Here is a 96,216-nt window from a genome sequence, read left to right on the forward strand (position 1 = left end):
AGCCGCACGTCCGGAATTCTGTGAGGGATACATTCGGTAACGGATGTATCTACTCGACCCAACCAAATTCCAGTTATAATAAATGTAACAAATTCAATTTATCGAAGTTTTCTACTGTACCCCGTGCGACGGAGGCAATTATGCATGAAGGGAATGACAAAATTATGATCTATACCTGTACCTATGTATCTTCACTGGGAGATATTTTGCTGGCGGCTGATGAAATCGGCCTTGTTGGTCTGTGGTTTGAAGGCCAGAAATGCACAACCGTCCCTGTCAAAGCAGCTTATGGAACTTGAAAAGAAGCTGGGAAAGCAGCTATTGATCCGTGGAAAGAAAAAAATTACCCTTACAGAAGAAGGGGTTATCCTGCGGAAACGGAGATTGGCTGGGAAGACATAAAATATTTCAAGCCATCACAATATCTGGTCATGCATTCACTGGTATATCGGACAGAAGTTTTAAAGAAATCCGGTGTCAGATTACCGGAGCATATTTTTTATGTGGATAATATTTTTGCATACTATCCGCTGCCATATGTGGAGTCGCTGTTTTATATAGATACGGATCTTTATCAGTATTATCTTGGAAGAGAAGACCAGTCTGTGAATGAGAAGGTTATGATCTCAAGAATCGAGCAGCAGATCAAAGTAACAAAAATAGTTGCAGAGTGTGTGGATCTGAAAAAAGTAAAAGAAAAGAGCCCGAGACTCGCAGACTACATGTTGGGACTTAAGGGAACAGCTGTTTTTTTATTCCAAGTGTACTTACAAGTTCTACTATGCTCTTTTCTTTATATTCTTCAACTGTTATAATGACCTTATAAAAACATAGGGAGATTGCAAATGTCTAAAGCTGAATATCGTTACTATGAACTTTCACGGGATCTTCCGCTGCTTGTTTTGACCGGTGAAAAATGGGAAACTGTTTATGGAATGGATAATATGCATTTTCATAATTATCTGGAAGTCGGTTACTGTCATTATGGAAATGGGATCATACAGTTTGCAGAAAAAGAAACGCCTTACCATGCAGGGACACTGACGTTCATTCCCAAAAACATTCCGCATCGTACCTGTCCGGTGCCAGAAGAACATAATCGAAAGCAGAAATGGGAATATCTTTTTATAGATACAGACAGCATCCTCAAAAAAGTTTTTGAGGATGCGCCTGAAAAGTATACAAAAATGCAGAAAAATCTTTCCAGAGAAGTTCTGGTGCTGGATAGCAGCAAAAACGCTCTGGCTGTGGAACTGCTGCAGATGATAATAGAAGAAACGCAGCAGAAAAAATATCATTATAAATATGCAGTTTTATCGCTTACGTTTAATTTTCTGTTATTTTTTGACCGGCTGAACACGCTGGATTCAGGGGATGAACTTTCACATTCTGATGCAATGGATTATGTTCGAAAGATCATAAACTATATGGAACAGCATTACACAGAGGATATAAAGGCAAAGGATTTTGCCAAAAGCTGCGGGCTGAGCGAAACTCATATGCGAAGGATTTTTTCTGAATATACGAATATGCCGCCTTCTGAGTATCTGAATGTGGTTCGGATCAACAAAGCATGTGAGCTGCTTGCACATGGCAGTACTTCCATCGAGGAAGTTGCCCGTTCTGTTGGTTATCCGGTTCTGTCCACGTTTCTTAGAAACTTCAGAAAAATAACAGGACTTTCCCCAAGTGCCTGGCGCAAAAAAGCACTGGAAAACCCACAAAATATAGCGACTTATCAGATTTCTGTGCTGAAAGGCTGGTAAGCTGTAAAACAGGAGAATATATCTTATGGAAATAAAAAACTGGACCTACGAAGAATACCCATCTTTTGACGAAGAGATAGAGGGCGTTACAAGAATCCCGACAACCGGAGATGAGAAAGGAACTTATATTTATTCGAATGTGGAATATGCCAACATGGATGGTGTGCCGCTTCACTTACAGATCATTACACCACAGACAAGAAACACCATAGACAGTGATACATTGCATCCCTGTCTTGTGTATGTCCAGGGCTCTGCGTGGCTTGAGCAGAATATCAATGCGAAACTTGGAATACTTTCAAGACTGGCTGAGAAGGGCTATGTCATAGCAGTTGTGGAATACCGCCACTCCGGGATCGCACCATTTCCGGCGCAGGCACTGGACACAAGAAACGCGATCCGCTTTATGAAGATCCATGCGGCAGAGTATAACGTAGATATGGACAAAGTTTTTGTCGGCGGTGATTCATCCGGCGGACATACAGCCATGTTTTCACAGTTGCTTCACGATGACGATCAGGATACAAACTTATATCCCGGAACAAATGCGGATGTAAAAGGAATCCTCTCCATCCACGAAGACACCATCCTTTCACCAATCCTGATGTTCCACGGCACCAAAGACCGCACGATCAATCCCCGAGTAAGTGTAACTGTTTATCAGAAACTCAAATCTTGTGGAAAAGATGTGCGCTTATACCTTCTGGAAGGTGCCGACCACGGCGGAAGTGAATTCTGGACAGAAGAGACCCAGGAGATTGTGGTTAAATTTTTTAACGGCTCTTTGACAGATAATTAAATTAATACTACCTGATTTTTCTAATATCTGATATAATTCTTTATAAGAAATCAGTAGAATTATGAGCCTTATGAAAAGGAATGGGGGATAAGAATGAAGAAAAAAGTGCTTGTACTTATGCTTACAGCAGGAATGCTTACCAGTGGATTAGCAGCGAATACTTTTGCTTCGGATTCCAATGAAGAGTTTACTCAGTTTGCAGAAGAAACAGAATCAACAGAGGGCATGACAGCTGAAAGTGTTGACAGTGATCTGGACTTTGTGGATGCTGGAGAAGCGAAAGAGACGGAGGAGTCAGGCGACATTTTTTCAGATACTGAAGATTTTACGACAGGCACAGAAATTTCCGATGCCGACTCATCAGGGGAGATGCAGGAGTCTGAGCAGGAAGTGACTCCTATACCTTCAGCAGAGCCGACTCCAACAATTGCACCTTCAACAGAGCCAGAGCCAACAGCAATGCCAACACCGACTCCAACGGTAATACCATTTTCGTTGACTTATCAGAGTGGTTCTATGAAATGGGAGAATCATACAACGGTTTCTTTGAAGTTTTCTACAACTCAGGACTGCAAATGGTATTATTTTTATGTAGATTCAGGTACAGATATAACTGTGATTCAGAATATGTATGATTCGAGTCGTGCCACGAATTCTGAAGAAGCAAACACAGAGTTTACTGTAAAAGCAGAGAATGTTCCTGAAACAGATTCCTGGCTGGTTATTTGTGCAAAACCATATAGCGGTAAGGCAAAGATGAGCCTCTTTAAGCTGGATAACAGCAGTTTCAAGAATAAACGTCCGAAAGCACCAACCCCAACTCCTTCACGCCCGCTTCGCATCTACAAAGTTACGCAAAGCACTGTGAAAGGCCTTGAAAAACCATTAAAGTTTACTCCAGGTAAGTTCTATAACTTTACGGTAACAGGAGCAGGCATGGACAATAAATCTCCAATTTCAGGAGATGTACGCTGGGTTCCGATGTATTGGAGTACCAGGCAGAATCCAACAGGAGTTGACAAGAATACTGTATGGAGAATAGGCTCACCTAAGGGAATACGCGAGAAGAAAACCTACAATATCTATATTTTCTTTAAGAAACAGATTTATAATGGAAAAAGCTGGAAAGATTCTGATATTATTCAATCTATGACGCAGAAATTTACATCAGCTGCACTGACGGATGAAGATCTTGGCATTTATCATATGAAAGTAAATACGAAGTCTGTCGTTCTGCGTGCAGGACAATCTACATCGGCAGTAAAAGTAACAAATGCAACATCATCGTTCCGTGTTGTAGCATGGTATTCTGCAAACACTTCGATTGCCAGAGTAAATGCACAGGGAAGGATTACGGCTGGCAAAAAAACAGGTTCTACTTATATTACAATTGTAATGTCCACCGGTGAAAAAACGAAGGTCAAAGTCACTGTACAGAATGGAACGGTCAGAACCAATGCTATTTACGGCCTTAAGACAAAATATACAGTTACCAAAGGTAAGACACTTACATTAAGACCAGTGCTTTCACCAGTAACTTCCCAGGAAAGAATAACGTATAGCTCTTCAAATAAAAATGTTGCCACTGTATCATCCAAAGGTGTGATAAAAGGAATAAAAACCGGAACAGCCAGAATTACAGTAAAATCCGGCAGCAAAAAAGTAACGATTACAGTAATAGTACCAAAAGTATCAACTCAGAAAATATCCGGTATTAACTCTGCGATTACCCTCCTGAGAGGAAAGACATCTCAGCTGAAGCCGAAGCTGAGTCCATCAAACAGTGATGATAAAATTTCTTACAGTACTTCTGATTCCAAAGTTGTAACGGTGAATGCAAAGGGAGTCATTACTGCCAAAAGGAAAGGTACTGCTGTAATTACTGTGAAATCCGGTAAGGTACAGACAAAGTGCAAAGTCACAGTTAAATAAAGTGTAGGGAGATTTCCATTAAACAGGTATTCGTTGATTTATTCTGAGCTCGAGATTCCATACACTGGAAATGCGGCAGCAGACAGTCTTTTGTATCATTATGTAGGTATCGCAAAAGAAAAGAAGATATCCGATAATTCTTTTGACGGTATCATCCTGAAAAAAGACGATTTATGCTTCATATATAAAAATATCGGCTTTCGGAATTGAACTCTTTACGGAGTATGATTCCGGGAGTCGGTATTTTTTATTACAGTGTATTTTCAGGAAGCACCACTGGTACATCTGTGGATTTATTTCTTATGGAAAACAATCGCACGGTCATAAGTAGTCTTTTCCCTTGCCTCCGGAAGTATTTTACAAGCGTTTTTCATTATGCTGATTTATCTGGATCAGATATGTCATCTGGAGGGGCTCAGCAAATCAACTTTGCTGCGGGCATTTACGAAGTCCAAAGGTGTAACTCCATATAGTTATCTCCAAAATATCCGCATCGGAGAAGCGAAGAAATTACTGGAACAGGGCCTGCCGCCTGTGGAAGCGGCATTGCAGACAGGATTTTCTGACCAGAGCCATTTTACAAATTACTTTAATCGTTATATCGGACTGGCACCAGGCGTTTACAGGGAAATCTTTTTAATGAAGGAAAATTCGGAGGACAAAAAACAGGGAAAATAAGAACAAAACAGGGCATTTGTGCACTGCGGCGCTGATGCGCTACGATCAGAGGGCACAGGGAGTCGAAGCACAGAACCAGATAGAAAAATGGGTGGACACACACTTCGACGATGCCAGGATGAAACAGATTTATCCGAAAGCGAAGTCGACACATTAATGGCTTTCGAAAATCTGATCGTAGGCTGCCTGTGGTGCATCACGATCATTGGTATTCCGTTTGGAAAACAGTTCTTTAAGATGGAAAGACTTTCCTTTATGCCGTTTGGCGCGAATGTGATTGGATGAAAAGGACGGTTTGATCTGTTTTATCAGGGAGGAAGATAAGAGGAAAATCTATCAGATCACAGAGCTTGGAACGGAAGTTCTGGAGCTTGAACTAAAGAGAATCCGCAGATTGTATCGCAATGCACAGGAGGTAATGCAATGAAGAAAGTCAAAAAAGAATTTCGCTGGTTTAACATTATGGAATACGAAAAAGAAGAAAAGTACCTGAGTAAGAGACACCAGGAAGGCTGGAAATTCAAGAGAGTGACTTTTCCTGGAATCTATACATTTGAGAGATGTGAGCCTGAGAAAGTAATCTATCAGCTGGATTATAATAAAGAAGGAATCAAACACCAGATGGAATATGTACGGATGTTTGAGGACTGTGGATGGGAATATCTGACAGAATTTGCTGGATACAACTATTTCCGAAAACCGGTAGACAGGATGCAGCAGGACGAGGAAATATTCTGTGATGATATCTCCCGGCTGGATATGGTGAAGAGAATTTTCTGGGGAAGAGTGATTCCGTTGATCGTGATTCTTTGCGGTCTGATTCAGCAGGTTTATATATCTTCGACAGATCACAGTGAACATGGATTGCTGCCAGTGTGGGTTGTATTATTAGTTATATACGTTATTACTTTTCTACAGTTTGCCGTAAAATATTTTACATTTCGAAACAGGATACAAAAGTAATCTGCGGTTGGTGAAACGTTAATATAAGAAGAGACTGTCGGGACTAAAAATCATTATTTCCCGATAGCCCCTTTTTTTCCTGATTTTTAAAAAATTTGATTTTTTTTGTTACCATCCGGGATTTTTTACGATATATAGTATGAGTAGGAAATTTCCTTCTAAAAGGAGCCTTAGGAAAAGCAGCAATCAAAGCGCGCTTGTATTTGCTGATGAAATACAAAACTTTGGAGGACAACTTAAATGAGAGACAATGAGATCATATCTCTGTTTGAGATGAGAGATGAGCATGCGATCGAAGTATTAAGCGATAAATATCATCCTTACTGTTATAAGATCGCCTGGAATCTGCTTGCAAACAGAGAAGATTCGGAGGAATGCCTGAATGATACCTGGTTTTCAGTCTGGTCACTGATCCCGCCCAAAAAGCCGTCTGTATTATCACATTTTTGCGGCCGGATCACGAGGAATTTGAGCATTGACCGTCTGCGAAAAAAATATGCCGACAGGCGTCCGGATGTACATATGGCGGATATTCTGGGTGAAATGGATCAGTTAAGAGTTACCTATACCATTGAAGATCAGCTGGCAGAAAAAGAACTGCTGGAAATCATCAACGATTTTCTTGAAAAAATGGACGCAGAGGACAGAGATATTTTCGTGAGAAGATACTGGTTTTTTGACTCTGTTTCAGCGATCGCCAAAAGACATGCTATGTCTGTTGGAAGTGTAAAAATGAATCTGTACCGGAACAGAAAGAAGCTGCTAAAAGTGTTAGAAAAGGAAGGAAAACACTTATGAAGAAATTTGATTTTTCAAAAAAATTTGGCGATATTGATCCGAAATATATCAGCGAAGCAGAAGGAGAATGGAAAGGAAAGAAAAATGCCTGGGCGCCATCATTTTGGCGCAGACTGGCGGCAGCTTGTGTGATATTGGCGTTGATCTCGACTGTTTTATCGAATCCCAAAGTGCAGGCCGCGATCAAAGAGGTTGTTTTATCAATAGGAGAAACCCTGGGATTTCAAAGAGGAATCGACTCCTATACGGAGGTTTTGAACACATCGAAAACAGATCACGGGATTACTACAAACTTAAAAGAAGTTGTTTTGGATGAAGGAGTTCTGCTGTTTGAGGTGCACGCGGAAATTGATGATTCCGAAGATGATCAGCAGGGAAAATCGGCACCGATTTCATCTTTTGCTAATACAGGAGTCTCACTTGATCTGGAAAAAACCATAATAAATGGTCAAAAATTGGATGAATATATGAGTGGGAATTATACTCCTTATTCTGCAGAAGATTTATTCGATACAGATACCGACATAAATGTAACTGAATATGACCAAGTGCAGGAGTACCGTTTTCATGCTCCCAGAGATCTTGGAGAAAACCCGGAGATACATCTTGTGCTCCATGCTTTTGATCTTGATGACTGGCAGAAATCCGTGGCGGAATTTACCTTTGATTTTACCGTATCGCGAGAGAAGCTTCTTAAGCAGACGACCCATAAAGAAGTTGAAAATATTTCTGTTCAAACTGAAGAAGGACCAGTGGTATTAAAAGATATTTTCCTGAATAAATTACAGAGCAGTATTTCAGCAGAAGTACCAGAAAAACTGTACCAAAACTACGAAGTTGAGCTGCGTGGAACAGACAGCAAAGGAAATAAAGTGCGATATAATCTGACGGATGATGCAAAAACAGACGACAGTCATCGGGACTGGAAATTTAAGACAGAATTTTGGACTTTCAATGACGATGAAAGACCGGAACTGCCTGATCCTGACAGCGAATATCTGGAATTGCAGCTTTATCTGAAATCCGAGAACTCCTCTGAAAACGTAACTGAAAGCAGTGTTACGAAGGAGTATGTTTTGGACGACGATGATGACGTTTATATCGAAGAAGAAAGTAACGTTTACGATGTAGCAGATGATTATGATTCTGGATGGAAAGCTGTGGGAGAAAAAATACGGATTGATATCAGATAAATGAATCAAATGCCAGAGAATCGTTACTGTTCAATCCATTCACAGTAACTTGGTCAAAATGCATTCCAAATCACCTTCAGTGATGGCGTTTTGTCCCGTATGGTCGTACCAAGCGAGTTGAAGGTTCATGGAAATTGGGAGGCGAGATGACTCTACGGGAAGTAAATTGATTAAAGACCCACGAAATTTAAAGGTCTGAATGACCTGATAGGAAATAAGTTATTTAAAGGTCTACAGAAATCGGAGGGGGAAAGGACTGGGAGATAAGTAAGTTATCAGGAAGTCAACAGAAGTTAGAAATTTTGGATGACTATGGTAAAAGAAAGTAGCAACAGAGTACATGAATTTGCAAAAAATGAATGGTTGGAATTATACTTGCCTACAAGCAAGTCAATAAATTGTCCCCAGGAGGATGGTCCAGAGGACTCTTTTTATCTGCGAGGGAAGAAAATGCAGCCAAGAAAGAATTAGAACACTTAGGATTTGTGGAGGTGGTGTATATGGCGAAACATGAATTTGGAATTATGCTGGATGCCCCTAAGAAAGGCAAGCATTATGACGAATATGAACCGTGGAAATATACCTGCATTTCTGTTGATGATGACGACTTAGCAAACATTGTTGAGAGACTTAGCACCATTGACTTTTATTGGCACACGCTTTCTGCTAAAGGCAAAGGGCTTGCATATTATGGTATTACATTGATTCCACCTGACTCGTTAAAAGCATTTATTGATGTCATTGCAGATATTTCTGAATTGAATGAATTAAAGAAATTATTAGAGCAGGCGTTGGATAAAAATAAATGGATGATTCACTATGGAATCTGATCGAAAAAACAATCTGGAGGTGATAAAATGATTAAAGAATTAATGTATATTGAACTCAAAACTGGATATTCGGATGATGGTCCGGCATGGATTGGGTATGTACAAACTTCAAAAACCAGGAAAACAATTTATTTCAATGATCATGCTTTTCAGAAGAATATTGGTAACTATGCAAACTATATGGACATTGAGAATGGTGAAGAATATTGGATTTCCGGATTAAAAAAGAAAGAGAGTAATCGGCATTGGGCTGGTCATGGCAAAATTATGATTGACCGTAGAGCAGTTGATGACTATCTCACTTTAATTGGAGAAAAGGAATTGCCATCAAATTTGTTTGAAATAGTTGGCATGGAGGACAGATTTCCAGTTGAACGAGTAAATAAACGATTGAATGCGAAGCATTAAAACATTCATTATGGAGGAATAGAGCGATGAGGAAATATTGATTGCATTAATTGTGTCAGGGGCATTGCTGGTACTTGGTGGAGTGATTCTTGGATATTATTATCCAATTGTGGGAAATATAGTGGGAATAATTGGATGGATTTTAATCTTTTGCTTTTTTATATTGAAGTTAGTATATGGCAAGAAGAACAAAAAGTAGCTTGTAAAGGAATCTCATTAATGTTAGGATAAAACCAAATGAAGGCACGTTACCACGGGGCGGACTGATGGACATGAACACTTTAAATCCGGGATAGGATTTTGATGAATGGAAGGACACACAGAAAGGAGTTGAGCTTATGTGCCGTGAAATGGAGAAAATTTACAGCGAGGGAATGGAAAGCGGCGAAAAACGCGGTATAGAGAAAGGTGAACTCAAGAAAGCAAAAGAAACAGCCCTTTCCATGGCAGAAGAGGGCATGGATGTAAAGACGATTGCCCGTCTGGTTAAGATAAGCGAAAAAGATGTCCAGAAGTGGATTGATGAAAATTTATGTACAATGAAATAAATAAAAATATTGTAAATGGGCAGGTCTGATATTTTGGACTTGCCCTGATTTTTTAATATTATCGTGCGAAAGGGTAAATTCCCTGTTATAATAGAGTTATCCTGTATTAGAGTTGTAAGGGCATTAGCTATAAATATATCGTAGTAGAAAAGAGGAATGTCAAATGAAAACATTAGTTATTTATTTTTCACAGACAGGAAAGACGAAAGAAGCATCTGAACACATTGCACAGCTTTCTGGTGCAGACCTGGTAGAGATTAAGACTCATAAATCTTACCAGATGTCTTATCGAAAGACGGTATTTACCTCATTAAAAGAAATTCTGTTAAACGAGCGGCCAAAACTGAATATGGAGATTCCTGATATTTCTGTATACGACAGGATACGGATAGGAAGTCCGATCTGGTGCGGAACGCTTCCGAATGCAGTGTTCAGTTTTCTGGATAAAGTAAATCTAAATGGAAAAAAAGCAGCAATTTTTACAACCAGTGGAGCTACAGAACCGCAGGAGATCGCGGTGAGAATCAAAAAGAAATATCCTGCAAAATGGTGCAGACCATTTAATGCGAACCATGCAACAGATGAAACTATCATAAGTTGGTTAAAATAACAAGCAATAACTATAAAGTTCCAGAGCCTGTTTTGGAAATGGATATACAAATAAGAGGCTATGAAAGTAGCTGTAAAATCCGATCTTCTATTTGTGGAGGAAACATAATGCAAGATGAAATGTTTATGAAAAAAGCTATTGAACTGTCAAAATTGGCAGTTGAGCATGGTAACGAGCCGTTCGGAGCGGTACTTGTCAAGAATGGCGAAATTGTATTTAGCAACGAGAATCAAATTTATACCAGACACGATCCAACATTTCATGGAGAAGCAGGATTGATTCGAGAGTTTTGTGCACAGACTGGCATTACCGATCTGCATGAATATACTCTTTATTCCAGCTGCGAACCATGTTTTATGTGCAGTGGCGCAATGGTTTGGGTGAAGTTGGGACGGTTGGTTTACGGTGCAAGCAATATTGATTTGGAGCATATTCTCGGAAACACCGGATGCAATTGCTCAAAAATGGTATTTGATAATTCTTTCTGGCAACCGCAGGTTTCGGAAGGTGTTTTACGTGAAGAAAGTCTTTCGATTCTGAAAGAGTATTTTTATAATCATGCAAAGGGGTGAGAGGAAATTTTAAAAATAAGCCGTGAATAATTCAGGTTAAATTGTATCAAGTTCAGCGTTTCAACGAATCCTTGTTCCTGTGGATATTATCCGAATATTTTTTTTATACACTTGCACTTCTTTGATAATCTGTTTATAATAAGAAACATTGTTAACAGTCATTATAATACATTAAAATGGTCTCACATACCCCTGAAACAGTGAGGTTATTTTTTTGCTTCAAAAAGTGAAAGGAAAACTATGAGAAAATTAGCATTACGCGATGAGATACTGCTGCAGATCGACAAGGCCGCGCGCTACATCGGCGGCGAGGTCAATGCAGTTATGAAGAATAAGGATGACGTAGATATCCGCTTTGCTATGGCGTTTCCGGATGTGTATGAGATCGGTATGTCAAATCTCGGCATGATGATCTTATATGATATGTTTAATAAAAGAGACGACGTATGGTGTGAGCGTCTTTTTTCTCCGTGGACGGATCTGGACAAGATCATGCGTGAGGAGAAGATCCCGCTCTTTACTCTGGAATCCCAGGATCCGGTAAAGGAGTTTGATTTCCTTGGGATCACTCTCGGATATGAGATGTGTTATACCAATGTACTTCAGCTTCTGGATCTCAGTGGAATTCCGTTCCGGGCAGCAGAACGTGTCGAAGATGATCCGCTCGTGATCGGTGGCGGTGCATGTGCTTATAATCCAGAGCCACTGGCAGAGTTTTTTGACCTCTTTTATATTGGAGAGGGAGAGACTGTCTATGGCGCTCTGTTTGACGCATATAAGGCAAATAAGAAAGCCGGCGGCAGCAGGCAGGACTTCCTTCTGAAAGCTGCACAGATTCCGGGAATCTATGTGCCGTCTCTCTATGAAGTTACCTACAAAGAAGACGGTACGATTGAATCCTTCCGTCCAAAGCATGCAGATGTGCCGGAAAAAGTAGAAAAACAGCTCATCATCGATATGGACAGAGACTACAACAAATTGGAAGCACCGGTCGTTCCACATATCAAGGCGACACAGGACCGTGTCACACTGGAGATCCAGCGTGGCTGTATCCGAGGCTGCCGTTTCTGTCAGGCAGGTATGATCTATCGTCCAACAAGGGAGCGTGATGTGGAGACTCTCAAGGAATCTGCAAGGATCATGCTCAAAAATACCGGGCATGAGGAGATTTCCTTAAGTTCTCTGAGCTCTAGTGACTATAGTCAGCTCAAAGAAATCGTAAATTTCCTGATCGATGAATTCCGCGATGAGGCAGTCAATATTTCCCTGCCGTCTCTTCGAATCGATGCTTTTGCCCTGGATGTCATGAGCAAGGTGCAGGATGTCAAGAAAAGCAGCCTGACTTTTGCTCCGGAGGCGGGATCTCAGCGTCTTCGTAATGTGATCAACAAGGGACTTACCGAGGAAGATATCCTTCACGGTGCCGGCGAGGCCTTCAAGGGCGGCTGGAATCAGGTAAAACTTTATTTCATGCTCGGACTTCCGACAGAAACAGAGGATGACATGAAGGGAATTGCACATCTTGCCCAGAAGATCGCAGAAACTTATTATGAAGTCGTTCCGAAAGAACAGCGAAGAGGAAAGGTACAGATCAATGTCAGTACATCTTTCTTTGTTCCGAAGCCGTTCACTCCGTTCCAGTGGGCTCCGATGTTCCGTGAGGAAGATTTTATTGAGAAAGCAAAAGTTGTCAAAAATGAGATCCGCTCTCAGCTGAACCAGAGAAGCATCCGCTACAACTGGCATGAACCGGATGTCACCGTTCTGGAAGGATTCCTTGCAAGAGGCGACAGACGCTGTTCCAAAGTCATTCTCAAAGCATACGAAAAAGGTGCCCTTTATGATGCCTGGTCCGAAAGCTTCCATTATGATATCTGGAAAGAAGCTTTCAAAGAAACAGGTGTGGACATCGAATTCTATACCCTTCGTGAACGAAGCACAGATGAGATCCTTCCATGGGATTTCATTGATGCAGGCGTGACCAAGAAGTTCCTGATCCGCGAGTGGGAGCAGGCAAAAGCAGAGACTGTAACACCGAACTGCCGTCAGAAATGTTCCGGCTGTGGCGTTCTCAAATACAAAGGAGGTGTGTGCTGTGAAAGTAAGAATTAAATTTGCAAAAACCGGTCATATGAAATTTGTAGGACATCTGGATACTATGCGTTATTTCCAGAAAGCGATCCGCCGTGCAGAACTGCCGGTTGCTTTTTCCGGCGGATACAGCCCGCATATGATCATGTCCTTTGCAGCACCTCTTGGTGTAGGAACTACCAGTCTCGGGGAATATTTTGACATGGAACTGACAGAGACTGTTCCGACAAAAGAGATCGAGGAACGTCTGAATGCAGTCATGGTGGACGGCGTTTCTGTATGTTCTGCCCGTCAGGTAGAGGATGGCAAGGCAAGCACAGCCATGGCTCTGGTGGCAGCAGCTGACTATTTCGTACAGTTCCGTGAGGGAAAAGAACCTGCTGCATCCTGGAGAGAGAAACTGGACGAATTTCTTTCCCAGAAAGAGATCATTGTGACCAAGAAAACAAAGCGCAGTGAAAAAACCATAGACATCCGTCCGTATATTTATGAAATGCATCTCGACGGCGAGGGAGTTTTCATGCAGCTCGCTTCTGCAAGTTCCAACTACACCAAACCGGAACTTGTCATGGACACTTTCCTTCGATGGATGGGAGAGGAGCCACTTCCGTTCGCATACATGATCGAACGCCGCGAGATCTATGCCAACAAAGGCGATGAAGAACACCGGAAACTTATTTCTATGGAAGCATTAGGTGAAGAAGTTGAATAAGCTGATCATTACGGAAATACTCCTTGACGAAGTACTCTGTACTGTCTGTGCAGTCTTCAGAGACCAGAAGGTCGTAGAACTTCGTCTGGAGCCGTCCGGAAAGAAAAACACTCTTAACAACATTTATGTAGGACAAGTCGAAAACATTGCCGCCAATATCCAGGCGGCTTTTGTCCGTTTAAGCGATTCCGTAAACGGCTACCTTCCACTGAATCAGTGCACAAACGCCATTTACGCAGACGGACGTAAGTCAGACCAGCCCCTGCGCCCTGGCGACCAGCTCCTGGTTCAGATCAACCGCGAAGCCATGAAAGGGAAACTCCCAGCCCTGACTACAAACCTGAACTTTTCCGGCAAATACCTCGTCCTCACTACCGGCAACCGCAAAATAGGCTTCTCCAACAAACTTTCCAAAGAAGAGAGCAGCCTTTTGAACAAATGGCTGGAAGAAGAACGAAACCTCCCAGACCGCCCCTACGGTCTCATAGCCCGCACCAACGCCGCCGAAGCCACTAAGGAAGAATTCCTCCACGAACTGAACCTTCTGAAAAAGCAGTACGAAAAAACAGCCCTCCACGGCCGAAACCGCACCTGCTACAGTCTTTTATATGAATCAGAATCGTTCTATCTGGCAGCAGTCCGCGACATTTATACACGCGATCTCGATGAGATCGTTACAGACATCCCAGCCATTTACGAAAAAATTTCCGAGTACCTAAGCGAATTCCAACCAGACAAACTACAAATCCTGAACTTATACCAGGACAAACTCCTTCCATTATATAAACTATACAGCCTGGAATCCGCAATCGACGAAGTACGCCACGAAAAAATCTGGCTCAAAAGCGGAGGCTTCCTAGTCATCCAACAAACCGAAGCCTTCGTTTCCATAGACGTAAACAGCGGAAAATACACCGCCAAGAAAAAAGCTGAAGAAACCTACCGAAAGATCAACCTAGAAGCCGCCACAGAAATTGCCCGCCAAATCCGCCTCCGCAACCTCTCCGGCATCATCCTAGTTGATTTCATCAACATGCAAAACCTCGACCACCAGGACGAACTCTTCCACGTCCTCCAGAAACAACTACGCAAAGACCCAGTTAAATGCAAAGCAATAGACATCACCCCACTGCACATCCTAGAAATGACCCGCCAAAAAGTCCGCCGCCCACTAATAGAAGACCTAAGAGACCTACATCAACAGCAGCAGTGACAATAAACAATTAATATAGAAGCAATCCCTATCATCATTATTTGGAGGATTATTAACATAATTAAAATTATGTAAACTTATAATTCCCAGCGGAACAGCGCAGCGCCTTCCGCGTCCCTCAAACGACGGTTTTAGCGGTGGCCAAAAAGGGGGTGCGCGAGGGGGAAATTCGGCCGTTCGCAACTCCGAGATCGTCCCCCTCGCACGGTTTTAATATTTTTTAAAATTTTAGAAAAAAAACACTTGACGAATAAACTACATCATGCTATTATACAGAAGATGCCGCACAGAGAGGTTTAAGAGCATGAGATTTTACTAAAAAATCCTCATCCCACCACATCTGGCGAGTAAAGTTCATAGGAGGTGCCACAGATGTACGCAATTATTGCAACAGGTGGTAAACAGTACAAAGTTGCCGAGGGCGACGTAATCAGAGTTGAGAAACTCGGTGTTGAAGCTGGTGAAACCGTTACTTTTGATAACGTTCTTGCAGTTAGCAACGAAGGTTTAAAAGTTGGAGCAGATGTAGCCAATGCCAGTGTTACCGCTTCTGTAGTTGAAAACGGAAAAGCTAAAAAAGTTATCGTTTACAAATACAAAAGAAAAACTGGATATCACAAGAAAAACGGTCACAGACAGCAGTTCACTAAAGTTAAAATCGAAAAGATCAACGCTTAATCTGGTGTTTGCATGATTACAGTGACAGTCAGTAAGAAGAACAATTCCTATATCAGTTTTACATCCAAAGGACATGCCGGATACGCGGAAGAGGGATACGACATCATATGTGCCGCTGTCTCCGCTCTCGTAATCAACACGGTAAATTCTCTGGATCAGCTGACGAAAGATCATATAGAGGCAGAGGAGAGTGACGGCTTCGTATCCTTCACTTTTACCGAACCGATTTCAGAAGGGGGGACTCTTCTGATGGATTCCCTTGTTCTCGGACTGACAGAAATTGAGCATAGTTATTCAAAACGTTATTTAAAAGTAAAAGTCAGGGAGGTGTAATGACATGATGAAAATGAACCTTCAGTTATTCGCACATAAAAAAGGTGTTGGTTCTACAAAGAACGGCCGTGACTCCGAGTCTAAGAGATTAGGTGCCAAAAGAGCAGACGGACAGTTTGTTAAAGCTGGAAACATCCTTTACAGACAGCGTGGAACAAAGATTCACCCAGGTGAAAATGTAGGCTGCGGTAAAGACTATACATTATTTGCACTGACAGATGGTGTAGTAAGATTCACCAGAAAAGGACGCGATAAGAAACAGGTTTCTATCGTTCCGGTAGAGGCAGAATAATCAAGTTCAGCGTAAGGCTTCAAATCGTTCAGGTTTGGAGCCTTTCTTTGAATTCAAAATAAAAGAGGAGCGACATATATGTTTGCAGACAGAGCAAAAATTATCATCCGTTCAGGAAAAGGCGGAGATGGACATGTAAGCTTCCGCCGAGAGCTGTACGTGCCGAATGGCGGTCCTGACGGCGGAGACGGAGGAAGAGGCGGAGACGTGATCTTCGAAGTGGACGAAGGTCAGAATACGCTTGGAGAATACCGTCATAAGAGAAAATTTAAGGCACAGGACGGACAGGAAGGCGGCAAGAAACGCTGCCACGGAGCTGACGGCGATGATATCGTCCTCAAAGTTCCGGAAGGGACCGTTATCATGGAAGCACAGTCACGCAAGGTCATTGCGGATATGTCCGGTGAAAACCGCAGACAGATCGTGCTCAAAGGAGGAAGAGGCGGCAAAGGAAACCAGCATTATGCGACAGCAACCATGCAGGTTCCGAAGTATGCACAGCCGGGACAGCCTGCACAGGAGCTGGAAGTTCTTCTGGAACTTAAGGTGATCGCAGACGTAGGACTTGTAGGATTCCCGAATGTCGGCAAATCCACTTTCCTTTCTAGAGTCACCAATGCACAGCCAAAGATCGCCAATTATCACTTCACAACACTGAGTCCGAACCTTGGTGTGGTAGATACTGAGAATGGCGGATTTGTTATCGCAGATATCCCGGGACTGATCGAGGGAGCATCTGAGGGTGTTGGTCTTGGACATGAATTCCTGAGACACATTGAGCGTACCCGTGTCCTTGTGCATATCGTAGATGCTGCATCTACAGAAGGCCGTGATCCGGTGGACGATATCCATAAGATCAACAAGGAACTGGAAGCATACAATCCGGAGATCGCAGCAAGACCGCAACTCATTGCGGCAAACAAAATCGACTGCATTTTTGACGACGGAGAGGAAAATCCGATCGACCGTCTCAAAGCAGAATTTGAACCACAGGGGATCAAAGTTTACCCGATCTCAGCAGTAACAGGTCAGGGGCTTAAGGAACTCATTTATGGGATCAAAGAGCTTCTGAACAGCGCACCGGCAGAGAGGATCGTATTTGAACAGGAATTCTTCCCGGAGGACGAACTGTTTGCAGAGAATCTTCCATTTACAGTAGAGAGAGATTCGGATGATCCGGAGATCTTCATCGTAGAGGGACCGAAGATCGAAAAGATGCTCGGATATACCAACCTCGATTCCGAGAAAGGCTTCGCATTCTTCCAGCGTTTCCTCAAAGAAGGCGGAATCCTTGAGGAACTGGAAAAAGCTGGTATCGAAGAAGGAAACACAGTCCGTATGTACGGCTTTGACTTTGATTATTACAAATAGAAAGGTCTGAAAATATGACAAGCAAACAGAGAGCATACCTGAAAGGGCTTGCAATGAAAATGGAACCGATCATGCAGCTTGGCAAAGGATCTGTCACACCGGAAAACACAGCGGCTGTTGACGAAGCACTTGCAGCAAGAGAGCTGATCAAGATCAGTGTACTTCAAAACTGCCTGGATGACCCGCGTCAGATGGCAGAGGTTCTGGCAGAAAGAACACATGCCCAGGTCGTACAGGTCATCGGACGAAAGATCGTTCTGTACCGCGAAGGCAAGAAAGAAAAGAAAAAGATCATTCTTCCGTAACATCAGGGAGGAACAGGTATGGAGAACAGACGAAAAAAAATCGGCATCATGGGAGGAACGTTTGATCCCATCCATGTCGGACATCTGATCCTTGGAGAGAAGGCATACGAACAGCTTGGACTTGACAAGATTTTATTTATGCCGGCTGGGAATCCTCCGCACAAGAGGAACCGTAAGGGAAGGGCATCTGATGAACAGAGAGTTGAGATGGTGAATCTGGCGATCCAGGGAAACCCGCACTTTGAACTTTCTCTGATCGAGATGAATGCAGAGGGATTTACCTATACCTATCGTACTCTGGAGACCCTTAAGAAACAGAATCCGGATACGGATTATTACTTTATTATAGGAGCCGATTCTCTGTATAACTTTGCAACCTGGATGGAGCCTGCCCGGATCTGTCAGGCGTGTACGATCGTTGTTGCGACCAGAGACCACGTGCCTGTAAAAAATCTGGATCAGGAGATGACGTATCTCTCAAAGCAGTATGGAGGATGTTTTATCCGACTGGAGACGCTCAATATCGACATTTCCAGTCAGCTTCTGCGTCAGTGGCATCAGGAAGACAAGAGTATCCGCTATTATGTGCCGGATGCAGTTGTAAATTATATTGAGGAGAATCAGATCTATCATCCGTCTGAGATGATACCTGATCTGACTCCGACAGAGGGAGATAACGTAAAGATGGCAGATTATGATTTCATAAAAATGCAGAAGAAACTGGCAAAATATCTTGATGAAGACCGATATGCACATACCCTTGGCGTGATGTATACCTGCGCATCCCTGGCGATGGTCCATGGATATGACCTCAAAGATGCACAGGCTGCAGGGCTTCTTCATGACAGTGCCAAATGCATTCCAAACAAGAAAAAGCTTAAGATGTGTGAAGAACATAAAATTCCGGTTACAGAGTTTGAAAAAACACATCCGTTTCTTCTTCATGCAAAATTAGGGGCATATGTTGCAGAAGTCAAGTATGGAATCAAGGATAAAGAGATCCTTTCTTCCATTACTTATCATACAACCGGAAGACCAGACATGTCTCTTCTGGAAAAGATCGTATATATCGCAGACTACATTGAGCCGGCGAGAAACAAAGCACCAAATCTCACCAAAGTAAGAAAACTTGCTTTTGAGGATCTGGATGAGTGCATGTACGAGATTCTCAAGGATACACTTTCCTACCTTGAAGAAAATCCGAAGGACGTCGATTCTGCAACAAAAGAAGCATTTGAATTTTACAGCGATTTGCATAACACCAGGTTTGGGGATAAAACACAGGCCTGATGCAGAAAGGAATAGAAGCTATGAACAAAGAACTGGAAATGGTACGTCTTGCCTGCAAAGCCATGGATGAGAAGAAAGCGATCGATATCAAAGTGATCGACATCCATGAGGTTTCCGTGATCGCAGATTATTTCGTGATTGCAAGCGGAAGTAACTTAAATCAGGTACAGGCAATGGTAGACAACGTAGAGGAACAGCTCGGACGTGCCGGCTATGAGCCCAAACAGGTCGAGGGAACAAGAGGTTCCAACTGGATCCTTATGGACTACGGCGATCTGATCATCCATGTATTTGATGAAGAAAACCGTCTTTTCTATGATCTGGAGAGAATCTGGAGAGATGGAAAAGAAGTCGATGTGGAAGAGTTTTTGAAATAATTTACCATAAATATATTATGTAAACAAATAAAGCAAATACTAAAGCTCCGGATCAAAAACAGTCCGGAGCTTTAGTTATGCATAAAATTATTCAAAGCACAGGAAAGATCGATCCTTACTGAAAGAAGCGGAATACACCAAAGACTTTGCCAAGAATCTGAAGATTATCCTGAACCAGAATCGGATCCATGGAATCGTTCTCCGGCTGAAGACGATAGTAGCCGTCTTCCTTATAGAAAGTCTTTACAGTGGCGGAGTCCTCAACGAGTGCAACAACGATATCTCCGTTCTCTGCAGACGCCTGCTGTTTCACAAGAACCTGATCTCCGTCGAAGATCCCGGCATTGATCATACTGTCACCCTTGACGCGGAGCATAAAACTCTGCTCATTCGGCATGAATTCTGCCGGAACAGGAAAATACGTCTCGATATTCTCGACTGCGAGGATCGGCTGACCTGCTGCTACGGTGCCGATGAGAGGAACATTAACAACCTCTCTGCGGACAAGGTTAAAATTGTCATCAATGATCTCAATTGCTCTTGGTTTGGTCGCATCTCTGCGAATATAACCGTTCTTCTCCAGGGCTTCCAGATGAGAATGTACGGAAGATGTGGATTTCAGATGAACTGCTTCACAAATTTCTCTTACGGCAGGAGGGAAGCCTCTGTTCAGGATTTCGTTTTTGATGTAATCCAGAATCTCCTGCTGTTTTTTACTGATTCTGCCATAAGCCATAGATATACCTCCAGGTTCACGATACTTTACTATACACAAATTTATTATAGCACAGTCTGGACAAAATAGCAAACAGATATTCGGAAAATACGTTCGAGATTTCCTGACAGATCAAGAAATTATCTGCTTTTTCTTGTCATTGCAGGATGAAAATGGTACAATGATGGATGCAAAATACAAAGATTGATATAAAGGAGGCATTTTTTGTGCCTGATAATCAGAAAAATTCCGGTAATCATCCAGGTTCTCTTTCGAAGATTCGAAAGATCTTTGGGTTGAATATAGGCACTATGTTATTTGGGTGTCTTTTGATTTATATGTTGTTCAGTGCTGTGCTGTATCTGACTTCTACGAATATTGAATCTTATCTGGTCATTTCAGGACCTCTGTCAAGAAATGAAACTTATACAGGGCTTGCACTTCGCGAAGAGTCTGTTCACCAGGCAGAGACCAGTGGATATGTGAGTTATTATGCAAGAGAGGGAAGTAAGATCAATGCCAGCGGAGCTGTTTATGGCATCAGCAGTACACAGCCTTCAGAAACCACATCGGAACTGAGTGCAGAGCAGCTTTCACAGATTCGCAGTAATATGCTCAGCTTTTCCAAAGGATTTAATTCCAGCAGGTTCAACAGTACATATAGTTTTAAATATGAACTGGAGGGAGATATCCTTCAGTATGCACAGGCCCCGGGAAGTAGTACTGCGACGGTTTCTTCTGCATCATCAGATTCTTCTGATGAAAGTGCAGACAGTGTGCCGGCAGTTTCGACAGCATCTTATGCCGGTCAGACACTGAGCAAGGCAGATACGGACGGGATTGTGCTGTATTCTGTCGACGGATATGAAGGAAAAAGCCTGGAAAACCTTACAGCAGAGGACTTTGACCAGACTGCATATCATGAGACAGATCTTAAGAACCAGGGAACAGTTAATGCGGGTGACAATATGTACACGCTGGTAACGGATGAGCGGTGGAGTCTTTTGATACCGCTCAGCGGCAAGCAGGCAGCAAAACTGAAGGATCGTACTTCTGTTCGTGTCAAATTTATGAAAGATGGAATGACACAGAGCGGAGATTTCAGTATTGTGGAAATTGACAAAGCAAAATATGGAAAAATAGATTTTAACAAAGGTCTGATCCGTTACGCGGCAGACCGCTTTCTTGAGATTGAGTTGGTAACTAACACGGTTACAGGACTTAAGATCCCGTTGTCTTCGATTGTAACAAAGGAATTTTATAAGATTCCTTCTGCATACCTGACAGTGAATAAAGATCAGGAATCAGGAATTATGATTCAGAGCACGGACAAAAATGGAAATACGACACAGAAGTTTGTCAAGGCGACTGTTTACGGAGAAGATGAACTGGAAAGTACAGAAGAAGAGGAGTCTCCGGGAAGTATCTATTATATTGATATGAGTAATTTCAAAGAGGGAGATGTGGCAGTCGACACAGAGAATCAGAGTAAATATGTGATAAGAGAGGTTGGAGTTCTGGAAGGTACATATTGTATCAATCAGGGATATGCTGTTTTCCGACGGATTCAGATCCTGGATCAGAATGAGGAATACGCAGTTATATCCAGAGAGACTCGTTACGGGCTTTCCAGATATGATCATATTGTCAGAAATGCCGATAAGGTAGATGAGCAGGAAATTTTATATTAAAAGTTGTATAAGCTAAGGAGGCTGATATTATGGTAACAGAGAATCTGAATCAGGTCAGAGAAAATATTAAAGCAGCATGCGAGGCAGCAGGACGCGATCCAAAGGAAGTAACGTTGATCGCAGTCAGCAAGACGAAGCCGGTTCATATGCTTCAGGAAGCATATGATGCAGGTGCGAGAGTATTCGGAGAAAATAAAGTACAGGAGATCACGGACAAATATCCGCAGCTGCCAAAGGATATCCAGTGGCATATGATCGGACATCTTCAGAGAAATAAAGTGAAATATATCGTGGACAAAGTTGCTCTGATCCATTCTGTGGATTCTCTCAGGCTGGCACAGACAATTGAACAGGAAGCTGCAAAGCATGATGTCTGCGTTCCGATCCTTCTGGAAGTCAATGTCGCACAGGAGGAGACGAAATTTGGACTTAAAACAGAAGAAGTTCTTCCTCTGGTGGAATCTATCGCGAAGTTTCCGCATATAAAGATACAGGGGCTTATGACAATTGCGCCTTATGTACAAAATCCAGAAGAAAATCGACCGATTTTCCGTCAATTAAAAAAATTAAGTGTTGACATTGCGGCCAAAAACATTAATAATGTTACTATGAGTGTTTTAAGCATGGGTATGACTGGGGATTATCAGGTTGCTGTGCAGGAAGGCGCTACAATGGTGCGTGTTGGAACTGGAATATTTGGCGAGCGAGATTACTCAAAACAGGCACAGGACAAATAAGATTGGAGATTGAAATGGGCGTTTTAGATAAACTTTTGGACGTTGTAAAGCTGAATGATGAATATGAGGAGGATGACTTCCTTGATGAAGGACTTCTTGACGAGGACGATGAGGATTTCCTTGACGACGAGGACGATGAAGAGAAACCGGTAAAGAAATTCTTCCAGAAATTCGGCAAAAAGAAAGAAGAGAATGATTTTTTTGACGAGGACGAAGAAGATGAGGAAGAAGAGCCAGTAAAGGCAGAGGTGAAGCAGCCTGCACCGAAGCAGACCTTTAAAACCACTTCTGCACCAAAGCAGGACAAGCCAGTACGTACTTCTTCCAAGATCACACCAATGAGAAGCAGCAGAAGATCCAGTCTTCCTGTAAATATGGAAGTCTGTGTCATCAAACCGTCTTCTATGGAGGATACACGTGAGATCGCAGATACTCTCGTTGAGAAATCTACAGTTGTTCTGAATCTGGAAGGGATTGATGTAGAACTTGCACAGAGGATCATTGATTTTACATCAGGTGCATGTTATTCCCTCGGTGGAAGCCTTCAGAAAGTATCCAGCTATATCTTTATCCTTGGACCAGAAGGTGTAGATATCACAGGTGACCTTCAGAATATTCTTGGAAGCACTTCTACTCCTTCTGTAAGAGCAGGTTATTAATGCACAATGGAAAAAGAAGAATTTTTCATTAAGAGAATCCGGGAACTGGCAAATCTTTCTTATCGGAGAGATATTGTCACATTTTCGGATTTCCTTAATTTAAACGAACAAAATATCGTAAACAACCGAAAGAATCAGATTCCTGGTGTAGTGACGGAATGCTTCGGCGGTTATGAGCAAGCAGAGCGTCAGATGATAGCGTTTCATCCTGATGCTCTTGCTTTTACCTGGGAATATCCGATCACCTGTCTTAAGGTTGAATCGAAGGCCAGGAAATTTTCAGAGGACCTGGGCCACAGGGATTATCTGGGGGCAGTCTTAAACCTTGGGATCGAGCGTTCCGTGATCGGGGATATTCTGATCCAGGAACATACGGCCTGGATCTTCTGCCACAACAAGATCGCAGATTTTCTTGTGGATAATCTTGACCGGATCCGTCATACTGCGGTGAAGGTTTCTGTTGTGGATAACCCGGAGCATTATCCGGAACCACAGTTTGCACTTGTCACAGGAACCTGTTCTTCGGTACGTCTGGATGCGCTGATCGCACTTGCTTTTCAGGCTTCCAGAAGCAGCATGGTTTCTTTTATCGAGAACGGGCAGGTTTTTGTAAATGGCAAACTCATCACTTCCAATGGCTATGAGCCGAAGGAAGGGGATATCATATCAGTCCGCGGAAAGGGACGTTTCATCTTTGACGGAGTTTCCCGGCAGACAAAAAAGGGACGGAACAGTGTGAAGCTGCGCCGTTATCAGTAAATCACAGAGGAGGCAGACATGGCAGAAGAAATTTTACAGGTAAAAAGAAATGGAGATTTTTATTATCCGATCTATTTTGAAGAGGGATTTGACAGACTTGCAGACGCGATCTGTACAGAGGGACTGGAAGGACGTAATCTCTGTATTGTGACAGACACCCATGTGGAACCTCTTTATGCAGAGGAAGTAAAGCGTGTTCTTACGCAGGTTGCATCCAGAGTCTCTGTCTTTGTCTTTGAGGCAGGTGAGAGAAACAAGAACCTGAATACGGTGCAGCAGTTATACAAGGCATTGATCGAGAATCAGCTTGACCGCAAGAGTCTTGTGGTTGCGCTTGGCGGCGGTGTGGTAGGCGATCTCTCCGGATTTGGAGCAGCGACGTATCTCCGAGGCATTGACTTTATCCAGATCCCGACAACACTTCTCTCTCAGGTGGACAGCAGTGTAGGCGGCAAGACAGGTGTGGACCTTGACCAGTACAAAAACATGGTCGGAGCTTTTCATCAGCCGCGCCTTGTCTATATGAACATGAATACACTGAAATCCCTCCCACCGGTAGAGTTTGCCTGCGGAATGGGTGAAGTACTTAAGACAGGTCTGATCTGTGATGCGGATTTTTATGAATATGTGCTTGCAAACCATGAGGCGATCCGTGCCCTCGATACTGCTGCCCTGGCAAAAATGATCCGCCGCTGCTGTGAGATCAAGGCCGGTGTTGTAGAGCGTGATCCGAAGGAACAGGGAGAACGTGCACTTCTGAATCTTGGTCATACTGTAGGACATGCAGTGGAGAAGCTCAAGGATTTCCAGCTGCTGCACGGACAGTGCGTTGCGATCGGACTTGTGGCTGCTGCTTATATTTCCTGGAAGAGAGAGCTCCTCACAGAAGAAGAATATAACAGGATCAGAGAAGGCTGTCTTCTTTATGAGCTTCCTGTCAGTGCAGAAGGTCTTGACGAGGCAGCAGTCCTTGTGGTCACCAAAAAGGACAAGAAGATGGAACAGGGACAGATCAAATTTGTGCTGATGAAGGGAATAGGAAACAGTTTTATTGACCGTTCTGTAAGTGATGAGGAATTGCTGGAGGGAATCAGGGAGATCCTTAAATGAAAAAACAGGATACGTTTGACACAGGAAGGACTACAATTCTATGTAGCGGACTGATCCTTGTACTGATCTTGCTGGATCAGGTTGCGAAGCATGAAGCTCTTTTGCACCTGAAGGATCACAGTAGTATCTCACTGATACCAGGTGTACTGGAACTTGCTTATGTAGAGAACCGCGGCATGGCATTTGGCATGCTGGAAGGCAGACAGTTTTTATTTGGCGGCATGTGTGTGATATTCTGCATTGCACTGATCTGGGTCTTTGTCAGGATACCGAAGAACAGATATTATCTGCCACTGCTGCTCACAGGAGCAGTATTGTTTGGCGGGGCAGCAGGGAACTTTATTGACCGGCTGTTCCGAGGATATGTGGTGGATTTTATCTATTTTTCCCTGATCGATTTTCCTGTGTTTAATATTGCGGATATCTATGTGGTATGCGGCGGGATCGTGCTGGTGCTTCTGGTAGTCTTTAAATACAAGGATGAAGACTTTGAATTCCTGAGTTCAAAGATAAAGGATAAATAATCTATGGAAACAATAAATTTTAAAGTGGATGTGGAAAAAGCCGGCATCCGTATTGACCGCTATCTTGCGGATGTATGCCTGGACTTTTCCAGATCTTATTTGCAGAAACTTCTCAAAGACCAGATGGTTTCTGTAAATGGCAAAGTAGTAAAGGCAAATTATAAGACGCAGGCGGGTGACGAGGTGGCACTTCAGGTGCCGGATATGCAGCCGCTCGATATCAAACCGGAAGAGATCCCTCTTGATATCCTGTATGAGGATGAATGGCTGATGGTGGTAAATAAGCCAAAGGATATGGTCGTGCATCCAAGTGCCGGACATATGGAGGGAACTCTGGTCAATGCAGTCATGGCGCACTGCGGTGAGCATCTCTCCGGGATCAATGGCGTTCTGCGCCCCGGAATCGTGCACAGGATCGACAAGGATACAACAGGGGCACTTCTTATCTGCAAGGAGGACGGAGCCCACAGAGACCTTGCAGAGCAGCTCAAGGAGCACAGTATCAAACGAAGATACCGTGCTATCGTGCAGGGGAACATCAAAGAAGATGAGGGAACTGTTGATGCTCCGGTAGGAAGACATCCGATCGACCGCAAAAAAATGGCGATCAATCATAAGAACGGCAAGGAAGCTGTGACACATTATAAGGTCCTGGAACGTTTCGGCAATGCGACGTATATCGAGTGCCGCCTGGAAACGGGACGTACGCACCAGATCCGTGTGCATATGGCAAGCCTTGGCTATCCGCTTCTCGGCGATACGGTGTATGGATCGTCCAAAAATCCATATCATCTCCAGGGACAGGCACTTCATGCAATGATCCTGGGATTCCGTCATCCGGTGACGGGGAAATATCTGGAATTTACGGCACCGCTTCCGGAGTATTTCGAGAAACTTCTCGATAAATTGCGTAAGTAAAGAATCAAGAGACTTTTCTGGCAAATTGTTGGTCTGATTTCAGGAAAATTGTAAAATAATTATAAATTGTTGGCATTTTCAGAAAAAATAATGTATAATACTTCTATAGTTTTTGCAGAAGGGAGTGCACAGCTTATGAATAGTACAAGTTCAATCATCACAATCGGACGTGAATATGGAAGTGGAGGAAGACAGATCGGTCAGGAGATCGCCAAATATTTCGGGATCAAATGTTACGATAAGGAACTTCTGGAGCATGCCGCAAATGACAGTGGTATCTGCAAGGAACTGTTTGAGAATCATGATGAGAAACCGACCAACAGTTTTCTGTATTCTCTGGTCATGGATACCTATTCTTTTGGATATTCTTCCGCAGGATTTTCGGATATGCCGATGAACCACAAGATCTTCCTTGCACAGTTTGATGCGATCAAGAAACTGGCAGATGAGGGTCCGTGTGTTATGGTAGGCCGCTGTGCAGATTATGCGCTGGCAGACTGGAAGGACTGCTTTAGTGTATTTGTACATGCAGATCTTGACTGGCGGATCAACCGTCTTGCAGCCAAACACAACAAATCTCCAAAAGAAGCCAAGGACATGATCACCAAGACCGATAAGAGCAGGGCAAGCTACTATAACTACTACACCAACAAGAAATGGGGAGCAGCCAAGAGCTATAATCTCTGCATCGACAGTAGCAAGCTCGGTATCGAGAACAGCGTCAGAACGATCATAGAAGCGATCAAGATCTTTGACGAGAGCAAAAATAAATAAAAGTTTCAGCAAAGAAGTCCTCTGGCAGTGTGTCAGGGGACTTTAGCTTAGGGGAGGAACACTATGAGCCACACATCGATCCTGCAGTTTCGTACAGCCAATTGTAAAAACTGTTATAAATGTATCCGCAACTGTCCCGTAAAGGCGATCAGGGTCACAAATCAGCAGGCACAGATCATTGAAGAACAATGTATTCTCTGCGAGAAATGTATCGCTGTCTGTCCTCAGCACGCAAAGGTAGAACACGACGATATCCCGGCTATCCAAAGAGTGATTGCGTCCGGCAAAAAGGTGATCGCGTCTGTACATCCTGCTTATCTTGCAAGATATGGCTGGAACAGTATTGGTGATCTGGAAAAATATCTGCAAAAAATGGGTTTCTGGCAAGCATTTGACGCGGCGCAGGGAGCAGCTGTGATGAAGGAAGAATATACCAGGCTTCTGCGGGAACAACAGCAGAAAAAACTGGTGATCTCATCGAACTGTCCGGTGGTGGTGCGGCTGATCGAGACGAAATATCCTCATCTGACAGAATATCTGGCTCCGGTTTATTCTATGAAGCAGATGCATGCAGCATATTTAAGAGAGCAATATCCAGACGCATCTATCGTATACATCAGCCCGTGTATTTCTGTAATGTCAGAACTGAAAGAGCGCCAGTCATGCGCGGATTATGTAATTACATTTGGAGAGCTGAATAACTGGATGAAGGATATCCAGGAAAAACCAGAACGAGAGGATCAAAAAGACGTATATCTTTCAAGAATGACCGCGGTCAGCGGAGGTCTGATACAGGCAATGCAGCCGATAAACGGACAGAAGTACCTGTCGGTAGATGGAATAGATCAGTGCAAGGAAATCTTAAAGGAACTGAGGACAGGAGATTATGCAGATTATTTCATAGAAATGAACGCCTGTACAAACGGATGTATCGGCGGGGCTTATTCTTTGCAACAGGAAAAGAAACTGCTGGATGCGCTGATCGCGATCAGAGAGCTTTCCATGAAAAACGGTCAGGTAGATTATCAGAAAGATCATCATATCCAGATGCCGGAGATTCCGGAAAGGAAATTTGTGCAGGAGGAAACCTATCCGGAAAAAGCGATCACAAAAGAACAGTTTACCCATGTGATGCACGAAATGGGCAAATATACAAAAGAGGATGAACTGAACTGCGGCGCCTGCGGCTATGACACCTGCAGGGCAAAGGCGATCGCTGTTATCCAGGGCAAAGCGGAAGTATCTATGTGCATTCCTTATATGAGAGAAAAACAGGAAGACTACGCCAATATTATCATTGAGGCTATGCCGGGACTTCTGGTCACGGTAGATTATGCCCTTAATATCATACAGATGAACAAAGCGGCGAATGATCTGTTTGATATTTCCAGAAAAAAGCAGCTCATTGGAAAAGCGGTGGGCGAGATCATGGATGATTATCCGATCATAAATATGATCGCTTTTAACCGGGAGATCGTACAGGACTGTATCTATCTGAATGAACAGAAACGTTATATAGAACGTGTTCTTACAAATGACCGGAAGAATAAACTGATCTTATGTATCATGAAAGATGTGACCAGAGAAAAGGAGAGCGAAAAGAAGCAGAACCGTGCCAAGGCAGAGGCAGTTCAGATGGCAGATAAACTGGCGGCGGAACAGCTTCGGATCGTGCATGAGATCGCCAGTCTTCTGGGAGAAACGGCAGCAGATACCAAAGTGGCTATTGAAGAGCTGAAGCAGACCATTTTGCAGGAGATAAAGTAGGATGGAAAAGAAGAAATACGAGACGATACAAACGATAGGAGATATTCCGACAGGATTCGGTAGGGTCAGCCTCAACAAGAAGAAAGAAAAGATCTGCGGTGACTATTATACAGTGATCACAGATACAGATCAGACAGTACTGGTGCTTTCTGACGGATTGGGAAGCGGGGTAAAGGCCAATATTCTGGCTACGCTGACTGCCAGAATGCTCAGTATCATGATCGCAAGGAATATGGACATCCGGACAGCCGTAAAAGCTGTTGCAGATACGCTTCCAATCTGCAGTGTACGCAATCTGGCGTATGCTACTTTTACTGTATTAGTGTCAGAAGGGAATGGAATCTGTCTTCTGCAGTACGATAATCCGGATGCTATTTTGCTTCGTAATGGAAAAAGTGTGGATTATCATCGGGATATTCTAATGTTCGGAGAAAAAGAGATCCACCAGAGTTATTTTCAGTTTCGGACAGGCGATATGCTGATACTTATGAGTGACGGTGTCACCAATGCCGGAATGGGCAAAACCACCTATGGCGGCTGGGGAAGGGAGGAAGTACTGAAATTCTGTGAACAGCGTTACCATAAGGGAATGAGTGCACAGGAGATGGCATCTGACATTGCAGATGCGGGTGTGGCTCTGAATATGGATGAGACGGATGATGACCTTACGGTATTGACTCTGACAGGAATGAAGAAAAACGTAGTGAACATTATGGTCGGGCCGCCGGCAGACCGGGCGGATGACCGCAGTTATTTTACGACTTTTTTTGAAAAAGAGGGAATGCGCATCGTATGTGGTGGGACCACGGCAAAGCTGGTCGCGGATTATCTGGGAGAAGAGGTAGCCGGGATTCCCGGTACCGGAACAGAAGAAGTTCCAGCCATGTCGCAGATCAAAGGCATTGACCTGGTAACGGAGGGACTTCTGACTTTACAGAAGGTGATCGATTACTATGAGGATTTCAGCGAAGACAGGCTGTATTATAATCGGATCATCAAGAAGAAGGATGCGGCAGCAGAACTGTTTCGGATATTGTTTGCCGAAGCTACGGAGATCAATTTTTTCTTTGGAAATGCACTGAATGAAAATTATACAGCACTTCATATTGAACGTGAAAAGAAAAAGAATCTGGCACTGGAACTGATCGGAGCTTTAAAATCCGAAGGAAAAAAAGTGAAGATCTGCTTCTGGTGCGTATAAATGAGGAAAATGGAGAAGAATGCAATGATAACAAGACAGGATTTAATAAATCAGATAGAACGCTATCAGCCGTTTAATGAGCAGGAAGAAGCAGATAAATTTCTGATCTTACAATGGATCAGGGAGAATGATAACGCATTCTTAAGGGAAAACACCGTTGCCCATATGACGGCTTCTGCCTGGGTAGTGAACAAAGACCGGAGCAAGGTACTTATGGTATATCACAATATCTATGATTCCTGGTCGTGGCTTGGGGGACATGCGGATGGAGAGACGGATCTTCTTGCGGTTGCGCTTCGTGAGGTAAAAGAAGAAGCGGGGATCTCGTATGTGCGCCCGGTATCGGAGGAGATCTTTTCTCTGGAATCTCTTACGGTGGATGGGCATGTCAAGAAGGGAAAGTATGTATCCAGCCATCTGCACCTGAATGTGACGTATCTTCTGGAAGCAGACTGCGAGGAAGCAGTTTCGATCAAAGCAGATGAAAACAGTGGAGTAGCCTGGTTTTCTCCGGAAGAAGCATTAAAGAAGTCTACAGAGCCATGGTTTGTAGAACGTGTATATGCGAAATTGATAGAAAAAACGAAAAAAGAAAGATGTCAGTAGCAGATTTGTGCTATAATATTTGGAAATAAAGATAAAACAGGAGAATTTTATGAGACTGGTTGTACAGAGAGTACTTCAGGCAGAAGTACAGGTAGATGGACAGAGTATAGGCAAAATAGGCAGGGGCTTTCTGGTGCTGGTAGGTGTCGGAAAGGATGACACAAAGGAGATTGCAGACAAATACCTCAAGAAGCTGCTGGGACTTCGTATTTTTGAGGATGAGAATGGAAAGACAAATCTTTCTCTCAAAGATGTTAGCGGGGAACTGCTTCTTGTTTCGCAGTTTACGCTCTATGCAAACTGTAAGAAGGGAAACAGACCAAGCTTTATCGAGGCGGGTGAACCGGACAAGGCGGAAGCTTTGTATGAATATATGATCGAGGAAGCATCAAAGAGCGTTCCGGTCGTACAGCATGGAAGCTTTGGGGCAGACATGAAGGTTTCTCTTATCAATGACGGACCGTTTACGATCCTTCTGGATGAGCATATTTTATAAGATACCGAAGATGGGGAGGCAGGAATAATGATTATTGATCATGTGAAGGTTTTTACAGAGGATAAGAAGTTTACAGACGGCGGGATCGTCATAAAGAACGGAACGATCGAACAGGTTTATACAGAGGGGAAGAGACCTCAGACAGAAGATGAGGTCCTTGACGGGAAAGGCATGTACGCGATACCGGGGCTTATTGACCTGCATTTCCACGGATGCAAGGGAGACGACTTCTGCGACGGCAGCAGGGATGCGATCGCTAGGATCGCGGAATATGAGGCTTCTGTGGGGGTGACTGCGATCGCTCCGGCGACGATGACGCTTCCGGTCGAGGAACTGGAGCAGATCCTCCGTGTGGCAGCAGAATACAAAAAAGGTCCGCACAGTAAGAAAGAGGCGGATTTTGTCGGCATCAACATGGAGGGACCTTTTATCAGTCCTGCCAAGAAGGGCGCGCAGGATGAGAGAAATATCATTCCGTGTGATGTGAAGGTCTGCGAGCGTTTTCTGGAAGTTTCAGAGGGGCTGGTGAAGTTCATGGGTATCGCGCCGGAGAAGAGCGAAAATGCGGTTTCTTTTATTGAGGCGGTCAAAGATAAGGTAAATGTTTCTCTGGCACATACAAATGCGGATTATGATACGGCTATGGCGGCTTTTAACGCAGGGGCAGACCATGCGGTTCATCTTTACAATGCCATGCCTGCATTTACGCACCGCGCACCGGGTGTGATCGGGGCTGTTTATGACAGTAAGCATGTGATGGCGGAGATCATCTGTGACGGTGTACATATCCATCCGGCAGCAGTTCGGGCGACATTTGAAATGATGGGAGAGGACCGCATGATCCTGATCAGTGACAGTATGCGTGCAGCAGGAATGCCGGACGGTTCCTATACTTTGGGCGGGCTGGATGTAAACGTAGTCGGAAACCGCGCTACACTGGCCTCAGACGGGGCGATAGCAGGTTCTGTGACGAATCTTATGGACTGCATGAAAACAGCGGTTAAAACCATGAATATCCCGTTGGAAACAGCAGTTGCCTGTGCCACGATCAATCCGGCAAAAAGCCTTGGGATCGATGCTGAATACGGTTCCATCCGAGCAGGCAAAAAAGCGCACATCGTCCTGATGGATCAGGAACTGAACGTGCAGCAGGTAATTAAGGATGGGGAACTGCTATAGTTGCAGTTTCCTTATAAATATGTTATAGTATATAAAAACACCTAACAAACCCCAAAACCTGCTTCGCACAACCAGGAAAGGAGGAACATTCTTGATGGAAGATTATCCATTCAGTGAAAAGACAAGGATCATATGGAAACAATTTATCAGGCAGTTTCAGGAAGAAAGTATTGCATCCTATCAAAGTGATTTCCTGGAATTTACACGATTTACGAAGAAAGATTTCCTGGATATCCATGCAGAAGATGTAGCGGGATTCTACAGAAATCTTGAAAAAAAGATCGAAGAGAAAACACTTGCGCCAAGTACCTGTGCCAAAAAGATCCGGGAACTGAATTCCCTGTCAAATTACGTCTATGAGAATCGTCTGGAATTTGGTATCAGAGATGATTATACGAATCATTTTGCCGATTATGTCAAAAAAGTCCAAAAAGTAAGCATGTATGCAAATGCAGTTCCTGTGGAGGACATTGACCGGCTGCTTGTAGCTGCACAGGAAAATCATATGGCGTACTGTATCATAATTTTGCTTTACCGCATGGGCTTTTCCTCGACAGAGATCATTGACATGAAGCCGGAAAATATCCGTCTATATAACAACGGAGCCTATGCATTTATGCCAAAACGCGACAAGGCAAATTTTATCCCGGAAGATGTCTACAGGATCCTGGAGCTGTATCTGGCAGAACGAGAATCGAACGAATATCTGTTTTACAATAAATATGGAAATCAGCTCAATACCATGTATATCAGCCGTCTACTGAAGAAATACACGGCAAAAGCAGGGATTCACAATTACAGCGCTCAGCAACTTCGGAATTCCTGCATTTATACGATGTTTGCATATGGAGCAGATACGGAAGGTGTTGCAGAGGAAATGGGGATCACACCGGATAATCTGAAGCGTTATAAGCGTAATTATATAGATGAGACCTCCAGAAGTATCCGAAGTATGGTCAAATTAAAGGCAGATCTTCCGGAAAATGAATAAACAGAAAGAAGGAATTTTTTATGCGTCAGGAACAATTTAAAATGGAACGCCAGGGACTGATCAAAGTCGGCGATGTCGTAGAGATTTCAGAATTTCAGTCCTATATGAATTACAGTTACATCATAGAACCGGCTGTGGCAATGTCCGGATGTTACAAAAACTCCGAACGAATTAAATCCAAAACTGGCGTGATCAAAAAGATCGACCACACACCAAGGGGATTTATGGTAACGGCTGAATTTGAGGAATAAAGGCAAAATCCGGGATATGGCTGGAATCTGTATAGATCTATATGAAAAACTACGGTTTGTCGTATAGATATAGATAACTGCTGTCAGCTGTATTTTTCGGAATTTACTAATGATTTGATTTTAAGGAGTTAAATTTTTATGGAGAAAAAAACAACATATCACGAACAAAAAGATGTCGAGAATATTTTAAGGCTGCGTGAAGTTCTCTCAACGCTGCCGCCGTTTTGCAGGGATTATTTTCGTGCGATCGATACGACGACTACGACCAAGACCAGGATTTCCTATGCCTACGATATCCGGATTTTCTTTCAGTTTCTTCTTGATGAAAATCCGGCATTTAAGGATTACAAAATGACGGATTTTACAGTTGATGTCCTGGATCAGATCAAGGCTCTGGATCTTGAGGAATATCAGGAATATCTCAAGGTCTACCAGGCTGGTGACAAAACCGAAACAAACGGCGAACGTGGGCTCAAACGAAAGATCTCTGCCCTTCGGAGTTTTTATGCATATTATTACAGAAGGGAAATGATCGAGACAAATCCGACCGTACTTATCGATGTGCCAAAGATCCATGACAAAAGCATCATCCGGCTTGATACCGATGAGGTTGCTCTCCTGCTTGATTATATAGAACATTGTGGCGACCAGCTTACCGGTCAGAAACGTGTCTACTATGAGAAAAACAAAGAACGCGATCTGGCGATCGTGACTCTGCTTCTCGGAACCGGTATCCGAGTTTCGGAATGTGTGGGACTTGATATTGAAGATGTGGATTTTAAGAATAACGGAATAAAGGTCACCCGAAAAGGTGGAAATGAAATGGTTGTATATTTCGGACCGGAGGTAGAAAAAGCTCTGAAACGTTATCTGGAAGTCCGCGAGAATATCATTCCGCTGGAAGGCCATGAACACGCTCTCTTCTACTCTGCCCAGCGCCGCCGTATCGGTGTCCAGGCGATCGAGAATCTTGTCAAGAAATATTCCCAGCAGATCACGACCACCAAAAAGATCACACCTCACAAGCTCCGCAGCACCTACGGTACGGCCTTGTATCAGGAAACAGGTGATATTTACCTTGTTGCAGATGTTCTTGGCCACAAGGACGTAAATACGACCAAGAAACACTATGCAGCGATCGACGATGCCAGAAGACGCCAGGCGGCGAAGGCAGTTAAGCTGCGCGAGGATTAATACCTGCTGCCCGTAATGTCTTGCATTATGTACGTTGTTATATGTGCAAATAAAAAGAACATCTTTATGACAGATCTTCGGGATCCTGAAGTTTTTGTCATAAAGATGTTCTTTTTATAAGACTATCCTGCCAGATGCAGTGCTCCTATCAGAAAGATCCAGCTCAGTCCATAATAGGAAATAACAGCCACAAGGTCGTTGACTGTAGTGATGAGCGGACCGGAAGCAACTGCCGGGTCGATGTGGATCTTTTTGAAGAATAACGGAATGCAGGTTCCTACGGCACTGGAGATCAGCATTGCGAGCAGCAGGGAAGAACCGATGCAGGCAGATACCGCAAAGGCAAAGATAAGGGTTTTGCCTTTAAATAACCAGATATACAATCCGATCAGCACAAAGGACATAAGTCCAAGCACACCGCCGTTGCACAGACCGATACGCATTTCCTTAAAAACAAGTTCCAGTTTCTGTTTGCCGGTGAGGGATTCATCCATCAGTACACGGATCGTTACAGCCAGTGACTGGGTTCCGACATTACCTGCCATATCCAGGATCAGCGACTGGAAACACATGATGATCGGCAGATTGGTCACAACCTTTTCAAAGATTCCGACAACAGAGGAAACGACCATGCCAAGTCCAAGAAGGACGATCAGCCATGGCATTCGTTTCTTCATACTTTCTTTGAGAGGTTCCTTGAGATCCTCCTCAGCAGTCAGACCAGCCAGTTTCGCATAGTCCTCTCCCATCTCATCATCGACGAGATCTACGATGTTTGCAGATGTAATAACACCGATCAGGCGGTTATCGTTATCAAGGACCGGAATGGAATCTTCGGAATAATCCTTGAGGTCTTCCATACAGTCATCGATCAGGGCTGTTCCGTATACATACGGGTAGGAAGTGACGATCAGTTCACTGAGCGGATGATCCTGGCGCGCGATGATCAGATCTTTCAGATCGATCGCACCGTAGAATTCCTGATTGCTGTTTACGACAAAAATGGTAGAGATATTGTCATTCTGAGCTGCCTGGGATACCAGGGAACTCATGGCTTCCTTCACAGAAAGATGATCCTGGATCACGATATAGTTGGTGGTCATCCGGCTTCCGATTTCTTCCTCATCGAAAGAATTGATCATCTCGATATCATGTCTCGCTTCATCATCCAGTAACTCGATCAGAAGTCTTCTTTTTTCTTTGTCAAAATGCTGCAGGATTTCAGCTAATATGTTTGTTTCTGTTCGGGAAAGGATCGCAGCAGCTTTCTTGAGGCTCATTTCTTCGAGATAAGTGACTGCCATCTCCTCATCAGTGTATTCCAGAATATCCGATAAAGTATCAAGATCAAAGATCCGGTAAAGCTTGTTTCGTTCTGCAGAAGAAAGCTCCGGCAAAACATCTGCAATGTCGTTTTCGTGGAAATCCTGCAGACGCTTGGAAAGGACTGCCGGAGATATATTGCTTCTGATCACTTCAAGGATTTCTTTTGTGTAGTCCTGTGTTCTTTTTTCCATCCTGTTTTCCTCCTTTTTCGTGGTTTCCGAAAAAGAGCACACCAAAACAAGGCATGGTCTTTCTCAGAGCATGTCAATTGGTATCATTGTTAAACGGATATTTGAATTCCGTTTCGCTATTTGGTTAGATTGTGTTCAGGGATTTTACAGGATAAAAAAGAGAAAAATAGAATAATATAAATTAAAACAGAATGTGACGTGTCATCTCACAAACTGCTGCTCTCTTTGATCCTGTGTTACTACTTCGCCCGTGAGAATCACAACTCTCCATTCTGTTCACCTGCCTTTGTATAATTGAATTTTATTGACGGTCATATTATAACCCGCTCACCAGGGGATGTCAAACGGTTTTATCTTAATATTTATTTAGATTACATAATCATACTTATGGTAACTAAAATGGTGCGCAGAAAAAGAACCCTGCCAGCCAGCAGAGTTCTTCTCATCTCCATATCCTATGTAAAATTTAATGAAACCGTAATTATAATGCAGTCACGATCTTATCCTGGAATGCTTCCGGAACTTCTTCCTTGTCAAGAGACATGCTGATGATGAATTTTACATTGAATTTCTCACCAACTGCGATAAGCTGTTCCAGAGTATTGGAAACATCCTGTCCCTCTAATTTAGCGGTTGTCAGGAAACTGTCGAGATATACCTGCTCAAGATCGTGGTCCTGAGAAATGATTCCGCATACGAAACCAACGAATTCATCGGCGTTCTTGATCGGATATACAGAAACATCGATCAGACGAACCTTGTTGTTCAGTTCATACATGTGTTTCGTGCTCTTGTCTAAGTAAACAATGCTGCCATTTGCATCCTTAATTGCGCCGTTCACTTTGTCTAACAGTACTTTTGTTTTGCCCTTGCCTTTCTTTCCTACAATCAGTTCAACCATCCTGTTTTCCTCCTTAGACACAATATGATATTAATTTTGAACAAATACGATAATTAATATGTTTGTATTATAGTGTATTTTGCATCAAATTTCAATAGAGAATTGCAAGTTTTTGTGAAATTTTCATTAATATTGTAGTGTGGCACAGAAAAGGATTCAATTTTCCTGTACCAGAGGGATTCCTGAACGGGAATAATCGTAATCAAGATAGTAATTCAGCATTTTCTGTATCCGTGATTCATAGTTTTGAGGAGTCATGAGTCCCTTGTCATCATAAATCCAGTTAATGATGTTTTCGCTGATCGATTCACTGTAATGAGTATCATCTTTGTAATTATCAAGATCGCAGGTAAGCTCAAACAGATCCGTAAAGGAAAAAAGCTTCACATTATCATACTCCATAAGCAGTTCTGCCTGCAGCTTTTCTGCTTCAAAATAACGTTCCAGATTTCCGGAGCATTTAAGCTTATACCACCAGACTGCACTGTATGGCGGCGTATAGAAATAAAACGTAGTTTCCGGATGAGCTTTTACCATATCAAGAACATTCGCCTCTACATTATGACGGACAGTTTTGGCATCATCTTCTGAAAACTTCTTCTGTTTTTCGATTTTTGTTGGAACAGAGTAGGTTTGGAGTACGTAGTCTGTTCCGACGGGATAATCTGCTGCCCAGGAACTGTATTCATCCATGGATGGTGTTTTTTCGCCATGAAGTGTGTATTTGATAACACCAAGCGTATTGTCTATAAAGATATCTTTGTTAAAAAGATACTGGACATCGTTCCATATATTATTATCATACAGATAAGTTGGAACATTGTCATAATTGTAATCGGACTTGTCATCAAAAATCTTATTATAATCCAGACAGCGGAAAATATATTTAATATCAGACTTATTGTCAAATATAGTACGGATTTCTTCATCGATTGCCCAATAGGTATCACCAGTAAGGGTTACCTTGACAGAATGCGTTCCAAACAGGTCATCAAACTGTGAAGTCTTGAAATTCTGCATCATAGAAGTGCCTGTGATTGCAGCATCATAATCAAAATTCTGGATGATACCGTTATTCAGATATCGTTCTTTTCCTCGCTCAAGAGGATATTCCAACTGTTTCAGAGGCTTATGATAGTGAAAAAAAGGATCGATCACTGCTGTCATGCCACCTGCGAGGATCAGGAGTGTGCCCGTTCCCACGAGTACAGTTTTTACAAATTTATTACTGTTCATAGTATTGCTCCCTAAAAGTTAAAGTAGAGAAATTCTGATACACCGGAAAGGGTAAAAATTCCCCAGACCAGACAGAGTACAGTCACTGCCGCCATTTTAGTGGTTGGACGGAAATTCATCTCCTGATTGTTTTTGAAATTAAGACACAGGAACAACATTCCGCCAAGCAGAATCAGGGCATCTGAACCACGGATGGAAGCCATGATTTTATTGAGTACGGGGATATGACTGTAAATCAAGTAGAATTCCTTTAACTGAAAAGTCTGTAAAAATGCAGCATGGAGATTGAGGTTCTGGAATTTCAGGATTCTTTTGATAAATGTAAATGCCTGAGAAATAGAATCAGCCCTAAAAAAGATCCATGTTATATTTACAAACAGAAAAGTAAAAGCCCACTGAAGGACTACATGCATGCTCTCCCACTGTTTCCGGAACATTCTGGTAAGTGCATTTCCTATTCCATGCAGAAATCCCCAGAAAATAAAGGTCCAGTTCGCACCATGCCAGAGACCACTGACAAGGAATACAATGATGATATTTATATAAGTCCGGACAGTTCCCCTACGGCTTCCGCCAAGCGGAAAGTACACATAGGTTCGCAGGAATCTGGTCAGTGTCAGATGCCAGCGTTTCCAGAAATCTACGACAGACAGCGCTTTGTATGGTGAATTAAAGTTCATTGGGATATGGATATTAAACATATATCCCAGACCCGTTGCCATATCACAATATCCACTGAAGTCAAAATAAATCTGGAAAGTGTAGGCAAGCATTGTAAGGATCGCATCCATGGATGTAAGTCCACTGCCAAGGTGGCTGTAGCCCCATGAAACAGATCCGCTTAAGGTGTCGGCGATCACAGCTTTTTTGACAAGACCGGCTGCGAACATATACAAACCGCGCGCTATATTGTCCCAGTTGATCTTCCAGTTGTTTTTGTCCTCAAACTGTGGAAGGACTTCGTTATGCAGAACGATCGGACCCGCGATCAGCTGCGGGAAAAAGGTTACAAATAATGTGTAATCTGTAAAATTGTATTCTTTGGTTTCTCCGCGGTAAGAATCAACCATGTAAGAAACCTGCTGGAAGGTAAAAAAGCTGATACCCAGTGGCAGGACGATATTCTTTAACTGGAAGTCCGTGGAAAAAACTTTATTCAGATTATCTACGAAGAAATCATAGTATTTGAAATAAAATATCAGACCAAGATTGAATATCAGACCAATACCAAGCAGTGCCTTTTTCAGAAGTGCAAGCTGTCCTTTCGATATTGTGCCCCCCCATCTGCGCTGCAAAAGCTGAGACAACAGATAATTGACAACAATACTGCTGCACATGATCCACAGATAACTTGGATTGAAATAGCCATAAAACCAGAAAGACATGAGGATCAATGCAACCTTTGCAAAGACTGGTTTTCCGAGTTTATGCAGTCCATAATAGCTACCAAGTGTCAGTGGAAGAAAAACAAATATAAATATGTAAGAATTAAATAACATGTCGTTTTTGTACTTCCCCCTAAATTAATTTTTTAATTTTGTATCAATTATCAACTATAAGGGAAAGTTTAAGGTTCGTCAAGTTTTTCTTCCACTTTGCAGGCTGTTAGAATAGGTGGCACCTTCTGCGGCAAAGAGGATTGTCTTTATTATAGATGGTCATGATCTCGTTTTTATTTCCGCTTGTATCTGCAAGTGTACCGTTTACGATCATGCTTTTGCTACATCCCATGATAAAGTCATCATAAGAGCAGATAGTAACATGGTTGATCTCTGCCTGTTTACAGGACACCGGAGTATTTGTGATCCCGCTCAGTCCCCATACCTGAGATACTGGAAGTGCTCGCTCCGGCGAAGCAGAGCATTGATCCGGGACAAAAAACAGCCAGTTTGAACGGCTTGGTAATATAATCATCCCCTCCGATATCCAGACCCATGATCATATCGGTTTCTTCATCCATTGCCGTAAGAAACATGAACTGCTTCTGCCCATCTCTGGTGCGGGCGATATCAAGAGCATAGCCCTGTTTCTTAATGGCAAAGGATAAGCCATTTAACATACTTAAGTCATCTTTGACCAGTAATATGTGTTTCATGTTGTCTCCTTTGGTTTCTGTGTTATTAAATCCAGTATAGTGCGGGATGAGGCGGGATGCAACTTACATTCTTGTAAGATTGGGATAAGAGGCAAAAAAAGAGTGAAGCTTTTAAAACTCCACTCTTTGTCTGAATGATAGATCATTTTCTGTGCATCTGCAGAATCTCAAGAAGAATTTCATACACAGATTCATTTTTCTCTATGATAAGTGACAGGTTTTCCTTTGTCTGGTTCAGAAGGTGAAAAAGGGTCCGTACGTCGGAACTGCCACTGTTGTTTCGCAAAGATGAACGAAGATATCCTTCTGTGTCGTAATAATAACGTTCATCCAGAACGGTGACGAGACGGTCGGTGACGCGGACCGCGGCGGTGTTCAGGTCTGCGGGTGTGGAGGTCTGGCGGTACTGGTAGCCCTGATGAATGTAGCCGTCAAGCAGGTTTTGCGTTTCGCTTTCATTGTTGGCGCAGACTACTTCGATATGCGGATAGTATCTGGAACTTTTTTTCCTTGGCAGATGAAGCATATTCTGGATGAAGGAGGAAAGTTCGGCATTGGTGCGGATGCGGTTAGTCAGATGGAAGGTCAGGATCTGTGGCAGGCGTTCTATCTTCTGAATAGTGGTCTGGTCCATTTCCTCAGGAGAGATCATATCCTCGGAATCACTGGAAAAGATCACGGGCTGGTGATTAACTGCATTTAGAAGAATGTCAAGTTTTGGAGCGGAAAGCAGATGAGCTTCATCTACCAGGATGGCGCTGTAGGAATCAAAGCTGACTGGTTCCCTTTCATTAGCAAGCTCTTTGTCGGTGAGAAAATCGATCCTCTGCAGGCGTTCATGCAGGATCTCCCAATCCCTGGCAGCTTCTCCGCAGTGGATCATGCAGACTCTCTGACGGACAGACAGTTTCATGGCAATGTCATAGAGCAGCAGGGTCTTGCCTGTCCCTGGAAGTCCGTTGAACCAGTAATAGCCGGTGTGTTCTGTGCGGATCTTTTTGAGGATCTGCCGTTCGATATCACGCTGCTGTGAAGTCAGGAAATATTCTTTCCGAAGAAAACGGGCAGGTTCTGTAAGCGGGGAGATCAGATAAAGTTCTGCCTGAAAAAGATCCTCGATATCTCCCTCATAATCCGGACTTTCCTTCTGGAGAATTGTACATAGATGTTCCCAGTCTGCCTCTATGATATGGTCATGCTTTGTCAGCTTGACAAGCCGGTTCTGGTTGCTGATATAAGTATAAGAATGGAGCGGCTTTCCAAGCACAGACAGATAATATCGGTTCTGCAGAAGCTGTTTGCAGATCGCCTCATCGGATACTACACCACTTTTTAACTCGATATTTACGATCTGGTCTTTTTTGATTTGGAGAAGGTCAAATTCCTTTCCAAGTTTTGGAATCTGGAAAGAATAGAAAAAACGAAGAGAGCAGATCTGAGGAATATGCACTTCCAGATGTTCTGTCAGAGCCTTCATGCTCTCCATCTCCCACTCTCTCATCCGAAGAAAATATCCCCTCCCCGATAACTGACGCTCCAGTCTCTGAAGATTGTCGAGCGTCTGGTTTCTGGTGATGGTATAGATGGAAATAGATTTCATAATGATTTACCTGACCTCTTTTTTGAGGATTTTGTTAAACAATGTAAAAAAGGTTATTGTGGTAACAGCCGCGGCAAGGATATCGCTTACCGGTTCTGCCAGGAAAACAGCGAACACTTTGTTCGAGAAGAAATTCGGCAGCAGGAAGATCAGCGGGATCAGCATGATCACGATCCAGAAGAAGATCGTGCAAGTAATTTGGGGATGTTTCCTGTTGCCATAGGGTTTGAAGTGTTTGATTCTTGCATTTTAGTCATGGTTTTAGTCCTTTTGTTTGTAAATTGAAAAATGTAAAGTGGTTGGGATCAGGCTGTCTTTGTTGATTAATGCGCGGAGCGCAGAGGGGTTTGGTTTGTTATATGTATTTATTATACTATAACATTTTAATTTATATAACACACTTCTTTATTTTATAAAAACAACAGCCCAGAGCTCTGTCATTCTGCATAAACTCTCCGGGCTGTCTCTTTTTATACATTCATGTATTATACGGTATTGATGTTCTCCAGAAGTGAACTCATCTCCTGATACAGAAGTTCCTTACTGGAAGCTCCCATTACGATGGATATAAATGGATTGCCATATTCATTCTGACATAACAATGCCAGACAGTTTCCTGCACTGCTGGTGGTTCCCGTCTTACCTCCAAGGATCGTAACGCCCTTTGGTGCCGTTGCTTCTCCTGTAAGGTAATGGTCGGTTGCTGTCAGTACTACACTCGCATCAGAGCCATCGCTGTATTTATAATTTGCAGTATAGCTTCCCATCTGTGTGATCTCTGTAAATTCAGGATACTTGAGTGCTTCTTTGAGCATCAGATAGATGTCATATGGTGTTGTATAATGGTTCTCATCCTGCAGTCCATGAGGATTTGTGAAATGTGTTCCTGTACATCCAAGCTGTGCGGCATAAGCATTCATCATGGAAACAAAATTCTCGGTTGAACCGCCGACATGCGTTGCGATCGCAGATGCGGCATCATTTCCTGAATATACAAGGAGACAGTGCACCAGTTCATCCATCGTTACCTGATCACCTACCTGGAAACCAACTCGCTGAGAGCCTTCCTCCAGAGTTACATTCTCCTCTGAGATCGTGACTACGTCATCCATGTTTCCATTTGTAAATGCCAGGAGTGCTGTCATGATCTTGGTGATACTTGCCGGATAAACTTTGTCATAAGCACCCTTTGCATACATTACCGATTTGTCATTGATATCCAGGAGAAGTCCCTCCTGTCCATCCTCCAGTGTCACAGAATCCAGACTCTGGTCACCGCTTACCACACAGAGGTCTGCAGCAAAAGAAGCCGCTCTTGAAGTTGCCTTAAGTGTATTCTGATATTGGAATTCCTGATTGATATCAAATGCCTGTACCTGTCTGCCAAAGGAAAGTCCCTTCTGCAATAAGAAGTACCCTCCTCCACACAATACGACTGCCAGAAGAAGCACCGTTACTATAGTCGGAAGGAAATTTCTTCTGGGACGTTTTTTCCGGCGTGCTTCCGGATTTCTTCTTGCCTGTGTCGGACTGACAGGACGTGCACTTTTGCCTTTGATTTGCTGAGTGTGTGAAGCACTTCCTGTCGGTCTTGCTGACCGGGCTGCTTTTTTTCTGGTGGAAGCAGCGGATGAGGAAGTATTACGAGGTCTTGCTGGTCTCTCCTGCATCTCTTCTCTTCTGCGCTCACGTGGCTGTTCTTTTTTCATAGGTAATCCTCTTTCTGATTTACTGACTTTTTGCGAATTTCCTTATTGTATGCACTGCTCTGCAAGCCTACATTCAGGACAAGCCCCATTCCAAGATAAAGACTGACGAGAGAAGTCAGGCCATAACTTACAAATGGAAGCGGTGTACCTGTATTTGGTGCGATTCCTGTCGCAACACAGATATTCAGAAAACTCTGCAAAGAAACGATACTCGCCATTCCGCAGCATATGATCTTACCCGACAGATCCTTGGCCCGAAGTCCCATCCGGATACATTCTATCGAGATTGCCAGAAGCAGAAGAATAATCGTACAGCAGCCAAGGAAACCATATTCTTCGCCTGCAACTGCAAAAATAAAGTCTGTCTGGTTCTCAGATACAAAGTTTCCTTCATTTACAGAAGTAACTTCATCGTTTCCGGACAGTTTCTTACCGATCAGTTCTCCTGATGCGATCGCTGTCTTGGAGTTATTCTGCTGCTGAATATCATCACTGTACTCATCATTTTCAGGATAAAGGAATGACATGATTCGATCTCTCTGATAGTCCTTGATCAGTTTCTGATCCGGCTGAACAACAATAAAAAGAAAGATGATGATCAACGGGATCAGGATCAGGAATGTTCCGCCTATGACCTTGTAACTAAGTCCTGCAATATAGATCAGGATGCAGAACACAGCCAGCATCATAAGCGTATTCTTAAGGTCCGGCTGCTCATAGATCAAAAGCAGTGGAACAGCCAGCAATAAAACGGATTTCGCCAGTGTTTTCGGCGTATTCAGATCTTCTTCGTGATCCATAAAAAACCTGGCAAAAAACAATATAATGATGATCTTTGACAACTCTGTCGGCTGGAAACGAATAAATCCAAAATCAATCCAGCGCGCTGCACCGTTTGCAGAATCACCAAACAGACGAACGATCAGAAGAAGGGCGATGTTCGCGCCATACATGATCCACTGGAAATTGGATATCCAGGAATAATCAATCAGTGAAAGAATCACCATGAAGATCAGTCCCATGATAACACCGATCATCTGCTTACTCCGCAGGTCATCTCTGGCACTTCCAACCAGAATGATTCCGATCACACTGATCGCAAGAAGAAAGATCACCAGTCTGAAATTATAAAATCGTAACTTATACTGTTTAATCATTTTGTATCTTATTCCCTTTTCTTATATACCGGAATATCCGCATGAAGAACCGGCGGTTCCTGGCTGATCCGGAATACAACGCCATCTTCATCTATGGATACGTATTTTTTTACTGTGCGGATCATATCATCTTTCAGCAATTTCATCATCTGCGGAGAACAGTCGATCCGCTCTGAAACCAGAAGGAGCTTCATCCGGTTCCTTGCATAATCAGCGGAGCGGTTCCTGAATTGCGAAAATGCTTTCATACAAATCCCCTCCTTCTGCTTATGGATCATTTACGGAAAAAATCTCCAATTCGCTGAAACATTCCTTTTTTTGATCTGAGTTCTGCAAAAGGAACCTCCTCACCAAGAAGCCTCCGGCAGATATTGCGGTATTCCTCCTCTGCCTGAGAATTCCTTCCCGAAAGCGGTTCTCCCTGATTGGCTGCGATCACGATCTGCTCATCATCAAGGATCGTACCGATCAGATCCACGCAAGGATCTCGATCACATCCTCTACGGACATCATATCTCCACGTGCGATCATATCAGGTCGAAGCCTGTTAATGATCAGATGGATATCCCTGATATCTTCCGCTTCAAGAAGTCCAATGATACGGTCTGCATCACGGATTGCAGATACCTCCGGTGTTGTTACGACAAGTGCCTTATCTGCCCCGGCGATCGCATTTCGAAATCCCTGCTCAATGCCGGCCGGACAGTCAAGAAGAACAAAATCAAACTCTTCCCTGAGTTCCTCTGTCAGCTTGATCATCTGCTCCGGTGACACTGCCGACTTGTCCTTCGTCTGCGCAGATGGCAGAAGAAACAGTTCCGGATGTCTCTTGTCCTTGATCAGTGCCTGCTTCAGACGGCAGTTTCCATTAATGACATCCACAAGATTATACACGATACGGTTCTCAAGTCCCAGGATCACATCCAGGTTCCGAAGACCGATATCTGTATCGACAACAACTGTCCGCTTGTCCAGCATTGCCAGACCTGTGCCAATATTGGCAGCTGTCGTTGTCTTGCCCACGCCACCCTTACCGGATGTAATTACTATCACTTCGCCCATGTTTCTGTATCCTCCTCAAAGATATGTTCCAGACTTCTGGTATTTTCTTCTGTGATCTCAGACACAGGGCAGATGCCCTGTGTCTGTTAATCATTTGAAGTATTGCTGGTATCGCTGGAGGCATAGCCCGTCAGAATTGTATCTTCATCTGCCAGATCATAAATGTACTGTAAGATATCATTTGCGGTCAAACAGGCATTTCCTGAACTGTAACCATTTGCAATTCGGACAGCAAGCGCATATTCTGGAGCACCTGTTGATGCTGAAGTCGTATAACCGATAAACAGACCATGGTTCGGATGGTAAATATCCAGCTCGGCAGTACCTGTCTTACCAGAAAGAGTTACTCCAAGTCCATTGAACTGTTCATGTGTTTCAACAACCCTGCGCATACCATCATGAATATCATCCCATACGCTGCTCGGAACATCCGTCATCTGATTTTTGACAGACGGAGCATATTCTGTAAGGATTTTTCCCTGAGAATCTGTAACCTTATCCAGAAGGGAAAGGTCATAAACTGTTCCGGAAGTTGCCAGTGCCGTCGCATATCGTGCAAGCTGACTGGTACTGAACAGATGATTACCCTGTCCAATATAAGACGGAACTGCCTTACTGTCAGAAACATGTGGAGATGCTTCTGAAATCTCAATGCCTGTTTTTTCATCCAGACCAATCTCGGATGCATACTGCTGCAGTTTCGAAAGACTCAATGTTTCCGAAAAATCTCCATCTGCATTCTTTCCTGCAAGGAAACCGATCATATTGAAAAAGTAGTTGCAGGACTGCTCAATCGCACCACGAATCTCAAGAGATCCATGCCCCTGTCGGTTCCAGCAGTAAATTGCCGGTGTTACCAGATCAAATTTACCTGTACACTCATAATAAGTTCCATCATCAATAATGCCCTCCATCATTCCTGTAATCGTAGACAGAAGCTTCAATGTAGAACCAGGTGCTGTTGTCTGCTGCGTTGCCTTGTTAAAGAACGGGCTGGATTGATCCAATGCAAGTTTTGAATAATAGCTGGTATCCATATTATTGCTGAGTTTGTTATTATCATATCCAGGGTAAGAAACGCATGCAAGAACTTTTCCGGTATTTACATCTGTAATGACTGCTGATGCAGAACACGGTGCAAGTGCAAGCTGTGCCGGTTCGATCTCCAGATTGGCAATCTTATTGATCATAAAATCATAAGCAGACATCTGACCGGAGGCAAGGCTTTCATAACTTGAGTCATCCTTGGAAAGAACGCCCTGCTCGTAAAGTACCAGGCAGATATCCTGTCCGGAAATCTGGTCATTCATAAGCATGTACTTGTACAAAAGCTTCGAAAAACCAGTGTCTGTCTTCAGATAATCTGTAATATAATCCGTAAGTGCCTTATAAACTTCATTGGAATCCAGATATTCCCCATCTGGTGAAATAACAGAAATATCGATCCAGTTCTGGCTTGCGGCATAGTTCAGATAATCCTTGAGACTGATACTCTGATCTGTTGTCCATGCCTGGTATGTCGCATCCGAAGTATCTACGGAATCCTTCTTTATGACTCCCAGTGTATCTCTGAGAATGGTATCACAAATATAAGAAAGGTATTCCTGAAATTCCTTCGATTCATCCTTATATGCAGGCGAATTGTCCATTGTCAACCTGTTAGTTATTGTATCAAAAACTTCCTGCTGCTTTTGTTGAAATTTGGCATATAAATTTTTTTCTGTATCGGAAGCATTCTGATTACTGAACTTATCAATATCAATCACACTGTTGGATATCAGTGCATTGTATACATCATAGATCGGAACAACGATCCTACTTGCATCTTGTTCAGCTTCATAGTCAAACTCCTTAACTGCCTCGATCTTGTTCAGAAGAATACCGGCAACCCTCTGTTTGAGGATCTGATAAATTGCCGCCTGCCAGTCTGAATCTACAGAGAGATAAACATCATTTCCAGCCTGTGGCTCTATTGTTGTGCCACTGTCAATTTTGAGGACTTTACCAAGGTTATCAACCGTAACCGTCTCCTGTCCATCCGTTCCCTGAAGATCCATTTCCATATACTGTTCAATTCCCGCTTTACCGATGACGGCATCATTAGAGTATTTCGGATCCTGTTTCTTAAGATCTGCAAGTTCATCAGAAGATGCCTTACCAGTATAGCCCAGCAGAGGTCCCATACTCTCATCCTCTACATACTGGCGGCTGGAATCCTCCAGAACATCAATTCCCTGAAGTTCATTCTGATTTTCCTTGATTGCTGCAACGGTGCTCTCGCTGACATTTGTCGCGATCGTAACCGCCATATATTTCTGGAAACTGTTTGTGCTCAGTTCATAGCGCATGATTGCAATATCCAGAACTTCCTGCCTGGTAAGTTCCTGCGGAAGACCGTACTGTTTCAACTCTGCATCTGTATAGGCTTCATCGCCATAAAGGACGATAGAAAATCCCTTGTTACCACTAAGATAATCCATCATGTCAGCAGCACTGGCAGCTGCCTCGTCTTTGGTCAGGTCATCAATGAGCGCATGACCGTAAATATCTGCCTTAAATCGATTCAGGGTAAATCCAGGATCAATATCAAACACATAATTTCCACTGTTATCCAGTTTAATATGAAATGTATTTGAAAGACTGTCTCCATTCTCAGCAAGGATCTGCAAAACCTTATAAGCAGTACCATTTAATGTCAGGTTTTTCTGGCGGGTCGTATCATAACTTCCATTATCCTCAAATGTCAGAGAATATGACAAAATATTGGAAGCAATCAGTTTATTGTTTCTGTCATAAATATTACCTCTGGTACTTTTGAGGACACGTGTCTTGGTGGTCCTTGTCTGGAATTCATCAATATAGTCCTCGCCCTGAATGATCTGCAGCTCATAAAGCTGGCGTATCAGAACAAAAGACAAAAGAATAAACACCAGCAAAAGCACAGAGGTTCGTTTCAGTTGAATTTTTTTGAATATTTTTTTTATTTTAGTACCCAAATAGATTCCCTTTCTTTCCTGGTCGCACTCATGAAGCGATGATTAATATAATAAAAAATCTTATAAACGATCATTGTCAGAAACACTGTATAAAAAATTTCCGGAATAATGATCCTGTACAGATATGTAAAAAGTCCAAGCCTTCCTCTCAGGAAAAACTGAAGTCCATACACTGCCAGATTATAGAACAGATCCATGATTGCAGTGAGAGCCATTGGAACTTTGATATCATCATCATAATAAATACGGAATGCATAACCACTGAAAAATCCCGCATACATATAAATCAGCGCATAAAATCCAAATACAGATCCATAAAACAGGTCTACAAGCAGTCCGCTGAAAAATCCCGTCCACAGGCCACTCTTACGTCCCCGCATCAGCCCCATGGAAACACATAGAATCAACAGAAGATTCGGAGTGATCGAGCCAATGGCGATTTTCTGGAGAAGTGTTGACTGCAAAAGGAAAGACAAAATGATCGTAAAAAACAGAACGATTTTACTTTTCATTATTCTGCTCCCTCCTGGTCGGTATCTGCATCAGAAGAAGTATCCGCTGCTCCACTGTTATCAACTGCATCCTGCTTGTTTACCGTGATAACAAAGACATCCTTAAGATGCTGAAAATCCACCGGTGTTACAATTGTACCGGTCTTTGTCAGATTGTTGGTATCCAGTTCAATCTCGCTGACGTAACCGATAAACAGTCCCTCTACATATTTGTCACTGATATTGGAAGTAACAACTCTCTCGCCTACCGTAACTTTATCATCCTTGTCATAAAGCTGTGAAAAACGAAGTTTCCCCTCATCAATCAGTTCAAGTTCTCCTTCTACCACACAGGTGTCATCTGTGCCTACGGTCATTGCACTTACATTACTGCTGTCATCAATGATCGCACGGACGGTAGCCCAGTTTGGTCCTACTTCTGTAACAATTCCTACAAGCCCCTTACCAGCGATCACATTATTATCCACACGGATACCATCATTACTTCCGCGATTGATCATAAAGGTATCGTACCAGTTTCCAGGGTCCTTGGAAATGATTCTGGCAGCAACCTTAGGATATGAGGAATATTCCTCATCCAGATTGTAAAGTTCCTGAAGTCTGGAAAGTTCTGACTGATTCTGGATCAGGATATTATTCTGTTCTGTAAGTGTATCAACAGCATCCTGCAGTTCCTGGTTCTTATCGATTAGATCCTGCTTATCCTGAAATGTCTGGTTGATCTCACCGATCCAGCTTCCGATCCCATTGATACTTTTTTCAAATGGAACTACGATCATTCCTGCTGCCTCTGCCAGCGGCTCCGATGTAACACCGGAAGCCAGTGTCGATACCACAGCACTTCCACAGAAAAATGTCATGATCACCAGCAGATGTTTACTCTTTAAATGTATACGAAATTGAAATTTCTTTTTCAGGTTTCTCATGTATCATACCCCTAAAAAATTATAATTTACGTTGTTTAACGGGCTGTGCCCATTTCATCAGGTCACGGTCACGGATGATCTTCTCCAGACCGCAGATTGTCGCCTTTTCGTAGAAAGGCGATAAGTTAAAGGAAAATCCTGTATAGCTCGCAAGATAATTATCAATATATGGAATTCGCGTACTTCCTCCGGTGAGATAAATCCCCTCTCTGGCAATGTGGTAGGCAATCTGCGGTGGAATTCGCTCCAGAAACGTCTTCATTTCTGCTGCAATCTCATTCACACAGTCCATAATCCCGGCATTTACCACATATCCGGAAATAACTTCTTCCCGTGGAAGACCGGAGATGCTGTCAATTCCAACTACCTTGCGTGCCTCCTTCCGCTGATCGTTCAGACGGCCCATCGCAATCTTGAGCCGTTTCCCGGTCCGCGTACCGATCTGCAGGTTGTAACGCTTGCGGATCTCTGCACAGATTGCTTCATTCATCTGTCTGCCGCCGATCGGAACTTTCTTGGAAATGATAATGTTTCCGTCTGTCAGAATAGAAAACTGTGTGCTCTGTGCACCAATATTGACAACCATACTGCCTTCATTTTTCTCCATCCGGACTCCCATTGCAAGTGCATCCGCGATCGGAGCTTCTACCATGTAAACCCGGTTCTGATGAAGCCAGTGTCCATTTGCCACATAATAATACGCCCTCTTCTCAATCGCAGTCATATCCAGTGGAACTGAAAAAAACATATCGGATCCAACTCCCAGAAATTTATCGATTTTTTTCATCATACTGTATAATGCGATCTCCTGGAGTTCCAGATTTGCAATCATACCAAATGTCATCGGAGAATTCACGGCAATGTCTACCGGAGATTTTTCAAACATCTCATAGGCTTCATTTCCCACTGCAATGATTCTGCGTCCTCTGGATGCTACCATGTTTTTTTCCATGTAACTCTTGTTTTTTAAAAAGGAATAGACTTTAATCGTGCTGCTTCCCAGATCTATTCCGTATGTTTTTCTTAAAAGCATAAAACAATCCCTTCATTCCAGGTATTCTCCGAGTATTCCTTCTTCCCTGAAGCTTACATACCTGTGATCACCGATAATGATATGATCCAGAAGACCAATCCCAAGCATCTCTCCTGCCCGGAAAATCCGTTCTGTGACTTCGCGGTCACATTGGCTTGGAACCGGATTGCCACCCGGGTGATTATGTACCAGAATTAGACTGACCGCATGATAGCGAAGTGCTTCCAGATATACTTCCCTTGGAGTGATCAGTGTTGCATTGACTGTTCCCTTGGAGAGAATCGTATCATTCAGTAAATGGTTCTGGTTATCCAGCATCATACAGATCATTATTTCCTGTTCCTGATGACGAAGCTGCTCCATATAATAGGCTGCAATCGAATCCGGATTCTGAAAACTCAAGTTTGGTCTGGCTGCCGCACATGAGATTCGCTTTGACAATTCTCCAATGCATTTAAGCTGCACCGCCTTGACAGTGCCAATCCCATGTATCTTCTTAAGGTCTGAAAGGGAACTGTGAAGGATTCCCAAAAGACCGGGATATGAAGAATGTTCCATATGGTTCAGGATCTCATTTGCGAGGTTCAGCGAATTCTTCCCTCTGGTCCCGGACCGGAGGATCACTGCCAGAAGTTCACTGTCACTGAGTGTACTCTCCCCGTCCCGCATGCATTTCTCATAAGGACGTTCGGATTCCGGTATATCTTTGATGGTTTGATTCATATATCTTACCTGCGCTCTCTAAATAAGTTCAGGCCCCCGAAGAATCAAAACTCATTTTAGCATAAAAAGAGGGAGATGTACACTCCCTCCTAGAAATTTCTAAATTTTTCACAAATGAACTCTGCCGCCTTGATCCCATCCATCGCAGCAGAAGTGATGCCTCCGGCATATCCTGCGCCCTCTCCGCATGGATAGATTCCTTCTATATTAGAGAGTCCTTCTTTACTCCTTGTGATCCTTACAGGAGAAGAAGTCCGGCTCTCAATTCCACTTAAGAGCGCATCTTCACGGTCAAAGCCATGAAGTTTCTTACCGAATGCAAGAACGCCTTCCTCGATGGAATCCCCGATTGCCTTTGGAAGAATGGAACGCACATTGGAAAGTACAAATCCGCCCCTCATCTGAGGAACGACTTCCCCGAATTCTGTACTTGCCTGATCTTTCCTGAAATCTCCAAAAAGCTGAACCGGGATCCTTCCTTCGCCGAGTTCCCACGCTTTTCGTTCGAGTTCTCTCTGGAATGCGATCCCGCCAAGTGGTGTCTCATCCGGGAAATCTTTTGGGTTTACGGTGACGATCAGGGCACTGTTTGCATTTTTGCTGTCACGCGCCTGATAGCTCATGCCATTAATGGCAAGTCGTCCCGGCTCCGAGGAAGCATTTACGACATAACCTCCCGGACACATACAGAAGGAATACACGCCACGGCCATTCTCGCAGGTATGTGTCACCTTGTAGCTCGCCGCCCCCAGGATCTCATTTTCTTCCTCACCATAGAGGTCTTTGTTGATCATGCTCTGTGGGTGCTCCATACGGAGTCCGACAGCAAACGACTTCGGTTCCATATAAACGCCGCGGCGGTTCAGCATCTCAAAAGTATCCCGTGCGCTGTGGCCGAGAGCCAGCACGCAGACCTCTGCCGGGATCTTTTCTCCGTAGTTAACCTCAACGGCTTCCAGTCTGCCATCCTTAAGGATCAGGTCCGTCATTGTCGTTTCAAAGCGGAAACTTCCACCCATTGCCTCGATCTGATGGCGAAGTGTTTCTACGATCCCAATCAGTACATCGGTTCCGAGATGTGGTTTCTGCTGATAGACGATCTCCTTCGGGGCTCCGGCTTTTACAAATCGTTCCAGGACTTCATGGTTACGTCCGTTTGGATCCTTGACCAGAGTGTTCAGCTTTCCATCAGAAAAAGTTCCTGCTCCGCCCTCGCCGAACTGCACATTAGAATCCGGGTTGAGAACACCGTCTTTCCAGAAATGATCTACCGTTTCTTTTCGTTTGGACGCCATTTCTCCCCGTTCGAGGACAAGCGGGCAGTATCCTGCCCTTGCCAGATACCACGCACAGAAAAGTCCTGCCGGTCCGCTTCCGACGATGACAGGTGGATGAATCAGCTCCGTACTTCCAGGTTTCGGGAAATGATATCTTTTCTTTTCTGTTGACATAATATTGTTACTGTGAACTTTTTTCAGAATCTGTTTTTCCTTTGGCACCATGACATCTACGGTGTAGGCGAATTTTTTGTCGTCCTTGTGTCTGGCGTCCAGGGACTGTCTTATGATCTCGTATGTGAAGCTGCCCTCCTGACATTTCAGCGTCCGGGCGATCTTCTTTTCCAGCTGTTCTTTTGTATGGTTTATAGGAAGTTTTAACTGTGTGATCCTTATCATCTTATCTCCTTTGCCGCATGAATGCCTGCCACTGCTCCGCTCGACCATGCCCACTGTAGATTATAGCCGCCGCAGGGACCGTCGATGTCGAGAAGTTCCCCTGCAAAATACAGCCCTTTATGGAGCCGGGATTCCAGAGTCTCCGGATCTACTTCACCGGTATCTACACCGCCTGTGCAGACCTGTGCCTGTTCAAATCCGCTGGTTCCTTTGATCTCAAGAGGAAAAGCAGTCATTGCTCTGTATGGATCTTTCTGTTTCAGGATAACCTTGATCAGTTTATCCGGCAAAAGCCCCAGCAGGCGTTCTGTCCTGGAAAGTTCCGGATATTCTTTTTCCCTTTTTGTGAGAAGTTCTTGAATGTTCTTCTCTGTATATTCTGGGAAAAAGTTCAGCGTAACGGATACTTTGCGTTTCTCTTCCAGGGCTCTGGCTGCCATTCCACTGATCTGAAAGACCGGTATTCCGGAAATCCCATAATCCGTCAGCTGGATCTCCCCTGTCTCGCTGGCAGTTTCCGTTCCATCGATCCACAGAGTGACTTTGCAGTCGGTGCGCACACCTGCCCATGCGGAGAAGAAATTGCCTTTTACCTTGAGCCCTGTCAGCGCAGGAAGCGGTTTGAGGATATGATGTCCGAGTTCCCTGGCAAGTACATATCCGCTTCCATCTGCACCCTGTACGGAAGAAGCTTTGGAGCCATTCGCGAGAATGACTGCAGCCCCCTCATAGGTCCACCCTTCTGTCTGGACTTTCCAGAGATCCTGTTCTCTGTAGATCTTCTGGACCTTTTCTCTTGTTTTGATCTTGACTTTAAGGGAGCGTGCCTTAAGAAGCAAAAGCTCCGGAATATATTTCGCCTGGCCGCCTCTTGGATAAAGCCAGCCTTTTTTGTCTGTCACAACAATTCCCAGTTCGTCAAAAAATTTCAAAGTATCTTCCAGCGAAAACTGAGACAGAATGTCCCTGACAAATGCCGGGTTTTGTCCGTGGAACTTTTCCCAGGACATCTCCTGATTGGTCAGATTGCAGCGGCCGTTTCCTGTCACGCAGATCTTACGGCCCGGTTTCTCATTCTGTTCGAGAATCGTGACGGCTGCTCCGTTTCTGGCAGCCATGATTCCGGCAGTCAGTCCGGCAGCTCCGCCGCCGACAACGATCACCTGTGGTTTTTTATCCATAACGACTCCTTATTTTGATGGGAGAGTGACCAGATTCTTCTCTACCAGTTTCTGGAGAGACATCAGGACACCAAGTTTTGCATGTTCCCAGGTAAGTCCGCCTTGGAAATAAACGGCATACGGTGGTTTTACCGGACCATCTGCTGAAAGCTCGATCGAAGATCCCTGTACAAAGGCACCTGCTGCCATGATCACCTGGCTGTCATATCCCGGCATATCCCATGGTTCCGGGTCTACATAGCTGTCAACCGGTGCTGCTGCCTGGATGCCCTTGCAGAATGCGATCAGACCTTCCGGTGTGCCAAGAGTTACCGCCTGGATGATATCCTGACGCGGTTCACTTCCGTTCGGTACGACCGGGAAACCAAGCTTCTCATAGATATTTGCTGCAAAAACTGCTCCTTTGAGTGCACCCTTTGTCACCATCGGTGCAAGGAAAAATCCCTGATAGAAAGAACGGTTTACACCGAGAGACGCACCGACTTCCATTCCAAGTCCCGGACAGGTCATACGGGTAGCAGCGTTTTCTACGCATTCTTTTGTTCCTGCGATGTAACCACCGATCGGTGCCAGACCGCCGCCCGGGTTCTTGATCAGGGAACCGACGATCATGTCTGCTCCGACATCACTCGGCTCGATTGTGTCTACGAATTCTCCGTAGCAGTTATCTACCATACAGATCACATCCGGTTTGATGCTCTTTACAAATGCGATCAGTTCGCCGATCTGCTTTACAGAGTAAGATGGTCTTGTCTGATATCCTTTGGAACGCTGGATCTCTACCAGGCGTGTCTTTTCGTTGATGGCTGCACGGATCGCATCGTAATCAAACGTTCCGTCTTCTTTGAGGTCTACCTGTCTGTAAGTAACGCCATATTCTGCAAGAGAGCCTCTGGACGGACGGATGCCGATGACTTCTTCCAGAGTATCGTATGGTTTGCCGGCAGGAGCCAGAAGTTCATCTCCCGGACGGAGATTTCCAAACAGGGCGATCGCAAGTGCATGTGTTCCGCAGGTGATCTGGGAACGGATCAGGCAGGCCTCTGTATGGAAGGTATCTGCATATACTTTTTCCAGTGTATCACGGCCGAAATCATCGTATCCGTATCCTGAGGAAGACTGGAAACAGTCTGCATTTACTTTGTTTTTCTGCATTGCGAGGAGTACTTTCATCTGATTGTACTCTGCGACTTCATCAAATTTCTGAAAACGTTCTTTTAAAGATGCCTCGATCTGCACTCCAAAGTCATATACTTCTGAGGAGATACCAAGCTGTTCATACATTTCTTTCATGGTTTCTTATCATTCCTTTCTGTATTCGTCGTTTATCCAAGAAGGTCCTGTTCTTTCAGGACGCTCATCATGTATTCCAAGATTTCCGCTTCGTTCCAGTGGAACTGTTCTTTGTCCACCCAGATCACATCCTGTTCTCTCCGAAACCAGGTGAGCTGGCGTTTTGCAAAATGTCTCGTATCTCTTTTGAGGATACGCACTGCTTCTTCAAGAGGATATTCTCCTTCCAGATAGGCAAGGATCTCTTTGTAGCCAAGCCCCTGCATGGAGACCATTCCACGGTGGCATCCGCGTTCTCTCAGAGATTTTACTTCTTCGAGAAGTCCCTCCTCCATCATCTGATCCACACGCCTGTCGATCCTCTCATACAGGATCTCCCTCGGTGCGGTCAGGACAAAATATGCCAGATTATATGGTGACGTCTGCTGTTTCTGTTCTTCATTATGTTCTGAGATCGGGGTGCCGTTCTGATGATAAAATTCCAGCGCGCGGATCACACGTTTGACATTGTTTGCGTGGATGTTCTCTGCGCTTTTGGAATCTACTTCGCGAAGTTTCTCGTGGAGATACTCAGCTCCTTTTTCTTTTGCAAACTGCTCCAGTTCCTCCCGATAAGAAGTTTCCTGTTCTGCCTGTGTGAAATCAATGTCTCTGGTCACTGCCTGAATGTAAAATCCGGTGCCGCCTACCAGGATTGGGATCTTGCCTTTGGCATAGATCTCTTCCAGGGCGGCTTTTGCCAGTTCCTGAAATTTTACGATATGAAATTCTTCTTCCGGTTCCAGGATATCTACAAGGTAATGCGTAACGCCCTGCATCTCCTCCTTACGGATCTTTGCAGAGCCGATATCCATTCCTTTATAGACCTGCATGGAATCTGCCGAGATGATCTCTCCGTTCACTGCTTTTGCAAGGGAGATGGAGAGGCTTGTTTTTCCTACTGCGGTAGGACCTGTCAGCACGATCAATGGCTTTTTCATAACATACTCCTATACGATTCGTTTGAATTTTTTCTCCATCTCTGTCTTTGTCATGGAAATGATGGTTGGCCTTCCATGCGGGCAGTGGTATGGATTTTCAAGTGTCATAAGTTCATCCAAAAGCTTCTCAGCTTCCTCCATCGAAAGGCGGTTGTTTCCCTTGACTGCCGCCTTGCACGCCATCGTGGCGAGCCTGGATGCAAAAATATCCAGTGCATCTTTGCTGTTGTCGCTGTCCAGATGATCCAGCATCTCAAGGAAAAGTTCTTCTTCGGTGAGACCATAAAGATTGGATGGCACAGCACTGATGCAGTATTCACGACCACCGAAATGCTCGATCTCAAAACCAAACTGTTCAAAGTAATCTTTGTTTGCGTTTAAGATTTCCTCTTCCTGCATATTAAGGGAAACGATCAGCGGCGGTGTCAGGTACTGGGAATCTATGGAATTCTCACGGAATTTCTTTACCAGGCGTTCATAGTAGACTTTTTCGTGGGCTGCATGCTGGTCGATGATGTAGAAATTATCGTCAAATTCTGCCAGCCAGTAGGTATCAAATACCTGACCGATCATCCGAATCCTGTTTCGGGATTCCGGAGCAAGGAGCTTTTCTTCGAAGAGTTCCAGCTGTTTGGGGGCTGGCTCTTTTTGTGGTGCGGGAGATGGTTCTGCTGGAGCAGATGGTGTCTCTGTGCTTGTCTGTTCTGTCTGCGCTTCTGATTCTATTGACGGTACGGGTTTCGTAGCGTCTGATGATTTTTCTGTTACCGGAAGTTCCTGTATTTGTAATTCCTCTGATTTTGCGATTGCTGGTGTCTCCTGCGCCTGCGGTATGGTCGTCGTGGCTGGTGCTGTTTTTTTCGATAGTGTTTCTGCCATTTTTGCCTGCTGCTCCAACTCGACTTTCTTCTTCACCTCATCCAGCTCCTGATTCTTCCTGAGTGTTCCTGCAAACAGATTCTCCTCAGAAGGTGTCAGTGCCGGGGACGGATTTTTTTCTGATAAAATCCCCTCCGTTTTTGCCGGGTGCATCGTCGAATAAGCTGCCGGATTTTCTCGCACCGGCTGCGGTCTGGATATCGGTGTACCGTAGATCTGCTCCCGGCGTTTCTGCTCGAACGGCTCCGGTACCGCAGAAGACTTGACCACATTTTCTTTCCTGGAAGTTTCTTCCTGACCAAGTGTGACCTTCGGTATCATCTCGCGTCTGGTCAGGGCATTTCGCACCGTATCATAGATCGCATCGTAAACTTCCTGTTCCCTCGCAAAACGTACTTCCCTCTTGGCTGGATGGACATTGACATCCAGATCATTCCCCTCCATCTCCATACGCAGAGAAACGAACGGGAATTTATGCTGCATCAGAAAGCCTTTGTACGCGTTCTCAATGGCTTTGGTGATGATATTGTTCTTGACATAACGACCATTGATGTAATAATTCTCAAAAGAACGGTTTCCCCTCGCGATCTCCGGTTTTCCGACAAAGCCGGTGATCTTCATGAACGAATTCTCCTGCTCGACTTCGAGAAGCGCTTTGGCGATATCCCTGCCATACACACTGTAGATCACATCTTTGACACTGTAGTTGCCGGAAGTATGCAGCTTGACCTGTTTATTCTGGATGTATTTAAAAGAGATCTCCGGATGAGAAAGTGCAAGCTGTTCCATCAGGGTATGGATATAATTCGCCTCTGTTGTATCTGATTTCAGGAATTTACTGCGGGCAGGGGTATTATAAAACAGATTCCGTACAAGAAATGTCGTACCCTCCGGTGCACCAAGTTCTTCCAGCGAATGCTCCACGCCGCCTTCGATCACATAACGGTTTCCACTGATGGCAGACGGAGTCTTGGTGATCAGTTCCACCTGTGAAACTGCCGCGATACTGGAAAGAGCCTCTCCTCGGAAACCAAGGGAAGCAATGTGCTCCAGATCCTCAACTTTCTCGATCTTGCTGGTCGCATGACGGAGAAAAGCCAGCGGGATCTGGTCTTCTTCCATACCAGATCCGTTGTCGGTGATGCGGATCAGCTTTTTGCCGCCGTCAGTGATCTCTACTGTAACGGCTGTCGCACCGGCATCAATTGCATTTTCTACCAGCTCCTTCACCACAGAGGACGGGCGTTCCACCACCTCACCTGCTGCGATCTTGTCGATTGTATTCTGATCTAAGACTGCAATTTTTCTCAAAGTTACCTCCCCATTCCGGATAAACAAAGATCCTTTTTACCAGCGGTTTTTGATCTTGTTCTGTAAATTATATAAAATATTCATAGCTTCCATCGGTGTCAGATTCGTCATATCCAGGTTTTTGATCTCCTCTACGATATCATTATCCTGCACGGTATCAAAAAGTGACATCTGTGCCATATCTACCTGGTCATAGACGATCTTCTGTTTTTTCTTCGGTGCGGTCAGGTCCTTGACTGCTGCCGTGATATCCGCATCGCTGAGTTCCTCGACGAGTTCTTTTGCACGGTTGATGACAGAATCCGGCACACCGGCAAGCTTCGCTACCTGGATACCATAGCTCTTATCCGCGCCGCCCTTGACGATCTTACGCAGGAATACGATGTCGTCACCTTTTTCCTTGACAGCGATACAATAGTTATTAACGCCCGGAATCTTGCCTTCCAGTTCGGTCAGTTCATGATAATGCGTTGCAAAAAGTGTCTTGGCTCCGCAGAGCTTGGTGTTGCTGATATGCTCGATCACCGCCCATGCGATCGCCAGTCCGTCAAAGGTACTTGTTCCACGTCCGATCTCATCCAGGATCAGAAGGCTTCTGGATGTCGCGTTTCGGAGAATATTGGCAACCTCTGTCATCTCCACCATAAAAGTACTCTGTCCGCTTGCCAGGTCATCAGATGCACCGACTCTCGTAAAGATACGATCCACGATTCCGATGTTTGCCTTCTCTGCCGGAACAAAGCTTCCGATCTGTGCCATAAGAACGATGAGGGCCGTCTGACGCATATAAGTAGATTTACCTGCCATATTCGGTCCGGTGATGATGGAGACACGTTTTTTCTGATTGTCCAGATATGTATCATTGGAGATAAACATATCGTTTTCGATCATCTGCTCTACGACCGGATGACGGCCGCCCTTGATATCCAGGACGCCGCTCTCGTTAATCTTCGGTTTGACAAAGTTATTTTTCTCAGCAACAAGGGCAAGAGAGGCAAAAACATCGAGCGCTGCAACTGCCTTCGCTGTCCGCTGGATACGGACAACCTCCTGTCCGACTTTATCCCTGACATCTGCAAACAGTTCATATTCCAGCGCATACAGGCGGTCCTCCGCGCCGAGGATCAGATCTTCGAGTTCTTTGAGTTCCTGTGTGATATAGCGCTCGGCATTGGTCAGTGTCTGCTTGCGGACATAATTATCCGGAACCTGGTCTTTGAATGAATTCGTTACCTCAAGGGCATATCCAAACACACGGCTGTATTTGATCTTGAGTGTCTTAATCCCGGTACGTTCCTTTTCGCGGGCTTCCAGCTCTGCAAGCCATTTCTTGCCGTCGGTCCTGGAACGGCGGTATTTGTCGACATCTGCATGATAACCTTCCCTGATGATGCCTCCGTCTTTCTGTGCGAGCGGCGGTTCATCCACGATCGCGCGTTTGATCAGATCTGTGACATCCTCAAGCGGGTCCATATCTTCATAGATTTTCTTAAGGACCGGAGCCTCAAATTCCTGAAGGACCTGGCGGATATACGGGATCATTGCCAGTGAAGAAGCAAACGCCACCATATCTCTCGGGTTTGCGGACTGATAACTGATGCGGCTGATCAATCTCTCCAGATCGTAGATCGGATTGAGATATTCACGGATCTCATCGCGCAGCATCGGCCTCTGGGTCAGTTCTTCCACTGCCTCCAGACGAGCACGGATCTCAGATGCATCGATCAGCGGCTGCTCTACATATCCTCGTAACGTTCTGGCTCCCATTGCGGTCTTTGTCTTATCAAGTACCCAGAGAAGAGATCCTCGTTTCTGTTTCTCACGAAGTGTCTCTACCAGTTCCAGGTTTCTGCGGCTAGAACTGTCGATCAGCATAAATTTATCCGCGGAATACGGGCGGATCGATGCCATATGAGATAAGGCTGTCTTCTGTGTCTCATTCAGATACTGAAAAAGCGCTCCTGCTGCGATCACGCCGCTGTCATAATCCTGGATACCAAGTCCTTCCAGTGTATTTACATGGAAGTGTTCTCTCAGTGTGCGCTTGCACAGACTGTCATCAAAATACCAGTTATCCAGCGGGAAAATACAGATACGAAGGCGGTCTTTCAGATCTTCTGTATCAATTCCGCTCATAAAAAAAGCGTCATTGCAGATGATTTCCGCAGGGACGAATTTGTTGATCTCATCCAGAAGTTTCTGAGGCTTGTCTACTTCTGTCAGAAAACAGTCACCGGTTGTAATATCTGCGATGGCGCAGCCAAAATGATCCTCCATTGATACAATGGACATCAGATAGTTATTCTTGGACTCATCCAGAGAAGTCGCATCCAAAGTCGTTCCAGGTGTGACAACACGGATAACTTCACGCTTTACCAGACCTTTGGCTTTCTTCGGATCCTCCACCTGCTCACAGATTGCCACCTTATGCCCCTTCTCGATCAGACGCTTGATATAAGTCTCCGCAGCATGAAACGGAATCCCACACATCGGCGCACGCTCCTCAAGCCCGCAGTCCTTACCGGTCAGTGTCAGCTCCAGCTCCTTGGACACCAGCAGCGCATCCTCAAAAAACATCTCATAAAAATCGCCCAGGCGGTAGAACAAAATACAGTCTTTGTAGGTTTCCTTTGTCTTGCAGTATTCCTGCATCATCGGTGATAATACACTAATATTCTCCGGAAACCCAGTGTTTATGCGGCTTTTAGAAGTTCCAGATGTTGATTTGACCACATTATTACGATAGTTTTTTCCCTCGTTAGTGTTTTTGTCTATACTCAAGTATTTAAACCTCTCTTTAAAATTTTATCTCCATTTGCAAAATCAGGTTTCTGTTCCGTATTTTTGAATATACAGTTCGTATTCGTCATCTATATGTTCTTCTTCAATGTGTGTATAATAATTAGTCATTTTTTCATCAGAGTGTCCAGCTATTTTCTTTACTGTAGCGGCATCCATTCCCGATTGAATGCATCTTGTTACAAAAGTATGACGGAAAATATGAGGATGAACATCCATTAAATTCGGATCTCTGTTCTCTTTTTCTGCCAGAGCAATTTCATGCTTATTAACAATCCCAACAATCCGCCTGCATTCTGTTTGAGCTGATGATGGAAGATAACTTCTTCCTGAAGATGTTGTAAAAATCAGACCGGGATATTTTTTTAAAAGTATATTTGTTTTTCCCCAGTTTTTCCCCAGTTTTTCTTTATCACGATCCTGTTTTTCCTTCCAGCTCATAAAAGCAGCAATCACTGCATCCGTTAATGGAACCTTTCTATTGCTGGCACTTTTCTTTGGTGTTGTAATCTGAATAGTAGAATACCTTTCAGGAAGTTCATTTCCTTTCGAATCATAATATTTTGTAACTCTGTTTAAGGTTTTATATACACGAAGCTTTTCATGCTTAAAGTCAAGATCACACCATTCTAGGGCAAGTGCTTCCCCTATACGTAATCCTGTATGAAGAAGAATAAAAAAGAGTTCATAATACCGGGTATTCTTGCAGCTCTCAAGGAAACGATGAGTGTCATATACACTAAGACATTTTTCATCTTCTTGTTCCTGCATTATCTTCTCATCAGGTATTTCACCCGGTTCTTCTTTAGGCAGTTTAATATCGGCTACGGGATCTATGGGTATCATTTTTCCACCATATGCCTTTTTGAAAAGCTGACGGACTACACTTAATGATTGTATTACCGTTGTACGTGCATATCCTTCTTCTTCGAGTCCCTTTATCATGTCAAGAATATGTGTTGGACGGACCTCTATTAACCTCATGTAACCAATATATTCTCTTACTCGCTCAAAACCATTTACATAGTTACTTAAAGTGGTTGCTTTAACAGAATGCACCACATAAATAAGCATCCATTTTTCATACCACTTTGAAACAGAAATTCTAGGATCATATCCTGCAATTCCGGGGGAAACATTAGCAAGGTAGGCATTTCTTTCTTTTTTTAGATGTTGTAAATTTGTACCATAAATTGAAAACGTTTTTCCTGTACCGCGAACGAAAATTCTGGCCTCATATCGTCCATCTTTTCTTTGATATAATCCTTTTCCTAATTCTTTACCCTTTAAGTTTTTGCCCATAACACCACCATCCTTTCTGATGATAATGCATGGCACTGGATATATATTTTAGCACAACAAAAAAAAGCTTTCAAGACTGCCGATCTATCCATTTTTGAAATTTTTTCTTATCAATCAGTGTTCTGCGCCCAATCCGTACCATGAAACAGTTTTCATTCATCAATGATCTCATTGTTTTCTCAGAAAGTCCTGTAAGCTCACAGGCTTCTTTAACGGATATAAGAATTTTATCGTTGTTTGCTTCCGGCTGTGTTTTTTTTCGCAACATATATAACCGGTCAATATCTGCAGGCAGATGATATTGACCGTTCCTCCTCTCTATTATATAAATTCTAAAAAAGGCTGCCTGCTGGCCTTATAGATTAATCCAATGTTCTACGTTCCTGTTGGCTGACATAATACTCCACTGCTTCCTGTAAACTGCATCCGGTCCTATGGCTTCGACTTATTACACTGCTTTTATTTATTCCTAATTTCTCACAGCATACTTTAAGCGATGGATAAACAGTTCCATGATATTCAAATTCCGGGTTACTTAACATTTTTTTCCTTTTTCTCGTCATAAAATGTGTAAACGATTCTTCAAGAGAACAATTCTTATCTCGTGCTCTTTGTCTCACACATATATCATCAATACCATATTTTTGACAACATGCCCGGAGACTTCGATATTCTATTCCTTTAAATGTAAATTTTTGTATTCTTTCGGCAATCATATCTTTATTTTCAATAAAATGCTCCAATGATTCTTCCATAGTACAATTCAATCTATATTTTCTTGAAGATACACTGTCAGCGTTGACTCCATATTCCAGACAGCATTCTTCCAAAGACCTATAGGTTTTGTCTCTAAAAATAAATACCGACGGCTGTGTTTCCATTCTGGCTTTCTTTATGAAATGATCCAAAGATTCTTCAATGCTGCATTCTGTTGTTTTGGCACGGTTACGCACACTGGAAGCATTAATGCCGTATTCAGCACAACATGCTGAAACACTTTTATACCTTTTCCCTTTATAAAAGAATTGCATTTTCGGTGTTTCTGTTTCCTTTTTTTGAATATAATATTTCACAGCTTCTTCCCATGTACACTTTTTTCGCCAAGCTCTACTGCGTACACTAGATTCATTAATTCCATAGAATTCACAACATTGTCCAAGTGAGATATATTTATTTCCCTCATAAAAAAAAGCCTCTTTCGCACGATGCCTTTCTTTAGACATCACCTGATTTTCAGGAATTTCTTCTTTTTTCGTTACTTCTTTTGGCATACAACCTTCCATATGAGAGATAATTTCTTCCATAACATCCGCGTGAGGACGTTTCGCTTTAAATACTGCTGAACTTACTGACTTTGGCTTTAATCCATACGCAAGACAACATTCCGTAAAATTTTTGTATTCTTTTCCACGGAATTCAAAGGCTCTTTTCTCTTTAGATTTGATATAATGTGTAATCGCACGTGTAGAAGAAACCCCATTTTTTTCCATATACAAACGTACTGATATAGGATTTATCTCCAGGTCTTCACAACATTGAGGCAGTGATGGGTATTTCACACCATGATATGTGATTTCATGTGCCTTTTTCCATTCTATTGCCCGTTCAATCGCTTCCTGTGGTGTGCATTTTCGATTCCACATATCGGTCTTGACAGAATCTTCGTTTAAATCATAAAATTCGCAGCAGGTCTTAATGCTGGCCCATTTTCGATTTCGGAATATGATCTCTTTACTTTTTTTCAATTCAATAAAATGTGTAATCGCTTCTTCAGTTCTACATTTATATTGATTCTGATATGCCATTACACTACGGTAACATATTCCATAAAAATTACAGCATTTATGCTTACTTTCAAAAGTTCTGCCATTGTACACAAATTTGAATTTCTCCATGTAATTTGATCTGATTTTACGTGGCATAAAAACTTCTTTCCTCCTTTTATCGTGATTGGATCTGATACATGTCAAAACATTTTGCCAAACAAAAAAAGACACTCCAAGAGTTCATTTTACTCTTTTTGTGTCTTTATCGGTTGATCCGCAGACGCGGTATAAAGTATAAAATTCTGACCTCGTATCAGAATAAAATTTGTGCGATCTGCCTTGCAAAATGTTCAATTTTATCGTATCATTCCAGATACTTAATGTCAATTTCACTACAGGCTTTAAACAGTAGCAGCTGGGTAGTATTTTACTCGTATTCCTGCGAATACATGCATAAACTGTTGCATACATGCAAATGCTCCTCCGGTCTTTTCACCGGACAAGGGCACTTACAGAAGGCTTTTTGTATTCATGTCATACAAAAAATCACATAAATCAAGATTGGAAATGAAACAAACATAAGCCCAAAATCAACAAAGATCAATATCAGCCAAAGCAACTTTAATTTTTCCTCCAAATCTCATCCTCCGTTTCGAGTATATTTAAGGAATTCCATAAAATCCCTTATACTTAAATAAAAGAGAATTTCAGAGCTGTTTCTGTAAATATCCCCAAATTTTCACAGGAATTTCATTTTACTGTTAAGTTACTTTTGTGATATATCAATCTGCTATTATGCGGCCTGTTCTTCCAGTTCTCGATTCCCAGCCTCCATTAAATCTTCCTCCAGAATTTCAGCAAGCAATTTGTTGCAATACCCAACACCGTTTACACGAACGCCTTTGCTGCGGAGCTCGTCAATCTCTTTTTTCCTGAGACTCTGACTTTTTACAGCCAGTTTATAATCTTCTTTTGCCAGTTTCTTTTTTAATTGTTTCTGCCATTTTACAAGAAAATCCCTTGCAAGCTCAATATCTTCATTCTGCTGGTTATAAAAAGTACGTGTCTGCCTTATGGTCCCATCCGGTTCCACTTCAAGCGTATAGTACGCCTCCGTTGGTTGTTCTGCCTTTCTCAAAAACAGGATATAGGATTCCTGCTGGCTCATTCGTTCATAATAGGTTTCTGTATTATTTACGCAGTGATGCATCAGTTTTGCTTCATACAAAATGTCATCCACTTTTTCCGGCACAACGATCTGATACTCTTTGTCCGCATATTCATATTTTTTCAAATCCCTGCATATACGATTCAGACCCGGATACTTCTTTTCCAGCTCTCCGGCTCTTAAAATCAAATCTTTTGCTTCTATCTCTTTTATCATTTCATTATGTCTCTGCATGAGCCTTCGTGCACGGTAGATAACAGAATCCTGCACATTCACTCCGACCCGAATTGCCATATTAAGATAATCCTTCCATGTTTTGATCAGGTCTTTCACGGATTCCCCACTTTCTGCTGCCTGCTTTTCCAGATAATTTTTGATCTGTAAAGGGGCCATACGATCCATAATGAACATAAGATCCGCTGGTTTAAGCTTTTCCCGGCACATCCACAAAATCACATCGTCATGGATCAGTTTGTTTTGAGTTTTTTCAAGCAACAGCCATTGAAGAAAAATCTCTCCCCCATTGTTTGTACGCAGCCTTTTCAAGCGGAACCCGTCAATTCCCAGTGCTTTTCCAAGGTTTCCGGAATCTTTACAATAAATCTGTGCTTTATTATCCATAATGTCTTCTGCGAGATGATAAAGTCCTGCTTTAATGAGCCGTTCCAGATAAGGTCTTTCTCTAACCATTTCAAAAAAGTTTACCGGATCTAAGTACTTTTTGGCTTTTGCATATTCGTAGAATCCTGTCCTACGGAATGTCCTGTTCTTAATACCATGCAGTGATTTTCCATAAATATTTCCCATATTATATCTTTCATATGTCATATAGCCACCGTAACCTGGATACAGTGGAACTTGTAATTTACCCTGGATCCATCGGCTTTCTTTTGTCCAATGATGACGGCCGAAATAATATTCTTTCGTATTTAATTCTTCATCATACAGGATTCTCCGGCGCTCAAAGAAAGAATATACTGGTTTTTTATATGAGCTGCTTACTATGAGCATCTGAAGCTGGAATTCTCTCAAAACAAACACATTATTTCCACAGGTCTGAAGCAGGTATGCAGTCTCTTTTTGGGTTTCTATATTTTTGGCCCGGCCTAATGCTTTATATTGAATCTGATGTCTGCATTTTGGGCAATTCCCCACTGTATTATGGTGAGGATGGCTGATTGGAACTTCGCTTTCACACCAACTACAATATCCTGTCTGATCTTTCCTGCGGCTGTAATGATAAAAAATAAAATTCTGGGTAATTCCAACTTTTTTCTGCCATCTCAGCCAGTCTTTCGGAATTTTGGGAAGTCTATCCATACACTGATCCCAGCTTGTCAGAATTTTTTCATATTTCATTCCCAGCCTCCGGTGTCTCTGCTCACGTTGATATACATACAGTGCATAAAAAGCATCGTCATATTCACTTTCAAGATACTTTTGGATCAACGCTGTATCCGCCTCTTTCATATAAGAATTTTCCTGATATAACCATTTTGAGAAAATGGTCTTATCCAGCATACTATCTGACCATTTCTTTGTCCGGTAATCATACCCTTTAAAAACATCGTTCTTTTTATCAATATATAATGTATATACAGGTTTCCGACAGTCCCTGGAAAGATATTCTGCCAGATAAAATGCTACTTTTAAAATATTGTTTTCTACTTCTGCACGTAAATATAGCCCCCTCTGATAAATCAGCTGCTCCGTATAGTATCCTTTATCTCTTACTGGCACATCTTCTTTTGCAAGTTTTATCAGTTCATCCGTAGCTTCCAGCAATTTCATGTTACGCAATTCTTTTTTATTCATTTCCATCCTCTCCTTCATTTTCTGCTGCATATAATGTCATTTTATCTTTTCTGCTCAAATGCAGCAGGGGAACTCCCTGCCGCATCCATTTTATTTACGCCGCTATTTCAGTAGGGCTTTCTTCGTTTTCTGCCGATTCCACTGGTAGGTCCATTAAGTCTTTCTCTAAAAGATCAGCCAGAAGTTCCCCAGCAAATGTTCCGCCATGGACAACTACATGCTTATCACGTATCTCCTGATAGTTCTGCTGCCTGAGCTTCCTGCTTTCTTCTGTGCTCTTACGATCTTTTTTGGTTAATCGTTTCTGAATTTCCTTCTGCCACAATGTTAAAAAAGAAGTCACCTTATCAATGTCCTTATTTTGACGGTTGAATTCCGCACGTTTTTGCCGGATGGTTCCATCTGGTTCAACTTCCAGTGTATAAAACGGTACTTTCGGATTCTCTTTTTCCCGCAAAAACAGGATATAGCTTTCTTTTGAAACGATCCGGTCAAAATAAGTATCCGTCTTATTTACACAGTGATGAAGCGTATCACCTTCATACAGGATGTCATCGATACTCTTTGGCGCAATAACCTGATATTCACCGTCACTGAACTCATATTTTTCTTTCAAATCAATGAGATGTTTCTGAAATCCGACATACTTTTCTTCCAGCTCCCTGCGTCGGATTCCGCGTTTCATTTCTTCTATCTTCAAAACCGCCTCTTTATGGCGCAGTTGAAGATCTCTGGTACGGTAAATAATGGAATCATGTATATCCATTCCCAGTCTTTTTGCCATAGAAAGATAATCGTTCCACACCTGCAGCACATGGCTGATATCATCCCCGGATTTTTCTGATTGTTTCACAAGATAATGTCGAATCTGGCAGATGCTCATCTGATCCAGAACAAACTTCAGGTCGTTTGGTTCAAATCCTTCTTTTACCATCCAGCATATTTCTTCATCCCCGATTGTTTTTCCTGTACTCTTTTCAAGTTGCAGCCATTTAAGTTCTTTTACCCCGCCATTCATATCTCGGAGTCTTCGAAACTCTTTCTTATCTACGGACAGGAATTCTGTTGGTTTTCTGCCTTTTCTTTTTATTGCATCTGCTGCCCTGTGGTCCAGTACATCATCAACTAACTGGAAAAGCCCCGCTTTTACAATCTGTTCCAGTACCGGATACGTCTTCCATAGGTAAAGATATTTTCCAGGATCTATCTTTTTCTGACCAAGGGCGTACTCACGCAGACCTGTTTCTTTTAATTCATGCCTGGACAGATCCGACAGGGTATATGGATAAACCATTCCTTTATATTGACTGTCACAGCAAGTATAATACCAAGAACTTCTACACGAAATCCAACGCATTTCCCGTTGTTTGAACAGATCATAAACGAAATTGGAAATTTCCTTTCCATTTGCAGAGAAGATTCTTCTTTGCTCTTCATGGCAGGTAGTTTCGCAATCTGTATAGCCGCCCTTTTTATACCACGTTCTGGCATAAAAGATCCGGAGCACAAAACCAGAAGTCTTGCGTCTCCTCTGGATAAGATAGACTCTGTACCACTTTGTACAAAATCTTCCAGACTTTCCCACAGAACGAAAAGTAATTGGTTGTCCACACACATTGCACTGTCCTTTCTGGTTATATTTGGGTGAGCGGATTGGAACATGTTTTTTGCAATATGTACAATATCCTTCTGTAGCACCATTTTTCTGATACTTGTAGAAGATATAGTGTTCCGTAATTCCATATTTTGAAACCCATCCGATCCAGTTTTTAGGCAGTCCAGATACAGTTTTCATCACCTGGTCCCATGAATCTGTAAGTTTTTTATCATGACGTATCCTTTGTTCTTTACGGATATTCGCCTGAAACTCTTCCAGTGCCCGGATTGCAGGCTGCATTGTCTTTAAATATTTTTGGATGATCTTTGTATCACAGCCATTTACATAGATGTTGCCCAAATTAGTTCTTACATCCCATAAGATACTTTCAAGAAGTGCCTTTCTCCATTTTTTTAATTTTTCATCATAGGTTATAAACCGTCTCTCTTTTCTGCTGATAAACAGACGGTACCTTGGAAAGTTTATATTCTCCTCAATATCCGTTACGGCAAACAGATACACTTTTAAAATTCCTTTTTCTACTGCTGCCCGACAATACATCCGATATTTTCCGGGTTCACCCCTTTGTTTCTCCAGTGTACTCAAAGATATTTCCGTTTTCTTTGCATCGGCGATATGTCTGTTCATCACTTTTAATGGTTTTAACTCCATCAACCTCTTTTTTCTCATAACTCCACCAGCTTTCCAGTCACATCAATCCATGCTTCCTCCGGATATTTCTGACCATCGATACAGATGACCCCAATTTCCAGGATCTGGCTGTTGCCAGGCTGCTCCTTTAAAAGTAACAGTAAATCGCCCTTTTGTCCTTTGGCTTTGGGGTCTTTTCCACGTACAATGCAAAATCCGTTGCAGCTGGTCCCGCTTTCTTTTGCAACATGGGAGTTCCATTTCCGGTTTGGATATTTCGACATGTAAGCAGCTCCGTGTAATAACAGGCTTCTCAATTCAATTTTCTTTAACAGGCGCATCTTTGTGCAGGAGATTTTTGAATCTTCTCCATCTTCATCCAAATCCCCTGATGCATCTACTATGTAATACACGGAATTTTTCCAATTCGGATAATAGCAGAGACAATCCAGTGGGTTTTCTGCACAATGAAATCCATTTTGTCTACAGTTTGCTTTTTCCGTTTCATTTATGCCATACTCCTGAAACTGAAAGCCCCGACATTTCAAATCCTTTTGAAATCCTTTATATGCGATCATATCCTTCTCCTTTAACTCTCTTTCGGCTGCATCATGTCAAACAAGGACATCTGCCCGGAATCTTTTGATTTTTTCTTGCTGATATGCTTTTCTTCCTGCTCCGCTGCTTCTTTGGGATGCACCTCGGAATCTTTCTTTGTCCCCTGGTTTTTCGGTATTGTTTTCGTTCTCTTATTTACCGAATCCCATTCCTTTTGAATCTTTTTCTTTTCTGCCTGCTCTTTTTCTGCTATTTCTTTTTCATCATCTTTCGCATAATATTCAAGTACCCAGGGAAAAACCTGGTCGCCGGAGAGTGCCAGGCCTGTATTGGCCCGAATGCCGTTCTCTCCCTTTTTTTTCGCTCCCTCCAGTGCAATGTTGTAGGCTTTTTGCGTCACATAATCCAAACATCTCTGAAGCATCTTATGTTTTTTTAACACCTGTGCATCTAAAGCAGAATCCGTTTTGGCAAGATTTACAAGATACTGTCCTATGATGTCTGCAAAGCCTGCATCCTTTAAGGCAAACATTTCTGCACGCAGTTTTTCAGACGCATTCGCAAACTTTCTTTCCTCAATTGGTATATCAACCAGCCGATAGCGGCTGCCCTGAATAAATTCCTCTGTCTGTTTTTGGGAAACTGCATGTGCTTTGGCAAGTTCCCGCACACCATCCATATTCCCGCTCTGGCGGTAATACAATGCTGCTGTATTTAATTCTTCTGCAGTTTTTATGATCTCATTTAACATAATCGGTCCCTTCTTTCCTGATAAAAACATGAGGCAGAAGAAAAAATCTCCTGCCTCTGCCTGCTTTTTATGCCGCATTCATTTTCTGTTCAGCCGCTTCCATTTCTTTTTCTACTTCCAATGCAATCCTGCGTCTCTCAGCATCATCAGAATCCAAAAGGCTGATCATTTCCAGTACAATACGGCGAACCCATTCATTTTCCTCCCATCCTGCACAGATCTGACGGGCTTTTTCCGTCAGTTCCTTCCAGTCAGCATCTTCCAGATCCCTGCCACGATATTCTTTATAGAAAGAATAGATTTCTTTCATGGCTTTCGGTGCCTGAATCTTTGCCGCTTCATCCAAATTGGAGAGGAGCCCCATCAGCATGGGATGGTTTTTATATTTTTCAATCAAAGGACGGATACCGGTCTGTATTTTACCCGTATAAAGTCCTAAAAAATCATTAAATATTCCTGCAATCAATTTCTGATCTGTCATTCGTTTCCTTCCTTTCTGTGAATTTTCTTACTCTGCGCCTGACCGTAGATGGAAAACACTGAAATGCTTCCGATACTGCATCCTGGCTGTATCCCTGATCAAGAAGAGCCTTCATAGCCGCTGCCATTTCTGATTCCTTGAGCTTTTTTATGGACGGTTTCCGAACTTTCTTTTTCAGTATTTTCCGGCAAAGCGGATGATCTGGTCCGTATTCGTACATTGTGCTGGCTTCCGCTGCATTCAAATCGCACAGGATTGCGATCAGCAGACAGTAATATCCCTTATATTCGTCGTCTTTCATGCCGCACCACCTTTATTGCCTGGTTTTCAAATGTACCTCTTTATCCTAATTTGCTTTAAATTCTTTTTGATCAAGACCATTTTCGAGCAGATATCTTTCCGTACCTTCTGGATCGAGCTGTGCAAGTCGTGCAAGATTAAACTCTGCGACATAATAGCTGCCATAATTGATTTTCCTCTTACCTACAACTTTTCCGAGTTTATACTTCTCAACAAACGCAACCTTTGCTTTTGCTCCGCAATCCGAGATTATTGCCTGCCCTGGCCTTAGGAATCCCATAACTCCAATTGTAAGATCTCCGAATAATTCCAGCTTTTCCTCACATTCCTTTTGCTTTTGCCATAATCCGACATACAGGGATCCGTTGTAGTACATATTCACTCTGACAAATAATTCCTCATGTCCACATTCCCAGTCATATCCCAATGGTTTTTCATCTTTTCGAATGCATATATCCTGTCCCATATTCTGCCTCCTTTTTTGATTTTCCTGTTCATCTTTTATGGATTATTTTATATTTCCTCCCTTCCTGTTTTTTTTGCACACTTCACATTTCGTTTTTGGACAACAAAAAAAAGACACCAAAAATCTTCTTTTGATTTTTGATGTCTTCCTATTGATAAAAGGCCTTCGCCTAAATGTTGCTCCCGGAACAGCATATCCGGAACAAAAAACTTTGCTGCGTGGCAAACCATGCATAAAAAATAATCCATTTATATGGTAACACAATATATTGTATTCGTCAACAAAATACAGCGAATGAAATACCACATCTTGCTGTTTCATCATTTTTTCAAGTAAGCTTACCATTTTTACTTCTCTGCCATTTCTACGTCCATCAGGAAAATTTTCAAGGCATCATATATTGGAATATACTATGAAAAACAAGATACCTTAAACGCACAAGGACGCCCTGCCGAGGATATGCAGAGCGTCACTCTCTTATGGGCTAAGATTTGTGCAAATTATAATAATACGTCCTAAAAAGGAAGGAGACCGATACTTTCGTACCGGCATATGAAAAAGAAAAATATCTAAAAATGAGATACCTTAATTAGCATCTGCAATTATTAATGTACAGTATATTTATGACGATACTATGGTATAAATTTTAAGAATTTGTAAAAATTATATTTTCCTGTAGAAAAGCTTCTAAAACTCTCGATAATTTATAGTTCTCTTTTAATTATGCACTGCCTACTTCATAATATTTTTATTTCTTTTGAGCTTTAACAAGCAACATCATTGGCCGACGAAGTTCATCTTTCATTTTCTTAATTCATTCATTGTTATTTCATCTATCATATTAAAATCCTTTATAATTAAAAATGATTTACGACCTAAAAACTTATACTGTTTGTAGATATTGGGCATTCATATTTTTATATAATAACACAAAAACAGATTAATTCATATTTTTTCATATACATTAATCTGTTCAGTTTCGATATCTTTAGATTATGAAAATAAAAGTATTGTTTTATAGCGACAATTTCTCACCTTTTGTACATACATTTTTTATATCTGATTTTCATTAAATATTCTATCAACCTCCCTTTTCATCCAGTCAATATCCTTTGATGCCCGAAAGTATATAGAAGATAACACTTTTAATTGACGTAATCAAAAGATATTAATAAAATAAATAAAAAAACATACACAAGAAGGAAACGTAATGAATACATTTTTTACCTGCGAGCAAAAATTGGGGAATACCATCTTCACTTTTTCACAAAAAGCAAAAGTTCTTAGCACAAGTCCTTTAAACGGAGGCCTTACAAGGCACCTTTCTCATGCTGTAAATATCAATTGTATGAATGGTTCTTATGAATGTAAAATGCTTGGAGATACTTATGAAAAAGATCTAGCTGCACATGTCCACGCCCTTGGTCTTTCACCCTCCTGCACTACTGCCTTAAGTACCGCAGCCTGGACTGAATTACGTGCTATAGAAGAAGTATGCTTCCGGGATCTTACGGTAACTGCTGTTGTGACCGGTGGAATTGACTCCAATGGCATGCATCCCGGCGATCCCGCTTCTTACTACGAAGAGGATGGAAATTATGAAATGCCTCTTCCTGGAACGATCAATATTTTTCTGTTCATTAATCAGAATTTGACTGATACAGCAATGTCCAGAGCACTGATGCTTTGTGGAGAATCGAAAGCTGCTGCTGTTTCTCAGTTATTACTGGGAAGCTGCTATTCCGAAGAAATCGCAACAGGTTCTGGGACTGATGGAATTGTAATCGCTTCTAATCTTTGTGGTACCAGAACTCTTACGGATGCTTCTGGACATTCCAAACTTGGTGAACTGATTGGAAAATCCGTGAAATCTGCCGTAAAACAAGCTCTTCTTAACCAAACAGCGGCCTCTGGCCCGAGGCAATTTCTTTTATCTGCACGCACTGCAAGATATAAGATCACACCTGCTACTTTATGGGAGTTTTATATAGAATACAGAGAAATTTTTAATAATTTTAAGATTTCTTTTGAAATGCCCTCATTATTGGAGCAGAAGTTTCTTACACACAATCGTACCAGTAACCTGGTTCTATGTGTATCACTTTATCTTCACCTTATGGATCAGGTTCGTTGGGAGTTGATTATGGAGCCGGAAGCTATCCGGGAGGGGAAACATCTTCTAATTTATGGACTCTATTGGAAAGATGGAGACTTTTTTGAAAAAGCATATCCGGCAAAAGCATGGGAGCAGCCCGGATTGCTGCATTTTTCATTAAAAGAACAGCTTATGTATCTGCTTTTATTGTATATTGCTATTTAGAATTGTTGGACATAGTGCTCAAAATTTCTAACTTTTAATATAAATGGGTAAGTCGAAAACCGACTTACCCACTATAATATTATTTTTATTTACTTCGCTACACACATGTTTTCATCAATCCATTTTTGGACTTCATTCACATTATGGTTTACAGCTTTTGCGATTTTTTCAACAGGTAATCCCATTTCAGCAAGTGAAAGGGCTGTTTCCTTTTTAGCCTTTAATTCACCGCGCTTTTCGCCGCTTTCCATTCCCTCGCTATAAATTTTCTCCATTTCATGGCACATAAGCTCAACCCCTTTCTGCGTGTCTTTTAATTCATGCACCCGTTTTGCAAGAACCGGACTGTGCATTTCATCCGCATTCTTACAATGCAGATCATGCATAAGTCTCCCAAGTTCTGTGTCTTCCTGTTTTCTGGAATTCACATATATAATATGTGCTTCGTCCTGAAAGCTATCATCAGCTTCTTTGATATGCCTGTCAATATGGTAAATAGGAAAGCCATACCCAAGGATGTCATCCCTGGTAATAAAGATCACATAGCTTTCCGGTAATTCATCAAAATCCTGACCCGGATTTAAAGTGTTCATGTCCATCAAACCACTATGGTAACGTGCCCTCTTAGGTGATGCACCTTCATTATCCTGCTGGATCTCCACGTCAAACTGTTTGCCTTCGGAATCTCTGGCAACACAGTCCAAGATTGCGGATCGTCCCTGCAGATTCTTATAATCCTTCTGGATGATCTGATCAATTACTTTCAGATCCTGTTTTTCCATAATGACCTGCAGAACATTCCAGGCATTCTCTCTGTTTGAAAACATTTCTCATAAATATGTCACTCATGAGTGTAAAATTCTTAATAATACCTTTATATCTTTCGTAACGTACTTCCAATCCGTTCTCTGGCATAATTTTTTCATCTGCCACGTTCGCTGTCACTTCCCACTTTATTCTTTTTATGTTATGAAGAAATTTTCGAAAATGCTTTTGTTTATTTTATCTTAGCATCAATGAATGACCTTTACAAGACACTTTTTCCCAGAATTGCATCGGACGTTCTTTAACCTACCCGTTCCACATAGCGTACACTGTCTCCTTTGCTCTCAAATTCTGGACAAAGAGACAGCCATAATCTTTCCAGATCATTGATGTTCATGGCGTCCAATTCTGTTTCATCTTCTTCACCATAAATATTTACAAAACCAATCCGATATATGCCATACTCTTTATGTTGATTTTTTACTACTTTTCTTCCTGCCCTTCGTATATTCATAAGCTCTCTTCTCTCCTCTCTTCTGCTTCCAGCAAAAATGTATTGCAGGTATAGCTTCCGGAAGCACTGACACCAGCGGCCCCTCCAAGGCTGTCCAGATACTGGCTTCCATTTTTTGATGCAGAAATGTACATATAAAAGTTTGTCAAAACATAGTTTTTATTTTCCAGAACATTCTTATAACTGCTGCTAAGTACAAGCCTTGCTCCAATTTTTTCTGCTTTTTCTTTTACCAGCATAGCAGTTAAATTTACTGCTTTTCGTATTTCCTGTTCGCTAAGTCCGCTTTGATAATAACGTTCCAAAAACAAAACCAGTTCTTCTGCTTTATTTTCATGTGGTTCGCTTTTGACAGTCACATCAACAAACTCAATCGTCTTCCTTTCATCCGCAGCTACAAAAGATCCCTTTGTCAGACGGAGGATTGCACGAAATACAATTTTACCATTGTGTTTGATAAATATAATTTTTTTATTTGCATCAAAACAGGATAACAGACAATCACAATTTGGACCATTCCGATAGGAAATACAGCTGCGCAGCGGTACTTCTCCTATCTGCATGATCGGAAGCAGGCTGTCCTCTTCCCAGATTTCCCATCCACAATCCACGCGCAGCAGCTTTTCTTTCCAGATTTCTTCTGTATCTCTTTTTATTGGAAAAGCAATTTCCCGTCCCAGATCTCCTCCATGGTATTTCAGCTCCATGAATTTTCCTAATAACTCAGCATTTACGATTCTTCGAATTTCTTCCTTCTTTTTCGGCTGCCTGTTCAGAAAGGAAGTCATGATCTCTGCGCCGCCTTCATAAATGAACTTCTGGATATTGGATTTATTTTCCACGACAAAAGCATCCGAAATATTCAATTCTGTCTTTAAATTCTTCCAGGAAGGATCCTGGGCCAGCAGTTTGTCCATCAATGCAGGTAATCCGGAACAGCCATTTAAAAGATTCTGATTATGTAAAAGGAAGTAAACCTGATTATCCCTTGTAAGCTCTTTTAAAAGTTCAGTAAAATCCATTAAAAATATCAGAATCCATATGGCTGTTTCATGCCGAAGATCCAGAATGTTTTTAAAATCCTCCTGCATCCATCTGGAAAGCGGCTTTTTTGACAAAGCTTCTGCCAATCGCTCAATCTGATTTTCCTCTAATGCATCTGTCAGGCAGTCTCTTTTTATCAACTCACGAATCACCCGAAGACGATCATCACTTTTGGAGTATGCTAAACGATCATACAGGTCTATATAGACTGCTTTTACATTGTACAGGATTTTCAATTCTTCAAATACACGAGGCTTCGAAAACAGTGATTCTTCACTCTTTCTCCAGGGAACTACCATATATTCACAATCCCTTAAATTTTGCTCATTTAAAGTATTTAGATTCAGGCATCTTTTATAAACCTCTTCATCCAGAATCAACGAATTCCTGTCAAGGTTTATAAGCCAGTCTCCATTCTTTCGCAAAAGTTCCAGGAAATGTTTCTTTCGTTTCGTAATGGCATACAGGATAAGCTCTGTCTTTTCCAAAGTCAGCTCATAAAGATCCATATCTGGAAGCGGATTTCCATACAGAGTGTTCACATAGGCTGCCTTTCCGTTTGAAACCTTTTCAAAATCTGCATCCGGACCTGTCAAAAATCTTATCAGCTTTGGAATGTCTGCATATAATGATTCGTTCCAAAGCCACAAGTGAAGAAAAGAGGCCTGCCATTCTTTTGGAATCTGAGTGAGAATCACTTCCAGTCCATTCCGAATTTCTTTTGGATGCCGGCTCAGTTCTTCCAGCTGTTTTTTATTTAAGCTTTCCGTTTCTTTACAAAACTCGGATAAATAATTTACAAGTTCCATCAGATCCTGCTTCAAAAGTAACGCCAATGATTCCTCATCCTTGAGCAGCTCATAAAGAAGCTCCGTTGAAAAAGCCGGATTTATCAAAAGCATGCGTATCTTTATCCCCGCCCGGGCAACATCAAACTCACCAATGCAGGTCTCAAGACTTGCTACAAGCTGTTTCTTTAACTCTTCTTTCGGTTCCAGAAAAGCATAATATTTCAGATAAACATATACAATCCGGTCCGGGATTTCCTTATCTGCCAATACTTTTTCAATTTTTTCATAGGGAAATTCGGACAGCTTTTCATTTCCTGCACATTCTACTATCATTCTGATGCGGTCTGGTTCTAAAATAGAAAAATCCTTTTTGTTCATTTTTCCCAAGTAGGTGAGCATTTCCGGATCGTCCATCAGAGAAGAAATCGTCTCCTCATTTAACCCCTCCATCAGACCGGAAAGTTCTTGCTGATTTACCAATCTGGCTGCATTCATACAGAAATCTTCCCCTTTCTTTCCTATCAGTTTCAAGGGAATTGCTGCATTTTTCATTTCCTTGTAAATATTCATGTGCTTTAATATTCTTTCAATCATCATGCTACCTCTGCCCTTTCTATTAATCCGTTAATCTCCGTTAACTCCATGCATTCGTCCTGGTACATATTTTCTGCTAGTTTAAGAAGATACAGAGCTTCCTTTTTTGCCATAGGCTTTTTCGCTGTTCCTGCGAAATCATCTTTTAAATACGAGGAAACGATCTTACAGTAGAGTTTCTTATAGCCATATGAATACCGCCCGTTCTTGTAAAACTCATAAATAGACTGAAGCTCCTTATCCGTTTTTCTGTTTTCCCGTAACATCTGGTTAAACTGCTGTTTGATGTTTTTTTCAGTTTTCCAGCGTTCCATCCGTTTTTTCTGTTCCTTCAGCCATTCTTTCCATTCCTGATATCTTTTCCGATCCTCTTCTGTCATATATTTCTGATACAGGGTTTCTCTTCGATAAGAATCACTTATAAATGGAAGAAGCAATTTGGAAAGCTCATATGCTTCTGACTGTTCCATCCAAAGTGCTGTACTTTCCTTTAAAAGTAAGGCCGTCAGGTATTCTGGATAAATATCCGGATATTCATAAAAGAACTTTTTTTCTACCATTGAAAACAGTTCCCGGTGTTCCTCTTTTCCCAGAACTGGAGAAAAAAATTCGCACTCTCTATGTTGGATAGCATAGTATCCCAAGGAGAAAGTTTCCTTTAAAATCCTCCAGGGGCTTAAGAATTCGCATCCATCCATTCCAATCTCATTGATCAGAAATTTCAGCATAGGATAGGAATGCTCATTACAAAGACCCTTTATTTCACTTTTTAAATATCCTGCCATAAATTCCCATTTCTTTTCCAAGTCTGGATCTTCATTTTTATAATCCTTTACAAACTCTTCCAGATACTTTTTTCCATCCAAAATCCCATGCAGGATCAGCCGGTTGAAAACCGCGTAAAGTTCCGGCTCACTCTTTTTCCAGAAAACATCCTGGTATCTTTTTCCTGTAAGGTTTTCATAACGTTCCAGATACTTCAGCAAACTTTTCGTACTGTATGTTTTGCCTTTCAGAGTATCTGTAACACACGCTTCAAATTCTTCCGAAGAGAGTTCTTTTACCAGAGGATCCCATTTTTCTTCTGTCAGATCAATGTAGTGCCACTCTTCCGGTTCATTACTTCTAAATGGAAACAACGTAAGAAACGTTTTTACATTTTCCACCCTGAACGTTTCATTCATGCATTTTTCCAGCCGTTCTTTACCGTCGATACGGACAGAAAGTTTCCCATATGTTCTTAAAATCCGTGAACAAAGTACATAAGCCTCTTCTGGATATGTCTCTTTTCCGGGCAAAAATGCCTCTAATACATTCAGCCCAATTTTTTCTGCTGTCAACCCGGAAAGGCTTATCCGATCGGGTCTCTCTACAAAATACATCAGTACAAAATTTAAAAAAGCGGTCTCTTTGTCGGAATATCCAAACATACGCATACGTTTTTCCAAAACGGCATCCGCATTTTTAGCATTTGTGACTGCTAACTTTGCCAGCAGTTTCAGGATATCCAGATCCTTTTTACGATACCCTTTAAGCTTGGTCATTACTTTGCCTACCATCCACACGAAAAGATTCCATTCAGTAAATACGGATATCTTCCGGTTCTTTGAAAAGCTGTCAGCAAGTTTCTGTTTTATGCCTTCCCACAGTGTTTCATCATCCGGAAGGATGGACATGGCAAACAGCATTTCTTCTGCTCGCTCAAATGGATACGCATGCATGGCCTGTTTCCACCGATTCTTTTCCTTTTCCTCACAGATATAATTGATACTGATCAAAAACAGGTCTTTCTCTCCAAGAATCTGTTTCATCTTTTTCCAGAACAGATCCTTTTGTGCCCCATTGAACATACAGGTCTCCTGTAAAGGCATCATCCTTGCCAGGGCAAGTCCGAGGGCACGGTATGTCTGCTTTGTCAAGGTCAGATGTTCTCCAATGCGCTCCAGGACTTCTCCCGGATAGTGCAGTCCATAAGCGGTTTCCATGTCTACTTTCGGCTTTTCCAGAAACATGTCATTTTCTTTTAATTGCATATAAATTTTATATTTTTCCTCATTAGATGACAGCTTATAGATCAGGTTCGTCATCTGCCGGTACAGGGTAATATCAAGCCATTCTTCATAAATCTTCCATTCCATCCAATTTCCTCCTGTTTTCCCATATAAAAAGGGGACTGTTCGCCAGTCCCCCAAAATTGTTCTTATGCTGCCAGGATAATCTTCTTTTTCCGGCTTGCATAAGTGATCGCCATTGTAGAATGTTCCATGCCTCGCTGTTTCTGATATTGCTTTACATCTGCATAATTTGCAAACGAAAGGATTTTACCATTTTCCTCTAACAAGTTTTCTTCGTTATCCTCCATATTTTCACTCCCGCAGGAAGCCAGCGTCCAGTTTACGTGGCAGATATAACAGGTCATGCCTGCAAATCCCAGATACTTATGTACATACTCTTCCGCTGCCTCAGCACTCGGAAAATAACGTGCATACTCCAGGGAACGGCAAACGATCCGGTCTTTGTACCATCCGGCAAAATACCGGTTCTTTTTCAGTTCAAGTACATACCCTGTCAGATAAATCTTCTGTAAAGCATTTTCTTCCTCGTCCATCATATCAAGAAGCTGTTCCGCATAGATTTTTTTCCATTTCAATGTGTTCTTCTTTATTCTTTTACGCAGCATTATCTTTTTCCTCCTCAGTTCCAACAATGAGTTTTTCTACCATTCTGTACAAGTTCCGGAAATTTCCAGCCTGTCTGCGGCGTGTCATGCAGTCCTGTTCAAATGCCCTGATCACAGCAGAAGTTCTTGCAAACAGTGTGAAGATTTCCTCATCTTTCAGCTGTATGGTAACCTCTTTTTCTTTCCGGTAGCTGTCTTTTTTACAATACTGCCCGCCATTGGCATTATGCATCGCTATACCAGTGCCATTCTGTATCCTGACAACCCACGGATAATTTAAAACTTCTCCTTTGTTGTTGCGAACCTTCCTCTGTATGGAAAATACTGTAACTCTTCCCGTGTTGGAATTTTTATCCTCGCAAAAGATCTTTTGCTGGAAGAATTTAAATTCCTGTACATTATTCCATATACGGGAATACACGTATTTTATGATTTCCGGACTCAGATTTGCATAAACACTGATGCTGTCTTCTTTGCTGTAGTCAACCATGACCGCCCGGATCCTGGAATAATCGCTGGCAAAGTCTTCGTGAAGATGCCAGAACTCCTTTGGTTCTGCCATCCGCAAAAAGCTATTAAATTCCAGTAACGTATTCTGTGTCTTATGAACACAGATCTGCTTTGATACATCCATATTCTGTTCTTTTTCTTTCCTGTTTTTCCTGTTCATCCTTACCTCCTGATAAAACGCAGCAGTTTCTTTGTCAGAAGAGCCGGAAGCTGTTCAAGATCCGTAATATCCAGAAAAGATTCTTCATAAATTTCCTGAATTGCTTCCTTGTCGCTTCCGATCGCAGCAGCCTGAAAGAATACTCCCTGCTGCAGCAGTTTTTTCCGAATCTTCTGAAGGTCCCTTTTTGCCCCTGTGCCTCCATACTGGTTTGCATTAGGTGCACCATCACTGATCACAAACAGCAGTTTCTGCTTTTCCGGTCGTTCCAAAAGACGGCTGCCAGCATACCACAATGCAGTTCCATCCCGGTTGCTTCCATAAGACTGCATACCAGCAATCCGGAACCGATCCTTTTCATCCGTTTCAAAATCTGCGCAGCAATGCAGATACACTTTTTCGTCTTTCAGGTTCTCATGCCGGTATCCATCTGTATGATGTCCGCACACTAAAACCGGTATTTCTGATTCCATACAAAAATCATACAGGCAAAGTGCTGCAAGAATGGCATGATCCATCCGTTCCCCACACATGGAAAAAGAATTATCGACCAGCACCGCCACACAGATATCCAGATTTTTTCCTGGCTGTTGTTTCTTAAATACTGCCCCAGACGGTGCAGCTATGTTTCGAAGATCTACCCGACGTCCAAGAAAAAGCTTATGTTCCGTGCGTTCTTTCTGATTTTTCAATATAGGAAGCAGTTTCAGGCGAAGTCTCTTTTTTACCTGTTTAAGCTGCCCCTCATACTTTTCTGTCTGTAATTTTAAAAAATCTGATATCTCGGTCTTACGGCAAAGTTTTTTCTGTACCAGGTCATGGCCTTCTTCAAACGGTATCTCCATCAATTCCTTTTGAAGATGTTCGAAAATTTCTTTCTGTATCTTCTCATCAAGCATCTCTTTCGCCATTTCATAAAGGATTTTTTGCAAGGCATTATCACTGGATGCTTCCGTTTCTGAGGCAGGGATGCCACATTCATTCTGTTTGTCTTCGAAGCCACCAGACTCCCTGACACATTTCGGAAGATTTTCACACAGTTGCTGTAGAAACTTCTGAAGCTCTGCCGTGCGCCCGTTTTCATGGCCTTCCGTTTCCTGATCCTCTCCGTTTCTTTCGGTTTTGTCTTCTGTTTCCGACTCCTGTTCCGTATCCTCTTTTCTGATCTTATCTTCATTTTGCTCAGTCTGTGCCCCTGTGTTACCCTGCTTTTCTTCCTCCGGTTCTTCTTCGGATTCATTCGGGTTTTCCTTTTGCCCTTCACGCTCTTCCTGTTCTGGCTTTTGCTCTTCATTTTCTGTACTGTTCTTCTCTATTTCATCTATGATTTTCGCAAAATATTTCCAGATCATCAGAAGAATATGGTTGGTGGCAAGATATCTCTCCATGTCATCTGCTGCCTTTCCCGCTTCATCAATGACCGGCATAAGCAGTTTTAGTGTATCAATAAGCTCGTAATCCGCACCATCCCAGGCATTGACCCTTGAAGACAAGGCATACTGTGCACACAGGTTCATAAGAATAGATAACCTGTCTTTCTCCGTTTCCAGCATTTCCCTAAGTGTTGGAAGCCATTCCACATTTCGGTCGCGATTCATAAGGATTCCCCTGCGGATGCTTCCCGGAAAAAGGGCGCACATCTTCTCTTCTATGTACATATCATTCAAAAGATTGCTGAGATAAGATGCTGTCTGCAGAAAGATAGAAAGGATTGCTTTATCTTTTCTTTCAAAGTAGACATTCATCGCATCCAATGCCTCTTTTTCCTGTGCATTTTCCGGTACTGGCTCCTTTGGATACCAGCTGCCATTTAACATATGCTCGGCATACCTTTTTCTAAGTGCAGAATCCGTATACCGGTAATGTCCGCATTCATGTCCCAGAATCCCGATCAGGCTGTCACTTTTTAATTCCAGTGTCAGAAAACTTGACGTAATCTGGTTTCCCAGATTTACGGCAACTGTTTCTCCCTGATTCCATCCTGCAATCCCTGAATTTTTATCATCGTATAACCGTAATGTAGTCAACTTTCCACCCGTGATTTCATGCCCGATCGAGGTCAAAAGATCACGATACTGCGGCGTATGAAATACTTTTTCCGGTGTCAGTTTTTCTTTCTCTGCACATATCCGTTTCCGGTATAAAGCCTTTTTCATTCGTTTCCTCCATCCGTTTTTAATCCACAGCACAATGAGGAAGAAGAAAGACGCGTTCCATAGTTCCCTGTTCTTCCCTGTCCATGGATGCTTTACTGAGCAGTGCTGTCCATGCTGACCTCCTGAGATCATTGGAAACCATGTAACTTAACACCCAGTTTTCCAATTCCCGGTATCCGCATACGCCATCCGTAATGTCCTGTTCGATCAAATATTCATGGATCTTGCAGACCGTGGCAGCCATAAAGGACAGAAGTTCTTTGTTTTTAAACCCGGTTCTTTTCATTGCCCTTTTTGCCATTTCCTCTTCTGTCAGGGCTTCCTTTGGCTGAATCAGGTTCATTCGGGAAAGAACTGACTGGTTGAAGTTCTGACAGCCGACATAATCCAGATTGGTGGTCATGATCACAATGGTATCCGGATTTCTCCGTATCTGTTCTCCATTTACCAGATCGGTTACAGCTCCATCGTCAAACAGGGAGTTTAATCTCGTAAGTGTCCCAGGTTTTTCAATCATGGCCGGCTCCTGAATTTCAATCACAGATGGTTCCCTGCATGCCTTTACGATTTCTGACTCTTTTAATAAGAAGTCTTTTTCATTTTTCGACTTTTCATAGCCTTTTTCATAAACTGCTTTCAGGATTTCCTGAAAAGCTTTTTCCCGGCTGATCCCCTCTTCATAAATGCCATTTACCGTTGCAAGAGCTGAAGCCGGATCCATTTCAATGTCTTCCAGACGTGGCAATTCCATTTCCAGATGTGCTGTTCCGCCCATATTTGGCACGGTGGTCGCTAAAAGTTCCAGTTCATCCGTTCCAGGTCCACAGGTGAACACATAATATGGAAGCCCTAAGATCTGGGCGATCATTCTGGCATCCGTTGTCTTTCCAGTACCGGCATCGCCTGTCATCATAAACAGCCTTGCCGGTGTCTTATCCACCATCTGCAGGATTTCTTCAGCTTCCTTACTTACCAGATAGTCTTCCGGAAGCGAAGGAATCCTTTCTTTTGTCCTTTCATTTACATCCCATCTGCCAGAGTAGATCTGTTTTAATTCAAAAAGTGTTCTTTTTGTCTTCTCATTTACAGGCAAAAGCACATGAAACTTTCCATAGATTTCATCGTTTGGTGCATATACCCCGGCCGCAATTTTATATTCCGGAAGCACATCCTCCAGTTCCTCTGCACGGAACTGGCTCTTTTCCAGCGGGACCGCCTGCTGTGGATTTGCTATTACTTCGCAGTACATGGCATCGCAGCAGATAAATGCCGCCCGCAGTGCAGTTTCCGTGTCTTCCCATTCCTTTTTTTCCTGTTCTTCAAGTATGTAGAAATTTTTTTGGAACTCTTCGTTAAATAAAGGATTATCCGGGACCAGATTGGCATAAGCCAAAAGGGCCAGGTACTGCTCGCCTGTGTTTTTGCCCTCCCGGATTCCCGGAAGTTTCTCGTTTTTTTCTTCTGTCTTTAAAATCCCACTGAAACGTCCGTTTTTCGAATTATAAGTCATTACATACTTTCCCTGATTTCCAGGATATTCCATGCAGAAATAATTTATGGTATCCCTGCCCCTTTGTATACCGGCAGCCCCAGAGTCTTTTTCTTTCCGGATCTGAATCAGTGTCAGAAGTGCCTGTAACGTAGGCCCATGAAGGCGGGAGACTTTTCCCTGCTTCCTGATATTTCGCATGGAACAATCTGCTTCATCATAGCTGACCCGTTTTTTCCCTGCTTTTTCCAACATCACCCGAAATGGGTCCGGAATGGGTTCTTTCATAATCCATGGTGCATAAAAACAAAGATCTGGCATTTTGTTCCCTCCTCTTTCATTATGTGATTTTCTGCATACGAAGGAAAGAAACAGGCAGAGCATTGGATTTTTCCAACGTCTGCCTGTCATTCATTCTTTATGCGCTCTTTTCCTGTTCCAGGATTGCTTCATATATTTTTCGGATACGGTACCCAAACATGGTGTTTCGCCGGCTGATGTAATCCGTCCGGATAGCCTGTGCGATTGCACGTTTGCTTCCCACAATTATAAACCTTTCTCTGGCTCTTGTTACTGCTGTATAGAAAATGTTTCTGCGAAGCATCCACCGGAAACATGGAAGCATTGGAAGGATTGCCATCGGATATTCACTGCCCTGAGCCTTATGTACCGTAATCGCATATGCCAGTGTCAGCGGCCAATAGTCTTCCTCCTGATATTCCATGACCCGGCCATCCCCAAAATCTACACGCATGACCATTTTTTGATCTTTCCGAAAAATCCCTATGACTTCTCCAATGTCGCCATTTGCTACTTCATCGTTGTTTTTTGTCTGCATGACCCGGTCACCTTCCCGGTAAGTATTCCTGCCATTTGTGATTTCCGGATAACCGAAACGCTTTGGATTCGCAATGTCACGCAATACCAGATTCAATGCATCCGTACCTGCTTCCGTATCTTTTCGAAGTGGTGACATCACCTGCACTTCTTCCAAAGAACCGTTTCTCTGCAGTACTTCTTTTCGATAGATCTTCTGTATCTTTCGCGAAGCCTCCTCCGGTGTGGAAGCCGGAATAAACTGAAAGGTATCATCAAACACCAGATCCAGCTGATTCTTATTGATCTTAATGGCATTCTGGCTGATGGTGGAATTCCCTTCCTGTCGGAAACATTCATCTAAGACAGTTACCGGAAATACGCCGGAATCAATGATCTCCTGAAATACTTTTCCAGGCCCTACGGATTCGATCTGATCTTTATCACCCACCAGGACCAGTCTGGCACCGGATTTAATACTGGCAAACAGTTTATCCGCCAGATACATATCGACCATGCTGAACTCATCTGCTATGATCAGGTCATCTGGAATTGGCTGCTCGTTCTTCCATTCTTCCTCTCCAGCTTCTCCGGTAAGCCCTATGGATTTATGGATCGTCAGTGCTGGATACTCTGTACATTCCCGCATTCGCCTTCTGGCGATGCCTGTAGGTGCACATAAAAGGATCACCGCATTTTTATCCAATGCTTCCTGTACAGCAATGATGAAACGGATCACCGTAGTCTTTCCTCTGCCGGGTCCTCCTGTAATGATGGATACCGGGTTTTCAAAGACATTTTTTACTGCCACCTGCTGTTTCGCATTCAAAATAATATCCTGTTCTTTCTGGATCTTTCTTAAAATACGGTCAACATTTACAGCCATTCCCGTCTGCATATGGAGTCTGACTAATGCGGCAGCAGCTCCCAGTTCGGCCTGGAAGCTTTTGCGTGTATAAAACCCTCCATCGTGGCAGACCAGGCTTCCATCTGTATGGATCATATCATTGCCTGTATCCCGGATTGCCCGTTCAGAGACCGGTGAAACATCTTTGTTGTGATTTAAAAGTTTTTCGACACGTTCTATAATGTCCTCTCTTTTTAAATACAAATGTCCTTCGCCTTCTGCTTCTGACATAATATGCAGAATAGCAGCCTTAATGCGAAGGGGATCATCTGCACGGAAATGTTTTGCCTTTACTGCAATCTGGTCAACAGTCAGAAATCCAAATCCATGAACCTCACAGAGCCGGAAAGGCTCCTCCTTCACGATCATAACTGCAGCAGGGCCAAATTTCTCCTGTATTTTTGAAGCTTTTGCAGGAGTCACCCCAAAAGGGGACAAATACATCATCAGTTCCCGGATGGAACTGCTTTTTTGATATCCTTCCAGAATATCATCTAAGCGTTTCTGCGTAATTCCTTTTACCTGAAGGAGTTTCTCCGGGCTGTCATTAAAAACATTCAGTGTGTCTTCCCCAAACGTTTCCACGATGCGGGCTGCCATTGCCGGTCCGATCCCTTTGATCAGGGATGACGACAAATAAGTCCGAATACCTTCTTTTGTGGTTGGCATGGTTACTGAAAAATTGCTCACACTATACTGCATTCCATATTTTGTGGGTTTCCAGTCTCCCGTCAGTTCCACATCCAGGCCTTCGTTTGTCGGAAGTTCGGTTCCAAATGCCTGAAATATTCCATAATTTCCATTCTTTTGTTTTTTTACTTCCTCCGGTAAATCTTCATTGGTCATGTAGGAAGCTACCGTATATCCACTTCCTGCATTATAATAGATCTGCCGGATGGCTTTACAGCAAATGCTCATGTTCCAGCTCCTCTCTACCATGAAATCCAGAGATAATTATTGCATCCCATACTGGTGATGAAACCATCCTTCTTTAGTTTTTCCCGGATCACCTCTGTCTGTCCAAAAGGATAACCTTTTAAAATTCCAATCCTTCGATATTTCCTTTTTCCAATGGAAATACTGCAGATTCCTTCCCTGTTTACTGAAAAACGGTTTCGATTTTCAGATTCCAGAGTTTTCCGAATCGCCTGGATCCGCTCAAAGCCTTCCTTTTCGTACCATATGGCAGCCTGTGCCCTGCATCTTGCCTGCTTCTCCTGATTATCGAAATTTACCGTTTCCGATCCCTTCTCATGATTTTTCGGTAAATCCTCGGTCTTTTCAGCATCTGCATGTACTTTACGGGCATCTGCATGTTTTTTTTGCTGCTTATTGTCATCATCATTCTCATTCGTTTCCTCCTTGTCCTTTTTCATAATAAATTTTTCATAGAAAAACAATCCTGCTGCAACCGGAATGACTAATGAAAGGGACTGTATGATCACTGCCAGAAATACCGGCCATAAAAATGGTGATACTAACAGACCAAAAATTCCAGTTATCACGCACAGCTGTTTATGTGCAGACAACCATTTGTTCATTTTCTCTATCATAAGCATTTCCTCCTATGATTTGCTCAGTCAAAATCCAGTTTTTCATCATCTGTTTCCATGTACCGGTCATCAATATCCTGACTACGCTCCCGGCTTCTTGCCGAAGTTCCTCTGGATCTTGTCCCGCCAGAATTTGATCTCCGTCTATCATCTGATGCATCTGTCCTGGTATTGTTTCTGTATCTTCCACTTTCACGTTCCCTGTCATAGTCACGGTCATCCATTTCTGCTGCTCTTTCACTTCTGGTGCTTCTGGAAGCTGAACGCTGGTTTTCTGCACGGTCAGAACGGTTTCGATTAGAAGATGCCCTTGTTTCTCTTTCCGGCTCTTCCCGCTCGTCATTTCCAGATTCTAAAGCTTTCTTACTTTCTGCAAAAGAAATCTCTTCAATCATAAGCCGCATGCCGTAGACATTTTCACCAGCCCGATTCTTGTAGTTGTCATTCTGCATACGACCTTCTACCAGAATCTTGATACCCTTAAACAGATATTTTTCCGCGAACTCTGCTTTTCTGCCAAAAGCCGTACAGCTGAAGAAATCTGCTTCCGGATCTCCTCTTCGTACAAATTTCCGGTTTACCGCCAAGCGAAAGTTTGCGATGGCAAGTTCTCCATTCTCTGTCTGTGTGTAGCGTAAATCAGGCTCATTTACTACTCGTCCCATCATGATTGATTTGTTCATAATTGTCCTCCCATAACTTTATAAAATTTTCCAGTTTCATTCCAGATGTTCCCGCATACATTTGACTAATGCTCCCATACCATTTTTTCGGATCTCGCGGGCAGCAGAGTCAGTCGTACATAAATTTTTCGCCATCTCCAGTGATTCTTCTCCCGGATGTGTTGCAAACAATACCGGTATCAGATAAAACAGAGATTTTTTGACCAGCATATCATATGCCATCTTAAAAGATTCAGGCGAAGTTTCCTTTCCATCTGGATTACATACAATCTGCCATACTCCTGGATATTCGATAATCCATTCAAGAAGGTGCACGACCTCCTTTTCCATCTTTTTTCGTTTCATAACGCCCTCCTTGCATTCTGAGTTTTCTTGTGTTTTTTATGATCCTCCTTTCCTTATTTGCTGATCTGTACTTGTTGTCTGCCATATTTTTGCAACAAAAAAAGGCCATTTAGAAATTTTCATTCTAAATGACCTTATTCATTACAAAGGCAGGAGGCTTTTGGCTCCTTAATGTTTTACTCCCGGTCAGATCCGGAACCAGCGTTTCTTATCTGTGTCTACAGATACAAATACAAATCTCACAATCATATTAACACAAGATATTGTTGACGTCAATCGCACTTTTGCTATATTTTGTATTTTCGATTTTCAAAGATTTAATCAACTTCTCTTATTACTTACGGAAATGTAATTTTACCATTTTTATTTATACGAATCTTAAATGTACCACCAAACATTTTATTGTTATTTTTTTATCTCTACAGTAAAAATATCCAATTGCGGTATCTCCTCCCTCTCTTCGATTAAATTATTCTTTTGTCATCTGATTTTAATTTCTATTTTTCCTTCCACTGGGCTATATAAATCCAGAGGATCTTCATCACTTTCATAAACACGTCCTACGCCTTCTCCGTAAGTATCTTCTGTTTCTGTTTCATATTTTTTATATGTTGTTCTGTTTTTTTCTTCTTTATTTACATATAATTCTAATGTCACCGTTTTAGCATCTGGAGAAATTCCTTTATATTTTGTATTATTTCTGCTTTCTTCAAACACAGTCTCTGTGTCTCCATAATTTGTCATTCTATAAAGCCCCTGATTTTCTTTATCGTCGGTTCCTATTAAATAATAATCTTCATATTCTTTATTATCCAAATTTCCATAAATTGTACTTGCCAAATCGTTTAAGTTCATTTTTGAAATCGTCAGATTTTGATTTGGAGATATCTTTATTTTTTTATTCACATTTACATTTATGGTATTCTTCTCCAGTTCTTCCCAATTTGATGAAAATTCAAAAATATAGTCATCCGTATCTTCTGTATCTGCAGTATCCATTTCTGTTGGATCAAATAACCATACTTTCATTTTTATATCTGCTGTATTATCTTTAATAGTTGTATCTTCCAACCTATAATGACAAACCTGACCATCTGCTCCGTTCTCCTTTTTCTCCAGAGCATATGTTCCATCTAACTGTGCCGCTTTTCCATTTATCTCCACTTCTGTTAGTAGAATAGTCTCTTTTTCTTTTGAATCATTTATATTATCAGATATTGCCACCCATAAATTCTCCTTATCAGCAGCAATTTCATCTAACGTAATAGAAATTCCATTTTTAGTAATCGTTTTTCCAACACTATCTATATATGATTCTACATTTTCATTAATCCCCAATGCCGTTTGAATCCACGAAGTAATCTGTTCCCAGGCCGCCTTTATCTCATTCGGATGTCCCAAGCCTCCTAACAATAATGCTATTACAACTCCTGCTGCAATCTTTGCTAATTTTAATTTCAAATTAACATTTCGCTTTTTCCATGGCAAGGAAGCTTCGTAAACAAATTTTTCATCTATTTCTCCCATCAGATTCAAAAAATTGTTTTCTTTTTTCATATGATTTCTTTCACCTCTTCCCATAATCTGTTTCTGCTTCGAAAAAGACTGGATTTAATTTTAGTCTCAGAGCATCCATGTCTTTTTGCAATGTCTTTAATATTATCCATATACCAATATCGCCTGACAAAAATATCCCTGTCTCCTGCTTTTAAATCACTTAAAAATTTTTCTAAAATATTCAAAATTTCCTTTTTCTTTATATCCTCTTCCACATAATCCTTTATTGTATTTTCCAGTTTTTCCACTTCACCACAAATATCCATCATATGTGTATCTGCTCTTTTTGAAGCATTTTTCTTTCTGAAATTGTCCAATGCCAAATTTCTGGTTATTTTTCCAAGAAATGCAGATAATTTTGTTGGCGTTTTGGGCGGAATCTTATTCCACGTTATCAGCCACGTATCATTTACGCATTCTTCTGAATCTTCTGTGTTATATAAAATATTCCATGCAATCTTAAAGCAAAATTTTTCGTACTTTACTTCTACCTGGCGAATTGCATCTTCTGATCTTTCTAAAAATAAATTTATAATATGTATATCTTCCATATCACATTTCTCCCCTGTATATTAGTGTTTTTATGCAGATAGGTTATTTGCAGTGTGCCATATTAATGTTTTCTATTATATAGAACGTATTTTTTTCTGTTTGATTGCACTTTTTTTCTATTTTTATAATTTTTTTTGTTACCATGCTTCCATTATCACTATAACATATTATCTAAACATTCTTCTCTCTTGGTCAACTATTAATATCGTAATCTACTTCTGCAAATAAAACTACATGCAAAAAATGAAAAAAGGAGCTGCCATTCCATGTGTATTCATGAAAGGCAGCTCCTGCTTGAATCATTTTTATTTAACAACTACTTTTACTTTTTTACGGATCTTTCCAGATTTCACTGTGATATAAGCTGTTCCCTTTTTCTTTCCGGTGATCACGCCCTTGGAATTTAGCGTCACGCTCTTCTTATTCGAAGAACTGTAGGTAACCTTCTCCTGGGAAGTAATCTGGCTGATGACTGGTTTCGGCGTAAGTTTTTTTATTCCTTGCAACAGTCACGCTTGATTTCAGTCCGGTGATCTTTGTTGTTCTTACCGTTGTTTTCTGCACAGTAACGGAAATGACCTGTTTCTTGCCGCTGGCCAGTGTAATGGTCACTTTGATTATTATTTGAATTCCAGCCCTCAGCCTTTTCATTGACAGAGGGCTAATTTTGGCTTAACAATTATTGAGCATCCCTTAACTGATCTACAATGCTGCATTTCGCTGCGTTATCATACATCATGCAGGGAATCAGCCACCCAAGCAGAAGAAATACCGGAATTGTCAGCAGGACAGGCAGAACGGTGAACCGATACTCAAAGAACCAGAACATACTGCCCAGCATTTTTCCTGCAAGAGGTCCCACCGCCAGCGACAGAATAAAGGCCGCCGATACGGAGGACATTGCGTAAAACAATCCCTCGTAGATCAGCATGGTTTTGAGCTGCCGGTTCGTCATTCCTACAGCCTGAAGCACAGCAAATTCACGGCGGCGGGAAAGAATACTGGTCATCATGGCGTTGAAGAAATTTAAGAGTCCCACCAGCCCAATGATAGCACAGAGGATACCACCTATCAGAAGGAACATCTGCCGGAACTGAGCAAATTCAGAGCGAGCCGTGGCCTTGCTTTCATACATCAAGGGCGAAAACTCACCGGCAGTGAGCTTCGATAGATATTGCTCTGCTTCGGCCTCGTCCGCTTCGTCCGCTGTGTCGAACAGGTAGAGCAGCGGAATGGCCGCACCACCGCTGTCCCGCTGTGCGGTATCCACAGACAAAACTGTCTCATATCCAATACCATCATAACGATAACTCATGGAATACGGAAGCTCTACCAAGGCGCAGACCGTGTACGCTACATCTCTGGCTCCATACAGTTTTTCCTGAAGGTACTCCTCCGGTGTATCTTCGGTGCAGAGTTCCCCGGTGCGGCTGTCGATATATTTCACATCGTCCGCATAGGTAGCGGTGATCGTGTCTCCCACCTTAGGGTAGTATTCAAGATTGGGCAGATTACCGTAGTCATCTAAGGAAACCGCAATGGCAATGGCGTTATTGTCCGGCTCCAACATGGGAGAAATATCTCCGTCGAACACTTGCAGCTTGTCAAACAGACTGTTATCCAGAGCCTCAATTCTGGTCTTTCCCATCACCATATTGCCCCGGTGCTCCAGACGGCTCATATGGCTGTCCAACTGCTCGGCGCTTTCGAACCATGCATAGTCCTGCCGCAGAGCATCCTCCGTCATCCACAGATATGCGGGTTTTCGCACAGCATATCCCGTGCCGGAAAGACTGGCCTTTGTGTTTGCTGCGATCTCTCCGATCTGTTCTGGCGTGATGAATTCATCTGCTGAGTTGTAACGGAAATAGTCGGGCGTGCTGACGATAAAATCGGCGCAGGTCTTGGCGGATACATACTTCTCCATGCTGAAGCCGCCCACAAAGGTACACAGTGCATTGAACAGTGTCACCGACAGTGCCAGAGACACCACCACCAGTACCGTCTTTTTCTTGTTTCGTCCCAGATTGGCAAAGGCCATCTGATGGAGCTTCGCTCCCCGGGTGCTGCGCTGTTTTTTCTTGGTCTGCATTGCATCCGTATATTTGGTAGCCTCCACCGGAGAGACCTTAGCTGCCATTTTTCCGGGCTTGGAACAGGACAAAAGCACCGTCAACAAGGCGAACAGCATAGAACCAAGGAAGATCACAGGCGATGTGCTGATGGTGGTGATGCCTGCATCCAACTGGGTGGAGCGCAAGACAACAGGCACCAGAACAGCGCCGATGCCGTAGCCCAGCAGCAGCCCCGCCGGAATGCCGATCAGACAAAGCAGAAGTGCCTGCTGGCGAATGATGCGTTTGAGCTGCCGGGGCGTTGTGCCAATGGTTTTCAGAAGTCCGTAAAACCGGATATCCCCTGCAACAGAGATCTGAAAAATGTTATAGATGATAAGATACCCCGTGAAAATCACCAGCAGCAAAAAAGCTGCTATGGCGATCACAAGTTCCGGATCAAGCTTCGACTCCAGCTGGGATGAGGTATATCCCCAGTTGACGCCGATCCGGACGCTGTTGGGATCGGTATAGCTGTCCCATGTGTAGCCAAGATCGGTATCCACCTGCTCCATCTGCCCTTGAATGTTTGTGCCGGAGGCCAGCATGACATTCAAATCGGTGCGGAAAGGCTGTAAACCTGTTTTCACTGCCTGCGCTTCGATGTCATCTGCGTAATCACGGCTGATGTTGATGTAATGAACAGGCATTAGTTCATCATAGTCCCAATAGCCCACCAGCGTAAAGGTATCTGTTACAGTAAAGGCGGTTTGATCCTTGTCCGTAATGGAATAGGAAACCGTGACCTCGGCGCCCAGCTCCGGCGTTACGCCAAGCAGCTGCAACGCTGCCGTATCCATGGCTACCTCTTTGCCGCTTTCGGGCATCCGTCCGGTAGTACTTAACTTGCCCCATAAGTAATCATAGATATTTATATGTTCCCATGTTATACTA

Annotated in this window: 86 protein-coding genes and 8 pseudogenes; 44 read left to right on the forward strand and 50 right to left on the reverse strand. The window is 42.7% G+C overall.

Going from position 1 to position 96,216, the window contains the following annotated elements:
* Positions 1-140: 140 nt before the first annotated feature.
* The 27 genes and pseudogenes from DXC01_RS21470 (at position 141) to rsfS (ending at position 19,759) form a co-directional block, all read left to right on the forward strand.
* Positions 141-299: a hypothetical protein gene (locus DXC01_RS21470; protein WP_330427656.1), complete on the forward strand. Its 159-nt coding sequence runs from the start codon at positions 141-143 to the stop codon at positions 297-299.
* Positions 247-381 (forward strand): annotated as a pseudogene (locus DXC01_RS21260) (LysR family transcriptional regulator); the annotation flags it as partial. The gene DXC01_RS21470 and the pseudogene DXC01_RS21260, both read left to right, overlap by 53 nt.
* Positions 382-503: 122 nt before the next feature.
* A complete protein-coding gene (locus tag DXC01_RS10320; protein WP_330427657.1) occupies positions 504-815 on the forward strand; it encodes a hypothetical protein in 312 nt (103 codons plus the stop codon).
* A gap of 30 nt (positions 816-845) precedes the next feature.
* A complete protein-coding gene (locus DXC01_RS10325; RefSeq protein WP_118698847.1) occupies positions 846-1,766 on the forward strand; it encodes a helix-turn-helix domain-containing protein in 921 nt (306 codons plus the stop codon).
* Positions 1,767-1,791: 25 nt separating this feature from the next.
* Positions 1,792-2,565, forward strand: a complete 774-nt coding sequence (locus DXC01_RS10330) for an alpha/beta hydrolase (RefSeq protein WP_118698848.1) — start codon at positions 1,792-1,794, stop codon at positions 2,563-2,565.
* Between the two features lie 93 nt (positions 2,566-2,658).
* Positions 2,659-4,497, forward strand: a complete 1,839-nt coding sequence (locus DXC01_RS10335) for an Ig-like domain-containing protein (RefSeq protein ID WP_118698849.1) — start codon at positions 2,659-2,661, stop codon at positions 4,495-4,497.
* A gap of 381 nt (positions 4,498-4,878) precedes the next feature.
* Positions 4,879-5,175, forward strand: a pseudogene (locus tag DXC01_RS10340) (helix-turn-helix transcriptional regulator); the annotation flags it as partial.
* A gap of 156 nt (positions 5,176-5,331) precedes the next feature.
* Positions 5,332-5,460, forward strand: a pseudogene (locus tag DXC01_RS21475) (YccF domain-containing protein); the annotation flags it as partial.
* Between the two features lie 138 nt (positions 5,461-5,598).
* Positions 5,599-6,138 carry a DUF2812 domain-containing protein gene (locus DXC01_RS10355; RefSeq protein ID WP_118698850.1) on the forward strand — a complete coding sequence of 180 codons (540 nt, stop codon included), beginning with the start codon at positions 5,599-5,601 and terminating at the stop codon, positions 6,136-6,138.
* Positions 6,139-6,378: 240 nt separating this feature from the next.
* Positions 6,379-6,936: an RNA polymerase sigma factor gene (locus tag DXC01_RS10360; RefSeq protein ID WP_118698851.1), complete on the forward strand. Its 558-nt coding sequence runs from the start codon at positions 6,379-6,381 to the stop codon at positions 6,934-6,936.
* Entirely contained in the window at positions 6,933-8,129 is a 1,197-nt protein-coding gene (locus DXC01_RS10365; RefSeq protein WP_118698852.1) for a DUF4179 domain-containing protein, read from the forward strand. The genes DXC01_RS10360 and DXC01_RS10365 overlap by 4 nt, the downstream gene beginning before the upstream one ends.
* A 359-nt stretch (positions 8,130-8,488) precedes the next feature.
* A complete protein-coding gene (locus DXC01_RS10370) occupies positions 8,489-8,959 on the forward strand; it encodes a hypothetical protein (RefSeq protein WP_227222033.1) in 471 nt (156 codons plus the stop codon).
* A gap of 27 nt (positions 8,960-8,986) precedes the next feature.
* Positions 8,987-9,367 carry a hypothetical protein gene (locus DXC01_RS10375; RefSeq protein ID WP_022214251.1) on the forward strand — a complete coding sequence of 127 codons (381 nt, stop codon included), beginning with the start codon at positions 8,987-8,989 and terminating at the stop codon, positions 9,365-9,367.
* Between the two features lie 338 nt (positions 9,368-9,705).
* Positions 9,706-9,915, forward strand: a complete 210-nt coding sequence (locus tag DXC01_RS10380) for a hypothetical protein (RefSeq protein ID WP_022214249.1) — start codon at positions 9,706-9,708, stop codon at positions 9,913-9,915.
* A gap of 163 nt (positions 9,916-10,078) precedes the next feature.
* Complete coding sequence (locus DXC01_RS10385; RefSeq protein WP_118698853.1) at positions 10,079-10,525, forward strand: flavodoxin; 447 nt, start codon at positions 10,079-10,081, stop codon at positions 10,523-10,525.
* A gap of 107 nt (positions 10,526-10,632) precedes the next feature.
* On the forward strand, positions 10,633-11,097 hold the full coding sequence (locus DXC01_RS10390) for a nucleoside deaminase (RefSeq protein WP_022214247.1): 465 nt from the start codon (positions 10,633-10,635) through the stop codon (positions 11,095-11,097).
* Between the two features lie 240 nt (positions 11,098-11,337).
* The gene (locus tag DXC01_RS10395; protein ID WP_118698854.1) at positions 11,338-13,209 is read left to right on the forward strand and encodes a TIGR03960 family B12-binding radical SAM protein; all 1,872 of its coding nucleotides are present in this window, start codon (positions 11,338-11,340) and stop codon (positions 13,207-13,209) included.
* Positions 13,193-13,900, forward strand: coding sequence for a TIGR03936 family radical SAM-associated protein (locus tag DXC01_RS10400; RefSeq protein WP_022214773.1), 708 nt, complete (start codon positions 13,193-13,195; stop codon positions 13,898-13,900). The genes DXC01_RS10395 and DXC01_RS10400 overlap by 17 nt, the downstream gene beginning before the upstream one ends.
* Positions 13,884-15,113: a ribonuclease E/G gene (locus DXC01_RS10405; RefSeq protein ID WP_243111595.1), complete on the forward strand. Its 1,230-nt coding sequence runs from the start codon at positions 13,884-13,886 to the stop codon at positions 15,111-15,113. Before DXC01_RS10400 ends, DXC01_RS10405 begins: the two co-directional genes overlap by 17 nt.
* Before the next feature lie 372 nt (positions 15,114-15,485).
* The gene (gene rplU, locus DXC01_RS10410; protein WP_005422792.1) at positions 15,486-15,791 is read left to right on the forward strand and encodes a 50S ribosomal protein L21; all 306 of its coding nucleotides are present in this window, start codon (positions 15,486-15,488) and stop codon (positions 15,789-15,791) included.
* 12 nt (positions 15,792-15,803) lie between these two features.
* Positions 15,804-16,124: a ribosomal-processing cysteine protease Prp gene (locus tag DXC01_RS10415; RefSeq protein WP_118698855.1), complete on the forward strand. Its 321-nt coding sequence runs from the start codon at positions 15,804-15,806 to the stop codon at positions 16,122-16,124.
* A 4-nt stretch (positions 16,125-16,128) separates the two neighbouring features.
* Positions 16,129-16,416 carry a 50S ribosomal protein L27 gene (gene rpmA, locus DXC01_RS10420; protein ID WP_005422790.1) on the forward strand — a complete coding sequence of 96 codons (288 nt, stop codon included), beginning with the start codon at positions 16,129-16,131 and terminating at the stop codon, positions 16,414-16,416.
* 78 nt (positions 16,417-16,494) lie between these two features.
* A complete protein-coding gene (gene obgE / locus DXC01_RS10425; RefSeq protein ID WP_118698856.1) occupies positions 16,495-17,787 on the forward strand; it encodes a GTPase ObgE in 1,293 nt (430 codons plus the stop codon).
* Positions 17,788-17,801: 14 nt separating this feature from the next.
* Positions 17,802-18,092: a ribosome assembly RNA-binding protein YhbY gene (yhbY, locus tag DXC01_RS10430; protein ID WP_022215026.1), complete on the forward strand. Its 291-nt coding sequence runs from the start codon at positions 17,802-17,804 to the stop codon at positions 18,090-18,092.
* Between the two features lie 18 nt (positions 18,093-18,110).
* Positions 18,111-18,734 (forward strand): annotated as a pseudogene (gene nadD / locus DXC01_RS21275) (nicotinate-nucleotide adenylyltransferase); the annotation flags it as partial.
* A 42-nt stretch (positions 18,735-18,776) separates the two neighbouring features.
* A complete protein-coding gene (gene yqeK, locus DXC01_RS21280) occupies positions 18,777-19,382 on the forward strand; it encodes a bis(5'-nucleosyl)-tetraphosphatase (symmetrical) YqeK (RefSeq protein WP_118252981.1) in 606 nt (201 codons plus the stop codon).
* 20 nt (positions 19,383-19,402) lie between these two features.
* Entirely contained in the window at positions 19,403-19,759 is a 357-nt protein-coding gene (gene rsfS, locus DXC01_RS10445) for a ribosome silencing factor (RefSeq protein WP_118252978.1), read from the forward strand.
* 115 nt (positions 19,760-19,874) lie between these two features.
* Here rsfS and lexA read toward each other — a convergent pair whose 3' ends face one another.
* Positions 19,875-20,495, reverse strand: a complete 621-nt coding sequence (gene lexA, locus DXC01_RS10450; protein ID WP_022215023.1) for a transcriptional repressor LexA — start codon at positions 20,493-20,495, stop codon at positions 19,875-19,877.
* Positions 20,496-20,701: 206 nt separating this feature from the next.
* On the opposite strand from lexA, the gene DXC01_RS10455 reads away from it, so the two are divergent.
* The 16 genes from DXC01_RS10455 to DXC01_RS10530 all read left to right on the forward strand — a co-directional run bounded on the left by DXC01_RS10455 (position 20,702) and on the right by DXC01_RS10530 (position 35,331).
* Positions 20,702-22,165 carry an HlyD family efflux transporter periplasmic adaptor subunit gene (locus DXC01_RS10455; protein WP_243111596.1) on the forward strand — a complete coding sequence of 488 codons (1,464 nt, stop codon included), beginning with the start codon at positions 20,702-20,704 and terminating at the stop codon, positions 22,163-22,165.
* A gap of 29 nt (positions 22,166-22,194) precedes the next feature.
* A complete protein-coding gene (locus DXC01_RS10460; RefSeq protein WP_022215021.1) occupies positions 22,195-22,902 on the forward strand; it encodes a YggS family pyridoxal phosphate-dependent enzyme in 708 nt (235 codons plus the stop codon).
* Positions 22,903-22,916: 14 nt separating this feature from the next.
* Positions 22,917-23,561 (forward strand): cell division protein SepF, encoded by a 645-nt coding sequence (locus DXC01_RS10465; RefSeq protein WP_022215020.1) that lies wholly within the window; start codon positions 22,917-22,919, stop codon positions 23,559-23,561.
* 6 nt (positions 23,562-23,567) lie between these two features.
* Positions 23,568-24,320 carry a YlmH family RNA-binding protein gene (locus DXC01_RS10470; RefSeq protein WP_118698857.1) on the forward strand — a complete coding sequence of 251 codons (753 nt, stop codon included), beginning with the start codon at positions 23,568-23,570 and terminating at the stop codon, positions 24,318-24,320.
* Between the two features lie 18 nt (positions 24,321-24,338).
* The gene (gene aroB, locus DXC01_RS10475; RefSeq protein ID WP_118698858.1) at positions 24,339-25,430 is read left to right on the forward strand and encodes a 3-dehydroquinate synthase; all 1,092 of its coding nucleotides are present in this window, start codon (positions 24,339-24,341) and stop codon (positions 25,428-25,430) included.
* Positions 25,427-25,954, forward strand: coding sequence for a signal peptidase II (gene lspA, locus DXC01_RS10480; RefSeq protein ID WP_022215017.1), 528 nt, complete (start codon positions 25,427-25,429; stop codon positions 25,952-25,954). The genes aroB and lspA overlap by 4 nt, the downstream gene beginning before the upstream one ends.
* A 3-nt stretch (positions 25,955-25,957) precedes the next feature.
* On the forward strand, positions 25,958-26,872 hold the full coding sequence (locus tag DXC01_RS10485; RefSeq protein WP_118698859.1) for an RluA family pseudouridine synthase: 915 nt from the start codon (positions 25,958-25,960) through the stop codon (positions 26,870-26,872).
* 135 nt (positions 26,873-27,007) lie between these two features.
* On the forward strand, positions 27,008-27,646 hold the full coding sequence (locus DXC01_RS10490; RefSeq protein WP_022215015.1) for a cytidylate kinase-like family protein: 639 nt from the start codon (positions 27,008-27,010) through the stop codon (positions 27,644-27,646).
* Between the two features lie 63 nt (positions 27,647-27,709).
* The gene (locus tag DXC01_RS10495) at positions 27,710-29,413 is read left to right on the forward strand and encodes a [Fe-Fe] hydrogenase large subunit C-terminal domain-containing protein (RefSeq protein ID WP_118698860.1); all 1,704 of its coding nucleotides are present in this window, start codon (positions 27,710-27,712) and stop codon (positions 29,411-29,413) included.
* A gap of 1 nt (position 29,414) precedes the next feature.
* Positions 29,415-30,614, forward strand: coding sequence for a SpoIIE family protein phosphatase (locus DXC01_RS10500; RefSeq protein ID WP_118698861.1), 1,200 nt, complete (start codon positions 29,415-29,417; stop codon positions 30,612-30,614).
* A 24-nt stretch (positions 30,615-30,638) separates the two neighbouring features.
* A complete protein-coding gene (locus DXC01_RS10505; protein WP_118698885.1) occupies positions 30,639-31,220 on the forward strand; it encodes an NUDIX hydrolase in 582 nt (193 codons plus the stop codon).
* Between the two features lie 49 nt (positions 31,221-31,269).
* Entirely contained in the window at positions 31,270-31,716 is a 447-nt protein-coding gene (gene dtd, locus DXC01_RS10510; RefSeq protein WP_022215011.1) for a D-aminoacyl-tRNA deacylase, read from the forward strand.
* Positions 31,717-31,743: 27 nt separating this feature from the next.
* The gene (gene nagA / locus DXC01_RS10515; RefSeq protein WP_118698862.1) at positions 31,744-32,895 is read left to right on the forward strand and encodes an N-acetylglucosamine-6-phosphate deacetylase; all 1,152 of its coding nucleotides are present in this window, start codon (positions 31,744-31,746) and stop codon (positions 32,893-32,895) included.
* 94 nt (positions 32,896-32,989) lie between these two features.
* Positions 32,990-33,886: a tyrosine-type recombinase/integrase gene (locus DXC01_RS10520; protein ID WP_022215009.1), complete on the forward strand. Its 897-nt coding sequence runs from the start codon at positions 32,990-32,992 to the stop codon at positions 33,884-33,886.
* A gap of 20 nt (positions 33,887-33,906) precedes the next feature.
* Positions 33,907-34,137 carry a hypothetical protein gene (locus tag DXC01_RS10525; RefSeq protein WP_022215008.1) on the forward strand — a complete coding sequence of 77 codons (231 nt, stop codon included), beginning with the start codon at positions 33,907-33,909 and terminating at the stop codon, positions 34,135-34,137.
* Between the two features lie 138 nt (positions 34,138-34,275).
* Complete coding sequence (locus DXC01_RS10530; protein ID WP_022215007.1) at positions 34,276-35,331, forward strand: tyrosine-type recombinase/integrase; 1,056 nt, start codon at positions 34,276-34,278, stop codon at positions 35,329-35,331.
* A 122-nt stretch (positions 35,332-35,453) separates the two neighbouring features.
* On the opposite strand, the gene mgtE is transcribed toward DXC01_RS10530, so the two are convergent.
* The 33 genes and pseudogenes from mgtE to DXC01_RS10695 form a co-directional block, all read right to left on the reverse strand.
* The gene (gene mgtE, locus DXC01_RS10535; protein ID WP_022215006.1) at positions 35,454-36,848 is read right to left on the reverse strand and encodes a magnesium transporter; all 1,395 of its coding nucleotides are present in this window, start codon (positions 36,846-36,848) and stop codon (positions 35,454-35,456) included.
* A 481-nt stretch (positions 36,849-37,329) separates the two neighbouring features.
* Positions 37,330-37,749, reverse strand: coding sequence for a hypothetical protein (locus DXC01_RS10540; RefSeq protein ID WP_022215005.1), 420 nt, complete (start codon positions 37,747-37,749; stop codon positions 37,330-37,332).
* A 156-nt stretch (positions 37,750-37,905) separates the two neighbouring features.
* Positions 37,906-38,985, reverse strand: a complete 1,080-nt coding sequence (locus DXC01_RS10545; protein WP_118698863.1) for a hypothetical protein — start codon at positions 38,983-38,985, stop codon at positions 37,906-37,908.
* 11 nt (positions 38,986-38,996) lie between these two features.
* A complete protein-coding gene (locus DXC01_RS10550) occupies positions 38,997-40,484 on the reverse strand; it encodes an MBOAT family O-acyltransferase (protein ID WP_118698864.1) in 1,488 nt (495 codons plus the stop codon).
* Between the two features lie 106 nt (positions 40,485-40,590).
* Positions 40,591-40,776, reverse strand: coding sequence for a hypothetical protein (locus DXC01_RS10555; RefSeq protein WP_118698865.1), 186 nt, complete (start codon positions 40,774-40,776; stop codon positions 40,591-40,593).
* A 44-nt stretch (positions 40,777-40,820) separates the two neighbouring features.
* Positions 40,821-41,080 (reverse strand): annotated as a pseudogene (locus DXC01_RS10560) (response regulator transcription factor); the annotation flags it as partial.
* Positions 41,081-41,222: 142 nt separating this feature from the next.
* Positions 41,223-42,680: a DNA/RNA helicase domain-containing protein gene (locus DXC01_RS10565; protein WP_118698866.1), complete on the reverse strand. Its 1,458-nt coding sequence runs from the start codon at positions 42,678-42,680 to the stop codon at positions 41,223-41,225.
* A 6-nt stretch (positions 42,681-42,686) separates the two neighbouring features.
* Positions 42,687-42,851 (reverse strand): annotated as a pseudogene (locus DXC01_RS21285) (MATE family efflux transporter); the annotation flags it as partial.
* Positions 42,852-43,165: 314 nt separating this feature from the next.
* Positions 43,166-44,389: a D-alanyl-D-alanine carboxypeptidase family protein gene (locus tag DXC01_RS10575; RefSeq protein ID WP_243111597.1), complete on the reverse strand. Its 1,224-nt coding sequence runs from the start codon at positions 44,387-44,389 to the stop codon at positions 43,166-43,168.
* A complete protein-coding gene (locus DXC01_RS10580) occupies positions 44,386-45,546 on the reverse strand; it encodes an FtsW/RodA/SpoVE family cell cycle protein (protein ID WP_118698867.1) in 1,161 nt (386 codons plus the stop codon). Before DXC01_RS10580 ends, DXC01_RS10575 begins: the two co-directional genes overlap by 4 nt.
* Before the next feature lie 8 nt (positions 45,547-45,554).
* Entirely contained in the window at positions 45,555-45,794 is a 240-nt protein-coding gene (minE, locus tag DXC01_RS10585) for a cell division topological specificity factor MinE (protein WP_022214998.1), read from the reverse strand.
* A 26-nt stretch (positions 45,795-45,820) separates the two neighbouring features.
* Positions 45,821-46,608, reverse strand: a pseudogene (gene minD / locus DXC01_RS10590) (septum site-determining protein MinD).
* An 86-nt stretch (positions 46,609-46,694) separates the two neighbouring features.
* Entirely contained in the window at positions 46,695-49,526 is a 2,832-nt protein-coding gene (locus DXC01_RS10595) for a penicillin-binding transpeptidase domain-containing protein (protein ID WP_243111598.1), read from the reverse strand.
* A 62-nt stretch (positions 49,527-49,588) separates the two neighbouring features.
* Complete coding sequence (mreD, locus tag DXC01_RS10600; protein WP_118698869.1) at positions 49,589-50,116, reverse strand: rod shape-determining protein MreD; 528 nt, start codon at positions 50,114-50,116, stop codon at positions 49,589-49,591.
* Positions 50,116-51,042, reverse strand: a complete 927-nt coding sequence (gene mreC / locus DXC01_RS10605) for a rod shape-determining protein MreC (RefSeq protein ID WP_022214994.1) — start codon at positions 51,040-51,042, stop codon at positions 50,116-50,118. The genes mreD and mreC overlap by 1 nt, the downstream gene beginning before the upstream one ends.
* 19 nt (positions 51,043-51,061) lie before the next feature.
* Positions 51,062-52,075 (reverse strand): rod shape-determining protein, encoded by a 1,014-nt coding sequence (locus tag DXC01_RS10610; RefSeq protein ID WP_022214993.1) that lies wholly within the window; start codon positions 52,073-52,075, stop codon positions 51,062-51,064.
* A gap of 12 nt (positions 52,076-52,087) precedes the next feature.
* Entirely contained in the window at positions 52,088-52,798 is a 711-nt protein-coding gene (radC, locus tag DXC01_RS10615) for a RadC family protein (protein WP_022214992.1), read from the reverse strand.
* Positions 52,799-52,887: 89 nt separating this feature from the next.
* On the reverse strand, positions 52,888-54,474 hold the full coding sequence (locus tag DXC01_RS10620) for an NAD(P)/FAD-dependent oxidoreductase (protein ID WP_118698870.1): 1,587 nt from the start codon (positions 54,472-54,474) through the stop codon (positions 52,888-52,890).
* Positions 54,471-55,655 carry an NAD(P)/FAD-dependent oxidoreductase gene (locus DXC01_RS10625; protein WP_118698871.1) on the reverse strand — a complete coding sequence of 395 codons (1,185 nt, stop codon included), beginning with the start codon at positions 55,653-55,655 and terminating at the stop codon, positions 54,471-54,473. The genes DXC01_RS10620 and DXC01_RS10625 overlap by 4 nt, the downstream gene beginning before the upstream one ends.
* Positions 55,656-55,664: 9 nt before the next feature.
* Complete coding sequence (locus DXC01_RS10630) at positions 55,665-56,948, reverse strand: methionine gamma-lyase family protein (protein WP_118252940.1); 1,284 nt, start codon at positions 56,946-56,948, stop codon at positions 55,665-55,667.
* Positions 56,949-56,980: 32 nt separating this feature from the next.
* On the reverse strand, positions 56,981-57,928 hold the full coding sequence (gene miaA, locus DXC01_RS10635; protein ID WP_022214988.1) for a tRNA (adenosine(37)-N6)-dimethylallyltransferase MiaA: 948 nt from the start codon (positions 57,926-57,928) through the stop codon (positions 56,981-56,983).
* A 9-nt stretch (positions 57,929-57,937) separates the two neighbouring features.
* Complete coding sequence (gene mutL, locus DXC01_RS10640) at positions 57,938-60,118, reverse strand: DNA mismatch repair endonuclease MutL (RefSeq protein ID WP_118698872.1); 2,181 nt, start codon at positions 60,116-60,118, stop codon at positions 57,938-57,940.
* A 36-nt stretch (positions 60,119-60,154) separates the two neighbouring features.
* Positions 60,155-62,773, reverse strand: coding sequence for a DNA mismatch repair protein MutS (mutS, locus tag DXC01_RS10645; RefSeq protein ID WP_118698873.1), 2,619 nt, complete (start codon positions 62,771-62,773; stop codon positions 60,155-60,157).
* A gap of 168 nt (positions 62,774-62,941) precedes the next feature.
* A complete protein-coding gene (locus DXC01_RS10650) occupies positions 62,942-64,219 on the reverse strand; it encodes a tyrosine-type recombinase/integrase (RefSeq protein WP_117593458.1) in 1,278 nt (425 codons plus the stop codon).
* 70 nt (positions 64,220-64,289) lie between these two features.
* Complete coding sequence (locus DXC01_RS21480) at positions 64,290-64,487, reverse strand: helix-turn-helix domain-containing protein (protein WP_005422911.1); 198 nt, start codon at positions 64,485-64,487, stop codon at positions 64,290-64,292.
* Positions 64,488-64,581: 94 nt separating this feature from the next.
* The gene (locus tag DXC01_RS10660; protein WP_118698874.1) at positions 64,582-66,141 is read right to left on the reverse strand and encodes a hypothetical protein; all 1,560 of its coding nucleotides are present in this window, start codon (positions 66,139-66,141) and stop codon (positions 64,582-64,584) included.
* Between the two features lie 637 nt (positions 66,142-66,778).
* A complete protein-coding gene (locus tag DXC01_RS10665) occupies positions 66,779-68,968 on the reverse strand; it encodes a PcfJ domain-containing protein (protein ID WP_243111599.1) in 2,190 nt (729 codons plus the stop codon).
* A 94-nt stretch (positions 68,969-69,062) separates the two neighbouring features.
* Positions 69,063-71,255, reverse strand: coding sequence for a PcfJ domain-containing protein (locus tag DXC01_RS10670; protein ID WP_117738795.1), 2,193 nt, complete (start codon positions 71,253-71,255; stop codon positions 69,063-69,065).
* Positions 71,252-71,794 carry a DUF7666 domain-containing protein gene (locus tag DXC01_RS10675; protein ID WP_117593468.1) on the reverse strand — a complete coding sequence of 181 codons (543 nt, stop codon included), beginning with the start codon at positions 71,792-71,794 and terminating at the stop codon, positions 71,252-71,254. Before DXC01_RS10675 ends, DXC01_RS10670 begins: the two co-directional genes overlap by 4 nt.
* Before the next feature lie 11 nt (positions 71,795-71,805).
* Complete coding sequence (locus tag DXC01_RS10680) at positions 71,806-72,525, reverse strand: Cas9 inhibitor AcrIIA9 family protein (RefSeq protein ID WP_158583630.1); 720 nt, start codon at positions 72,523-72,525, stop codon at positions 71,806-71,808.
* Between the two features lie 67 nt (positions 72,526-72,592).
* Complete coding sequence (locus tag DXC01_RS10685) at positions 72,593-73,006, reverse strand: hypothetical protein (protein ID WP_005422924.1); 414 nt, start codon at positions 73,004-73,006, stop codon at positions 72,593-72,595.
* Entirely contained in the window at positions 72,972-73,307 is a 336-nt protein-coding gene (locus DXC01_RS10690; protein ID WP_055066226.1) for a hypothetical protein, read from the reverse strand. The genes DXC01_RS10685 and DXC01_RS10690 overlap by 35 nt, the downstream gene beginning before the upstream one ends.
* A 45-nt stretch (positions 73,308-73,352) precedes the next feature.
* The gene (locus DXC01_RS10695) at positions 73,353-73,772 is read right to left on the reverse strand and encodes a DUF4313 domain-containing protein (protein ID WP_243111600.1); all 420 of its coding nucleotides are present in this window, start codon (positions 73,770-73,772) and stop codon (positions 73,353-73,355) included.
* A gap of 1,210 nt (positions 73,773-74,982) precedes the next feature.
* On the opposite strand from DXC01_RS10695, the gene DXC01_RS10700 reads away from it, so the two are divergent.
* A complete protein-coding gene (locus DXC01_RS10700; protein ID WP_118698877.1) occupies positions 74,983-76,092 on the forward strand; it encodes an adenosylcobinamide amidohydrolase in 1,110 nt (369 codons plus the stop codon).
* Between the two features lie 89 nt (positions 76,093-76,181).
* Here DXC01_RS10700 and DXC01_RS10705 read toward each other — a convergent pair.
* The 16 genes and pseudogenes from DXC01_RS10705 to DXC01_RS10785 form a co-directional block, all read right to left on the reverse strand.
* Positions 76,182-76,941 (reverse strand): annotated as a pseudogene (locus tag DXC01_RS10705) (Rpn family recombination-promoting nuclease/putative transposase).
* Positions 76,942-77,158: 217 nt separating this feature from the next.
* Positions 77,159-77,371: a hypothetical protein gene (locus tag DXC01_RS10710; protein WP_117593948.1), complete on the reverse strand. Its 213-nt coding sequence runs from the start codon at positions 77,369-77,371 to the stop codon at positions 77,159-77,161.
* On the reverse strand, positions 77,368-79,803 hold the full coding sequence (locus tag DXC01_RS10715; RefSeq protein ID WP_243111601.1) for a hypothetical protein: 2,436 nt from the start codon (positions 79,801-79,803) through the stop codon (positions 77,368-77,370). Before DXC01_RS10715 ends, DXC01_RS10710 begins: the two co-directional genes overlap by 4 nt.
* The gene (locus DXC01_RS10720) at positions 79,800-81,938 is read right to left on the reverse strand and encodes a hypothetical protein (RefSeq protein WP_118698879.1); all 2,139 of its coding nucleotides are present in this window, start codon (positions 81,936-81,938) and stop codon (positions 79,800-79,802) included. The genes DXC01_RS10715 and DXC01_RS10720 overlap by 4 nt, the downstream gene beginning before the upstream one ends.
* A 62-nt stretch (positions 81,939-82,000) precedes the next feature.
* A complete protein-coding gene (locus DXC01_RS10725) occupies positions 82,001-82,480 on the reverse strand; it encodes a hypothetical protein (protein WP_117593952.1) in 480 nt (159 codons plus the stop codon).
* Complete coding sequence (locus DXC01_RS10730; protein ID WP_117593954.1) at positions 82,470-83,150, reverse strand: hypothetical protein; 681 nt, start codon at positions 83,148-83,150, stop codon at positions 82,470-82,472. The genes DXC01_RS10725 and DXC01_RS10730 overlap by 11 nt, the downstream gene beginning before the upstream one ends.
* Before the next feature lie 2 nt (positions 83,151-83,152).
* Positions 83,153-85,306 carry a cobaltochelatase CobT-related protein gene (locus DXC01_RS10735; protein WP_243111602.1) on the reverse strand — a complete coding sequence of 718 codons (2,154 nt, stop codon included), beginning with the start codon at positions 85,304-85,306 and terminating at the stop codon, positions 83,153-83,155.
* A gap of 19 nt (positions 85,307-85,325) precedes the next feature.
* The gene (locus DXC01_RS10740) at positions 85,326-87,116 is read right to left on the reverse strand and encodes a hypothetical protein (protein ID WP_243111603.1); all 1,791 of its coding nucleotides are present in this window, start codon (positions 87,114-87,116) and stop codon (positions 85,326-85,328) included.
* 97 nt (positions 87,117-87,213) lie between these two features.
* The gene (gene recD2, locus DXC01_RS10750) at positions 87,214-89,436 is read right to left on the reverse strand and encodes an SF1B family DNA helicase RecD2 (RefSeq protein ID WP_207758508.1); all 2,223 of its coding nucleotides are present in this window, start codon (positions 89,434-89,436) and stop codon (positions 87,214-87,216) included.
* Between the two features lie 14 nt (positions 89,437-89,450).
* The gene (locus tag DXC01_RS10755) at positions 89,451-90,071 is read right to left on the reverse strand and encodes a hypothetical protein (RefSeq protein ID WP_117593958.1); all 621 of its coding nucleotides are present in this window, start codon (positions 90,069-90,071) and stop codon (positions 89,451-89,453) included.
* 23 nt (positions 90,072-90,094) lie between these two features.
* Positions 90,095-90,754, reverse strand: coding sequence for a single-stranded DNA-binding protein (ssb, locus tag DXC01_RS10760; protein ID WP_110925771.1), 660 nt, complete (start codon positions 90,752-90,754; stop codon positions 90,095-90,097).
* 36 nt (positions 90,755-90,790) lie between these two features.
* A complete protein-coding gene (locus DXC01_RS10765; protein WP_117593961.1) occupies positions 90,791-91,099 on the reverse strand; it encodes a hypothetical protein in 309 nt (102 codons plus the stop codon).
* Between the two features lie 480 nt (positions 91,100-91,579).
* Positions 91,580-92,680, reverse strand: coding sequence for a DUF4179 domain-containing protein (locus tag DXC01_RS10770; RefSeq protein WP_118698881.1), 1,101 nt, complete (start codon positions 92,678-92,680; stop codon positions 91,580-91,582).
* On the reverse strand, positions 92,653-93,207 hold the full coding sequence (locus DXC01_RS10775; protein WP_015525029.1) for an RNA polymerase sigma factor: 555 nt from the start codon (positions 93,205-93,207) through the stop codon (positions 92,653-92,655). The genes DXC01_RS10770 and DXC01_RS10775 overlap by 28 nt, the downstream gene beginning before the upstream one ends.
* Before the next feature lie 306 nt (positions 93,208-93,513).
* Positions 93,514-93,714 carry an Ig-like domain-containing protein gene (locus DXC01_RS10780; protein WP_227222063.1) on the reverse strand — a complete coding sequence of 67 codons (201 nt, stop codon included), beginning with the start codon at positions 93,712-93,714 and terminating at the stop codon, positions 93,514-93,516.
* Positions 93,715-93,887: 173 nt separating this feature from the next.
* Entirely contained in the window at positions 93,888-96,122 is a 2,235-nt protein-coding gene (locus DXC01_RS10785) for an ABC transporter permease (RefSeq protein ID WP_243111604.1), read from the reverse strand.
* Positions 96,123-96,216: the final 94 nt, after the last annotated feature.

Source organism: Blautia sp. OM07-19 (assembly GCF_003481595.1).
GTDB classification, from domain to species: domain Bacteria; phylum Bacillota; class Clostridia; order Lachnospirales; family Lachnospiraceae; genus Blautia_A; species Blautia_A intestinihominis.

Bases quoted from the DNA above. Each gene is read 5' to 3' on its own strand.
- DXC01_RS21470 (WP_330427656.1), top strand. From the start codon at position 141: ATGCATGAAGGGAATGACAAAATTATGATCTATACCTGTACCTATGTA.
- DXC01_RS10620 (WP_118698870.1), bottom strand. From the start codon at position 54,474: ATGATAAGGATCACACAGTTAAAACTTCCTATAAACCATACAAAAGAA.
- obgE (WP_118698856.1), top strand. From the start codon at position 16,495: ATGTTTGCAGACAGAGCAAAAATTATCATCCGTTCAGGAAAAGGCGGA.
- DXC01_RS10495 (WP_118698860.1), top strand. From the start codon at position 27,710: ATGAGCCACACATCGATCCTGCAGTTTCGTACAGCCAATTGTAAAAAC.
- DXC01_RS10700 (WP_118698877.1), top strand. From the start codon at position 74,983: ATGAATACATTTTTTACCTGCGAGCAAAAATTGGGGAATACCATCTTC.
- DXC01_RS10465 (WP_022215020.1), top strand. From the start codon at position 22,917: ATGGGCGTTTTAGATAAACTTTTGGACGTTGTAAAGCTGAATGATGAA.
- DXC01_RS10550 (WP_118698864.1), bottom strand. From the start codon at position 40,484: ATGTTATTTAATTCTTACATATTTATATTTGTTTTTCTTCCACTGACA.
- DXC01_RS10690 (WP_055066226.1), bottom strand. From the start codon at position 73,307: ATGAAAGACGACGAATATAAGGGATATTACTGTCTGCTGATCGCAATC.
- DXC01_RS10565 (WP_118698866.1), bottom strand. From the start codon at position 42,680: ATGAAATCTATTTCCATCTATACCATCACCAGAAACCAGACGCTCGAC.
- DXC01_RS10360 (WP_118698851.1), top strand. From the start codon at position 6,379: ATGAGAGACAATGAGATCATATCTCTGTTTGAGATGAGAGATGAGCAT.
- DXC01_RS10490 (WP_022215015.1), top strand. From the start codon at position 27,008: ATGAATAGTACAAGTTCAATCATCACAATCGGACGTGAATATGGAAGT.
- mreD (WP_118698869.1), bottom strand. From the start codon at position 50,116: ATGAAAAGTAAAATCGTTCTGTTTTTTACGATCATTTTGTCTTTCCTT.
- DXC01_RS10380 (WP_022214249.1), top strand. From the start codon at position 9,706: ATGTGCCGTGAAATGGAGAAAATTTACAGCGAGGGAATGGAAAGCGGC.
- mreC (WP_022214994.1), bottom strand. From the start codon at position 51,042: ATGAGAAACCTGAAAAAGAAATTTCAATTTCGTATACATTTAAAGAGT.
- minE (WP_022214998.1), bottom strand. From the start codon at position 45,794: ATGAAAGCATTTTCGCAATTCAGGAACCGCTCCGCTGATTATGCAAGG.
- DXC01_RS10415 (WP_118698855.1), top strand. From the start codon at position 15,804: ATGATTACAGTGACAGTCAGTAAGAAGAACAATTCCTATATCAGTTTT.
- DXC01_RS10355 (WP_118698850.1), top strand. From the start codon at position 5,599: ATGAAGAAAGTCAAAAAAGAATTTCGCTGGTTTAACATTATGGAATAC.
- DXC01_RS10540 (WP_022215005.1), bottom strand. From the start codon at position 37,749: ATGGTTGAACTGATTGTAGGAAAGAAAGGCAAGGGCAAAACAAAAGTA.
- DXC01_RS10385 (WP_118698853.1), top strand. From the start codon at position 10,079: ATGAAAACATTAGTTATTTATTTTTCACAGACAGGAAAGACGAAAGAA.
- DXC01_RS10765 (WP_117593961.1), bottom strand. From the start codon at position 91,099: ATGAAACGAAAAAAGATGGAAAAGGAGGTCGTGCACCTTCTTGAATGG.
- DXC01_RS10695 (WP_243111600.1), bottom strand. From the start codon at position 73,772: ATGGGACAGGATATATGCATTCGAAAAGATGAAAAACCATTGGGATAT.
- yhbY (WP_022215026.1), top strand. From the start codon at position 17,802: ATGACAAGCAAACAGAGAGCATACCTGAAAGGGCTTGCAATGAAAATG.
- DXC01_RS10505 (WP_118698885.1), top strand. From the start codon at position 30,639: ATGATAACAAGACAGGATTTAATAAATCAGATAGAACGCTATCAGCCG.
- DXC01_RS10735 (WP_243111602.1), bottom strand. From the start codon at position 85,306: ATGAAAAAGGCTTTATACCGGAAACGGATATGTGCAGAGAAAGAAAAA.
- rplU (WP_005422792.1), top strand. From the start codon at position 15,486: ATGTACGCAATTATTGCAACAGGTGGTAAACAGTACAAAGTTGCCGAG.
- DXC01_RS10710 (WP_117593948.1), bottom strand. From the start codon at position 77,371: ATGAATATACGAAGGGCAGGAAGAAAAGTAGTAAAAAATCAACATAAA.
- miaA (WP_022214988.1), bottom strand. From the start codon at position 57,928: ATGAAAAAGCCATTGATCGTGCTGACAGGTCCTACCGCAGTAGGAAAA.
- DXC01_RS10625 (WP_118698871.1), bottom strand. From the start codon at position 55,655: ATGGATAAAAAACCACAGGTGATCGTTGTCGGCGGCGGAGCTGCCGGA.
- DXC01_RS10675 (WP_117593468.1), bottom strand. From the start codon at position 71,794: ATGATCGCATATAAAGGATTTCAAAAGGATTTGAAATGTCGGGGCTTT.
- DXC01_RS10470 (WP_118698857.1), top strand. From the start codon at position 23,568: ATGGAAAAAGAAGAATTTTTCATTAAGAGAATCCGGGAACTGGCAAAT.
- DXC01_RS10670 (WP_117738795.1), bottom strand. From the start codon at position 71,255: ATGAGAAAAAAGAGGTTGATGGAGTTAAAACCATTAAAAGTGATGAAC.
- DXC01_RS10610 (WP_022214993.1), bottom strand. From the start codon at position 52,075: ATGCTTTTAAGAAAAACATACGGAATAGATCTGGGAAGCAGCACGATT.
- DXC01_RS10395 (WP_118698854.1), top strand. From the start codon at position 11,338: ATGAGAAAATTAGCATTACGCGATGAGATACTGCTGCAGATCGACAAG.
- DXC01_RS10785 (WP_243111604.1), bottom strand. From the start codon at position 96,122: ATGGATACGGCAGCGTTGCAGCTGCTTGGCGTAACGCCGGAGCTGGGC.
- mutS (WP_118698873.1), bottom strand. From the start codon at position 62,773: ATGATGCAGGAATACTGCAAGACAAAGGAAACCTACAAAGACTGTATT.
- DXC01_RS10335 (WP_118698849.1), top strand. From the start codon at position 2,659: ATGAAGAAAAAAGTGCTTGTACTTATGCTTACAGCAGGAATGCTTACC.
- DXC01_RS10520 (WP_022215009.1), top strand. From the start codon at position 32,990: ATGGAAGATTATCCATTCAGTGAAAAGACAAGGATCATATGGAAACAA.
- mgtE (WP_022215006.1), bottom strand. From the start codon at position 36,848: ATGGAAAAAAGAACACAGGACTACACAAAAGAAATCCTTGAAGTGATC.
- DXC01_RS10545 (WP_118698863.1), bottom strand. From the start codon at position 38,985: ATGAACAGTAATAAATTTGTAAAAACTGTACTCGTGGGAACGGGCACA.
- dtd (WP_022215011.1), top strand. From the start codon at position 31,270: ATGAGACTGGTTGTACAGAGAGTACTTCAGGCAGAAGTACAGGTAGAT.
- DXC01_RS10325 (WP_118698847.1), top strand. From the start codon at position 846: ATGTCTAAAGCTGAATATCGTTACTATGAACTTTCACGGGATCTTCCG.
- DXC01_RS10390 (WP_022214247.1), top strand. From the start codon at position 10,633: ATGCAAGATGAAATGTTTATGAAAAAAGCTATTGAACTGTCAAAATTG.
- DXC01_RS10770 (WP_118698881.1), bottom strand. From the start codon at position 92,680: ATGGGAAGAGGTGAAAGAAATCATATGAAAAAAGAAAACAATTTTTTG.
- DXC01_RS10775 (WP_015525029.1), bottom strand. From the start codon at position 93,207: ATGGAAGATATACATATTATAAATTTATTTTTAGAAAGATCAGAAGAT.
- DXC01_RS10685 (WP_005422924.1), bottom strand. From the start codon at position 73,006: ATGACAGATCAGAAATTGATTGCAGGAATATTTAATGATTTTTTAGGA.
- DXC01_RS10730 (WP_117593954.1), bottom strand. From the start codon at position 83,150: ATGAACAGGAAAAACAGGAAAGAAAAAGAACAGAATATGGATGTATCA.
- ssb (WP_110925771.1), bottom strand. From the start codon at position 90,754: ATGAACAAATCAATCATGATGGGACGAGTAGTAAATGAGCCTGATTTA.
- DXC01_RS10725 (WP_117593952.1), bottom strand. From the start codon at position 82,480: ATGCTGCGTAAAAGAATAAAGAAGAACACATTGAAATGGAAAAAAATC.
- DXC01_RS10720 (WP_118698879.1), bottom strand. From the start codon at position 81,938: ATGGAATGGAAGATTTATGAAGAATGGCTTGATATTACCCTGTACCGG.
- DXC01_RS10460 (WP_022215021.1), top strand. From the start codon at position 22,195: ATGGTAACAGAGAATCTGAATCAGGTCAGAGAAAATATTAAAGCAGCA.
- rsfS (WP_118252978.1), top strand. From the start codon at position 19,403: ATGAACAAAGAACTGGAAATGGTACGTCTTGCCTGCAAAGCCATGGAT.
- DXC01_RS10580 (WP_118698867.1), bottom strand. From the start codon at position 45,546: ATGATTAAACAGTATAAGTTACGATTTTATAATTTCAGACTGGTGATC.
- DXC01_RS10500 (WP_118698861.1), top strand. From the start codon at position 29,415: ATGGAAAAGAAGAAATACGAGACGATACAAACGATAGGAGATATTCCG.
- DXC01_RS10665 (WP_243111599.1), bottom strand. From the start codon at position 68,968: ATGAATAAAAAAGAATTGCGTAACATGAAATTGCTGGAAGCTACGGAT.
- DXC01_RS21480 (WP_005422911.1), bottom strand. From the start codon at position 64,487: ATGTTGCGAAAAAAAACACAGCCGGAAGCAAACAACGATAAAATTCTT.
- DXC01_RS10525 (WP_022215008.1), top strand. From the start codon at position 33,907: ATGCGTCAGGAACAATTTAAAATGGAACGCCAGGGACTGATCAAAGTC.
- DXC01_RS10650 (WP_117593458.1), bottom strand. From the start codon at position 64,219: ATGGGCAAAAACTTAAAGGGTAAAGAATTAGGAAAAGGATTATATCAA.
- DXC01_RS10530 (WP_022215007.1), top strand. From the start codon at position 34,276: ATGGAGAAAAAAACAACATATCACGAACAAAAAGATGTCGAGAATATT.
- aroB (WP_118698858.1), top strand. From the start codon at position 24,339: ATGGCAGAAGAAATTTTACAGGTAAAAAGAAATGGAGATTTTTATTAT.
- DXC01_RS10575 (WP_243111597.1), bottom strand. From the start codon at position 44,389: ATGAAAAAAGAACAGCCACGTGAGCGCAGAAGAGAAGAGATGCAGGAG.
- yqeK (WP_118252981.1), top strand. From the start codon at position 18,777: ATGGCAGATTATGATTTCATAAAAATGCAGAAGAAACTGGCAAAATAT.
- DXC01_RS10740 (WP_243111603.1), bottom strand. From the start codon at position 87,116: ATGCCAGATCTTTGTTTTTATGCACCATGGATTATGAAAGAACCCATT.
- recD2 (WP_207758508.1), bottom strand. From the start codon at position 89,436: ATGAGCATTTGCTGTAAAGCCATCCGGCAGATCTATTATAATGCAGGA.
- radC (WP_022214992.1), bottom strand. From the start codon at position 52,798: ATGAATCAAACCATCAAAGATATACCGGAATCCGAACGTCCTTATGAG.
- lexA (WP_022215023.1), bottom strand. From the start codon at position 20,495: ATGGCTTATGGCAGAATCAGTAAAAAACAGCAGGAGATTCTGGATTAC.
- DXC01_RS10485 (WP_118698859.1), top strand. From the start codon at position 25,958: ATGGAAACAATAAATTTTAAAGTGGATGTGGAAAAAGCCGGCATCCGT.
- DXC01_RS10755 (WP_117593958.1), bottom strand. From the start codon at position 90,071: ATGATAGAGAAAATGAACAAATGGTTGTCTGCACATAAACAGCTGTGC.
- DXC01_RS10375 (WP_022214251.1), top strand. From the start codon at position 8,987: ATGATTAAAGAATTAATGTATATTGAACTCAAAACTGGATATTCGGAT.
- DXC01_RS10680 (WP_158583630.1), bottom strand. From the start codon at position 72,525: ATGTTAAATGAGATCATAAAAACTGCAGAAGAATTAAATACAGCAGCA.
- lspA (WP_022215017.1), top strand. From the start codon at position 25,427: ATGAAAAAACAGGATACGTTTGACACAGGAAGGACTACAATTCTATGT.
- nagA (WP_118698862.1), top strand. From the start codon at position 31,744: ATGATTATTGATCATGTGAAGGTTTTTACAGAGGATAAGAAGTTTACA.
- DXC01_RS10330 (WP_118698848.1), top strand. From the start codon at position 1,792: ATGGAAATAAAAAACTGGACCTACGAAGAATACCCATCTTTTGACGAA.
- DXC01_RS10715 (WP_243111601.1), bottom strand. From the start codon at position 79,803: ATGATGATTGAAAGAATATTAAAGCACATGAATATTTACAAGGAAATG.
- DXC01_RS10660 (WP_118698874.1), bottom strand. From the start codon at position 66,141: ATGCCACGTAAAATCAGATCAAATTACATGGAGAAATTCAAATTTGTG.
- DXC01_RS10630 (WP_118252940.1), bottom strand. From the start codon at position 56,948: ATGAAAGAAATGTATGAACAGCTTGGTATCTCCTCAGAAGTATATGAC.
- rpmA (WP_005422790.1), top strand. From the start codon at position 16,129: ATGATGAAAATGAACCTTCAGTTATTCGCACATAAAAAAGGTGTTGGT.
- DXC01_RS10365 (WP_118698852.1), top strand. From the start codon at position 6,933: ATGAAGAAATTTGATTTTTCAAAAAAATTTGGCGATATTGATCCGAAA.
- DXC01_RS10370 (WP_227222033.1), top strand. From the start codon at position 8,489: ATGGTTGGAATTATACTTGCCTACAAGCAAGTCAATAAATTGTCCCCA.